Origin of the sequence: Brevibacillus sp. NL20B1 (genome assembly GCF_018195675.1) — a bacterium.
Taxonomy (GTDB): Bacteria; Bacillota; Bacilli; order Brevibacillales; family Brevibacillaceae; genus Brevibacillus; species Brevibacillus aydinogluensis.
Genome location: NZ_JAGTPT010000018.1, coordinates 1 through 94,776, shown reverse-complemented (window position 1 = coordinate 94,776; position 94,776 = coordinate 1). Strand labels below are relative to the sequence as shown.

Sequence of the window (94,776 nt, the reverse complement as noted above, 5' to 3'; positions counted from 1 at the left end):
AAGCTGGTAGTGGGTTTTGTATCATTATGTCTGCAGTCAAAAAAGCTTGCGTCCTTTTCGCAGCAGCTTTTCCTTGGGTTATCCTTTTGCCGGCTGCCAGTCCAGTATGTCGCGGACGACGACGCTGGCCAGAATCAGCCCCGCAACGGAAGGCACAAACGCGTTGCTTGCCGGGGGACGGCGCGCCTTGCTGATCGGCGAATTGGTATCGGCAATCTGGGTACGCACGTCTTCGCGGATCGTTACCGGAATTTCTTTGGAATACACCACTTTGACGCCTTTGTGGATGCCTTTTTTCCGCAGTTCGCGCCGGATCACCTTGGCGATCGGGTCGTAGCTGGTCTGGGAAATGTCAGCCACTTCGAACCGGGTCGGGTCCATCTTGTTCGCCGCCCCCATGCTGGAGACGATCGGAATGCCGCGCCGCTTCGCCTCCTGGATCACGTGAAGCTTGGCCGTCATGAGGTCCATCGCGTCAACGATGTAATCCAGCTTGTGGGCGAAAAGCTGATCGGCCGTCTCCTGGTTGTAAAACATGTTCAGTGTGACCACTTCGCACTCCGGATTGATCGCAGCGATGCGCTCCTTCATCAGCTCGGTCTTTGGCTGGCCGATGGTATGCAGGGTGGCGTGAATCTGCCGGTTGATGTTGGTGATGTCCACCACGTCCTTGTCCACCAGCACCAGCTTGCCGACGCCAGTGCGGGCCAATGCCTCCACCGTAAACGAACCGACGCCGCCGATGCCCAGCACGGCGACGGTGCTGTTTTTCATTTTTTCCAAGCCCTCGGGACCGAAGGCCAGCTCACAACGGGAAAATTGATGAAGCATGTTTCCGTCAACCTCTTCCTCTCACACGATCTGTACGACCCGGCTTCTCCCTCTTGCCCGCTGTAATGATCATTGGAAAAGTAGGAATCCCGGGCAAAAAAGGAGCCCCATAATGCCGTGCAGCTCCTGAAGTTTTGAACCTGCGCCTGGCAGGTGGGTGTCTCGCCCAACCGTTCCGGACGTCCACTCGATGGAGGCGTGTCCTCGCGGGTGGGACGGCAGACTCCCATGAATGTGTTTGTGGCTCAAAACTATTCGGAAGTCACGGGCATCGCAGGGCTATTCTTCAGTATAACCAATGTATCAGAGGCGAATGCGCCTGTGCAAGTACGCTTATTCCTGCTCGTCTTCTTCCTTGACCGTGGTGGTGATGTTCAGTTCGGCAAGCTGCAGCGGCGATACTTGTCCCGGTGCGTCCGTCATCAGGTCGCTGGCGCTTGCCGTTTTCGGGAAGGCGATGACTTCGCGCAGGTTGTTGCGGCCGGCCAGCAGCATGACCAGACGGTCCAGACCGAGGGCAATGCCGCCGTGCGGAGGCGTGCCGTATTCAAAGGCATCCAGCAGGAAGCCGAATTGCTTGCGCGCTTCCTCCTGCGAAAAACCGAGTGCCTTGAACATTTTTTCCTGCACGTCACGCTTGTAAATCCGCATCGAACCGCCGCCCAGCTCGTAGCCGTTGAGCACCATGTCATACGCCTGTGCCCTGATCTGTCCCGGGTCGGTTTCAAACAGATGCAGGTCTTCGTCTTTCGGACGCGTGAACGGATGGTGCAGGGCGACGTAGCGCTGCGCTTCTTCGTCCCATTCCAACAGCGGGAAGTCCACCACCCACAGGAAGGCAAACTTGCTGTGGTCGATCAGGCCAAGCTCTTCACCCAGTTTGGAACGCAGTGCGCCCAGCGCGTCTGCCACCACTTTCGGCTTGTCGGCCACAAACAGAAGCAGGTCGCCTTCTTCCGCTGCCAGCCGCTGTTTCAGCGCGTCAATTTCTTCCGCAGAGAAGAACTTGGCGATCGGCCCTTTCACCTCGCCGTCCTTGAAGCCCATCCAGGCCAACCCTTTCGCCCCGTAGCGGGCCGCGAATTTGCCCAGATCGTCCGCTTCCTTGCGGGAGTAGTGGCCGCATCCTTTGGCATTGATCGCTTTTACCTGGCCACCGGTAGCGACGGCACCGGCGAATACTTTGAAATTGCAGTTGGCCACGAGATCGGACACGTCCGTCAGCTCCATGCCGAAGCGGATGTCCGGCTTGTCGGAACCGTAGCGGGCCATCGCTTCCGCATAGGTAAGGCGCGGGAACGGCGTAGGAACGTCCACGCCAATCGTTTCCTTGAAAACGTGGGCGACCATCTGCTCCATCATCGGCAGCAGCTCTTCCATGGACAAGAACGACGTCTCGATGTCCACCTGGGTAAACTCGGGCTGACGGTCAGCGCGCAGGTCTTCATCGCGGAAGCAGCGGGCGATCTGGTAGTAGCGCTCCAGGCCGGAGATCATCAGCAGCTGCTTAAACAACTGCGGCGATTGCGGCAGCGCGTAAAATTCGCCCGGATGTACGCGGGACGGCACCAGGTAGTCGCGCGCCCCTTCCGGTGTGCTCTTGGTCAGGATCGGCGTCTCCACTTCAACGAAGCCGCGGCTGTCCAAAAAGTCGCGGAATGCCTTGGACGCCTTGCTGCGCAGCAGCAGAGCGCGCTGCATCTCCGGACGGCGCAGGTCCAGATAGCGGTACTTGAGTCGGACCTGCTCATCCACGTCGATCTCGTCTTCGATCACAAACGGCGGTGTCTTCGCATCATTGAGAACCTCGATTTCGGCGACGTGCACTTCCACTTCGCCGGTTTTCAGCTTCGGGTTGACCGCTTCCGGATCGCGCTTGACCACGGTTCCCTTTACGGCCAGCACGTATTCGCTGCGGACCTTGTCGGCGATTTCCCACGCTGTTTTGTTATATTCCGGGTTGAACACGATCTGCACGATGCCGGTCCGGTCGCGGAAGTCGATGAAAATCACTCCGCCCAGGTCGCGCCGTTTCTGCACCCAGCCATTCAGGACGACCTCCTGACCGATGTGTTCCTTGCTTACTTCTCCACAATGCACGGTACGGTATTGCCACGTCATCTTCGGTATTCCTCCACTCTTCATCTCTGCGAATTATACTGAACCATTTTGTTATGCGCGTGCCGCCAGTCGTTCGGCCAGCACGGCGGCGACCTGGTCGCGCTTTACTTCCTGCTGTTCGCCGGTCGCCATCTCCTTGAGGACGACCGTGCCGTTTGCCAGCTCCGCCTCGCCGATAATCGCCGTATAAGCGGCACCCAGCCGGTCGGCCTGCTTGAACTGCGCCTTCATTTTGCGATCCAGGTAGTCCAGATCGGCGGACACCCCGGCGCGGCGCAGCTCGTCGACGAGGATGAATGCCTCCTGCTTTGCATCAGGGGTCTGGATCGCCACGAAACAGTCAATCCCCCCACTCACAGGCAGCTGGACGCCCTGCTTTTCCAGCGCGAGCAGCAGCCGCTCAATGCTGAGCGCAAAGCCAATGCCCGGCATGTCTTCGCCGCCCAGTTCGGCCACAAGCCCGTTGTAACGGCCGCCGCCGCAGAGCGTTTCGACAGCGCCGATTTCCGCCATTTTGATCTCAAATGCCGTCAGGGTGTAGTAATCCAGTCCCCGCACCAGCCGCGGATTGACCGTGTACGGGATGTTGAGCGCGCTCAGATAGCCCTTGACCGCCTCAAAGTGGGCAGCGGACTCGTCGCTCAGGTAGTCGAGAATGGACGGTGCGTCCTTGGTCAGCGTCCGGCATTTTTCGTTTTTGCAGTCCAGCACGCGCAGCGGGTTGCGGTCAATGCGGGATTGACAGTCGGCGCACAGCTCGCTGCGGACGCCGTTCAGGTGGGCGAGCAGGTGCTCGCGGTGGCGGGCGCGGTCCTCAAGGGTGCCGACACTGTTCAGCTCCACGCTCAAGCCCGTCAGTCCCATCTCCTGGTAGAATCGCATCGCCAGCGCGATCACTTCCGCGTCAATCGCCGGATCGCTGGAGCCGATCGCCTCCACCCCAAACTGGACAAACTGGCGGTAGCGTCCGGCCTGGGGACGTTCATGGCGAAACATCGGGCCCAGGTAGTACACTTTCACCGGCTGGTTGGGCTGCCCGTACAGCTTGTGCTCGACATAGGCGCGCACCACGCCGGCCGTCCCTTCCGGCCTGAGTGTCAGCGCGTCGTCGCTTCGCGGATTGGAGACGCTGTACATCTCCTTTTCCACGATGTCCGTGGTTTCGCCCACGCCGCGTTGAAACAGCTCCGTGCTCTCAAACAACGGCGTGCGGATTTCCTGATAATTGTAGCGGCGGCTAAGGTCGCGGGCCCTGGCCTCGACGTACTGCCACAGCTCCACGGTACCGGGCATGATGTCCTGCGTACCGCGGGGAATTTGAATCCTTGTCATCTTGCCTGAAACCTCCATTGTCTGTTCCCGCAGGAACGTTGGTAAGCAAAATAAAAAATCTCCCGCCGCCCGACATGCCGTCCGGACATGTCAGGGACGAGAGATGGTTTTCCCGTGGTGCCACCCTGATTGGACTCCGACAGGGAGTCCCGCTTGTTGGCCGTTAACGCCGGCGTACGCCTGCCGGTTACTGGGATGGCGACCGAAATTGCGCCGTTTTTTCCGTTCACCGACGGTCCTCGGGGATGTCATTCGCCAGGCCGTTATAGAGAAACGCTCTCAGCCGCGGCGCTTCCTCTCTGGCTATCCGTCTCCTGGGTACTTGTTCCCGTCATCAGATCAGACAATTGATCTATCGTGAAAGCTTAATGAAAATCATAGCAAACCGCCAATCCGCCGTCAACAGGCGCTCGGTAAAACTTTTTCCACCGGCTACTCCGCCTGCTGCGCAGGTGCGGCTGCGGTCCCAAAGTAGACCTGATCGAGATCACGGAGCTTTTCTTCCGTCAGTTTCCGGTAGGTTTCGTTGTACGTCTTGGGGTCTTTGGGATTGGGCCAGCGCGTCAGCTTGCCGCTGCCGGGCGCCATCAGCTTGGACACGGCGCCGCAACCCAGCCCCAGGATAGTCTGAACTTCTTCCATGATCATGATATTGTAGATGCTCTCCCGGCCGTCAAGGGCGTAGCCGACATTTTCCAGGTTGCCGAGGATGTTTTTCTGCCGGTAGAGGTAGTACGGATGGTAGCCGTGGGCTTTCGTCCACTCCGACGCCAGCTCCATCATCCGGCTGATCTCCTCCCGGCTGGCTACCTTGTAGCGCTCTTTGTTTTGCGTCATCTCGGACGCCCGCTTGAACGAGAGGGTGTGCACCGTCAGCGAGGCGGGCATCAGTTTTTCCACTTCCCGCAGGCTGTGTTCCAGCTCAGCCAGTCCTTCGTTGGGCAGGCCGATGATCAGGTCCATGTTGATGTTGGTCAGCCCCATCTCCATGGCGAGATGGTACTTTTCAATTGTCTCCTCGACCGTGTGGTGGCGGCCAATTGCATGGAGCGTCTCCTGGGTAAACGACTGCGGGTTGATGCTGATCCGGTCCACGTTCCAGCGCTTCATCACCGCCAGCTTTTCCCGCGTGATCGTATCGGGCCGTCCCGCTTCCACGGTCAGCTCGCGCACATCAGCCATGTGCGGAAACGAGCGGTGCATCTTGTCGAACAGCTGATCCAGATCTTCGGCTGTAATGCTGGTCGGCGTGCCGCCTCCAAAGTACACGGAGGTAATCCGCATGTCATGCCGCTTCAGCCACTCGCCCAGCCGTTCCATCTCGTAATGCAATCCTTCCAGAAACGGATTGACGGAGGCGGTGTGGCTGCGGATGGCGTAGGCGGGAAAGGTGCAGTAGGCGCACTTGGTGGGACAAAACGGGATGCCGATGTAGACGGACAGCTCCCGGTCGATCCGGTACAAATCAGGCACCACCTGCAGCTGCCGGTCGACAATCTCCTGCAGCAGGCGGAGCTTGTATGGCCGGACCATGAAGTCCTGCCGCAGCCGGCGGTGTGCTTCTTCCTGACTGGCGCCGGAAGAGAGCAGATGATGCAGCAACTTGGTGGGGCGGATGCCGGTCAGGATGCCCCAGCCCTGCTCCATGCCGGTGAACTCCTCCAGCATGACCAGCAGGACGTAGCTGACCGCCTGCTTGGCGACTTTCCGCTTCCCTATCTCATCCAGGCCGGCAGTCTGTCTCTCAGCGCTGTGGACAAACCGGCGCCCTCCGGCCAACAGCTCGCCCTCCGCCGATACACTGCCGTCCCTTTCTGACAGAGCAATCCGGATGCGTACTCCCTCATCGCCGCTCCATTCGTCCACGTAGGCGATCTCCGGGTCTTCGTAAAACAAAGCGAGAATCAAGGCGATTTCCCGCTCGAATGCATGTCCTTCACATTTGACTTGTATCATCGGTTCCACCTGCTTTTCAGTATGCCACCCTTCATCTTATCCGACCTGAAAAGCCGGGTCAACCGAATCGGCCGGTGCAAAAACATCGCGTCATGAGTGCAGCTTTCGCCGCAAAGTCCGTACATCCCGCACGCTGATGTCGAATTCCCTCGACAATTCCACGTCGGTGAGCGCGGATTCTTTCTCCAGAAAATCGTGGAAATCGACAGAAAACAGACGCCGATTGGCTTCCTGGGCAAATGCTTCCTTGTTGGATTGTCTCACTTTGTTCTCCTCGCTTTCTCGATGTATGCTCCAATCCCTAGTATGGCCGCGTCCGGAGAAAAGCATAAGCGAGGCGGAGCCAGGTGTGCCGTTTTGAGCGCAACGATTCGCAATTGCAAAAGAAGTTTGTCGGATAATGCAGGAAAAAGCAGGGGAAAGGCCGAAGGTATAACTTGGCAAATCATGCATGCGATCGACTTTTACTATCATGGAAAGGATGTCTGACGTGTTTCAGCAACAAAAGATTCTGCGGACCATTATGGCGGCGGTCTGCATCGTATCGCTTCCCGTATCGGCCGCAAAGGCGGAGAGTTCCGTCCAGGTCAGCGTGGACAAGCTGAACGTTCGATCCGGGCCAAGCCTGCAGGATCAGGTGCTTACCACGCTGCCCGTCAACAGCGTCCTGCCGGTCCTTGCCGAGCAAGGCGAGTGGCTGAACGTCCGGCTTCCCGACGGCCGCACCGGCTGGGTGGCCGGCTGGCTGGTCAAACCGACAGCCCAAGCGAACACAGGACTGCTGGCGGAGAGCCAAACGACCAACCTCAACGTGCGTACTGGTCCCGGCCTGACGTATTCCGTCATTCAGACCATTAATCCGGGTACGCGCTATCCGATCGTGCAGCGCAGTGGGGATTGGCTGATGATTGAGCTGCCCTCACAGAAAAAAGGGTGGGTGGCCAGCTGGCTGGTCACTGAGCACCGCGCTGCCGATCAAGGGACGACGGCGCCCGGCGGCGTTAGCGGCGGACAAGCTAACGGCAGCACGCCGGCGACGTCTCCCGCCGGACAGACAAATCAGCAGGGGCGCGAGCTGATCCTGGACTACGCGCCGTACGTCTACCCCGTACCGGACTACGCGCAGCCAGCCATCGGACAGCTCCACAACGGCGAGATCATCACCGTTTTGACGGAACAAAACGGGTGGATCCAGTTTCCCTACAACGGCGTCAACGCCTGGATACCCAAACAGGGAACGGGCCAGACTCCGGCTCCAGCCGGCAGCGGCCAGCCAAATCCGAATCCGCCGCAGCCTGCTCCGAACGCCGGTGCGCCCAGCTCCGGCCAGCCGCAATCTCCCGCAAAGCGGACTGCCACGGTCCAGACAGACGGTCTCAACCTGCGCGGCCAGCCCAGCACGAACAGTCCCATCCTGGGAACGTTAAAGCTGGGGACCACGCTGACCATTCTGGAACAGCAGGGCGATTGGTACCGCGTCCAGACGCCGGACGGCAAAACCGGCTGGGTGGCCGGCTGGCTCATCAGCGTGCAGCAACCGGCCATGTCCGGTCCGCACGTCACCATATTAAATCCGGACACCAACATTCGCTCCGGTCCCGGCACCCAGTACGACATCATCAAACGGGTACAGACCGGGGAAAAATACGCGATCGTGAAAAAAGAAGGAGACTGGTTCCAAATCACCTTGAGCGACGGTTCGACAGGCTACGTCGCCGGATGGCTGGTGTCTCCGCAGGGCATGCCTCCCGTCATCAAGGGCAATGAACTGGTCGGCAAGGTGATCGTGGTCGACCCCGGCCACGGCGGCAACGACACGGGAGCGACCGGTTCCAGCTTTTCCACACAGGAAAAGACGGTCAACCTGCAGGTGGGGCTGCTGCTGAAAAACAAGCTGGAAGCAGCCGGCGCCAAGGTGATCATGACCCGCAGTGACGACCGCAAGCTCACGCTGCAGCAGCGCGTGGACATTGCCGTGCAGAACAATGCGGACATTTTCGTCAGCATTCACCACAACACCCATCCCAACTCGCAGACAAACGGCACGATCGTCTTTTATTACAACCAGGGCAATTCGAGCAAGCTCGCCTCGCTGGTGCAAAGCGAAATCGTCAAGGCGACCAACTACAAGGACCTGCAGTCCAGGTTCGGCAACTACTACGTCCTGCGGGAGAATCCGATTCCGTCCATTCTGGCAGAGATCGGTTTCCTCTCCAACTACAACGAAGAGATGCGGCTGCGTTCCGAAAAACAACAGGATTTGGCCGCCGAAGGGCTGTACAAAGGCATTCTGCAGTACTTCGCCTCCCAAAACGTTCAGGGAGGATAAGCGTAAGACCCCTTGTCCGTTTTCCATGGAGAAAACGGCAAGGGGGTTTTTCGTTCGTCCGCGATGCAAGGAAACCATTTCCTTGACATCCATTTCATGCAACCGTTATGCTGAAGACATACTCATCAGTATGGAATGAATACATGGTCGGAGAGATACGATGACGACACGCGAACGAATCATGGAAGCGGCCCGACGGTTGGCCGCCCGCCACCCTTTTGACAGAATCAGTTTCGCCGATGTGGCGAAAGCGGCCGGCGTCCACTGGACAGCGGTGAGACGCCACTTCGGCAGCAAGCAGGAGATGAGAGCCTGGCTGGCCCAACAGCAGGAAGACAACGTGCCGTCACTGGCCGATACGCGGACGCGCATTTTGGATGCTGCCGCCCGCGTATTCGCCCGACTGGGGTATGCCGGAGCATCGTTGGAACAGGTGGCCGCCGACGCCGGGATGACAAAGGGAGCCGTCTACTGGCACTTTTCTAGCAAAAGCGATCTGTTCGCCGCCTTGTGCGAGAAAAACCTCACGCAGCAGCTCAAGATGCTTACCCAACAGGCGGGTTCCGCCCTCAATTCGGCTGTTCCCGCACAGGGGCTCGCCCGTTTGCTGCAGTCGCAATTTGCCTGCGTGGAAGAGGGTCAGGGCAATCCGATGCTGTTTTTCGAATTTGTCACCGCCAGCCGTGATCCGGCGGTCGGCGAAGTTCTGCGGGACGCGTACGGAAAAATCATCGACGGCGTCAGCGGCGTCCTCGCGCAGCTGCAGGAAAGCGGCGTCGTTAAACGCGATGTCGCCCCGGACTCCTTGGCAGTTCTGTTCCAGGCGTTAATCAACGGCCTGATCTTGGGCTGGCTGATTGACCCGGACCGCATCCGCTTTGAGCAGGTGGTGCCCGAGCTGTCGAGAGTCCTCTGGGAAGGCCTGCAGCCCTCGGTGGACGACGCCACTGCACCCGTTTGAAAGGCAAACGGGTTTTTTTCAGCAACCACATACTTATTGGTACGTTATTCTCATACGTTTACGTATGTAAAACGAATAGAAAGGGATGATGGAGATGATGGAGATCTATGCGATCGCGGGGGCGACAGCAGTCATGGTGGCGCTTCATGCGCACAACCACCGGAAGGTACGCCGCGCCCAAATGGCCTTTCCTCCTCGCGGATCATTCGTCACGGTGGAAGGACTGCGCCTGCACTACGTCTGTCAGGGGGCGGGACAACCGGTCGTGCTGCTGCACGGCGGAATGCTCTCCGCCTGCGATTACGCCGGGGTATTGGAATTGGCCGCAGAAGCAGGCTTCCGGGCCATCGCGTTTGACCGGCCAGGCTACGGCTACAGCGAGCGGCCCCGGCGGGACATGTCGACGCCGGCAGTTCAGGCCCGCCTGCTGCGGGAGGCGCTTTCCGTCCTTCAGGTGAAATCCCCCATTCTGGTGGCCCATTCGTGGAGCGGGTCGCTCGCGCTTTCCTATGCTTTGACCTATCCCGACGAGATCGCCGGTCTCGTACTCCTGGCACCGGGGGCCTACGCGGGTGACGCCTATCCGGCCGGAACGGCGGACCTTTTGATTGGCCGACTGCTGCGCGTTCCCTGGCTGGGCGAATTGCTGGCCAACACCGTGCTTCCGCCGTTGGCACGGCTGCTCACCAAACCGATGGTCACGGCGACATTTTCTCCTGACCCAGTGCCGCCGGGCTACCTGGAACAGGCCCGAGCCTTGTGGTCGAGACCGGGTCAGTTGAGGGCCAACCGCGAAGACATTTTGGCCTACGTCCGTACGGTCCCGCAGTGGGAGCCGCAATACGCCGAGATTTGCACGCCGGTCGTGATCGTCGTCGGCGATGCAGATCCGTTCCACCCCGAGCTGCAAGCCGGCCGCCTGCATCGGGAGATCGGCCACTCCCGGTTGGTGGTGCTCCCCGGCACCGGCCACATGATCCCGGATGTGCGTCCGGATGCCGTGGTGGAAGCTGTGCACATGGTATTGAAACACAAACAGCCGAGCTAGGCTCGGCTTCGTTTTCTCAGACCGGCCGCCTGTCCCACGGCTCCACCTGGCCGACGACCGTGAACGGCCGGTCGTCCTGGATCGCCGCACAGACGCCAACGGTGATCTCCTCGTTGGTCAGCCAGCGGGAATCGTCTCCCTGCAGCCGAAACCCGAGCAGAATCCGCCGGTACAAACAGTTGGGCACGTCGGCGACGCGGGGCGGTTCCTTGTAGGCACGGCTGCCGCAGACGTGAAACAGCCGCCATGTCCTGCGTTGCGCCGACAGTTCCTGCTGAACCGCCGGGAGCGCGTGGGGAGCGGTCGAGTGAATCCAGGCTACCACCAGATCGATTCCGCCCCGCTCGCGAACCAATGACGCGACCACTTCCCGAAACCGGTCCGTCTGGTGATAATCGACCGGCAGCAGGGAGAACCCCTCCGGCCTGCCGGATCGCTCCACCAGGGCCTGCAGCTTCTTCCGGTCTCGCCCAATCACGGCCACATGGTATCCCGCTTCCTGCAGCCACAGCGAGACCCCGGCCAGCATGCCGCTTCCGCCGATTACCAACGCTTCACGTCCCATCGCCATCCCCCTCTCCGATTCCCGTACGCTTCGCGATTAACCCGGACCTTCCGCCGTGGAAGTCACGATTCCACGATCAGCGTGACGGGGCCGTCGTTGACCAGCCGCACTTCCATCATCGCACCAAACCGGCCTGTCTCCACATGCAGCCCTTTTTCCCGCAGCTTGTCGTTGAACAGTTCGTACAGCGGTTCCGCCTGTTCGGGGCGGGCCGCCGCCATGAAGTTGGGCCGCCTGCCCTTGCGGCAATCTCCATAGAGGGTAAACTGGGAGACGGACAAAATCTGTCCCTTTTGCTCCAGTACAGAGTGGTTCATTTTTCCCTCGCTGTCTTCAAAAATGCGCAGGTGGGCGATTTTTTCGGCGACAAACTCCACGTCCTGTTCGGTATCCTCATGGGTAATGCCGACCAGGAGCACAAGCCCGTGCTCAATCTGTCCGACGATCTCTCCCCCTACTGTAACGCTTGCTTCCTTGGAGCGCTGTACCACTACGCGCATGCATGATTCTCCCTTCTCTCTCAAATGAAGAGCACCCAATCTCTCGCGATCAGGTGCTTAAAATCCGCCGCACGGAATAAATGTCTTTGATGCTTTTGATTCGCTCCACCACTTTTTGCAGGTGGGCCACATTGCTTATCGTAATCGTCATGTGGATGGTAGCGAGACGGTTTTTGTCCGCTTTGCCGCTGACTGCGGCGATGTTGGTCTTGGTCTCCGCCACGACCTGCAGCACATCATTGAGCAGGCCGCTGCGATCCTGACCGGTGATTTCGATGTCCACGTTGTAGTTGTGCTTGGCGTCGGCATCCCACTCCACGTCGATCAGCCGCTCCAGGCACTCTTCCGTCAATACGTTGGGACAGTCACGCCGGTGAACCGATACGCCCCGGCCGCGAGTGACGAAGCCGATGATCTGATCGCCCGGAATGGGCGTGCAACATCGCGATATCCGCACCAGCAGGTTGTCTACGCCGCGCACTTTTACGCCCGATTCGCTGCGTGCGATCTGCGGGGACGGACTCGGTTTGTACTCCGGTGCGGGCGGGTTCTGTTCCTCCCGCTCCCGCCGCACCTTGTCGATCAGCCGGGTGACGATCTGTGCGGCGGTGATGCCGCCGTAGCCGACCGCAGCGAACATGTCCTCGTGCCCCTGGAAGTTGAAGCGTGCCGCCGCCTCTTTCAGGTTGGCTTCGGTCATCACCTCTTTTACGTCGTAACCGCGTGCCTTGATCTCCGCCTCCACCATCTGCTGCCCTTTGGCGACGTTTTCTTCCCGCTTCTCCTTTTTAAACCACTGCTTGATCTTGTTGCGAGCGTGGGCTGACTTGGCAATTTTCAGCCAATCCTGGCTGGGGCCGTAGGAATGCTTGGAGGTGAGAATTTCGACGATGTCACCCGTTTTCAGCGCGTAGTCCAACGGGACGATCTTGCCGTTGACCTTGGCGCCGATAGTGCGGTTGCCGACCGCCGAGTGAATCCGGTAGGCAAAGTCCAGCGGCACGGACCCTTTGGGCAGTTCCACTACGTCTCCTTTTGGTGTAAAGACGAACACCGTGTCGGAGAACAAGTCCTGCTTCAGCGACTCCATGAATTCCTGAGCGTTGGGCGCCTCCTCGGACCCCCCCTGGATGATCTCGCGCAGATTGCCCAGCTTTTCGGCAAACGAGCCCTGCACGATGCTTTTGCCTTCCTTGTAAGCCCAGTGGGCGGCGATCCCGATCTCCGCCGTCCGGTGCATCTCCCAGGTGCGGATCTGCACTTCCAGCGGTTCCCCTTTTGGCCCAATCACAGTGGTGTGCAGGGATTGGTACATGTTGGCCTTGGGCATCGCGATATAGTCCTTGAAGCGGCCCGGCATCGGCTTCCACAGCGTGTGAACGATGCCCAGCACCGCGTAGCAGTCGCGGATGTCGTTGACGATGATACGCAGCGCAAGCAGGTCGTAAATCTCGTTAAACTGCTTGTTTTTCTTGGTCATCTTCTTGTAGATGCTGTAAATGTGCTTCGGCCGGCCGGAAATCTCCGCCTCGATGTTCAGCTCTTTCAGCTTCTCCTTGATCATCTCGGCGGCCTCGTTGATGTACGCCTCCCGCTCGGCCCGCTTTTTCTGCATCAGGTTGACGATGCGGTAATACTGCTGCGGATTCAGGTAGCGCAGGGCCGTATCCTCCAGCTCCCACTTGACCGAAGCAATCCCCAGCCGGTGAGCCAGCGGTGCAAAGATTTCCAGTGTTTCGTCGGAAATTTCCCGCTGTTTTTCCTCGGACATGTGGCGCAGCGTCCGCATGTTGTGCAGGCGGTCGGCCAGCTTGATCATGATGACCCGGATGTCCTGGGCCATTGCGACCAGCATCTTGCGGTGGTTTTCCGCCAACTGTTCCTCTTTGGACTTGTATTTGATTTTCTCCAACTTGGTCACGCCGTCGACCAACAGCGCTACTTCCGAACCGAACTCTTCACGAATGCGATCCAGCGTAACGTCGGTATCTTCCACGACGTCATGCAAAAAGCCGGCGGCGATCGTCACTGCGTCCATGTGCAGGTTGGCGAGAATCCCCGCGACGGCTATCGGATGCATGATGTACGGGACACCCGATTTGCGCACCTGACCTTCATGCGCTTTCTCCGCCAGGCGGTAGGCGCGCGTAATCAGATCCATATCGGTTTGGGACAAATAGCTGCTTGCTTTATTCAGTACTTCTTCCACGCCGGTGCTCATAGTTCCCTTCCCTTATCCTCTCATACAGAAACTTCCCACGAAGCCGGTTCACCTGTTCCATCTCGTTGTAAGGGTGGAATTAATACAACATGTCTATTTCATACTATTATCTTGTATGTCGTTTGCCTTGTAAAGTGATTTCCCCGCAAAGTATGAAGGAACCGTGAAAAGGGTCACAATTGGACAGCACAGCTGTTGCGCCCTTGTCGCCAAGAAAAAAGCTCTCCGTCCGCTGCGAGGGACAGAGAGCCACGCTTGCTAGTATTGAACCAGTGACTTGACAGGGATGTCGCCCAGTTTTTGGCGTCCGTCCAGATAGGTCAGCTCGATGAAGAAGGCAGCGCCGACAACTTTGCCGCCCAACTGTTCAACCAGGTTGATCGTGGTAGTAATCGTTCCGCCGGTTGCCAGCAGGTCGTCTGCAATCAGCACGCGCTGCCCGGGCTGAATGGCATCGACGTGTACAGCCAGCGCGTCCTTGCCGTACTCCAGGCTGTAGTCCGCCTTGATCGACTTGTACGGCAGCTTGCCGGATTTGCGAATCGGCACAAAGCCCAGGCCCAGCGTATAGGCGAGCGGAGCGCCCACGACAAAACCGCGCGCTTCCGGTCCGGCAATCACGTCTGCCTGCAATTCGCGGGCAAATTGGGCCAATTCGTCAATCGCCGCCTTGTAGGCAGCCCCGTCTTTCAGCAGGGTGGTAATATCCTTGAAGCGGATGCCCGGCTGCGGGAAATCAGGAATCACGCGAATGTATGATCTAAAGTCCATGAAACAATTCCTCCTACCAGGTGACAGTCTCCACCTGTTGTTGAAAATGGTGAATCAAAGAGTCATATGAGGAAAGCAGGAGTTCTGTCGCCAGTTCCGCCTCTTCCTTCCACTCCGCATAGTAGCGGGAGTCATCCAGCGGCCGTTTCGCCGCATCCGGCTGCAGGCGGAAGCTCTCTTCGTCCGAGCGGATAAACTCCAGCTCCGCAAACACGGCCAGCATGCCGTCCAAGACATCCCGCTTCAGCTTCAACCGACGGGCCAGGGCGTCCAGATGTATCCGCTGGACGCAGGGGACCTGTAGCAAAAACTGGTACAGCGCCTTGAACTGCTCACGTCCCGGACAGGACAGCCGCTCCGCCCCCAGATCGGGATCGCCGAACAGACAGTAGATCCGCTCCGCCTGTTCGAGGCGGGCCAGCACTCTGGTCAGATCGTATCGCCGCTTCGGCAGATCGTAGAGCACGACTGTCGGCACGGCCGGCAGATGACCGTCCCACGCCTCATCTGCGACAACGAGGAGCCTTTCCGGCTGCCCCGCCGCGGCCAATCCAGCGGCCAGCTCATCGTAGCTTTCCCGCCGGAACAGAATGGTCAGCATCTCATGCCGGGCGGCCAACTGCCGCCACCGTTCCTGTTTGTCGCGGCACCCCCTCCAGTCAAAAACCTGTCTGTGCGGCACGGCGAGATCGCGAATCGTCAGCTGCGGCTTGCGATGGCCGTTCCACTCGTTGACAGACAGCTCCGCCAATACGTCAAACCGCGCTTTTGGCGTCACTTCGCTGACGACATGGGCCCAGTTGAAGCCAATGGCATCCACGCTGCCGCCATCCTTGCAGAGCGAGCATTTCAAATGGCTGTCGTCTCGGCCGATCGTGCGCATGCCGGACGTCTCCACATCCCGCACCAGCACCAGCGGCGTGGGGTTGCCCATCCCAAACGGCGCCAGCTGTTCCAACTGCTCCGCCGTGTCGAGACTGATTTCCGCGAGGTCCAAGGTGACATCCGCCTTGGTCAGCGGCACGAAGTCTTCGTCCGTCAACCACTCGGCGGCCAGCCGGTTAAGCTGTTGGCGCAGCGGTTCGAGATTCTCGATCGGCAGTGTCATGCCAGCCGCCATTGTGTGACCGCCGTAGTGGGGCAGCCACTCTTTGCACGCCGTCAGCGCTTCGTACATGTCGAAACCGGCAATGCTGCGGGCGGAACCTTTGGCCGTTCCTTTTTCCCGATCAATTCCAAGCACGATTGTCGGCCGGTAAAACATCTCCACCAGCCGGGAAGCGACGATGCCGACCACCCCGACGTTCCAGCCTTCCTTGGCGAGAACGAGCACGCGATTTTCCTCCAGGGGAAACTGCTCGCTCACCATCTGCACGGCCTCGTCGGTGATGGCCTGCACCAGTTCCTGCCGCTCACGGTTAAGGTTATCCAGAATCCGGGCACATTGCTCTGCTTCCTCAGGGTCCTGCGTCGTCAACAATTTCACGGCCGCTTCGGCCGTCTCCAGCCGCCCGCCTGCGTTGAGACGAGGTCCGAGGGCAAAGCCGACGTGGCCCGCGGTCAATTCGCTGTCCGTCAGGCCGCAAACGCGAATCAACGCCTGCAGTCCGATGTTGCGTGTATGATTGAGCCGCTGCAGCCCGATACGGGCGAGAACCCGATTTTCATCCACCAACGGGACGAGGTCGGCGATCGTGCCCAGCGCGGCGAGATCAGCCAGATGCAGCGGCGGCTCTCCCAGCAGTGCATGGGCCAGCTTGAACGCCACCCCAACGCCGGCCAGCATGTCAAACGGATACGGGCAGCCCGGCTTTTTCGGGTTGATCACGGCAAATGCCTCCGGTAACACTGCCGGAGGTTCGTGGTGATCCGTCACGATAACATCCAGACCCAGTTGGTTGGCAAATGCCACCTGCTCCACCGCGCTGATGCCGGTGTCAACGGTGACAATCAACTTGTAACCGCTTTCCTTGAGGTGGGCCAGTGCGTCTTTATGTAAACCGTACCCTTCCGTAAAGCGGTTGGGAATGTAGCAGTCAAACACTGCGCCCAATTGGCGCATGACATGAACCATCAACGACGTGGAACTGACACCGTCTGCGTCGTAGTCGCCGTAAATGCAAATCGGTTCGTTCCGCTCAATTGCCTGGCGAATCCGGTGCACGCTCTCTTCCATCCCGTCAAGCAGAAACGGGGGGTGAAACAACTCCGGCCCTGGCTCGAGAAAGGCACGCGCCCGCTGCGGCGAATCGATACCACGGATGACCAGGAGCCTGGCGATCAGCGGAGACAATCCGCATTCCCGGGCAATTTCGTCCGCCAATATCTCGTCATACGCGGCCAGTTGCCAGCGTGTTTTCGCTTTGAGCATAGGCCTTTCCTCCAATCCTCATTCATTATAGAGGAAAGGACGGGAGACTGACAACTGGCGAACACTTACGCCTGATCGTCCGGTGGCGGCTGATCATTCACCGGTGTTTCCTCGGGGCGGGGATCGTACGGGTTGACGTGCACAAACACGTCGCGTACGGCAGAGAATTGATCCATCAGTTCCCGCTTGACCTGTTTGGCGATCCGGTGGCCCGCTTCCACGGTGATGTGGGGATCGACGCCGATCTTTACGTCGACAATCTGGTAGTGGCCGTGTTCACGCGCGCGAAACGAATCAATCCGCTTCACGCCGGGCACTGCCTCGATGACTCGGCGCAGCTCTACCGTCTCCTCTTCGTGAAGCACGTGATCGAGCGTGCTGTGAATCGATTCCATCAAAATGCGGTAGGCCATCTTCAACACCAGCGCAGAGACGAAAATGCCGGCGATCGGGTCCAGGTACAAAAGCCAGGAGATCTCAAAGCGGCCGCCGAGGATTGCACCGCCAATCCCGATCAACGCGGCGAACGAGGAATAGACGTCGGAACGGTGTTCCCAGGCGTTGGCGATCAGCGACGCGCTGTTCAGCTTTTTGCCCAGATTATACTTGTAGCGAAACATCCACTCCTTGACAATCATCGAGCCGACAGCCGCCCAGGCGGCCGCCATGCCCGGCGGTTCCAACGGAGCGAACAGTGATTTGACCGACGCTGAGCCGATTTCTACGCCGACCAGCGCCAACAGAACGGAGACGATGATCGCCGCCACGGATTCCGCCTTTCCATGTCCGTACGGGTGATCTTCGTCGGGCGGACGCTCCGCGGCCCTTAGTCCAATCAGGACAGCCACCGACCCGACCACATCGGAGGCGGAATGGACTGCATCGGCAATCAGCGCCTGCGATTTGGCCAGCCAGCCGATCAGCAGCTTGACTGCGGCCAGCGCCAGGTTGCCAACAATTCCCACCCAAGCGCCAAACTGCGCCTTGGCCAAACGGTTATCCACAGCCATCGCCCCTTTCGCGGGAAGTATGGTGGAGAGAAAAAAACCGCGGGGAAGCTCCCCCGCGGTTTCGTCACTCAGCCCTCATTCGGAGCCGGAGAAAAACGCTTCTTTTTCATTTCCCGTTCTTTCAGGGCCACCCATACCTGAGCGGCAATGAAGATGGACGAATACGTCCCGCTCACCAGACCAAAAATCAGGGCCAGCGAGAAGTTGCGGATGCTTTCACTGCCCAGAGCGGCAAGCGCCAGGGCGGTGAAGAACACCGTCGCCACCGTAAAGATGGAGCGGCGCATCGTCTGCCACAGGGAGACGTTGACCAGGTGCTCCAGGTCTTCCACGGTTTTGGACTTCATCGTTCTTAGGTTTTCCCGAATCCGGTCAAAAATTACGATCGTGTCGTTGATTGAATAACCAACAATTGTCAAAATCGCCGCAATGAACGTCAAATCAACTTCCAGCCGGAACACGGAGAACAGCGCGATCGGAACCAGCACGTCGTGGATCAGACCGATGATGCAGGCGATGCCAAACAGCAGTTGGAAACGGATCGCGATGTATACGATGATCCCGACGCCGGCAATCGACACGGCAATCGCCGCCTTTCGCACCAGTTCACGGGCGATGCTCGGATCAACCGTCGCTTCCTGCTTGGTTACCTGCGGCCCGTACTTTTCCTTCAGCGCCTTTTCCAACGATTTCAGCTTTTCGGCGTCCACTGTCTGGTCAAAACGGGTCTGTGCCTGATGATCGCCATAGGGCGTCACAGGGGTGAAGACGGTATCCGGCACGTGCTGCTTGATCAGCTGTTCCACGTCGGATGGATTAAACTCCTTCCCAATGTAGATGTCGAGTCGGGTCCCCGCTTTGAAGTCGACACCCAGGTTCAAGCCCATAAACAGTGTGACGAGCAGGCCCAGGACGAGAATGATACCGGAAAAGAGGAAAAATTTCCGCCGGTTTTTGACGATGTCAAACTTGACAATATCTTCGTGTCGTTTAGAGCTCACCGATCTCACTCTCCTTTACCCCGAACCAGAACGGCTTCTTGATCATGTTGGAACGAACGAGCAGCCACAGCAGGAAGCGGGAACCAAACACGTTGGTGATGACGCTGACGATCAGCGTCATGGCCAGCACGATCGCAAACCCTTGGATGGAGCTTGTCCCGAAGTAGAACAGCACCGCTGTCGCGATCAGCGTGGTCACGTGCGCGTCGATGATCGTGATCAACGAACGGCGTTCCCCCGCACGGAATGCAGACAGGATCGTCTTTCCGGAGCGAATTTCTTCCTGAATGCGTTCGTAGGTAATAATGTTGGCGTCTACCGCCATCCCGACGGAGAGGATGAAACCGGCGATCCCCGGCAGGGTGAGCGTCGCGTCCATCCAGTCAAGCACGACGAGACAGAAGTAGGTAAACGCGACAAGTGTGATGTTGGCGATCAGACCGGGCAATCGGTACACCACCAGCATGAACACGATGATCAGCGCGGCACCCACGTAGCCGGCGTAAATCGTTTTTTGCAGCGCCAGCGTACCGAGCGACGCCCCGACCGATGTCACCTGCTTCTCGATCAGTTTTGCCGGCAGGGCACCCGAGTTGAGAATGTCAGCCAGTTCCTGCGCCGACTCCTGGGTGAAGTTGCCGGAAATCTGGGCGTTTCCGCCGGTAATCACGTTTTGAATGACCGGATTGGTCAGCATGTTGTCGTCCAGGTAAATGGCCATCGGTTTGCCCAGATTGGCCCGGGTAATGTCTTCCAGCTTTTTCGGGTCGGAAATTTTCAACGTCACGACGGGACGTTTCAGATCGTCGTATCCGACGCCCGCACCGCCCGAGGCGAGGTCGCTTCCGCGCAGCAGAACGTTGCCGTTTTCGTCGCGGAACTCCAGCACCGCCGGTTTGCCGATCAACTCGCGCAGTTCGTCCTGATTGGCCTTTTCCGACGCAATCTTGACGCGGATGCGGTTGGGCAACTCGGTCTCAATCACGGGTTCCGTCACTCCCCCGATGTTGACCCGCTTTTCGACCATGCCCGCGGTCGCTTTCAACAATTCCATATCCACTTGTTGGTTTGGCTCCAGCGGCTCTACGACGTAGAGAATCTCAAAGCCGCCCTGCAGGTCCAAACCAAGCCGGATGTTGCCTGCCACCTGCTGGGTCGTCGTGGTGATGAGCGTGGCCAACATGCCCACAACGACCAAAAACAGGAGGAATCTTCCCCATTTGATCATGTAGTAATACCCCTCTTTCCTTCCAGGGTTCGGTCAGAAGACGCAAACCAATATGCCCATTATAGCGAAGTGGAAAAAAACGTGTCAATTTTTGCTGGAAAGTAACACCATGGCAACCATCCCCTTTTCTTCGCATCAGCCAACTGTTACGAATGGCAAGGGGAAAAGTTTCACTGGGATTGCTTGTACATTTGCAGCATCAACCAGTTCATGTACTTGGTCGGTTTCAGCGACAGGATGTCGTTGACCAGGCGATGCAGGGGCGGAATGTCCTTGTATGCAGCTGTGACGCACTCCCAGACGTCCTCCGCCGTGACGTTTTCGTAGCCGAGCAGGGCGAATTCCTCTGCCTTGCTTTCGCACAGGCCGGCCACCTGTGCGTACCATTCCCGTTTGCGCTGCTCGTCCATCTGCTCTCCCCCTCAAAGTAGTCATGCCGCAAGCGGCACGTCCATATTCTTATAGTACGAACTGTTCACGAAATTTGGGCGGTAAAGGAGCCTGCCATGAGACAGTCTTTCTTTTATGGAACGGTCATCCTCATCATCGCGGGCGGCGTGACCAAGGTGCTCGGCTTTGCCAACCGCATCGTCCTGTCGCGATTGATCGGCGCGGAAGGGATGGGCTTGTACCAGATGGTGGTTCCCCTGCTGTACTTTCTCATCACAGTGACCACGTTTGGACTGCCCGTCGCCATCGCCAAACAGGTAGCAGAAACGGAGGCGGCTCAGGACAGCCGGCAGAGCCGCCGGTTCCTGCTGCTGGCGCTGGGGGTCGCCGGGGGTATCAGCCTGATCCTGTGCGCGCTGTTGCTTGCGCTGTCCGGGCGCATCTCACAAATGCTGTTTGCCGATGCCCGGGCCGATATCGTCCTCTTGGCCGCGGTGCCGGTCATCCCGATCGCCAGCATTTCGCTGGTGCTGCGCGGCTATTTTCAAGGCAAACACAACATGACGCCGACAGCCGTCTCGCAGTTGGTGGAGCAAGTGGTCCGCATGGGGACAGTGGTCGTTATGACGCTCGCCTTCCTGCCGTTTGGTATTCAATACGCCACCGCAGGCGCCGTCGGCAGCATCGTGTTCGGCGAAGCGGCCGGCCTCATGTACATTCTCTGGCAGTACCGGCGTTCCAGCCGCAACACGGCGGCCCGCATCTGGGAACAGCCGCTGCTGACTGTTTTTTCTCAGAGCCGCGAAAGCCTGCGCCAGTTGTTCAGCGTATCGCTGCCCGTCACCCTGAGCAGGATCGTCGGCTCGATCGCCTATGTGCTGGAGCCGATGATCGTGCCGTTTGCCCTGGTGATGTCCGGACTCTCGACGACGGTGGCGACCAGCCAGTACGGTCAATTCGCCGGGATGGCCGTCCCTTTGCTCTTGTTTCCCACGTTTTTAACCTATTCCTTGTCCGTTTCGCTCGTTCCTGCCGTGGCGGAAGCGTCCTATCAAAAAAATGCCCCACTCGTGCATCGGCGCATCTATCAGGCGATGCGGATTACACTCGTCATCGGAGCACCGTGTACCGTCCTGCTGTACATTTTTGCCGAACCGCTCTGCGGGCTGCTTTACAAAAACCCGGACGTGGGACTGCTGTTGAAGGAGATGGCGCCGTTTTCCGTCTTCCTCTTTTTTCAGGCGCCGCTGGCGGCTGCGCTGCAAGGGCTTGATTACGCACAGGTGGTGTTTCGCAACACGCTGATCGGCGCTGTTGTCAAGACGGTTGCGATGTTTGTCTTCACGATTCAGCCCCCGTTCGGCATTCACGGAGCGGTGATCGCGCTTAACATCAACATCACGTTGGTCACGCTCCTGCACCTCGCCAGCCTGGTCAAGGTGATCGGTTTTACCGTGAACGTGCTGGAGCTGTGCAAGATCGGCGCGGCGATGGTGGCGATGGGATACGCCGGTTCGTACATGGCTGCTCACTGGTTTGCCGACACCGCGACGGTCATCTTGCCGCTGCTCGTCTGCTCTGCCGCCAGCACGCTTTTGTACATGGTGCTGCTCGTGGCGATGCGGATTCTCGGCAAACAGGACGTCCAGCGCATTCCCTGGATCGGCGAGCAATTGGCCATCTTTTTCCCGCGGCGCTGATTGCCACGGCGCTGACGCCTTGGTACGTTAACGCTGCCGTTTGTCCTTGGTGTCCAGATAGATGATCCCGCGCTCGTCAATGCTGCAGAACGAGACTTCGCGGATGTCCTTGATGCCGTACTTGCGGATTTCCCGTTTCAGCCACAGCTTGTTCTGGCCGATTTTTCGCAGCGCCTCCTCCCGCACCTGTCCGTCCAGGATCAGCGGGATCGGCAGGCCCGAAAACGTCACCTCACCCAGCGGCTTTGGGTCCGGTAGATTCAGGTCTTCCCGGGTCAGCGGCTGCTTCGACTGTTTGAGAAAGACGCTCATCTGCCCGGTCGGTTCCATGAGGGCAAATTCCACGTCCGCCAGGTTCTTGATGTTCTTCTGCCGCAGGTGAACCATCAGGTCGTCAAAAGAGAGCCGGTTGCGCCGCATCGCGTCTTCACGAATCTGGCCATTTTCTATGATTAAGTCGGCCGAACCGCCAACCACGTCGCGAAACTTCTTGTTTTTCATCGACAGATACGCCATGCCGATTTCCAGCAGTCCGATCAGCAGCATCGGGACGTAGAACAGGAACGCCTGTTTGTCGATCTCTTCAATCGCCAGTACTGCCATCTCTGCCAACATGATGGAGATAACGATGTCAAATACGGACAGTTTCCCCAATTCCCGCTTGCCCATGAGGCGCAGCAGAACCAAAAGGAAGAAGTAGGAAAACAGGGTGCGCATCAGCGCGATTGTCAGATCTTCCATTTCCGTCGGCCTCCCCACGCAGAGTTTGTGGTTAGTCTCCGCGAGAGGCCGTACGTGTATAAGCGCCAATTTTGACTAAACGCACCCCGGCTGTGCTACAGCCACTTTCGCTTGCGGAAAATGTGCAGCATGGCAAAGGTCATGCCGATCATGACGACGAGGGCGATGATCAACATGTACGGCTCCGCCCCCGGGCCCAGCCAACTGAATGTGTTCATTCCAAACAGGCCGGTGATGAACGTCAGCGGCAGAATGATCGTGGAGATGATCGTCAGCACGCGCATCGTCTCGGTAGTCTTGGCGCTGATGATCGTGTAGTACGTGTCCAGCGCGCCGTTGACCAGGTCGCGGAACGTCTCCGTGGAGTCGGCAATCCGCTCCAGGTGATCCGTCAGGTCGCTGTAGAACGGAACGTTTTCCTCGGATATGTCAAACGAATAGCGTCCATTGACATTGGCGAAAATCCGCTTTTGTGGCAATATCACGCGACGAATCAAAATTATCGTTCGCTTCAGCGCCAGAAACTCTTCCGTGATCTCCTCCATCCTGTGCTCGAAGATCTCGTCTTCCAGCTCGTCGATCCGCACGCTGATCCTGTCCATGATCGGGAAGTACTCGTCGGTGATGCCGTCCACGATCGCGTACAGCAGGTAGTCGGGGCCGCGGTTCAGATAGGAGATGTTCCGGTGGCACATGGCCGCGATTCGGCCGATCGTGTTCATTGGCGATTTGTGAATCGTCACGATGTAGTTGGGACCGAGAAAAACGTTCAGTTCCACCGTGGTGATTTCGTCGTCGCTCTCTTCGTTGTAGCGCAGCGCATGAAACACGAAAAAGTAGTAGTCGTCGTACTTGTCTACCTTGGCACGCGGGCTGACGTGCAGACAGTCTTCAATCGCCAGCGGGTGGAAATCAAAGATCTTGGCAATGTACTGAAGTTCATTGTTCCCCACATCGTACAGGTCAATCCAAAGCAAATCTTCCGGTGACTTCAGCCATTCGTCCTTTTTGCTCAGGTCGACATCGTGGTACATCTTCTGCTCCGAGTGGTTGTAAAAGTAAGTCTTGATCACGCATTCCTCACCCCCCGTCTGGTTCCTCATCCATCATACGAAAATTCCTTCCGATGTTCAACGCGAAGATGAATACGCTGCCCAAGCCCCTCATATAGATGGTACAAACTGACCAGTGAGGAGGGTTAACCGTGCGGAGTGCTACCACCTCGGTATTTACAGGTCTCTTATACACGCTCGGTCTGGTGCTGACGGGCGCTCTCCTGGCCGCCCTGCTGCTGTCCTTTACCAACATACGCGAAAGCACCCTGCCGTATTTCACCTACACCATCAACGCGCTGGGCCTCTTGTTGGGCGGCTATGTGACAGGACGGCGCTGCGGAGGAAAAGGCTGGTACTACGGCGGGCTGACCGGTCTGTCTTACTTCCTGCTCGTGCTGTTGATCGGGTTTTTGGGCTTTGATGCGGCCATGCAGTGGAGCACCCTGTTGTACCTGCTGGGCGCGTTTGTGACAGCAGCTGTCGGCGGCATATTCGGCGTCAACTCCGTTTCCAAGCGGTACTAAGCAATTTACGGAAGGGTTTTACGTGACCGAAGCCGCGGGTATCACCCGGTCTTTCCCCCGCATGCGACAGGCAGCAAACAAAAAAACATCCGGCACCATTGAGGTAGCCGGATGTTTTCGCGTGGATGAAAACTTATTTCGACTCTTCCTTCGATTCCGCGGCCGGTTCGCTGGCGGAGACTACGTTGTTAACGGCACCGCGGTCAAACGTAACGTGGACGTTGTGGGCAATTCGCAGCGTGACGGTATCATCCGTCAAATCCTGAATCGTGCCGTGGATACCGCCGATGGTTACGACTTTATCACCCTTTTTCAGCGAAGCCAGCATGGCGTTGCGCTGTTTCTGCCGCTTCTGCTGCGGGCGGATCAGCAGAAAATAGAAGATCACAAACATGATGATAATGGGCAAAAAGCCTTGCAGTTGTTGCATGATTGTCCTCCTTTTTTCTTAGAAAGATCTATCTTCACTCAATCCGTATTGAGCGAAAAACTGATCGCGAAAATCGCGCAGCCGGTCTTCGGCAATCGCCTGACGCACCTGTTCCATCAGCTTTACCAGAAAATACAGGTTGTGATACGTGGTGAGCCGGACGCCAAAGATTTCGTCTGCCTTGATCAGATGACGGATGTAGGCGCGCGTGTAGTTTTTGCAGGTGTAGCAGTCGCAGTTCGGGTCCAGCGGGGTGAAGTCGCGGGCGTACTTGGCGTTGCGGATCACCAGCCTCCCCTGGCTTGTCATGCATGTCCCGTTGCGGGCAATGCGGGTGGGCAGCACACAGTCAAACATGTCGATGCCGCGAATCGCTCCCTCAATCAGCGCGTCCGGTGAACCTACGCCCATCAGGTAGCGCGGCTTGTTGGACGGCAGCAGCGGTACCGTATGCTCCAGCACCTCGTACATTAATGAAAACGGTTCACCGACACTCAATCCCCCGACCGCGTACCCGGGGAAATCGAGCGAGACAAGGTCGCGGGCGCTCTGCTCGCGCAAATCCTTGTACATGCCTCCCTGCACGATGCCAAACAGCGCCTGGTCATTCTGCCGGGTGTGGGCTTTCAGACAGCGCTCCGCCCAGCGCGTGGTCCGCTCCATCGACTGCTTCACGTAATCGTATTCAGCCGGGTACGGCGCGCACTCGTCAAACGCCATGAAGATGTCGGCGCCGAGCGCATTTTGTATCTGCGTCGCTTCTTCCGGTCCGATAAACAGCTTTTCTCCGTTCAGATGGGAGCGAAAGAAAACGCCTTCTTCCGTAATCTTGCGCAAATTGCTCAGGCTAAACACCTGAAATCCGCCGGAATCGGTCAAAATCGCCCGATCCCAGTTCATGAAACCGTGCAAACCGCCTGCCTCCCGGACAATTTCATGACCGGGCCGAAGAAACAGGTGATAGGTGTTGCTCAGGATGATGCCGGCACCGATCTCCTTCAGTTCCTCCGGACTCATCGCCTTGACGGTCGCTTGCGTTCCCACCGGCATGAACACAGGGGTGTCAATCGTCCCGTGCGGCGTATGCAGCTTGCCGAGCCGTGCCCCTGTCTGCTTGCAGGTTTTGATCAATTCGTAGCGTACAGCCAATCTGTGTGCACTCCTCAAACTCTGGATGTAATTCTCACCTATTATATAGAAACTGGCAGCTTTTCACAAGGAAAAACCGGGGGACAAGCCCCGGCATTACAAAATCAGCATGGCATCTCCGAAACTGAAAAAGCGGTATTCCTCGGCAATCGCAGTCCGATATGCCCGCAGCACGTTTTCCCTGCCGGCCAGCGCGCTGACCAGCATGACCAGCGTTGACTTGGGCAGGTGGAAGTTGGTCAACAGGCCGTCGATAATCCGGAACTCGTAACCCGGATAGATGAAGATGTCCGTCCAGCCCGATCCGGCCGCCAGCCTGCCGTCATGCATGCCGCCCACCGTCTCCAGCGTCCGGCAGGCGGTGGTGCCGACCGCAATCACACGCCTGCCTTCCGCCTTGGCCCGGTTGACCGTCTCGGCGGTCTCCGGCGGAATCTCGTAATACTCGGCGTGCATCACATGCTCTTCCACGACATCAGCGGTGACCGGGCGGAACGTGCCCAATCCGACGTGCAGCGTGACATACGCAATCTCGACGCCCTTTTCCGCGATCTGGCGCAGGTACTCCTCGGTAAAATGAAGGCCTGCCGTCGGTGCGGCCGCCGACCCCCGTTCACGGGCATACACGGTCTGGTAGCGCTCCTGGTCTTCCAGCTGCTCGTGGATGTACGGCGGCAGCGGCATGGTGCCGAGTTGGTCCAGTATCTCGTAAAAAATCCCGTCGTAGTGAAAACGGACAATGCGCCCGCCGGTCTCCGTCACTTCTTCGCAGACACAGCGCAGCAGTCCATCGCCAAAGACCACTTCCGTCCCCGGCTTTACCCGCTTGCCCGGCTTGACCAGTGTCTCCCAGCGGTCGCCGCCAAGCGACTTGAGCAGGAGCACTTCTATTTTCGCTCCCGTTCCGCTCTTTTCGCCGATCAGGCGCGCGGGCAGCACGCGGCTGTCATTTAGCACCAGCACGTCGCCCGGCCGCAGGTACTCCACCAAATCCGTAAAGCGGCGGTGTGTCAGCTCCCCTGTCCGCTTGTCGAGGACAAGCAGTCGCGACGCCGTGCGATCCTTCAGGGGATGCTGTGCAATCAGCCGCTCTGGCAGTTCAAAATCAAAAAGTTGTACGTCCACAATTCCGACTCCTCATCTGCAGTCCAACGAGCCGTGACGGGATCACCGCTCAATTGTCACATCCTGGTAGTAGTGTTGCAAGATTTGTTTATAGTCATACCCGTTTTCCGCCATCGCTTTCGCCCCGTATTGAGATACGCCGAGGCCGTGGCCAAAGCCGTAGCCGCGGAACAGGAACATCGGCTGCTTGCTGAGCGTGCGCCAATCGCCATCACCGCTGTAAATCAGGAACTGGTCGCTGTAGCCGTTGGCCGAGGGCGACTCCCAACCGTCAGCCCCGAGCACCGCCACGCTGCCGCCACGCGTGTACTCGCGCCGTTTGCCGTCCGCGCCCAACACCGTAAACGTCCCCATTTCCTCCACGTCAAACTTGGTGCTGCGCAAACTGCCGCCGCCCTGTGTGAATATGGAGCGGTGCGCGTCCGGCGACGACACCTTGAGCGTCACGCCGTTCGCCTCCATTTCCAGCACACGACCCGACGGCCCCCGTTCGGTGACGACAAGCGACTCCACTGTTTCGCCGACCCGCTGCGCTTTGTTGCGGTCCTGACTGGCGTTGACCATCGCCGCCACTTCTTGCCCTGTAAACGGTCCGCGCGTCCAAGCGTAGGCATTTTCTTCCGCTTCCTCCCGGATGATCGTCACCTGCGTCCCTGCGGGCAGCGTGGTGAGCACGCGGTGGTAAGTGGTGCTGGGACCGGACCGCAGGTTGGTCCCCTCCGTCGCGATCACGGCCTGCTTCAATCCCACAGGATTGACGCCCCCGTTCAGCCGGATGAGGTCGCTGCGCACATATCCCAGGGTGCCGTCCGTCAGCGCCACGTAGTACCAGCGGTTGGCCGTTTCCAGCGGTCCGCGGTCTTCACTGGGCACGGGACGAAGGTAGGGAACAGGATTGCCCCACGCTTCCGTGCCGTCGGCGGTCATGCCGCCTGCGTTGGAATAGTACAGGGATTCAACCAGTTTTCCTCTGTACCTGATTACTTCGCCTGCCGTCTCGTCGACGGCCTGGCGGATGTCGGCAGACTCGCGCCCGTACCCGTAGTACGCCTGCTCGTACACAGTGTCAGATACGTTGGCCACGCCGTATTTGTTCCCTTGGCTGATCGCCCTCGTACGGGCCAGGACAGCCTGCGTCTTGAGCGCTTCCAGCGGCCAGCCCGCAGCCATTTCTGATCCGACCACGCCGTACAAGTACTGCTCCAGCGGCAGTTCATTCACGACCGTCAGATGCCCGTTGTACTCGGACAGCTCGATTTTTCCCCGATACTTGCGCTGGTCCCGCTCCTCCACGCCGATCAGCGGCAGGGCACCTCCCTTTTTCGGCTCCACGATCAGCCTGGCTTGCGGCGAGAACGCGTATTTCCATATGGTCTCGGAACCGTACACGTCCTTTTTCAGCACCGCATACGCACGGCTCGCCGCTGCCCGGTAGGAATAGCCGGGTCTGGCCGCCGCCGCTTTTTGCGCCAGGCTCTGGACAGCGTCCTGGCTCACTTCGTCTCCGATCCACACGGCGTACTCCAGCTTGCCATTGTCCGCCACCAGCACCGGGTACGCCGGAAGACCTGCGCCAGCCAGCGCCTGCTGTGCATCCAACGCCTGCTGCCAACTGCCGAAGCGGCCCGCTTCCAGTCTCATCGGTCCTTTGACCGCCGACTGCTGCCCGGTTGCCTGAGCGACTGTTTGGGCCTGGGCTGCCGCCGCCTGATACGTGTCATACGTGCCGCTGACCACCTGGTACAGCGTCTGTCCGCCCCGCTGGACCGCCTGAATGGAAGCGTCCCACTTGCGCTGGCTGAGCTGCTGCGCCACTTGCTGAGCCCGGTTGAGGTCACTCGTTTCCGTCACCAGCAGGTGATATTCGTCGGTGCGAAAACGCGCCGCATTTCCCCCCAAGGCAGGCAGTTTTACCGCTCCCTCGCTGCCACTGAGCGTTACCTCCAATCCAGTGCCGCTGGTCAGCGTCACTGCCGGCACCACTCCGCGGTATCCTTGTCCAGTATCAATAAACAGCGCGACCCTGATGTTGGAGTCGGCTGCTTCCACGGGAACCTGTCCCGTCAGAAGCGTCGCCGACAGCAGGCCGGCCGTAAGGATTTTCCCCATCCAACGCTTGCACATGCCGCTCGTCCTTCCTCTCCGATGTTTTGTTGCGCGTCGAAAAATGGCATCAACTCCCATGTTTTTTGACAAAATCGCGATTTTTCCTGCCCCGTTTGCGAATTTGGAACCGGAAGAGGATTTTTACGGGAAACAAGAAGTAAGCCGACGTCGGATAAAGGACGTCGGCTTTTGTTAATCGGAAACCCGTACGGTTGTTCTAGACATTTGCTTCTATAACTATTTAGATTTGAAATAACTGGCATCGCCACCTTATTTTTGGTGGTTATAAAATTAATATCCCGGATCGTCATCATGAATAGTAATGACGGCACCTTGGTGACTATTTGAAACACGTTCTTTCAGGATTGGAAAAGCCGGAGTAAACATACCCACCGTTACAATCGTGATCAGTACTGCCGAGAAGATTTTCTTCATAAGGTCTACCTCCAATCTATATTCCTACTTACAATTACGTTGGCACAATTTCTCCAACATTTCCATAATTCCTTCAGACAATACTTTACCGAATTGACGATGTGCTACAAAAATAGAACCAATGCATTCGTTTACGTAGGCAAAGGCACCTAATTTCTGATAATACGAAGCGCTTTGTATCAAATTTTCAATACCTTCCTCGAACATTTCGTTTGCCAATTGATGCAGGCCTTTTTGTTTATAATACAACGCTAAATGTTCCACTTTTTTTGGTGTATTTATCTGTTGGGGTAAAAATTGCTCCTCTTTTTTTATCAGATCTTCTATCCCCTCATGGTCTCCAATTTGCTGGTACACTTCCAACAAATCAGTGGCAATGGCAATACGTGATTCGCGTTCCGCTTCTACCAGACATTCTTTGAATCCAGCAATTCCTTCAGAAAATTCCCCCTTTTTTACATGAATCTGAGCAAGATAGTATTTAGTTCTATTAGCATTTGCAAATGGGTTATTTACATACTTTTTCAAATACAACTCTGCAAGAATACAGTCCCCCATGTTTATGTAAGAGTTAGTAATTGCAAGCAGGGCAGAGGCCTTCAACTCACTTTCGGTTACGTCTTCCGCAATGCCCTGCCTGCACAGATGGATACAATCGTCGAAGTATTTGAGTGCATATGCTTGAAGTCCCAAACGGTAATACGCGATTATGCGCTCCGATGGCTGCAGATATTCGATGTACACCAACAGCTCTTTCCCTCTACGATATGTCTCCTCCAATCGGGAGAAGTCGTAGCGCTCGATCAAATACCGCTCGAACAACCCCTTCGCCAAATAAAAAGGGATGCCCCGCTTTTTCGTGCATTCGATCATCACGTTGTAAAGAGCCAGCTTGATTTCCTCGTTTTCAGACTCCCGAGCTTGCTGAAGAATGTAATCCAGCGCGAGAAACGTGTTTAGCCTCGGCGTTTCCAACAACTTGTTAGCCGTTTTTCGGACAATGTGTCGATTGGTACGGACGACAGCCTCGGACAACAACATTTTCAACGTCTCCGGTCGCTCAGAAACGCCCAAATAAAACGAGATAATCTTATCATATGGGATGTCGAGCGCGGACGCGATTTTGCAACAGGTGGAAAAACTGGGCCTCCTAGTCTCTCCCGATTCAATCCGGGCCAGTACGCTTCTGTTTAAACCTGTCAGCTCGGCCAATTCACTTATCGAGAGGTTCGCCTTATAGCGATACTCCTTTACCATCTCTGCAAACGACATTGGTACGCCCCCCAAACAGTATATAACCATTATCTGTAAATACTGTTGCCAGAGTACCATGAAAAATAATTTTTGTAAATATTTTGTTAATTTTGTTGAATTTTTACTGCTATATCAAACAAAGAGCCTGCTCTTCAATTGAAGGGCAGGCTCCGTCTTTCATGGCTATTTGAACAGGCGGAACAAGTATCCGGCCAACGACAGCAGAATACTGATCACGATGCAGGTGACGATCGGAAAGTAAAACTTGACGTTTTCCTTTTCCACCACGATGTCTCCGGGCAGGCGTCCGAGCGGCAGAAAGCGGCCGCCCACCTGCCACAACAGACCGATTGCGATCAGCACGGCTCCTCCAATAATCAGCAGTTTGGCTACCGGATTCACGCTTTCATCTCCCGACCAAAGTGTTGATAAGCCAACGGCGTCACCACACGGCCGCGGGGGGTCCGCTGCATGAAGCCGATTTGCAGCAGGTACGGCTCACAGACGTCCTCAATCGTCTGCCCTTCCTCTCCGATGGTAGCGGCGATTGTGTCCAAGCCGACCGGCCCCCCGTCAAACCGGTCGATGATCGCCAGCAACAGTTTGTGGTCAATGTGGTCCAGCCCGCAGGCATCCACCTGCAAGCGCTCCAGCGCTTCCCGGGCTATCTCCGCGGTAATCACGCCCTCACCCTGCACCTGGGCGAAATCGCGGACCCGTTTTAACAGCCGGTTGGCTACGCGGGGTGTTCCGCGCGAGCGTTTGGCAATCTCTTCGGCGCCGCCCTCGGTGATGCCGATCTGCAATATGTCGGCGGCCCGCGTAACAATAAACGTCAGTTCGGGAACGGTGTAGAACTCCAGCCGGTTGACCACGCCGAAGCGGTCCCGCAGCGGAGACGACAGCATCCCCGCCCGGGTGGTGGCCCCGACCAGCGTGAACGGCGGCAGATCCAACCGGACACTGCGTGCGCTCGGCCCTTTGCCGATGACGATGTCCAGGGCAAAGTCCTCCATCGCCGGGTACAGCACTTCTTCCACGCTGCGGTTGAGCCGATGGATCTCGTCGATGAAGAGCACATCGCCCTCCTGCAGATTGGTGAGCAGCGCGGCCAGATCGCCGGGCCGTTCGATCGCCGGACCGGAGGTGGTGCGGATGTTTACCCCCAGCTCGTTGGCGATGATTTGCGACAAGGTGGTTTTGCCGAGGCCGGGGGGACCGTACAGCAGGACGTGGTCCAGCGCTTCCTTGCGCATTTTGGCCGCCTCGATGAACACCTTCAGATTATCCTTTACCTGCTGCTGTCCGATGTATTCATTCAGATAGCGGGGACGCAGGCTCAGTTCCGCCGCATCCTCCTCCACATGCATCTGCGTCGTAATGATGCGATGATCCAACTCCTCACCCCCTCATTAACAGCGCAAGCCCCTGCTTGATCAACTGCTCAACCGGCGCGCCACCCTTGGCCGCTTCGGACAGGGCGCCGCGAATCGACTGCAGCTCGGCGTCGGAATAGCCCAACGCCGTCAACGCCTCCTGCGCCTCCTGTAGCGCGGACGCCGCCTTTTCGCCTGCCGCCAGTTCCGTCGCGGCAACAGCCATGACCGCCGACGGCGTGTAGCCGGTCAGCTTGTCTTTCAAGTCAAGGATCATCCGCTGCGCGGTCTTTTTCCCGATTCCGGGGAACTTCGTCAGATAGGAGACATTCTCCTGTTGAACAGCCATCACGATCTGTTCCGGCGTCGCGGCGGCCAGGATGGACAGCGCTCCTTTGGGGCCGATGCCGTTGACGTCCAGCAGCTTGCGGTACAAGTCGCGCTCCTCCCGCGTGGCAAACCCGTAGAGCAGGATCGCGTCTTCCCTGACGTGGTGATGGGTGTACAGCCTGGTTTTCGTCCCTTCGTACCGGACGAACTGGTACGGATTGGGACAAAAGAGGCGATAGCCGATGCCGCCGGCTTCGATGACGATGTACTCGGCATCCAGGTAAGCCAGCGTGCCTTCCACAAAATCAATCATCGTTGTGCTCCTTCCGAAAGGGAAATAAAGGCGCGGAACTGCGCGTGGGTGATGGCGATGCCCAGTGCGTCGGCGACGTCATCCGGCTTGGGCGTCTCCTTCAACCGGAGCAGCATTCGCGTCATCTCCTGAATCTGCCTTTTTTCTGCTCCGCCATAGCCGGTAACCGCCTGCTTCACCTGCATGGGCGTGTATTCGTAGACGGGAATGCCGGCCATCTCGGCGGCCAGCAGGATGACTCCCCTCGCTTGCCCGACCGTAAAAGCGGTCGTGACGTTTTTGTTGAAAAACAGCTTCTCAACGGCCATCTCATCCGGCCGGTATGTATCAAGCAGGCTCTGCATCGCTTCAAAGATCTGTTTCAGCCTTAGCGGCACCGGCAGGCCCGCCTCCGTCTGAATGCTGCCGTACTGTACAGGGCGCAGTTTACTGCCCTGTTTTTCCAAGATGCCAAACCCGACGATGGCAATGCCGGGGTCGATACCGATGATGCGCATGGGCCCACTCTCCGCGTTCAAGTTTCTGTTCCTACTGTACCACAAAGCGGAGAAAAAGCGAACGTGCATTTCCATCGGCAAAAGAAAAAGCCCGACCCTTTCACAGGATCGGACTGCATACGGCGTCACCTAGTGCTTGTTCAATCCCAGTGCATCCGCTTCGTCGTGCAGCATGTGCGCGTATTCGTCCACGCTTTCACGCATCTGTTCGCGGATCTGGTTGATCCGGCGATAGTCGAGCTTGTTGTGCCCCTGGTTCAATTGAACATACAAACGCTGGTGAAACTGGTCTTTGTAGCTTCCTCGAGGCATCGAAGACATGCTGGCAAGACCCCTCCTTAAAGCGCCGTATGAGAACAGTTTGGCGTGAGCATCAGCATGATATGATGGCAAGATTTGCTTCGCAAGCGGGATGCGCCCGGCAGCGCACACTATTACGCGGAGGTGTCCTGACGTGCGTAATGTCCTGATCGTCACATTATTCCTCTGCTCTGCGCTGCTGTGGCAGCCCCTCCAGACCGCAACGGCCGCACCCCCGTCCGAACTGCAGATTGTCGTCAGCGTCGGACCGAATGCCGACTTTTTGTCCACGCTGTCCATCCGTCAAAAAAACGGGCTGGCTCAAATCATCCTGCGCAGCCCGATCGGCCCTGCCAGCCCCCCTCCCGAACCCGTCAGGGCAACGGTCTCCATCGGCTCCCGCACGTTTTTGTACGGGTATGACGGCCGCCTGTACGACCAAAACCGGCATGCTGCCGTGCACTTGCCCAACGATGCGGCTGCTGAGCTGGATCGGTACGTGAACCGGCTGGAACAGGTCCACTTCGGCAAACCGCTTGACTGGAGCGAAGTGCGCCGCATGTTCAAACGAATGGGGTACGCCACCGTCATCGACTTGGAGACGGGAAAACAGTTTCGCGTGCAGCGGCGGGCGGGCAGCCGTCACGCCGACGTGCAGCCGCTCACCAAAGAGGACACCCGGATCATGAAAGAGATCTACCAGGGCAAATGGAGCTGGAAGCGTCGGGCGATCCTGGTGAAGGTGAACGGCACGTACCTCGCCGCCTCGATGCACGGCATGCCGCACGGGGCAGGCGCGATCCGCGGCAACCAGTTCCCCGGTCATTTCTGCATCCACTTTACGGGCAGTTCCACGCACCGGCGCAAGGAGCCGGACCCCAGTCACAGCCTGATGATATTGAAGGCGTCGGGAAAACTGCCGGAAACGGTGATGGCCGCCTCGCCGTACCAACTCGTGGACTACTTTCTCACTTCCTTGCACGAACACGATTTGCAGACACTGCGCATGACCACGGACGGCTTTGCGCTGCCCCCTTTTCTACAGGAGATTGACAATGTCAAACGGACTGAGGAGATCCAGACCGGCGATACCGCCGACATCCTCGCCGTGGAGATTCCGGTGCGCCTCGAATACGTCAACAGCGAGGGTAAGAAAAAAGAGGGGCGCTGGGTGTTTCACTTGTGCCGAACCGCCCCCTGGACCCCGTGGAAAATCACGGATATTTGTGCCGACGAGTAAAGGCTGCCCGCAACGGGTCAGCCTCCCATCTCAACTTTCTTCTTCGTCTGTCTGAAACTCACTGTACGTGGACAGCACGCTGTTGTACTCCGCCAGATCGCGGACACGGATGCCCCGTTTCAACGATTCCAGCTTATCCTTGGTCAGTTTTGTTTCCATTTTTGCGGTGTCGATCCGGTAAAACGTCTGCACCACCTGCTGCTCCGCCGGCAGGCCATTGAACAACGTCAGCACGCCATCGGGCGACAAGCCGAAGTATCCGTTTGCCTTGCACGACGGAGCCAGATCGTTCTCCCGCTTGTACAGGATCAGCTTGGCAGGATCGGACGCGATAATCTCCCACCCGCTGTACGCCACCAGGGCTTGGGCCAGTTGCTCGTGCGGAACCTGTTTGATTTCTTCATCCTTTACGCCGCACAGGTAGGTGCGAGCCAGCACCAGCTGGTACGGCTTGTTCACGGTCTCCTGTGATCCGCCTGTCTCCACAGCCAGCCAGGATAGTCCGCTCCCGTTTTGGTCCCGGATCAATTCTCCTGCCGCAATGCCGCCGGCCAAACCAACGGCAAACACGGCTGTCCACGACATGAAAAACAACCAATGCCGCCTCATGATACCCATGTACTCCTTTGTACCTGTTTCCAACTAGCATTGCCAATTTTCTAATAGGAAATACCCGGGAATCGCCAAAATTCTTATCTTTGCGACAACTACCCGTGGAAAATATACCCAATCCCCTACAGACGTGATACACTATGATTGCACGTAATCTATCTTTCACGGGAGGAATGCAATCCTATGAAAAAGGCACGCGTACACAGGCTGGCCAGCTGTCTCCTGTCTGCTTCCCTGGTTGTGGCGGCGCTTTCGTTCCCGCTCGTACCGGCAAGCGCCAACGGGGACTCCACACTGAAACTGCGCCTCTTGGAGACGACCGACCTCCATACGCACATCGTCAACTACGATTACTATCAAGACAAGGAAACGGACGAGTTCGGCCTGGCCAAGACTGCTTCGCTGATCAAAAAAGCCCGCGAAGAAGTGAAAAACTCAATGCTGTTTGACAACGGCGACCTGATCCAGGGCAATCCGCTGGGCGATTACGTGGCAAGGGTAAAACCGCTCAAGGACGGCGAGATTCATCCCGTTTACAAGGCGATGAACCTGTTGAACTACGATGCCGGCAACATCGGCAACCACGAGTTCAACTTCGGCCTGGAGCATCTGGATCGCAGCCTCAAGGGGGCGAAATTCCCCTACGTCAACGCCAACGTGTACGTGGACGACAAAGACAACAACCCGGACAACGACAAGAACAAGTTCACGCCTTATCTGATCCTGGAGCGCACGTTCAAGGATGAGCGCGGCAAGGACGTCAAGCTGAAAGTGGGTGTGATCGGCTTTGTTCCGCCGCAGATCATGGTGTGGGACAAGTCCAACCTGGAAGGCAAGGTGATCGCCAAGGACATCGTGGAGACGGCGAAGAAATACGTGCCGGAAATGAAGAAAAAGGGAGCCGACATCATCGTCGCCATTCCCCACTCCGGACTTGGCCCCGTCGAAGCGGGCACCACTCTGGAGAACGCCAGCTATCAACTGAGCAAAGTGGACGGCATCGACGCCATCTTGTTTGGCCACTCCCACTCTGTCTTCCCGGGCCCCGGCTATGAGAACATCCCGGGCATCGACGCAAAAAAAGGGCTGATCAACGGCAAGCCGGCCGTCATGCCGGGCTACTGGGGCAACCATCTGGGCGTGGTCGACCTGACGCTGAAACAGGAAAACGGCAAATGGAAGGTCGTCGAAGCGGAATCCCGGGCGATCCCGATCTACGATACTGCGAACAAAAAAGCTCTGGCTGACGTGGACACCTCCATCGTCAATGCCGTGAAGGAGGATCACGACAAAACCGTCGAGTGGGTGCGTTCTGCAGTAGGCACAACCACCTCGCCAATCCACAGCTATTTTGCGCTGGTCCAGGACGATCCGTCCATCCAAATCGTCACCAACGCTCAAAAGTGGTACGTGGAGAAAAACATCAAGGGCACGGAATATGAGGGCATTCCGGTGCTGTCTGCAGGCGCTCCGTTCAAGGCGGGCGGCCGCAACGGGGCAAGCTACTACACCAACATTCCGGCCGGCACCATCGCGATCAAGAACGTGTCCGATCTGTACATTTACCCCAACACGTTGAAAGCGGTGCTGGTGAACGGCGCGCAATTGAAAGAGTGGCTGGAACGCTCCGCCGGCCAGTTCAATCAGATCGACGTGAACAAGACGGAGGAGCAGCCGCTGATCAACGAAGCCTTCCCGACTTACAACTTTGACGTCATCGACGGGGTCACTTACCAGATCGACGTCACCCAGCCGTCCAGGTACGACAGGGAGGGTAAGTTGGTCAACCCGAACGCGAACCGGATCAAGAACCTCTCGTACAACGGCAAACCGGTCAAGGCGGAGGACAAGTTCATCGTCGTGACCAACAACTACCGGGCCAGCGGCGGCGGCAACTTCCCGGGTCTGGACGGCAGCAACATCGTCATCGACTCGCCGGACGAAAACCGCCAGGTCGTGATCGATTACATCCTCAGCCAAAAGACAATCAACCCGGCAGCCGACAACAACTGGTCGTTCGCTCCGATCACCAAGAAGGTAAACGTGACCTTCACCACGTCCCCGGACGCCAAACCGTATGCCGAACAGATGCCGCATCTCAAGTACCTGACTACGCTGGAAAACGGCTTTGTCAAATACAGCATCGACCTGTCCAAGGCAGCCTCCAAGTAACGCGAAAAAAGCTGATGGCATCCGTGCCGTCAGCTTTTTTCTTTTACCCGACAAATAGATAGGACCCCCAGGGAGAGCGCTGAAAAATCGCCGGGCCCGCTTCCAGAAACATTCGGCGCGACCGGCGCAGCCGCGCTTCCATCTGTACGAGCTGCAGCACACCGCGCATGGTGTAACCCGGCCGGTTGGCGTACACGCCCGTCACTTCGCGCAGGAAATTGTCCGGGTAGCGCAGAAGCTGGTGGATCATCCAGACTTGGGTGTCGCTGAGCACATTTACCCGGCTGTACGCCTCAATCGCTTCCACAAACGATTCGACGCGGTACCCCTGCATCAGCAGCATGCGCCCCATGAGCTGGACCAGATCGCTGAGCTGCATGTCGTGGCTCACGGTGTCCAGGTCGATCAAATAGCATCTTCCTTGCGGCGTGATCAGAAAATTGTGGCTGGCCACGTCCCGGTGGGCGAGCGTACCCTGTTTGACCACCGCAAACAGCTCCGACGCCAGCGGCAGTTTGTACGCCGTCTGCAAAATCTCGCGGCTGTCACGGATGACTTCATCCGCCATCTCCAGGATGATTTGTTCCAGCCGGTTTTGCGGGCCATGCTGTTCCACGTGCCAGATGATCCGCTCGAAATGCTCCAATCGGCTTTCCCATTTGTCCAGCAAAGCCGGTTTGCCTTCAAATGCATAGGGATAAGGGACGGGGAAGCCGCTGGCCGCCTGGTGAAATCTGGCCAGCGTCGCGGCCGATTTTTTTACGTCGGATAGCGAGGTGTTGTCGGCTTCCCGGCCATCGATCATTTTCATCACGGTGTAGTAACGGTTCTGAAACGGAAAGATTTTCTCTCCGCGCTCATCGGAGACGTACTGAACCGTTTGGTAAAATCCTTTCTCTTGCAGGGTATCGGAGAGTCGGGTCACCCACTCCGCCTTCTCCCGATCTTTGTAGCCCTTGATGATCCAATGGCCCCGATCCGTCTTGAGAAGATGAACATTGCGTCGGGGCTTTATCCCATAGATGCGGCAGCGGAACGCTTTTTCAAGAGAAAGAACAAAGGATCTGCTCATGTCCTGACACTCAGGAAGAAGAAGATTCATCGTGCCCCTGTTCCCAATTTGGCCACACTTCCTGAGCGGGCAGGGCCGGAATGGATTGGGAAGCAGAGTACGTCAACGGGGTCGCGTTCTCCTGTGTGCCGCTGTCACACTGACAATCTTGATAGGGCAAGTCATCATATGGACCATCGTGACCGCTGTCCCGACACGAGCAAGAGCTGGACGTCGAATCGCAGCACTCCCGATGATGCCGCTTCTTCTTGCGGCGGGTACGGCCCGGCGGACGCCGCCATCTCGACGGACTGTCTTCATACAGGTAATCCGGCGGCATCGCGTGTGGCGGCAGCATTTCCGGACCTGTCCACGGCGGCATCATGTTCGGCGAAATCATTTCCGGACCCGCCCACGGCGGCATTGCGTTCGGCGGCAGCATTTCCGGGCCTGCCCACGGCGGCCTTGCGTTCGGCGGCAGCATTTCCGGGCCTGCCCACGGCGGCATCGCGTTCGGCGGCAGCATTTCCGGGCCTGCCCACGGCGGCATCGCGTGTGGCGGCAGCATTTCCGGGCCTGCCCACGGCGGCATCGCGTGTGGCGGCAGCATTTCCGGGCTTACGCGCGGCGGCATCGCATTCGGCGGCAGCATTTCCGGACTTACGCGCGGCGGCCTTGCGTTCGGCGGCAGCATTTCCGGACCTGCCCACGGCGGCATCGCGTTCGGCGGCAGCATCTCCGGGCTTACCCACGGCGGTCTTCCGCAAGGCGGGCAGATCGGCTGCGTCGGACTCACCTTGGCCGGTGGAGCCGTCGGCGGAACCGGCCTCAGTTGAGGCGGCACAGGCGGCCGAATCGGTTGAATCGGCGGCTGTGGAGTGACCGGACGAGTGGGCGAAGGCACAACCTGCGGCGATAACCTGGTAGGCGGTGTCGGCGCAGCGTACGGCACGAACGGACGCACTTGGCCGGGGGGCGCAGGCGGAACATTCGGCCCATATGGTCTTACCTGGCCGGGCGGCATTGGCGGCACTCCTGGTCCGTATGGTCTTACCTGACCGGGCGGCATTGGCGGAACATTCGGCCCATATGGTCTTACCTGGCCGGGCGGCATTGGCGGAACATTCGGCCCATATGGTCTTACCTGGCCGGGCGGTATTGGCGGCACTCCCGGCCCGTATGGTCTTACTAGGCCAGGTGGCATTGGCGGAACATTCGGCCCGTATGGTCTTACTAGGCCGGGCGGCATTGGCGGCACATTCGGTCCATACGGTCCAATATCGCCGAACGGCGCGGGCAGTTCAGACGGCTCGGAAGGCAGGGCCTGCGGCGCTTCTTGTTCTGCTTCGATTTCCACTTCGCGCTCTTGCCCGATGTCTGTGTCCATCTCTGGTTCTGTTCCTGGTTCCGCTCCCGGTTCGGTTCCCAGTTCCGTTTCCGGTTCTGTTTCCGGTTTCAGCTCCTGATCCGTGTCTTCCTCCGGCGGCTCCATCGGCCGCATCTCGATTTGCTGCGGCACCTCCGGCTCCATTTGTTCTTCCTTGATCGGCTTTTCTTTAACCCGGGGAGATTCCTGCGATGATGACGTCCTGTTTTTCTGCGGCCGTACCGGCACGCGCTTGGACGGGATTTTTACCCGCATGCCGGGATAAATCAAGTCAGGGTTTTTTATCTGGCTGTTCAGGCGAAGCAGTTCTTTAAAATCGACGCCGTATTTTTTGGCGATTTTCCACATGGTGTCGCCTCGTTGAACTACGTGGATTTTCACAGTTTCTCCTCCCTCTCGGAAACTCCTTTTCATGGTATGCACCCATGGGCGTTTTGCTCACCCCGGCAAAAAAGGGCGTTCGCCCATCTTGCGGAGCGCACGAAAAAACGGCTGTTTGACGTGTCGTCAAACAACCGTTCCGATGGGAGTTTTCTGCAGCAGTGCAGTGAAACTGCCGCTTTCCTCCACGCACTTGCCACGCTTTCACCTTTTTTCTCCAACGCGGACACCATGCTTGAACCGCTCAGAAGGTCCCCGGCATTTTCCTCTTCTACATATGGCTTACTCCTTGTAAATGGCCTTCAGATAAAACGGATACGTGCCGAGCTGGCGGACCTGGCAGCCAAGTGCCTCAATCTCGGCAAACGCGCCGGGAAGCAGCACATCGTCCATTCTTTGTTCGATGTCAATCACGAACAGGTAGCTGCCCAATCCCTTTTTGGTCGGGCGGGATTCGATGCGGGACAGGTTGATCTTGCGCCAGGCAAACGCGGCCAGCACCTGGTAGAGGGCGCCCGGAAAATCTTCTGGAAGCGTGACCAGGATGGTCGTCTTTTCCCTGTCAGACGGGGGCATCTCCAGCGGTTCGCGACCGACGAGGACAAAACGGGTATAGTTGTTGGAATAGTCTTGAATCTCCTGCTGAGCAAACGACAGCGGGTAGATTTCCGGATTGAGCCGCGTCCCGATCGCCGCCCACGGTTCCTCCGGATGCTCGCTGACGATCTGTGCCGCCTGCGCCGTGCTGTTGGTGTACTCAATTTCAGCGTGGGGCAGGTGCTTGCGGAGAAAATTGTGACACTGGGCGATGGCGTGCGGGTGCGACAAAATCCGGGTAATGGCTTCGAGCGGCAGGATGTCGTCCCGCTTGGCCACCAGCAAGTGCTGTGATATTGGCAGCGCCAGTTCGGCCAAAATCGGCAGGTCCACCTCGTGAATCAACCAGTCCATGGCCGCGTTGACGGTGCCTTCAATCGTGTTTTCCACCGGCACCACGCCGTAGTCTGCCTCTCCTGTGGCAGCGGCGTTCAGAACGTCGATGATGCTCGGACACGCCAAGTAACGAAACGGCCGACGCGCCGTCAACGCGCGGGCCGCTTCTTCTGAAAATGTTCCGCGCGGTCCGAGAAAAGCCAATCGTTTCTCCATGACAATACTCCTATCCGCATTCTCTATCTGGTCGAGATTGTCACCTGTGCGCCATGCTCATCGGGTCTTAACCGCATCGTCCGGTAGGAAACGCCGTGCTTTTGCATCACACTGTCGACAAACGCCTGCAGCTTTTCCCGCTCCGCGTCCGTCGAGTAGAAGCAGAGCATCGTCGGTCCCGCGCCGCTCAGCGCCGCACCCAGTGCGCCGTTGCGAGACGCCCCGTCCAGGATTTCACGCAGGCCGGGGACAAGCGCAGCCCGGTACGGCTGATGCAGCCGATCCCCCATCGCCTGACCCAACAGGTCCAATCTGCCTTGGGCCAAAGCGGCCACCAGCAAACTGCTATGACCAACATTATATATGACATCCGGTTTGCTGTACACATCAGGCAGGACATGGCGCGCCTTTTCCGTCGACAGCGGATAGTCAGGGATGATTACGAGCGTATGCAGCCCCTCCGGGGGAGCAAGGCGGACGTAAGGGATCGGCTCCTCGTCCCGCTCCGGCATCGTCGCCACCACAATGCCGCCGAACAGCGACGCCCCCACGTTGTCCGGATGGCCTTCCAGCCGGGTGGCGATGGCAAACAGCCGCTCCCGGTCAAACGGCTCTCCGGCCAGCTTGTTGGCGGCGACGAGTGCGCCGACGATCGCCGCGGCGCTGCTGCCAAGCCCCCGCGTCAGCGGCGCTTCCGTCGTTGCGCGGATATACAGTTCAGGGACGGGCAGCCCCGCTTCCGCAAACAGTCCTGCGGCCACCTGGTACAGCAGGTTCCCCTTGTCCGCGGGCAGCCCCTCCAGTTCCTCGCCGATCAGCACGATTTCCGTCGTCTCGCTGAGCGCCATCTCCACTGTGGAGTACAATTGAAAGGCCATGCCCACGGCATCGAAGCCCGGTCCCAGGTTGGCGGTGCTGGCGGGGACGGTGACCCGCACGAGAGGACGGTTCATCACGAAACGCCTCCCGCATTTTCGCGAATCAACGCCATCACCGCGTCACGCGTCGCCGGCACGGAGCGCGGTTCTTCCCCTACCAGCTTGAGGGCGGTATTGGGATCTTTCAGTCCGTTGCCCGTCAGCACGCATGCGATCGTCAGGCCCTGCTCCAATCTGCCCGCCTCGCGCAGCTTGATCACGCCGGCCAGGGAAGCGGCCGATGCCGGTTCGCAGAAGATGCCTTCGCTTTTCGCGAGCAAATGGTAGGCGTGCAGAATTTCCTCGTCGGTCACGCTGTCCACCAGACCGTCCGATTCGGCGATGGCCGCCAGCGCTCCATCCTTGCTCGCCGGGTTGCCGATGCGAATCGCCGTGGCAATCGTCTCCGGATTGGGCACGGGATGGCCGAGGACCAGCGGCGCCGCTCCCGCCGCCTGAAAGCCGAACATGCGCGGCAGTTGTGCCGTTTTTCCGGCTGCGTGGTACTCCTTGAAGCCCTTCCAGTATGCCGTGATGTTGCCGGCGTTGCCCACCGGAATGGCGAGAATGTCCGGGGAGGTGCCAAGCGCGTCGCAAATTTCAAACGCGGCGGTTTTTTGCCCCTCGATCCGGTACGGGTTGACCGAGTTGACCAGCGTGATCGGCTCAGCAGCGGTGATGTCGCGGACGATGCGCAGCGCTTCGTCAAAGTTCCCGTCGATGGCGATAACCTCCGCTCCGTAGGCGATCGCCTGCGCCAGTTTGCCCAGCGCGATGTTGCCGCTCGGGATCAGCACGATGCAGCGCAGCCCGGCGCGGGCGGCGTAGGCAGCGGCAGCAGCAGAGGTATTGCCGGTGGAGGCGCACATGATGGTGGTGCTGCCTTCTTCCAGCGCTTTGGCGACGGCCATCACCATGCCGCGGTCTTTAAACGAGCCGGTCGGATTCAGCCCTTCATACTTGAAGTACAGCTCTACACCCAATTGCCGGGAGAGAGACGGAGCGTATATCAGTGGCGTGTTGCCCTCGTGAAGGCTGACATGCGGAGTCTTTTCCGTCACCGGCAGAAACTGGCGGTACCGGGCGATGATGCCGGATTGCCGGTCGGCCTGAACAGACGATTGCCATTGGCTCATGCCTGCTCGCCTCCTTCCACGCGGTAGCAGCTTTTCACTTCGCTCACGATCTCCAGTTCTTCCATGCCCTGCAGCACCTCGTCCATGTCTCCCTTCGACGCCAGATGCGTCACGATGATGATTTCCGCCTGTTCACCGTTGTTGTACGGCTGCTGCAGCACCTGCTCCAGCGAGATGTTCTTGTCCGCCAACAGCTGTGTAATCTGCGCCAGTACACCGCGCTTGTCGGCCACGACGATGCGGAGGAAATATTTTGATAATTTCTGCTTGTCATCCTTGAGAATCTTTTCTTTGTATGGAGCGACCATGCCCCGTCCGTTTACACCCAGCTTCATGTTTTTCACCACCGTCACCAAGTCCGACACGACGGCCGTTGCCGTCGGAAGTTCGCCTGCACCCGGACCGTAAAACATGGTCTCGCCCACTGCTTCCCCGTGCACGTAGACGGCGTTGAACACTCCGTTGACCGATGCCAGCGGGTGACTCTTGGCGACCATTGTCGGCTGTACACTTACCTCGATTGCTTCGCCGTCCCGACGGGCCAGACCCAGGAGCTTCACCTCGTAGCCCAGCTTTTTGCCGTAGGCGATGTCTTCCTTGGTCACCCCGCTGATGCCTTTGACGTCCACATCCTCCAGCTTCATCGGCACACGGAAGCCCAACGTCGCCAGAATCGCCATCTTGCGGGCAGCGTCATAGCCTTCGACATCGGAGGTGGGATCTGCTTCGGCGTATCCGAGCGCCTGCGCTTCCTTCAGCACGTCGCTGTAATCGGCACCGTCCTGGCTCATTTTGGTGAGGATGTAGTTGGTCGTGCCGTTGACGATCCCCATCATTTTGGTGATACGGTCAGACGAAAAACCTTCCACCAACGCTCTCAGAATCGGAATACCGCCGGCGACACTGGCTTCGTAATAGACGTCGCAACCTTTCTCCTGCGCTTTTTGCAGGATTTCGCCGCCGTGCAGGGCCATCAGATCCTTGTTGGCGGTGACGACGTGCTTGCCCCGTTCCAGCGCTGCCAGAATATATTCTCTCGCCGGCGAGATGCCGCCGATCACTTCCACGATCACGTCGATCTCCGGGTCGTCCAGCAGATCGGACGCATTGGTCGTAAGCACGCTGTTCATCGACGGGATGCTCCGGGTCTTCTCTGCATCCTGCACCAGAATCCGCTTGATCTCGATGCCCAGCCCCGTCTGTTTTTGCAAATCCTCCTGATGGGCCTGGATGATGCGAACGACGCCAGTGCCTACTGTGCCAAACCCCATCAACCCCAGTTTTACCGTTTGCTTGTCCATGTCTCTCTCCTCCTATCCGGCAGCCGCTATCCGCGACCGACAATCATCGCTTTGCGCACACCGTTTATCTCTTGCAGTCCTTCCAGAAACTCCGTGCTGGACACCTTCAGATGAGCCATGTCCACCGACATGGAAATGTTGGCAATACCCTGGAGCGGGATCGTCTGGTTGATCGTCAGCACGTTGCCCCCTTGCTCCGCTATGTACTGCAGCACCTTGGACAAGTACCCGGAGCGGTGTTCCAGCGAAAACGTGATGGTCATGATCTTCTCACTCATCATCGCGTTGAACGGAAAAATGCCGTCCTTGTACTTGTAAAAAGCACTGCGGCTTAATCCCACCCGTTCCACCGCCTCGTTTACCGTATCCACTTCTCCGGCCTCCAGCAGTTTTTTCGCCTCGATGGTCTTGGCGATCGACTCCGGTAAAATGTCGGAGCGAATCAAGTAAAACTTTTCTTCCCGTTTCACACGTTGTGTCCTCCTGAGAAAAACAGTTGTTTTCGCCTAGAGGACATTATAGCTGATCCCTTTTCCCCTGACAATCCTTCTATGCAATTTTTTTGTGCTCGCCTGCTCGTACATGAGCGAATTTCCCTTGGCACAGACTATAACGGACCCAGAGCAAAGCGAGGTGAGTGACCAATGGCTGGACGCGGCAAGACGGACAAGTCGGAGCGCCGGAACAACCACCCCGCCGCCAAGCCGAGCGATTTGGACCAGTTCGGCGACAACACGCGGGGGAAAAAAATGGCCCAGTCTCCCCACGCAGTGGAAGATCCGAGCGGCAACAAGTAAACGGGCACAGCAAAAAAAGTATGCCTGTGGTCAGGCATACTTTTTGCTCCCAAAATATTCCATTTATTTCCTCCGGACGAACGCTTTCTTCCTGAGACGTTCACGCATTCCTGCTCGTTGCAAGGAATTGCAAGACTTATGCGTTGCGTCCGGATTGTGCCAATTTTTCGTAATAACGCTGCAGCACGTGACGATATCTTTCCTCCAGATCGGTGATGACCAGCTTTAACACCGCCGAACCGTCCCGAAACGTCTTCTCCACCACTTTTGTCATCGCCACCAGTTCCTGCTTGTAATGCGGAAGAAAAAAGGACAAGTGCAAAAAATCGCCTACGGAGACGAATCCGTCCGTGCCGACAATCAGATGCGTCGGGGAAAACCGAAGCAGGACGCCCTCCCCGCTTTCTTCTATGGGTCGGGCTCCCATGATTTTGTACGGAACATTGATGACAAAATCAGGCTGCAGGAGCGGCCGCTCTCCTTTGGCTTCCTGTTCGATGCTGGTCGGCACCAGGCGCGCCAGCTTCACGGGCCACACCGCCTGTTCCTGCACCACCTGCAGACTCAGCCAGGTAATGGCTTCATCCGTTTCCCAGCGCAGACGGACGATGGTTCCCAACAGGGAGGGGTTCGTGTCGCTCTCCACGTACGAAAGGATCAGATAGCCCGAATGAACATGTTCGACGATGGCATGAAGCGGCCGATTTGCTGCCAAGGGCGTCACCAGTTCGACCGCTCCGCCCCGCTGCAACCGCTTGTCCGCAATAAACGGAGAAAGGGAGGGGATATCCGCCATACTGTTATCACTCCACAAATTCAAACTCAAAATCACCAATGCGGACGGTGTCGCCATCCTTGGCCCCGTGTTTGCGCAGGGCTTCGTCCACGCCCATGCTGCGCATCATGCGGGCGAAGCGCTGAACAGAATCGTAGCTGTTCAGATTGGTCATGCGGACCAGCTTTTCAATTTTTTCGCCGCTGACGACATATACATCGTTGTCGCGGGAAATCTCAAACGGCTCCGGCTCTTTCTCTGCACGGAAGACGACGCGCTCTTCCGCTTCCGCCACCTCTTCGACAGCCGGCTTGTCCGGCAGCGTTTCCAACAGATCGGCCACGGCGTGCATCAGCTCCTGTACCCCCTGGCGGGTAGCCGCTGAAATTTCGTACACGGTCACACCGGGCACCAGTTCCTGAAAGCGGCGCAAATTCTCCTTTGCCTCGGGCAGGTCCATCTTGTTGGCGGCGACGATCTGCGGCCGCTCTTCCAGCTTCAGGTTGTACAGCTTCAGTTCCCGGTTGATCTGATGGAAATCTTCCACCGGGTCGCGTCCGTCCACGGCTGCCATGTCGATCACGTGGACGATCAGACGGGTCCGCTCTACGTGTCGCAAAAACTGGTGCCCCAGCCCCACACCTTCATGCGCCCCTTCGATCAGCCCCGGCAGGTCCGCCATGACGAAACTGCGTTCGCCCAGATCGACCACGCCCAGGTTGGGCGTCAGCGTGGTAAAGTGGTAGGCGGCAATCTTCGGCTTGGCCGCCGTTACGCTGGCCAAAAGCGTCGATTTGCCGACGCTGGGATAGCCGACCAGACCGACATCGGCAATCAGCTTCAGCTCCAGTCTCACATAGCGCTCCTGTCCCGGTTCACCGTTCTCCGAGATGTGCGGCGCCGGATTGGCCGGTGTGGCAAAGCGGATGTTGCCCCGTCCGCCGCGCCCGCCTTTGGCGATGACGGCCCGCTGTCCGTTCTCGACCAGGTCGGCGATGACCTCCCCGGTATCGTCATCAATCACGGTCGTCCCCGGAGGAACCCGCACGACGAGGTCTTCCGCTCCGGCTCCGTGCTGCCCTTTATTGCGTCCGTTCTCGCCGCGCGGAGCCTTGAAATGCTTCTGGTAGCGAAAATCCACCAGCGTGCGCAGCCCTTCATCCACGACGAAGACCACATCTCCGCCGCGCCCGCCGTCACCGCCGGCCGGCCCGCCCAGCGGCACGTATTTTTCCCGTCGGAAAGAGACTGCTCCATTTCCGCCGTCTCCCCCCTTCACGTAAATCCTTACCTGATCGACAAACATGCTGTCACCTCTCTCATTCCGCCACTGGAACAGCCGTTTCCAGTACCCATTCCTCGTCTGTATGTATGCACGCGGTGATTATCACCGGAATTCGACTCTTGTCACGTACCAGTTTTTCCAGTTCGCACTGCGCGGATGCACGCAGCTTCCCGGCCAGGTCAAAGCGAAAATGGATGCCCTTTTCGCCTCGGTACAAGCTGATTTGCATGCTGGCCGGTTCAAATTCATTCCGGTCCAGGTGCTCTCCGACCGTAAACACAATACCTGCCACCAACTGAAACAGGTCATGCTCGTCTGCTGCTGCCTTGCGCAGGTCCACTTCGCTGCAGACATCCACTTCCAGCAGCAGGTCATTGTTTAGCGCGTTAAACGTCAAAAAGAAGACGGACAGCAGCGAGCTGTTCAGCCTGGCCACCATGCTTTCCTGCATGGCCAGCTCCGCGATGCGTTTCAGGTACTTTTCACCTTCTTCCAAGCGGCCCAGACGCAGGTAGCCGAGCAAAACCTGGACATGGTTGAGCCAGTCGTGCCGCTGCCGGTTCAATACGGCCAGCAGTTGATCAGTTTGCTGCGTGAACAGCGTGCGCTCGTCCCTCATCTTCCCCACCCAAACCGATAAATTTCTTTCTTCTACCATTGTACCATACGTGCGTAACGACTAAAAGAAATCCTCCATGCCGGATAAAAAGAAAACCCAGCGACAAGGCTGGGTTTTCGTCTCCGAACTATTTACGCTTGAGAAGCGACCGGTTCGATCACCACTTGTTTGCGATCGCGGCCCAGACGCTTGAAGCGAACGATGCCGTCAGCCGTTGCAAACAGCGTGTCGTCGCCGCCTCTCATGACGTTAGCACCCGGGTAGATCTTCGTACCGCGTTGGCGTACGAGGATGTTGCCAGCTTTCACGAATTGACCGTCGCCGCGCTTCACACCCAGACGTTTGGAGATGGAGTCGCGACCGTTCTTGGTAGAACCTACCCCTTTTTTGGAGGCGAAGAACTGCAGGTCAACTGGGAACAGGAATTTCATAGTCAGGCACCTCCTTGCCATTTTGAATCGTGAATCGCCACGTATTTTCCGTTCGTTTCAGCTACAACAAACAGGGCAACAACCATGCTCTCAGCCAAGAGCTGTTGTTTCTCATGAAGGCGAGCGTCGTCGAGACGGCCCACTCTCCAGCGGAGAAACCCGCCCTCTTCTGCTGCGTGCTCAACGTCCGGAACAAATCCGAGCAGTGGCTGAATCGAATTGACGATCCCGAGACTGACCGCGGACACGGCTGCACAGACGATGTCCTCGCCATGCCTGCCGGCGTTGGCATGTCCCGAAATCGCAATCTCTTCAATTTCACAGTGCGCATTGCGCTGAACAGTTACGGTAATCATCTCGGTACGTCACCAAAATTACGCATTGATCTTTTCGATCACAACTTTGGTGAACGGTTGACGGTGACCTTGTTTGCGACGGTAGTTTTTCTTGGCTTTGTATTTGTACACGATAATTTTTTGACCTTTACCGTGTTTTTCTACTTTGCCGGTTACCGTTGCGCCTGCTACGGTAGGAGTACCTGCCGTAACTTTGCCGTCTTTGCTTACAAAGAGAACTTTGTCGAAAGTAACTACGTCACCTTCGCCTGCAGCCAGTTTCTCGATGTAGAGAACAGAGCCTTCTTCTACTTTGTATTGCTTGCCGCCGGTTTCGATAATTGCGTACATGTTGTGCACCTCCTATACTCAGACTCGCCTGTGCAGGTGCGCCGCGAACGGCGTCTTGTCCAACCTGATTCGAGCGGTTACAGTATGCGCGAGGCATAGCTGCATGACAGACATTAGGTTACCATACCTGTACTGTACAGTCAAGGCATTTTATGCTTTTTCCCGATACAGCCGGTCCGCTTCCTCTCTGCGGCCGGCGTACAGGATGCGGTATCGCTCGGGCGGAAGATGGTCAGCGCGCAGCACGTACAGATGCAGCGGCCGCCCCTCTGGACTATCAGCCGCCAAGCGTTCGTACATCCGGGCCGGCACCTCGATCAGCGCCGCTTCCGCCTCCTGGCTGCGGACAAGCCCGCCCAGCTCGTCAAACAGTCGGCGCTCCAGTTCGTCGACGGAGAGGACTCGTCCCGTTCCGCCACAGCAGGGGCACGGCTCCGTCATCCGTTCGGCCAGGCTGGCCCGCACCCGCTTGCGAGTCAGCTCAACCAGGCCGAGCGCGGTCATGCCTAACACCGCCACCGGAGCCGTATCCTTGGCCGCTTCGGCGCGCAGGGCAGCCAACACCCGCTCCCGATTGGCCGCTTCCTGCATGTTTACAAAATCGATCAGGACAATCCCACCGATGTCGCGCAGCCGCAGTTGACGGGCAATCTCCCGGGCCGCTTCCAGGTTGGCGGCAGTTATCGCCTGTTCGCGCTGCTGTCCCCCTTTGCCGCTAAAGGCTCCCGTGTTGACGTCGATCACCGTCATCGCTTCCGTGCGGTCAAACACGAGATGGACGCCGCTCGGCAGGGGGATGCGCCGCTGCAGCGCCCGGTCCAGTTGGGCCACCAGGCCGAGCCGCTCAAACAGCGGTTCCCTGCCCTGATAGCGGCGAATCTTGTCCGCCGCGTCGGGATACAGCGCCTCCGTCAGTTCCTTGACGCGCTGAAAGGCGGCCGTCTCTTCGACGATGATCTCCTCCGCGTCCTCCGCTCCAAAGTCGCGCAGTGCCGCCTCAATCAGTCCGACATCGCGGCAGATCAGGCACGGCGTTTTCCGCCCGGCGGCCGAGGCGAGCGCTTCCCGCCAGCGCTTTCGCAAAAAGGTTAGCTCGCGGGCCACTGCTTCATCGTCGACATGTTCGGCTTCCGTCCGCACGATCACTCCTTCGCCGTCCTCCAGCAGTCCGGCGGCCCGCTCCCGCAGCTTCCGCCGTTTTGCCTCGTCCGCAATCTTGCGCGAAACCGAGACGCGGGCAGTCGGCTCGGCCGGCACGCTTGCGACCGGCAGGCCGTTTTCCACCGTCCCGACGGCTCGTCCCTCCGGAGGCAGGTACACCAGCAGTCGGCCGGGGATGCTGATGCGCGTCGTCACTTTTGGCGCCTTCCCTTCCGCCGCTTCCTTGCTCACCTGCACCAGCAGTGTTTCACCTACTCGCACCAGCTCGTTGATCAGGCGCTTTTCCGTTCCATGAAACGGCGGCAGGGCATCGTCCACGTACAAAAAGGCGTTTTTTCCCTGGCCGATGTCGACAAAGGCGGCCTGTATCCCCGGCAGCACATCCGTCACCCTGCCCCGGTAGACACAACCCGCCTGCGGTTCCGTCTCCGCCTGTTCGCTGCGCCATTCGACCAGTCGCCCCTGTTCAAGCAGCGCCGCCCAGAGCCTGCCGCCAGACCCGCTGATAGCCACCTGTTTCACGCCGTTCCTCTCCTTTTTCCCTCTTCCCGCGCATGTAAGACGGACGGGCCGGCTTGACGTCCCGCACGTCCACGCCATGCCCACCATCGCTTGGGCGGGGTCCGCATCATCACTCGCACCACGTACTCTACCACAGCGGTGAAAAAAAGAAAAGCGGCGGGGCCGCGCTCACACCAACTGCCCGACGGCGGTATCGTGTTTGTTTTCAAACAGAAGCGCATGCAGCAGCCGCTCCTCAGCCAGCAGACCGCTCCCCTGCACGTAGACCAGGTGGGAACAGCCGCGCCGCAGCAGATGAGACACCTCCATCGCCGTCGACTCGGGCGGAACGGTCAAGGCCCGCACACCGTACTCTTCCGGCTGGCGCGCGTATTTTTCCATCAGAAAGCGGATGAATTGGTAGGGAAAACGCAAAAAGGCCTGAATGTTGACGGCCAGCAGATACACGGCCACCACGGCGACATTCGTCTGCAGAGACAGGACAGACACACCCAGCATCAGTGCGGACAGCATGGCGCTCAGTGTCAGCGACGCGATGGCTGCCCGGCGGTATGGCATGCACCAGCAGAGGACAGCTTGAACGATCCGCCCCCCATCCAGCGGCCAGATCGGCAGCAGGTTGAAGCCGGCGACCGCCACGTTGCCGGCCAGGAAAAACCGGGCCCACTCATCCGTCCAGATGCCGGCATACCAGCATACCAGGGAGACCGCGATCATGACCACGTTGAGAAACGGGCCGGCCAGGGCCACCACAATCTCGTCAAGCGGATCGACTGCGTAGGCTTCCTCCATCGTCGCCACGCCGCCAAACGGCAGCAATTCCACTTCCGTGACCGTCCAGCCCAGCTCCCTGGCGACCGCGATATGCCCCATCTCGTGAATCAGCACGATCACAAACAGGGTGATAATCTCCCAAAACTTTCCCAACAGGATCGACATGCCGATCACAATCCAAAACAGCAGGTGAATGCGCAGGCGGATGCCGAACGGGCGCCACTCATTCAAAGGAAATCACATCCAGCGGATCGATCGCCTGCTCCTGCGCCCGTGCCCCCAGGTACAGATACCGGGTCGTTTCATTGACGGCTCGCGGGATGCCCACCACCTGTCCCGGCTGGAGAAAGTCGTTTACCGCGACCTGAATTTTCTCCAAATTGCCAAACCACATCTCCCGTCCCTGGGCCAGACGGACAACCACCGTCGTGCCAAAACCAGGCTTTTCCCCCACAAACGTCACCCACCCGGCCTCGCCCACCGTGACCGCACCGTCTGTCCCGGTGCTCAGCACAACCTTGCCGCTGGCATAGTCAAAGGGCTTCACCACTTTCCACGAAACCGGCCATTTCCAGACGGTCTGTGTGCTGTGCCCGTCCACCGGAACCGCTTTCTTGCCCGACAGGGACGGCAACAGCGTCGGCAATGCACCGAAGCGCGCTTCGTACCAGTCGGCCACGCCGGCAAAATTAAAATCGCGCGTCATCACTTCGCGCGCCGAATGTTTCCAGTCCAACGGAACGACGGACGTTTGGAAAATCAGATAGGCCAGACCCACCAATAGCGCGGACGCGAAGATCCGGATGCCCCATTGCTCCCGGTCAGGCAGTTGGGGCATGGTGCTGTTCCGGCGGGAAGCGTATGGAAACAGAGCGTCGTCGGGGTCGATCGGATCTTTCCAGTCGTCGACAAACGGGGCCAGACTGTCGCGCGACTGTGAGCGAATCCGCTCCATCCGCGCCCGCCTCCTCTCTTTGACACGATCCACTTCGTCGAACATGTCCCATCCCTCCGATGGCCAAGCTTTTGTACCATCTTATGACCTGTCTGTCCGCATTATAACCGCGCGGCATACAGCCGTAAGGAACGGATGACGGCTGTTGACCTGGGCAGCTGGGGACTGCCCCGACATGCAAAAAAGCAGCCTCTCCATCGAGAGACTGCTTTTGATATGGGCCATTGTTTACAGTTTCACAACGTTCGCAGCTTGCGGTCCGCGGCTGCCTTGAACGATTTCGAACTCAACCTTTTGACCTTCTTCCAGCGTTTTAAAACCCTCTGCCTGGATAGCGCTGTAGTGTACGAATACGTCATCTCCGCCTTCAACCTGGATGAAACCGTATCCTTTCTCCGCGTTGAACCATTTAACAATACCTTGTTGCATGAAACAAAACCTCCTAAACATGCGCCCGCATCGGGGCGAAAGAGTGATCCGTTAACCTGTTTTTACAGAGGAGTTTTTGCCGGTATGGAAAAAGTCGTACCGAGCCGAGATTTGACCACATGGTGGCGTCTCTCAACAAGGTACGACTCCACAACCTATATCAAATCACTACAGCTAGTAAAACGGGTTAACTTAGATTGAGTGTATCACATCCGGATCGGTTTGTCACGCATTTAATCAAAACGCAGTCTGTCCTTGCGCATCCCGATGTTCAGGACGACGCCGATGATCAGAAAATTGGTCAACAGCGAGCTGCCGCCGTAGCTGATAAAGGGCAGTGGAAGCCCGGTGATGGGCATCAACTGGATGGTCATGCCGATGTTCTCAAAAATCTGGAACGTGAACATGCCGACCACCCCTGCCACTACATAGGAACCAAACGGATCTTTAACCTCCATCGCGATGCGGATCATCCGGTAAATCAGGAAGAAGAACAGGATCATCAGCACACCCGCGCCGACGAAACCGAGCTTTTCCGCAATGACGGTAAAGATGAAGTCGCTTTCGCCGACGGGGACCCAGCCGAAACTGGCCTGGGTCGGCGTGTTAATGCCTTTGCCAAACAGTTGGCCGGAGCCGATCGCAATCAGCGATTGCTTCAATTGAAAACCGCGCCCCATCGGTTCCAGATCGGGGTTGAGCCAAAACTTGATCCGATCAAACTGATACGGTTTGAAGATCTTGAAGAAAATCGACTGATGGAAAAAGTACAGATACGTCATAAACCCGAAAAAGCTGCCGACGAGCGTGCCCAGGTAGAGCACGTGTTTCAACCGGATGCCCCCCACAAGCAGCATGGTGGCCAAAATGCTGCAGTACACCAGCGCGCTTCCCAAATCGGGCTGCACCAAAATCAACAGCAAGGGCACGGCGATGATGAGCCCGACGGGAATGAGCTGATAGAAATACCGGAACCGCTCGGGATCGTCAGCCTTGTTGGCCAGGTAACGGGCCACCGTCAAAATCGTAAACAGTTTCATCGGCTCAGACGGCTGAAACAAAACGCCCCCCGGCAGGCGGTACCAACTCGTGGCGTTGTTGATCGGCGTCGTCTGGAATACGCCGATCAAAAGGATGATGCCGATGGCGTACAAGACGTAAGACATGGAGTAATACAGCCGATAGTCGAACAGCAGCGTAGCGAAAAGCACCATAAATCCGATCGCGTACCAGATCATCTGCTGGTTGGCCATGTGGATACCTTTGTCCGATCCGGAAATACCACTGTAGCTGTACACGGCCAAGCCAAACAGGATGATCACAATTGGCCAGTCGATCGATTTCAGATGTCGTTTTTCAAGGTCAAACATAGTAGTTTCTTCGCCCTCCCTGGCTCCCATTCTCACGAGGGACGCGGCTTCCTGGGATCCGCTTGCGCATCTGCGCCGATAAGAATGAAAGAACAGGAAAACTCCTGTTCTTTTGGTTCGGCTAACGTCGCTTTATTTCAATCCGAAAAACCTGCGCACCTTTTGCAGCACGCCCGTCTTTTCCTGCAGCGGCTGAAGCGGCACGGCTTCGCCCAACAGGCGGCGGGCGATGTTGCGGTAGGCGATGGACGCACGGGACTCGTGGTTCATCACCACCGGCTCACCCTGGTTAGCCGATTTGATGACATGATCATCATCCGGCACAACGCCAATCAAGTCAATGGCTAACAAATCCAGAATATCTTCCACATCGAGCATGTCGCCGTTTTTCACCAGGTGCGACCGCACACGATTGATCACCAGCTTGGGCATGCCGACCTGTTCCCGTTCCAACAGACCGATGATCCGGTCCGCGTCACGGACAGCGGCTTTCTCTGGCGTCGTGACTACGATCGCCTGATCCGCGCCTGCCACCGCGTTGCGGAATCCCTGCTCGATCCCGGCCGGGCAGTCGATCAGGACATAGTCAAACTCCCGCTTCAACTGTGTGACGATTTCCTCCATCTGCTCGGGGGAAACCGCCGACTTGTCCTTGGTCTGTGCAGCTGGCAGCAGGGACAGGGTTTCGAACCGCTTGTCTTTGATCAGCGCCTGCTGCAGGCGGCAAGTCCCTTCCGCCACATCCACCAGGTCGTAAATGATGCGGTTCTCCAGTCCCATGACGACATCCAGATTGCGCAGTCCGATATCCGTATCGACCATGCAGACTTTCTGGCCCAGGAGAGCGAGCGCCGTTCCCAAATTGGCGGAAGTGGTCGTCTTGCCCACGCCGCCTTTTCCTGATGTTACGACAATTCCAATACCCACGTCCGTTCCTCCTCTTACCCTAACGCCTCACACTTTTTTCGCGCCCAATTCGGGGCGAATCCGGGGCAGATAATTCATTTTGGCTACCAGCATGGTGCCGTTCTCCAAATAGGCGAATTCCGTGCCGCCGTTTTTCGCCCACTCTTCTCCCGGCCTGCTGATCACTTCCGCGATGCGCAGTTGGGTGGGATTCATGACCGCGGCGGCGATGATCACCTGCGTATCCCCGTTGATCCCGGCGTGGGCGTACCCGCGCAAATGACCCAGCACGTAAATGCTGCCCGTCGTCCGCACGATGCCTCCCGGGTTGACGTCTCCCAGAAGCAGCAAGTCACCGTCGAACTCCAGCACCTGCCCGGCGCGAACCGTGTGTACCTGGATGGAAAACGTCGATTTGAGACGTTCGGCAAACGCTTCTTCCTTGGTGATCACGTCCGCTTCGATCGTGTGGATCACCAGATTGCCTTTTTGCCGGATAATTTGCGTCAACTGCTCCTGTTGTTCAGGAGTGCAGTATCGCTTTCCCAATTTAATCGAAACGCGAATCAACGGACCCGACAAGATCTGTTGATGGCTGTGCTCTATCTTTTCACGCAAATCGGCCAGAAGTTCGTCGAAGGAACAGGCGTCATCCATGAAAAAGACGAGACCATCTTTTGTTCCCTTGATCGTGACCTTGTTTTTCACAGTCGTCACCTGTTTCACCTCGAGCGATACCATTCGCCACGATTACAAAAGATTCCTGCTCCATTGAAAAAAATTGCCGAATGCAGTCGGTCGCAGCTCATTGCTGTTCAGCCTGGGTCGGCTGCTGCTGCGAAGCAGTGTTCGCGGCGGGGGTCAGCACGCCCGGATACATTTCGTTGTATGCCTCCAGCAGTCTGCGGGCAATCGGACCGGTGGCGTCCGAACTGGACGTGCCGCTGCGCAAGCTGTCGGGAGCGAGCACGACAAACACCAGTTGCGGGTTTTCGTAGGGGGCAAAGCCGACCAGCAGGGCGTTTTCTGCCTTGCGCCCGGTCTGCGCCGTCCCCGTCTTGGCCCCGACGTTGAACGGCAGGCCCTTGAACGTGCTTGCCGCCGTACCGCCTGGCTTCGTCACGGCCAGCATCCCTTCCTTGACCACCTGAATGTATTTCGGATTGACGTTGACCCGGTTCAGCACTTCCGGTTCGATTACGGTCAACGTCTGTCCAGGCTGTTTCGGGTCCGTCGTGCCGCGGCGGATTTCATTGACCAGATGCGGGCGCACCCGGTATCCGCCGTTGGCGATAGTCGAGACGTACTGGGCGATCTGAATCGGCGTGAACAAATCATATTGGCCGATCATGGCGTCGGCCAGGTTGCCGTAGTGTGAATAGGGGTTTTCCCATCCCATCTTCTCGCCGGGAAGATCGATGCCCGTCTTCACCCCCAGTCCAAACTGCGCATTGTAGTAGTCCAGCACGGAAAACTGTTCGGACCAGTGATTCTTCGCCCGTCCTGCCAGGCGGATCGCCATCTCGTACATGTAGGTGTTGTTGGACACGGCCAGCGCGCGACGGGCGTTGACCGGACCGTGTCCGCTCGGTTTCCAGTTCCGTTTGTACATGTTGCCCACCTTGAGGCCGCCGCGGTCGATGATGGTTTCGTTGGGAGTGGTAAGCCCCTCATTCAGGGCGATCATCACCGACATGGGCTTGTAGGTGGACGCCGGAGGAAACGGCGTATAGATGAATCGGTTTGCCTCGTTGGGCAGGATGACCGACGTATACACCTCGTTAAATTTCTTGCGGTCGTAGTACCAGTTCACATCGTAATCCGGATAGCTGGCCATCGCCAGGATTTCCCCCGTGTTCGGATTCATCACCAGAACATGGGCCTCCTTGAATTCCTTTGGCGTGGTCGGCTTGCTCTTGAACTTGAGAAACTCCTCTTTCAAAATGGCTTCCACCTTGCTTTGGAAGCGCCAATCCATCGCCAGCACCAGATCGTTGCCCGGTTCCGGTTCCCGGCTCATCCGCTTTTCAACCGTCTGCGAGTCCTTGTTGACGTGCACTTCCATCACGCCGTCCTTGCCGCGCAAATAACGCTCGTAATACGCCTCCAGACCGGTCACGCCGACGCGGTCAAACGGATTGTATCCCTGCGCCTGGTACTCCTTTAACTGCTCCGGCTTGATGGCGTTGATATAGCCAAGGAAGTTGGTGCCAAACGGCGTTCCGTCCGGGTCCTGAATAATTTGTCGCACCGGTTCCAGCACAACGGAAATACCGGGCAATTCGGACAGACGTTCCTCGATTTGATACCGCTCCGCATCCGAGATGTTCACTTTTACGCGGCGCGGAATGTAGCTCGGCATATGTGAAGAGCGCATTTCCTGCAGCAGGGAAAGCTTGTGCCACTGGAACTGGCGCTGCTGGTCGTTGAGCGGCAGACTTACGTCCAGGTCAAAAATGGCCGCGTAGCCCAGCAGTTCCGTATCCGATTTCCCCTTCAACTCCTCGGGATTGGGAAGCTTGTTGATCCGGTATTTGATCTGGCCGATCAGGTCGTCCCGGTACTCCTTGTCCAGCGTCAACTTCAGTTCCGCGTTGCTGGAGACGGCGTATTTCAACAGCTCCGCATCGGACATTTCATCCAGCTCTGCGCGCTGCCCCGGGTCGTTCAGCTTTGCCTTGAGCAGACTCAGTGCCTGCTTTCGCGAGGTGTCGTCAAACGGGGAGCGCACATACAACCCGACGTACAGCGCCGTCTTGATCAGTTGGTAGTCGGACATGCTGTCGATCTCACTTACCTTCGGCACCTGCCGCAGCTTGTGCTCGATCTGCTCGATCAATTTGTTTGTCTCCTCGGGGCCAAACGCAACCGGCAGCTTGGATTCCAGTTCGACCGTCTTTTTCAGAAGTTCCTTGTCCGTCCCCATTTTCACGCCATCCATCGACAGGATGCGGGCCAAAAGATCGGCCACCTTATCCTCGTCGATCTCCTGCCCCAGCTCCTCCACGTAGGTAACGGTATAAACCGGCTTGTTGGAGACCAGCACCTCGCCGTTTCGGTCAAGGATGCGGCCGCGGGGAGCCGAAATCGGCAGCTCGCGGATGCTGTATTTCTCCAGTTCATGTCGGTACTGCTCTCCTTGCACTAGCTGGACGTAGGCGAGACGCAGGATGATGGCGGCAAAAAACAGGAACACAAGCAAAAACAGGATGTTTAATCGAACCGGTATGTCCGACTTCTGCTCATTCTTTTCGTCCACGACCCCTCTCCTCCTTTCCAGTGCCCCCGCCGGGATGACCCGGCTGCTTGTGCCGCTACTCCAACGGGAGGTCGCGTTTGAACATAACGGATTCGCACAGACGCTTGATCGGGGAGTAAATCACCAGGGCACTCAACATATTTAATACGACCGTTGGCAGAATCTGCCAGTTGAGCATCCACTGCACGTCAACAGGGGCTTTGGTGAGAAGCAGATGGAGGCTGTACAGCAGCCACTCGTGGGCAAACAGGATCAGGCTGCACGTGACAAACACCATCCCGAAGCCCCGCTGAAACAACAAGACGATTAATCCTGCAAAATAGCTGGCCACCATCATCGTTATCATGTACAGACCGATCACCTGTCCGTACAGCACATCTTGCAAAAATCCGAGTGCCAGCCCGTAATAAAGTCCTTCCCGCCGCCCCAAAAACATCGAGACGAGAATGGTGCCGACAAGCGCAAAGCGGGGTACTGTCATCAGAGACAGACCCCATTTGTCAGGCAAAAAGACCTGAACCAGCGTACCTTCCAGAACAAACAGCAAGAGCAGCGTCGCAGCGAGCAGAAACCGAGGCATTACCTTCCACCTCCGCCCGATCCTGCAGACGCTTGCGACTGCGTATTTGCCTGCTGCCGCGAAGCTGAACCTGATTGTTGTGACGTGTTCTGTCCAGGCTGAGTTGACTGTTGTCCCTGCGGTTGATTGGGTATCAGCTCACCCGTGGGCGAGAAGGTGAAGTTGCGCTCTACCACCATCACTTCGTTCAATTGGGAAAAGTCGGCGCTCGGCTGGATATAGGCGGTCTGCGTCAATCCGTAATCGTCAGGCTGTACACGAACAACGTATCCAATCGGCAGATTGGGCGGAATCACTCCACCAAATCCGGAGGTGATCACCTGCTGCTTTGGTTCGATTTTCTCTCCCAAAGGGATTTTGCGCATGACAAGCAGGCGTTCTTGCGGATCGTATTCTTCAATGACACCGCTGACGGGATGGTGGGTAACGGTGCCGTTGACGTTGCGCACGGTTTGAATCGAGGCCGAGACGTTATTACGCCGCTCATAGCTGGTCAACAGTTCCACGGTGGCGGAAAAGTTGGCCACGCTCTGCACCCGGCCGATCAATCCCTTGGCGGTCATGACCGCCATGTCTTTCTTGATGCCGTGTTTCAATCCCTTGTCGATCGTGATGACGTTGTTCCACGTGTCCGGATTTCTGGCCACCACTTCTGCGTAGCGAAGCTGGTAGGACTTTTTCAACGATTCCTCTGCTTGCAACAGCTTGCGAAGACGGTCGTTTTCCGCCTGGAGCGAGTGCAGCTCCGCCGTTATCCGGGCGTACTGGTCCAGGCTTGCCTTGAGCGCCCGGTTTTCTTCGTATACGTTGTACGCGTCGCCAATTTCTTGAAAGAAGGTGGAAACAGCCTGGGCAGGGCGGTAAAAGATCCCCTGCACCACGCTGAACACATCCTTGAAAAACATTTCCGGCCAGGTCAGGCGAGCCCGTTCCCGGGACGTAAAGCCCACGATGGAAATCAACAGGACCAGGCCCACAAGCACAATAATCAGCCGCTTGTTCCCGAAAAACGACATGCCGCAACCTCCGATTATTTACCGCGCTTTTGTCTGGAAGAGGTGATTCCGTGTTTCGATTTGAACAGATGGAGGTTTTCCAGCGCGCGGCCGGTTCCGATCGCGACACAATCCAGGGCGTTTTCCGCCACGTGCACCGGCATGCCGGTCTCCTTGCTCAGCAGGCGATCGATATTACGCAGCAGCGCTCCGCCGCCGGTCAGCACGATGCCGCGGTCCATGATGTCAGCTGCCAGCTCCGGCGGACTTTTCTCCAGTGTTACTTTCACGGCTTCGACGATGGCTGCCACCGTTTCCGCCAGCGCTTCGGCAATTTCCTCGCTGCTGACGGACAGAGTTTTCGGCAGCCCGGTCACCAGGTCGCGCCCGCGAATCTCGACGGTCTCCAACTCGTCGGGAGCGATGGCGGAGCCGATCTCCAGTTTCAGCGTTTCCGCGGTGCGCTCGCCGATCATCAGGTTGTACTTACGTTTGATGTATTGAATGATGGCTTCGTCCATTTCGTCGCCCGCGACGCGAATGGAACGGGAGGTCACGATGCCGCCGAGCGAAATGATCGCCACTTCCGTCGTCCCCCCGCCGATGTCCACGACCATGCTGCCGGTCGGTTCCCACACCGGCAGGTCAGCGCCAATCGCTGCGGCAAACGGTTCTTCGATGGTGTACGCTTCCTTCGCGCCGGCCTGTTTGGTGGCGTCTTCCACGGCCCGTTTTTCCACCGCGGTAATGCCGGACGGAACGCAAACCATCACGTTTGGACGGCGGCTGAACAGTCCCTGGTTTTTCTGCGCCTGGTTGATGAAGTAGCGCATCATTGTTGCCGTCGTGTCAAAATCGGCAATCACGCCGTCCTTCATCGGGCGAACGGCGACGATATTGCCGGGGGTACGGCCAATCATGCTCTTGGCAGCATTCCCGACTGCTTCGATCGTATTGGTGTCGGTGCGAATCGCCACGACGGACGGTTCGCGTACGACAATCCCTTTTCCTTTTACATAGACCAGTGTATTGGCAGTGCCAAGGTCAATCCCCATGTCACGAGAAAATCCACCAAACATAAAAAAACTCCTTCCGCTGTTGTCCGGTTACAAATCAATGATGTAATAAACTCTTGTAAAACATGCTCGGTAACACCGGTCCATTATGCGGAGCCAACGCATACCCGTTACAGGTAGCCCTGCTCTTTCAAGCTCACGTACCTGGCGTCACCGATGATAATGTGGTCCAGCAGGGTAATGCCAAGCAGTTCGCCGGCTTCCCGCAAGGTGCGGGTAATGGCGAGGTCTTCCCTGCTGGGTGTTGGGTCGCCGCTGGGATGGTTATGTATGCAAATGACCGATGCGCTGCTGGAGCGAATCGCTTCTTTGAATACTTCCCGCGGATGCACAATGGAGGTGTCCAGACTCCCGACAAAAATCGTTTTTTTGCCGATGACGTGATTTTTGGTGTTGAGAAACAGACAGACAAAATGCTCCTGCGTCAGATGGCCAAGCTCTGGCATCATCAGTTCCGCCACATCGCGCGGCAGACGGATGGACGCGCGGCGCTGCCCCGAACCTCCAAGCAGTCTGCGCCCCAACTCGAATGCAGCATGCAACTCGATCGCTTTCACCTGTCCGATTCCCTTCAAGCTGGTGAGTTCGGTGTGAGAGGCTTGAGCCAGGCTGCGCAAGTCGCCAAACGTAGCCAGCAGGCGCTGGGCAAGTTCAAACGCCGTCTCCTGTTCACTGCCCGTTCGCAGCAGAATCGCGAGAAGCTCGGCATCGGACAGATGGCCCGCTCCTTCGCGCAGCAGTCTTTCTCTTGGGCGGTCATAGTAAGGGACGTTTTTCTTACGCATTTCGTTACAGGTGGTTGCCGACATTTTTACCGCCTCCAGCAAATCGTGATCGGTTTGCGGAAACGGCTGGCATCAGAAGCGTCATGAGCGGGCAGAGGCCGTTGCCGCGGAATGCGCAGCACTGATGCGTTACAGCAGGGTGATTCCGAAGCGGGAAAGCATGCGGGCCGTCAAGCACAGCGGCAGTCCGACCACCGTAAAGTAGTCGCCTTCGATGCTTTCCACAAGGGTGGAGCCAATGCCTTGAATGGCGTACGAACCGGCCTTGTCCATCGGTTCCTTGGTCGCGATGTAGGAGCGAATTTCCCGCTCGGTCAGCGGGCGAATCCGCACCGTGGTCTTGCTGTGTGCAACCTCGAAACGGCCGGTAGCGGCATCCGTCAGAGCGACGCCGCTGTACACGGTATGCTCACGGCCCTGGAGCTCCGAGAGCATGCGAAAAGCGTCCGGCTCGTCAGCCGGCTTGCCCAAAATGCGTCCGTCCAGGACCACGATGGTATCAGAGCCAAGCACGACGCCGGCATCGAGGCGGGAAGCGACGGCCTGCGCCTTGCGAAGGGCCAATTCTTCCACTACCGCTTCCGGGGACATTCCCGGCTGAGTCGTCTCGTCCACTTCACTGGTCATGACGGTAAACGGCAGACCCAACGTCTGCAAAAGTTCCCGCCTCCTCGGCGACGAGGAAGCCAAAATGAGTGATGTTTCTGCTTTCATGTCACGTTCGACCTACTTCATTCTGCGATATATCCAAAAGGCGAGAGCAAGCCCTCCGATACTGGCCAGATTTAGTTTTACCTGAATGTTTATGTTATACTTCAGGATTTCCAAATCGGCCGCCGGGGTCCATGAAATCTCTTTACTCTTTGCGAGAAACGGGATCCACGGTCCCAAAATCTCTCCCAGGATACTGCCGCATAACATCCCGGAAAGTAAAAGAAGCAGAAGCGTAAGTGTTTCTTTCCCCTTCAAATCCCTCATCTCCCTTTTGTCTCTGCGTCCGAACCACTATTCCCCGCATCCGTCCCGCAGAGGTGCGGTGCAGCCAATGGCGGCTGCCCGACCGGTGCCGTGCGGCAGCCCGGCAATACCGGAACGAAGCCGTTCGAACATCTATATCTCTCAAGGGATTTCTTTTTTGCCAACCATAAGTGTAGCAAATGGGACAAGGTGAAACAATCCCCGATACTTACTGTATGTAAAGAAAAAACTTCCTGCAAGAAAACCTGCATGGAAGTCTTGGTCATGTACCGTTATTCCGCCGCTTTCACCTGCCGGACCCAGTTGGCGTAGTTCTCCCAGAACGTCAGCACGCCGGCCTGCACCTGCCAAGCATACGATTCCGCGCTGGCCGTCTTGCCGCCGACAATTGCCTCCGCCATTTTGTCGCGGGCCTGCACAGCCTGGTTCATGCCGTTGACCATTCCGGCGAACAGAGACTGCCCCGACTCTTGCGCGGAAACGGATCGGCCCTGCTCCAGAAAACGGCGGTGCTGTTCTTTGATCGCGGACGCTTCTTCCTTAGACAGCACCGGCTGGGCCGAACTGATCACGTGACCCGATTGGCTGGCCAGGGTGCGGGCCATCTCCAGCCCGGTTTGGAAAAACGCATTCAAATCCTCCGGTGTTGCCGTCCCCGCCGGTCCTGTAACGGAAACGCTTCCGGAGACACCCGGCAGGACCCATTCCTTGACGTAGACGTCCATTCCCTTTGCCTTCAGATTGCTGGCAAACCCGAGCACGGCGTCGCGGGCAGGCGCCGCAGCAGCAAACAGATACTGTTTGTCCTCTCCTTTGTACAGGAAGTGCGGGATGCCCGCTGCGTCCAACGGCTTGATCGCCTCGGCTGTTGACGTCTCGGGTTGGAACACTCCGATCTGGGCCACGTACAAACGCTCCTCCGGCAGTTGCAGCTCCACCATTTGCTTTGTGCCGTCCGCGTCAGTCCCTGCGGCTTCGGGTGTGACCGGTCCGGCCGCTTTCATCCCGTCTGCCTTATCATCCTTCCCCACGGCCGAAAACGTCGTCACGGTATCGCTCAATACACTTTGATACGACCGGGACAGTTGTTCTTCGCCGAAAACGCTCAGCACCAGCAGTCCGAACACCAGCCCGATCGCCACCGCACCGCCGGTGGCAAACAGATTTTTTGTCACGGTGCCTTGACGCATCCATTTCGACAGGACAACCCGGCTGCGTCTGAAATGGCCGCTTTCCTCCTCATCCGGGGAGAACTCCGCCTCCCGCTGCGGCTCAACGCCGCTATCCCGCACTGCCGTCACCTGCGGGTGCTTTTTGTGAAGCTCTTTTAACAGCGACCAGGCATCCTCTTCCCGCGACGTTTTGACGGTCGGGACGAAAGGGATCCCCTCTGCTTTCCGCCACTCGATCGGGGGCTGCCCGCCGTCCGTCTGCCCTGTTTTCTTCTCCGTCCGGCTTCCATCCCACCGCTCGCCGTTCAATTTTACCGTCACCTGCGTTTTTCTCTGTCCGCTCACGACAACGCCCTCCTCAAAAACAGGCTCTGTTTGTACCAGTCTACGTCGTGTGGGGACAGGTTATGACAGCATGTGGACAGCGAGGATGCCCGCACAGAGAAACGGAGCAAACGGCAGCGATGCCCCACGCCTTGCCTGCCCATCCAGCAGCATCAGGACACCTGCCGCCAGCGCCAGCGCACTGCCGACGGTAAGCCCAGCGGCAAACGTCCGCCAGCCGACCGCTGCCGCCAGCACACCCGCCAGTTTGGCGTCCCCCATCCCCACCACATCAGGTCGAACCGCGGAGATCGTCCCGAACAGCAGCAAGCCAAAACCCCCTGCCAACAGCGAGGAAAGCCAGGCGTCCGGATGCTTCAGCCAATGCAGGGCCGACAGGACGGGCAGGGCCGCCAGCAGGACGGCATTGGGGATGCGCCGGAACAAAACATCGGTCAGAGAAACCAGGAGACTGAATACAATGAGTAGGAGAGCGGAAAGCTGCTCTGTGATGTCCCTCCCGTCCTGCATTCGTACGACGGCAAACAGGGTGCCGCAGAGAAGCGACACGACCAGCCGGCAAAAAAGCGCAGGAGCACGGAAAGCAGACGGCCCAAAACGACAGGCCAGTCCGCATACATACCAGCCGGCAGCAGTGCCAAGAACTCCCGCACCGATCGCTCCCCACATCTCCACAGCAATGCTCCCTCCCTGTTTTTCTTCGCTGCAATGATTCTGCCTCTTCACAGCGGGACAAAAACAGGGGAGCCGTATCTGCCTAATCCAGCGGCCTCATTTTTCTGAGGCCATGCTCAAACTGGTGCAGCTGGTCTATGCGCTCGTTGACGAACTGGAAATCCTCCTGCCACCCCTGCTGCTTCGATTCCTGCACGACTTCCGCCTTCTTTTCCAGCGTCTTGATTTCGTTTCGCAGCGCGATGATGATATCCACAAATGTGTCCATATTCATCTGCCGGATTCGCTGAATAAACTGCCATTCCGCTTCCGTCAGCCGATATTGTTTGTTTGCCACGAAGTGATCCCTTCTTTATTGTAAAATGTGTCAAATTTTAATACTTTCGTTTCAAAACATGGACTTTTTGACGTCGCAATTTATATAATTATATTTGAATATGTTTATATAGACGAATTTACAAGGAAGGAATGAATGCATACTAGCATGAAAGAATTCCCTCCCCTTCGTTGAGGTCAGAGTTGACGTCAGTTCATCCAAACAGGAGGCGATCGTTGTGTTCAATATTCGGGAGTGTGACTTGCCTGGTATCGGGCGAAAGTACCAAATCGATACCAGGGGAGGAGACAAGCTTGTAGTCGTCGTTCACGACGACGGCCGAAGAGAGCTGTACCACTTTGACAAGGACGACCAGGATGACAACATTTCCATGGTCACGCTGGATGACGACGAAGCGCGTCAGGTCGCCGGCATCATCGGCGGGATGACCTATAAGCCGAAAGCCCTCGATACCATTGAAATTGCCTTGGATCAGCTGGTCATCGAATGGTACAAGATTGAACCTGGTTTTCGCTGCATCGGAAAAACCATCGGCGAACTGGACATCCGCCAAAAAACAGGGGCAATCGTCATTGCCATCATTGAAAAAGACCACAAACAGATTATCAGTCCCGGGCCGGAGCAGGTCCTTACCGCCGGCTCAACCCTGGTGGTTGCCGGGGAAAGAAAGCAGGTGAAGGCGTTAAAAACCACGCTGAGCACGGGAGGTGAATGATATTGGAGTACATCGTGTTTGAAGTAGGCCTGGCCATCGCGTTGATTGCCATCGCCGGCTTCATTTCCACGAAACTTCGCTTCTCCATTGTCCCCTTTTACATTCTGGTCGGCATGGCGGTGGGGCCCCACGCCCCTGATATCGGCCTGTTTGACCTCCGCTTCATTGAAAGTGCGCCGCTCATCGAATTTATGGGCCGCATCGGCATGCTGTTTCTGCTGTTCTACCTGGGACTTGAATTCTCCGTCGGCCGTCTGATCAAGGCAGGCCGCTCGATCGCCGTAGGCGGTACCATCTACATCGCCATCAATTTCACGCTCGGACTTTTGTTCGGGTTTGCCGCCGGGTTTCCCACAAAGGAAGCGCTGGTGATTGCCGGCATTACCACCAGTTCGTCCAGCGCCATCGTGGCAAAAGTGCTGGTCGACCTGAAACGGACAGCCAACCCGGAAACGGAGATGATCCTCGGCATTATCATGTTTGAGGACATCTTCCTGGCCCTCTACATCTCCATCATGTCCGGCCTGGTGCTGAGCGGGGCCTCATCGATTGCGGGCGTCATTACTTCCGCACTGATCGCGCTCGGCTACATGCTGCTGTTCATCATCATTGGGCGAAAGGCAGTCCCCTTGCTGAACCGCGCGCTCCAGATCAAATCCAATGAAGTGTTCATGCTCGCCGTGTTTTCCGGCCTCTTTCTGGTCGCCGGCTTCTCCGAGAAGATCCACGTCGCCGAGGCGATAGGAGCGCTGCTCGTCGGCCTGGTGCTCGCGGAAACGGAGCATATGAAACGAATCGAGCATCTGATTCTGCCTTTCCGCGACTTTTTTGGCGCCATGTTCTTCTTCAGTTTTGGCCTGACGATCGATCCCTTGGCGCTGAGCGGAGCCGTGTGGCTGTCCATCATCGCCGTACTGCTCACAATGATCGGCAACTTTTCCGCCGGTCTGCTCGCCGGACGAAGCGTCGGCCTGTCCCCCAAGGCTTCGTCCAACATCGGACTCACCATTATGTCACGCGGTGAATTCTCCATCATCATCGCGAATCTGGGGAAATCCGGCGGCCTGCTTGAGATCCTCCAGCCGTTTGCGGCCCTTTACGTGTTAATTCTGGCGATTACGGGCCCGTTACTGACGAAGGAATCAAAGCGGATTTACAACCTGCTGAACCGGGTAATCCCATTAGAGCGGATGGGGCGGAAGAAGCCTGCGGAAAGCTCCGGCCAGCATTGACAACCGGCAAGGCCACAGCCAGAGGCGGCTCGGATGTGTTCCAAGCGGCCTCTGGCGACCATTCACGGCATCCATGTGACCAGGAGACCGGCATGCACCAGCCCGCCGCCAAATCCGTAGAGGAGCAGCGTATCCCCGGGCTTTACCTTTCCGTCGCGGATGCCCAGTGAAAGCGCCAGCGGAATGGTGGCCGCCGACGTATTCCCGTAGTACTCCATGCTGTACAGTGTCTTCTCCAACGGAAATCCGCTTTTTTCGCAGATGGACTCAATCATCCGCAGATTGGCGCTGTGGGGAATGAACCAATCCACGTCCCCAAGCGTAAGTCCGGCCTGCTCCACCACTTTCGCCATGCCTGCGGGAACCGTAGTGACCGCCCATTTGTACACCTCCCGGCCGTTTTGCACGATACAACCGTTTCCTGCCAGTTCTGCCTCACCCATTCGCCGCGACAACCCCGTGCGGTACAGATGAATGCCTCCCTCTCCTTTTGTTCCCAAATGGGCGGCAAGAAATCCCGGGTGTTTCTCATCCCGCTCGACCAGTACCGCCCCGGCGCCGTCGCCAAACAGAATGCAGGTGGTCCGATCCGTGTAGTCGGTCACCTTGGACAAGGTTTCCGCGGCCACGACCAGCACTTTTCGATGCAGCCCCGCACTGATCATGCCGTTGGCCAAGTGCAGGGCGTAGGCAAACCCGGCACAGGTGGCGTTTACATCAAGCGCTCCCGCCTGCCCGATTCCAAAGCGGGCTTGAATGCGGCTGGCGACGCTGGGAAAGGGGTAATCCGGCGTGGTCGTAGAGACGAGAATGAGGTCGACATCCTCCACCGTTTTTCCATACGCCTTGATCATATCCTCAACGGCGGCGATTGCCAAATCGCTGGTGAACTGGTTTTCGTCGGCGATCCGCCGCTCCCGTATGCCGGTGCGCTGCACGATCCACTCATCCGACGTGTCTACCATCTTTTCCAGGTCAAAGTTGGTCAGCACACGCGCCGGCACGCAGGTACCAATGGCCGTGATGCGTGCTTTCGATGCCGTTTTCATACTCATCTTTTCTCACCTCGCTCGTATTGTACCCCTATTATATCACCAAGTATTATTACCTGATGCTAATTTTCCCGTTTTATTCTATTGCTTTCATCACAAAAAACGCCCGGACCGTCATCCGGACGTTTTTTTGCCGTTTTTCACACGTGCTTGCCGTTACTTGACCAGCTTATCCACCAGCCAGTAAGCGGACTTCCATATGTCGCCCGCTCCCATGGTCAGGACCATGTCGCCGGGCCGCAGCGCGTTGACCAGATGCTCCTGTACCTGTTCTTTCGTCGGGATGTACTGCGCGCGCGGGTGGCTGTTGGTGCGAATCTTTTCCACCAGCGCTTCGGCGGTCACCCCTTCGATTTTCTCCTCGCCAGCCGGGGAGTAGATGTCGGTGATGATCACCTCGTCCGCTTCCTTGAACGCCCGGCTGAACTCATCCATGAGAAAATACGTGCGGGTGAATCGCTGCGGCTGAAAGACGGCGATCACGCGTCTGCCCGACGCCCGGGCGCCGTTCAGCGTGGCCATGATTTCCGTCGGATGGTGGGCGTAGTCGTCCACCACGAGGATGTCACGCGCTTCTCCGATAATCTGGAACCGACGTTTTGCTCCTCTGAACGTTCCCAGCGCCTGCGCAACCGCTTCGAAGCTCAGCCCCGCTTCCAGACAGACGATAATCGCTGCCAGTGCGTTGGCCACGTTGTGCTTGCCCGGCACGTGCAGCGTCAGCTCGCCGAGCAGCTCTCCACGTCGGTACACCTCGCATTGGGTGCGGCGGTCGCCGCAGAGGATCGACCGTGCGCTGAAATCTGCCTGATCCACAAACGACGGGTTGATGGCGTACGTAATCACTGTTTCGGATACCGCTGTCATCATTTCCCGGACAGTCGGATCGTCGAGACACAGAATCGCTTTTCCGCCCGGTTTCAAGTGACTGAGGAACTGCGCGTACGCCCGCTTGAGATTGTTAAAATCGCCGCCAAAATGTTCCAGGTGGTCCGGTTCAATGTTGGTGACGACTTCGTACACAGGCCGATACTCCAGGAAGGAGCCGTCGCTCTCGTCCGCTTCCGCAACGACGATATCGCTTTTGCCCGCTTTTGCGTTGGTTCCCGCATTCAGCAGTTCTCCACCGATGATAAACGTCGGATCTACTCCGCACTCTTCCAGAACGTGGGCGATCATCGAAGTCGTCGTCGTCTTGCCGTGTGCACCTGCAACGGCCACGCCCGTCCGCTCGTTGAGAATACGGGCCAGCATCTGGGAGCGGTGCAGCACAGGAATGCCGCTTGCCTGGGCCGCGACGACTTCCGGGTTATCCTTTGGAATACTGGTGGAATATACGACCAGATCGCTGCCTGCGACATGCTTGGCATCGTGGCCGATATACACGACAGCTCCCCGTTCCACCAGTTTTTGGGCCAGATCGTTCATTGCGACATCTGAGCCGGTTACCTTGTAGCCAAGGTCGATCAAGACGCGGGCGATGGCACTCATGCCATATCCGCCAATGCCCACAAAGTGGACGCGTTGGGCCTGATCCACCCTATTCACCTGCCTCTTCTACTGTAGTGGGAAAGAACGCGCGTACTTGGGCGATGAAGTAGAGCGAACCGCAGACAACCAACCAATCGTCGCCGTTTACCCTCCGGCTGTCCTTCACCCAAGAAGAAAGAAACGCCTGCCAGTCGGAGACGGACTCAAGACTTTCTGTCTGCCATCCTCCCGAGCAAAACGCATCGTACAATTGCCGGCTCTCGGCGGCGCGAGGAAAGTCAAACGTCGCAAGGTGTATGGTCTTCACACGCTCTTGCAGCGGTTTGAGCGCCTCGGCCATCTGAGCAAGCGGCTTATCCGCCAGTCCGGCAAACAGCAGGTGCAGCCGGGTGTCTGCTGTCACCAACCGCTCCAGACTGCTCACCAGCGCTTCTATTCCCTCCCGGTTGTGTGCCCCGTCCAACACGACCGTCGGTCTTGACGAGACGACTTCTAGACGTCCTGGCCAGCGAGTTTGTTGCAGTCCGCGGGCAATTTCCTCGTCTTCCAGCAAAAAGGAGAAGAAGTTTTTCAGCACGTCGATCGTCATCAGGGCAACGGCAGCATTATCCGCCTGATGGGGGCCGTTCATGGCCAGCCGGTAATCCGTCTCGTGCCGGCGGTGCAGGCTGCGGTAGCGGATGAGCTGCTCACCCATCCGCTCCTCCAGCTGCTCCACGTCAAAGTGTTGACCGATTGTGTACAGTGTGCCGCGTGCTTTCTCGACGTGTTCCCGGAAAACGGTGAGCACTTCCGGCCGCCGTTCACCGGTCACGACAGGCACACCCGGTTTGATAATCCCCGCTTTTTCCCGGGCAATCTCCTCCAGGGTGCCTCCCAGGACATCCGTGTGATCCATGCCGATGTTGGTAATGACCGAAACGAGCGGAAAGACGACGTTGGTGGAGTCGTTCCGTCCTCCCAATCCCGCTTCCCACACGACGACGGCGGGTCTGGCAATCTTGGCAAAGTAAAGGATGGCGATCATGGTGATCACCTCAAACTCCGTGGGCGAGCCGTACTCCGTTTCCGCCGCGCAGCGCTCCACGAGCGGCTTCACCTCATTGGCCACCGCTACCAGATCATCCTCGGGGATCATGACGCCATTAAACCGAATCCGCTCGCGAAAATCGAGCAGATACGGAGAGGTGAACGTGCCCACGCTGTAGCCGGCTTCCAGCAGCATCTGCGTCAGATAGGCGCAGGTGGAGCCTTTTCCGTTCGTGCCGGCGACGTGGACAAACGCCAGCCTGCGCTCGGGATGATCCAATTCCTGCAGCATCCACCGCATTCTCTCCAGACCCGGTTTCTGCCCGAATCTCAGCAGCCCGTGCAGCCAGTCAAGCGTTTCACTGTACCCTTCCAAACGGTTTACGTTCATACCGCATTGCTCCATTCTCAAAAGTATGCGAAAGGTCGGCGGTTCATTCGCTTTTCAGTTCCGCCAGGCGGGCAATCACTTTGTCCCGCTTCTCCATGTAATCAGCCAGTTTGGCCTTTTCTTCGTCAATCACTTTTGCCGGGGCTTTTGCCATAAAGCCCGGGTTGTTCAGCTTGTTCTCGATCCGCTCTACTTCCTTGTGCAGCGTCGCCAGTTCTTTTTCCAGGCGTTTGATCTCCTGGTCGAGATCGATCAGCCCGGCCAGCGGCAGGAACAGCTCCGCACCCGTCACCACGGCGGACATCGCCTTGTCCGGCGTCGCCAACTGCTCACTGATCTCCAGGCGTTCAGGATTGCAGAAGCGGACGATGTACTCTTTGCCCCGGTTCAGGCGTTCCAGCGCAACGGCGTCGCCCGGCTTGATCAGCAGCTCGATCTTTTTGGACATCGGCACGTTGACCTCGGCGCGAATGTTGCGCACGCTGCGGATCACTTCCATGAGCAGGTTCATCTCTGCCTCGGCATCCGGGAAGCTCCACTGTTCATTGACAGTCGGCCATGCCGCCACCGTGATGCTCTCGCCCTGGTGAGGCAGCGCCTGCCAGATTTCCTCGGTGATGAACGGCATGAACGGATGCAGGAGGCGCAGCGTTTGATCCAGCACGGTGGCGAGCACGGACTGGGTCGTCTTCTTCGCCGCCTCGTCGCTGCCGTACAGCGGCAGTTTGGCCATCTCGATGTACCAGTCGCAGAGATCGTCCCAGATGAAGTTGTACAGCACACGTCCTGCTTCGCCAAATTCAAACGCGTCCATCAAGCGGGTCACGTCGGCGATGGTAGCCTGCAGACGGGAGAGAATCCACTTGTCCGGCGTGGACAGTTCGCCCGACAGGTCAATGTCCTCGTAGCGGAAGCCGGCCATGTTCATCAGGGCAAAACGGGAGGCGTTCCAGATCTTGTTGGCGAAGTTGCGGTTGGATTCCACCTTCTCCCAGTAGAAGCGCTGGTCGTTCCCCGGCGAGTTGCCCGTCGCCAGCGTGAAGCGGAGCGCGTCTGCCCCGTATTTTTCAATTACTTCCATCGGATCGACGCCATTGCCCAGCGACTTGGACATCTTGCGCCCTTCGGAATCGCGAATAATGCCGTGAATCAACACGGTCTCAAACGGATTTTTCCCGGTAAACTCCAGGCCGCTGAAAATCATCCGGGCGACCCAGAAGAAGATGATGTCGTAGCCGGTGACCAGCACGTTGGTCGGATAAAAGTACTTCAAGTCCTCGGTCTCGTCCGGCCAGCCCAGCGTGGAGAACGGCCAGAGCGCGGACGAGAACCAGGTGTCAAGGACGTCCGGGTCCTGCTCCAGCTTGTGGCTGTGGCAGTGCGGGCACTCGGTCACGTCGTCGCGGGACACAATCGTCTCGCCGCAGTCCTGGCAGTACCATGCCGGAATCCGGTGTCCCCACCAGAGCTGACGGGAAATGCACCAGTCGCGAATGTTTTCAATCCAGCGCAAGTAGTTGTTCTTGAAGCGTTCCGGAACGAATTTGACGCTGTTCTCGCTGTACGCATTGGCGATGGCAGCATCGGCCAGAGGCTGCATTTTGACGAACCACTGCGTCGACAGGTACGGCTCGACGACGGCGTCGCTCCGCTCGCTGTGACCCACCTGGTGGATGTGCTCCTCGATTTTGAACATGACGCCCTGCTCGGTCAGGTCCTTGATGATCTGCTTGCGGCACTCGAAGCGGTCGAGGCCCTGATACTTGCCGGCGTTTTCGTTCATCGTGCCGGTTTCGTCCATGACCACGATCTGCGGCAGGTTGTGTCTTAAGCCGATTTCAAAGTCGTTCGGATCGTGGGCCGGCGTGATTTTCACGGCGCCGGAACCAAACTCGGGGTCGACGTAGTCGTCAGCTACGATCGGAATTTCCCGGCCGACAATCGGCAGGATCACCGTTTTGCCGATCAGGTGCTTGTATCGTTCGTCATCCGGGTGAACAGCGACAGCAGTATCACCCAGCATCGTTTCCGGACGGGTGGTCGCCACTTCGATGTAGCCGCTGCCGTCAGCCAGCGGGTAGCGCATGTGGTGCAGCGCGCCCTTCACCTCTTTGTAGATCACCTCGATGTCGGAGAGCGCCGTGCGTGCGACCGGGTCCCAGTTGATGATGCGGTTGCCGCGGTAGATCAGGCCTTTTTCGTAGAGACGGACGAATACCTCGCGCACCGCCCGGGACAGTCCTTCGTCCATGGTAAAGCGTTCACGCGAATAGTCCAGCGCCAGCCCCAGCTTTTCCCACTGGTCGCGGATGTGTTGGGCGTAGATGTGCTTCCACTCCCAGACTTTTTCCAAAAACTTCTCCCGACCCAGATCGTGGCGGGAAATGCCCTGTTCGCGCAGGTTTGCTTCCACGCGGGCCTGAGTGGCGATTCCGGCGTGGTCCATCCCCGGCAAAAACAGCGTGCTGTAACCCTGCATTCGCTTGGCGCGGGTGATGATGTCCTGCAGGGTGGTGTCCAGAGCGTGCCCCAGGTGCAGCTTGCCCGTCACGTTCGGCGGCGGGATGACGATCGTGAACGGACGTTTGTCCGGATCACGCTCCGCCTTGAAAAACTGCTTTTCGATCCAGTACGGATACCATTTGCTTTCCGCTGCCTTCGGATCGTAGTTCTTCGGCAGCAGTTGATCGATGTCTTGCGTCGGTTGAGTCGACATAGCACATCCTCCTTCGGAAAATAAAAAAACCTTTCATCCAAAGGACGAAAGGATCATTTCGCGGTACCACCTTTGTTAACACACGGCGCGTCGAAAAGACAGACGGGGCGTGCGTTCCCTCAGACACATAACGGCTGTTGACCGGTTTCGGCTAAGCGGCATCGCTTCACCGAAACAACTCCCGGGCGACCTTCAGCCATTCCCTGCCTTAGAGAATCTCGCAGCAAATGATTCTCCCTCTCTGCCAAGGCGTCCTGGCCTACTCTTCCCGTTCATCGCTTGTTCCCTGTTCTGTTGCAGATTCTAGGTTATTATTATATACAAACTGCGCGCAGCCCGTCAAACCCGGCCTGCTACGCTTTTTTGACGCCAATGCCGAGCGCCTCCGCAAACCCCAGCAGTTCCAGGATGTCCAATATCTCTTCCCGCACGTTGACGATTTCCACGTGTTTGCCCGCACTAAGCAAATCCTTGGTGGTGTAAAACAGGCTGCAAATCCCTGAAGAATCGACAAACGTCACGTCGCGAAAGTCAACCGTCACGCGTTGATTCCGCTCCCCGTATTCGCGCAGCAGCCGCCCCACTTCGTCCCCTACGGCCATGTCCAGTTCTCCGGCAAAAAACAGCGCGGCCTGTCCGTCCGCTTCGATTGCCCGGTATTCCATGCACAAACTCCTCTCCCTTGGTTTTCTCATCACGCCACCGGTACTGACAGTTCCCTGCTTTCATGTATTACCCTTTTGTGCATTTCCCAAACATTCACAATGGTTGGACGCGGCACTCCAAGACCAGTTTTGTGCCCGCCGACGAACTGCAAAGCAGGAGCCGGTCGCAGCACCGCAGCATGACGTGAAACCCGACACCCAGCGAGTTTCGGGTGGAATAGCCCTGGATCAGCGTCGCACGCGGCAGTTCTTCCAGATCGATGCCGCCCCCCTGGTCATGGACGACGGCGCGGCACACTTGCTCATTTGCCCGGTAGAGAGTGACCGTACCGCCGCTGCCGTGCTTCAGCGTATTGCTGGCCGCTTCGTTCAGCGCCACGATGTACTGCAATAGACGCTTGTCCGCCATTCCGAGCGGCTCCAGCACCCGTCGGCACTCGCGCCTCAGCCTGCTCAAATCCTCCGGAGCCCGTACGTCAATGGCAGCCAGCATCTCTCCTTCCCTGATCAGTACAAACAGTTCCTCGTCAGTCAACAGGACCAGCTTGTCGCCCGTCACCGACGCCAACACCTGTTTGTACAAATCCCACTCTTTTTTCTGCCGCCGCCGCTCCTCGGCAATCGCCTCCGTAATGTCGATCAGCGCAAGGCCGCACGTCCGGTCCGGCAGGGGAGACGCGTACAGCTCGTAGACACGGCTCCCGTCCGGCGCCACGACCTGTTCCCTGAGCGCGGTGCCCGCGTCCGCCGCCCGTGCCGCCAGACGGCGCATCTCCTGCTCCAGCGGCTCGTCCACCCGAGCTGTCCCGAGCGGACGCAGGCGGCCGTCCTCCACCAGATAAAGGTAGATCGCCCCCACCTGGCGCAGGATGGAGAGCTTCTGCAGCTCCTGCTTGATTATCCGGCTCCACTCGTCGTTCCGCTCCCGCATGTTTTTCAACAGCGAGGCCGGGTCGAGCTCCCCGCTCAGATGCCAGCGGTGAAACTCATCCAGGAGCAGCCGCTCCAGCACCTCGTTCCGGCGCAGCACCTTTTCAATATCCAGCACGTAATACGGCACATTGCGGATTCCCCGGACCAGGCTGCCGATAATCCGAAAGTCGGCGGCCAGCTCCACTTCAATTCGCCCATGCAGCGGCTGCCCGGGACAGTACAGCCCCACTGCGGTCCGGCTGACCGCGCGCAGCTCCGCGACAGCCTCCGCGCCGTCCGCCAAAAGCGTCAGACGAACCTGCCGGGGCGGCAGCACCTTCTGCGCCGAGCGGCCCACCCGCAGTTCGTTCAGGCAGTTGCGGCAGGAGGGCTCGTCGGGACACCGCTCACACAGTATCATGCTCCTTCCCCCTCTTTCTTCGCAGCCGTTTGAAACTGAAGGATCAACAAGGAAATGTCATCCTTCTGCTGCCAGGCGCGGGTCAATTCCCAGACGCGCTGCTCCACCAGGGCAATGCGATCTTCGGCCGATGTCCGGCATTCGTTCCACAATGCGGACAATTCCCGGCGCCATCTGTCGGGGCAGCGGCTCGAATCGCGCCGCTTCAGGTCTGGCAGGCCATCCGTGTAGACGAGCAGCATGCCGTCTTCAGTAATGTCCATTTCCTCCCGGACGTAGCGGCTGTCGGACGACAACCCCAGCCCCAAGCCCCCGGCGCAGGAGAACAGGCCGACCTTGCTGGCCGACAGGTACAGCGGCTGGGGATGGCCCGCCCGGCTGAGAAAGAGCTTGTGGGCAACAGCGTCGTACACCACGATCAACATCGTGATGAACGAGCGCGTTTTGCTCAAATCCGCATACAGCAGGTTGTTCAGCCTGTAGAGTATCTGGTCAGGCTCCCAGCACGTCTGGATCACTGCCCGCAGCGCGCTGCGAATGCTGTTGGCCATCAGGCTGGCCGGCAGGCCGTGTCCCGATGCGTCTGCCACGACAAAGCAGGTGTAGCGCTGGTCAATCCGGACGTAATCCACGTAGTCCCCGCCCACGTAGGCAACCGGCAGATAGACCGCTTTTGCCTGCAGGCGCGGCAGCACCATCCGTTCCTCAGGAATGAGCAGCAGTTGAATTCTCCGCGCAAGCTCCATCTCCTGCTCCATCAGGCGCAGTTCAAGCGACTGGTTTTCGTGCAGACAGCGCAGGATCAGACCACGCACGTTGACCGCGAGCAGTCGGTAAAAGGGGTGCTCCATCTCTTTTTCATCCGCCTCTTCGTCCGCCGTCTTGGCCAACACCACCACGTAGCGGGGCGACAGCGGCGAATCCCGCTGTTCGTCGACGACAATCTGCTCCGTCAGCGTATGCCGAATTTGCGGATGGTCCGGATTGCCCCGGACGCTCTCGTAATAGACGACACCATCCGCTGACTCCAGGGACAGCCGCAGGTATAAAAGCGTGCCCATTTTGGCAAACCAGGCGTCCACCAGCTCCTCGATCACCAGCTGCAGGTTTTCGTAGCTCACTTCCCTCATGCTGTGCTCGTTGCTGACGATCAGGAGCTGTTCATAGCGCTGCTTCAGCTTGAGCAGCTGCGCCATCTGGGCGTTTTTCCGCCCACTCTGCTCCAATTGCTCCGCGAACCTCCGTTCCAGTCTGTCCACATACCCAAAGGCGCGTTTGATCACGCTCCGGTTGGCCCGGATTGTCAGCACCAGCCTCACCAGCGCCACCAGCGCTCCCAGGGCCATGCCGATCAGACTGAGGCGCGGTATGGCGGCAACGGATAAGGCGGCAACCACGGTACCTGTCAGCAGTACCGCCGCCATGGATGCATCATGGAGGGAAAATGTCAGTCTTTCGTACGAATGGGTGCAGTCGTCGATTTCCAGTGAGCGTTCACTGACTCGCTCACGACGCTGATGCGCCCGGCAGAGAAGCCAAAGCGAAGTGGCCCCCGCTCCAAACAGCAGAGCCGGAGACAAAAAGGGCAGCGCCGCCGTCAAAACAATAAACGGCAAAACGGCCGCAAGCAGGCGGCGCCGATCCGGCTGGGCCGCATCCGCCATCCGCCGATTGGCGAGTGCCAGGGTGACGGCGGGAAGCAGCAGCAAAAACCCGCTTTGCAGCGCCATTTGGGCGTGCAGCTGGCGGGACAAATCCGGCATGAGCATCAGGCAGACGGCTGTTGTGCCCAACATGGCGCACAGCGTCAGTGCGTCCAGCAGCGTCTTCCACCGCTCGCGGCCGAGATACGGAGCAAACATCGTGTGCAAGGCCAACAGAAAAAAGAGCGAAAAGCACACACACAAAGACAGGCTGATTATCCGGCCCCAAGCCATCGGGATGAATCCCAGCAGGTGTCCGGCTCCCCAGCTGATCAATCCCCATCCCAGCCAAAACGCATCCCAACGCCTATCGCAAGCTGAACGACGGGACACATGCACCAGATACGCGCCCGCGCCCGTACCCAGCGTGTAAAGAAGAGCTTCCCAGATCATCGTGGATCTCCTTATTTTTGCTATCCTATCAGACTATTTTCATTTTACCTACCCGCTCACTCCTGCGTCCAAACCTGTTTTTGCCCCGATAAGCGCGGCTGGTGCAAGGCACTGGCTGTATTCCTTGCGCATATGCTGGAACGAGGTGATTCCGATGAACTGCCGCTGGAAATTCCACCCCACCTACCTGAGGATCAAGTACGGCTGCAAACAGGTTCTGCTGCCGCTGATCATCTTTCAGTTCATCCGCACGGTGATCGTTCCCACATCGTTTGACGTCGTCCTGCTCGGCATCCTGGGGCTCTTGTACGTGGCCATTTACCTCGGCTGGCTGTAGGGGACTTCAATGAGGACAGCAAAAAAACAACGCCCCACTCTGTGAGACGCTGCTTGTCAAAAGGCCTGCTGAACCCAGCGGTTGAGCCGCATCAACCGGTCTATATCCTTCTCCAGCCGCTTGACGGCGTACAGTTCGTTCCAATCCCGCATGCCGCCGTAGTAGATTTCGATATCCCGCATCACCCTTTCCGGGTAGGTGAGAAAGATTGAAAGCAGGTCGATCTCATCCGGCCGAAGCGGAAAGATGCTGGTGTAGTGATGAAACAGTTGACTCGCCCCCGCCGCGTCGCCCGCCTGGTGAAAATAGGCGCGGTAGAACAGGGTCAGGTCACGGGTGGGCGTGTCAAAGAGGGCGCGGTCAAAGTTCAGCAGCTTTCCCTTCCCCGAGCGGTCGGGCATGATGTGGGCCGGATGGGGGAAACCGTGGATCAGGGACAAGCGGAAGTGGGCGTGGGTCTGGTGCCGTTCCCGCCAATCCCGGAGCCGGGCAATCGCTGTTTGGGCCAGTTCGGACACGTACGCCTGATTGGCGAGGAAGACCACGTCAAACGGCGATGGATACAGGCGCTCACGGGCCAGGTCGGCCGCCTTCTCCGCATGTGCCAACAGATGCTGCCAGCGTTTCAAAAGGGAGTCGATCAGCGGCTCTACCTGGCGAGGATCGTCAAACCGGAAATTTTGCGTCAAATGGTGCAGCTCGGCCAATCGTTCCACGGTCGGCGTCGCCCAGGCCAATGGCTGATTGTCCCACAGTTCGCCCCCGGGCATCCAGACGGTCAGGTAATACGTGGTCTCTCCCTGCTGGACGTAAGGTTCGTCGTATTTCGTGTAACAGTACGGCACGGTTCCGTCCCATCCCCGCTGCTGCAGATGGCGCAAAACGCCGCTGACAAGCAGCAGCTTTTGCGCAGAGACCCGCGTCCGCTTGCAGACAAACGATCCGTAAGGGGTCAACACCTTGTACACGTTGGGGGGTTTTAGTTCATCGACGGTCTGGGCGTACATGTCGTATTCACGAAACAGCGGATAAATATCGTCAAAGCGGCTCATACGCCTACTCACTCCTTGCACCCTCAGCCCGCTCAGCCACACGCCGCAGCAAACCGTCGACGGCTTGCTGACGAACGAGGGCCTGCTCAAACTCCGCTGCCGAGCCCCCGTCCGGCTGACCATCATCCTCCATGTATTTTTCCATTTGTTTCCATAATTCCGTTGGTGCCGCCAGAAACGCCAGCATTAGCGTATAGTCGCCGTAACTGAGCGGTTTTGCCTCCTCGTAGCCGTCGAGAAAGGCATCCACCTGAGCTTGGTCATGATGCGTCAGGTACAGATCCCGCAAAAAGACGGCCACATCCCGCTGCTGAACGGACAGCGTCGGCTGGAAAAAGCCGCGCAGGTAAAGCCTGCCATCGATCATGCCCAAATTGTCCCGGTGCAGTTCGCCGTGCGAGACGGACAGTGCAGCCGGATCAATCCGCGAGCTGGCCAACAGGTCGGCGCTGCGCTGCATACGCTGGAGCACGAAGGGAAACAATTCGGCGACTCGCCGCCGTTCCCCCTCCGCCCGCCTGTACCTGGCCCGTACCGCTTCCCACAATTCCCGTGCCCGCCTTGACTCGGCCACCGCCTGAAGCTGTTCCTGGCGCCAAAAGTCTACGGCGGGAAACAGGCTGCTCTCCCGCTGGGCTGCGTGCATCATGCCGATGATCCTGCCGCATTGGCGGATGGTCTCGTGATCCGTCGGAACCGGTTCGATGTGGCGCAGATGGTCTGTCAGGGTAATGCCGCGGCTGGCCTTCACCAGATACGGTTTGGCATCCCGCGTGCGAATGAACCGTTCCAGTTCGCGAAACCCCTGCCGGGCCATCCTCTCCCGCCAGGCAAACGACCAGCGCATCACGTCCACACGCGGCCAGATACGCAGTTCCTTGGTGCCCCGGTTTGTCTCCAGCAGATAGCAGTCTTCCAGCGGCGTCATGTGGATTACCCTCGCCCGATAGCGCCGACAAATCTCGGAAAGGTCGATTTTCTCCACGGTTCCCCGCTCCTCACTCTGGAATGTACAAAATTTGCCCCTCCACTACCTGGTCCGCGCTCAACTTGTTTACCTCCAGGATCTTGGAGATGGGCAGGGAGTACCGCTGGGAAATGGATTCCAGCGTGTCGTTGCGCTGAATGATGCACAGTTTCAACTTGCTGTACCGCTCTTCTTTGCCGCGGATGAACGAGGTGAGGTTGTGCATCGCTTCCAGCGTCCTACTGTCCGGCTCGTACGCGTCCGCCCTGCGGGAAGAACTGGAGGACGACTCGGCGCTTTCGGCTGCCTGCGCTTCCTGTTGGATGCGACTTGCCTGGGAAAAGATGGACGTGAGGTTCAGTTTCTCCCCTTCTCCCTCGGTCGGCTTGCCGGAGATGGCCACACGCACCTCCCGCTCCTCTTCCGGCTTGGGAGCAGTCTGCACTTCCAAAACGTCCGGCTCCTCCTGCGCTTCGACGGTATCCGCCTCTTTCGCCTCCGCCTTGGCCTCGGCCACTCCCGTTTCTTCCGCTTTTACGCTTGCTTCAGCCGCTTCCGCTGCTTCCGCCTCCACGCTTGCTTCGGCCTTCACGCTTGCTTCCGCTTCGGCCGCTTCCGCTGCTTCCGCCTTCACGCGGGCCTCAACCGCTCCCGCCTCTTTTGCCTTCTTGTTGGCCTCGACAATTCGCGATTCACCCGCTGCAGGCCTGGCGCTTCCCGTTTCTTTACCTTCTGCCTGGGCCTCAACACCGCGTGTATTTTTCAATTCGGCCTCGTACGATGATGCGAATCTGGGAGCAGTGGCATCTGGAGCACTCTCCCACCTGCTTTGCTCCTCCCGAGCAGACGCGCGGTTCACCTCCCAGGGTGGAGCCTGATGAAACGACATCTCTGGATATTCGTCTGCTTCCAAAGCCGGCTGATCCCACGCACCTGTCACCTCACCGTATTCCGCTGAGGCGGTCACATCGCCATAATCCGTCTGGGAAGATGGCAAAGGTGAGGCAGGCCGGTCAAACATCGCCGCGTATTCAGCAAGCTCCTCTGCCTCCGCATGAGGCTCCCGCTCCATCCTCTCCAGCTCAGACAGCCTCTGTTCGAGTTCTTCCAACGAAGCTGGACGTGCCACGCGGTCCCGCTGGTCCGGGCTGATTGCTTCGGCCTGCCACTGTTCTGCTGCGCGGCTCTCCACATCCACGTCCGAATGCATGTCCGAGTCCGTCTGCGGCTGCACGTCTGCACGCACGGACATGTCCGCTTCCGCCGTTTCCACCTCCGACTGCATCGCCTTCTGGTCGGATACCCAGTAAGGCTCTGCCATGTGGGCGGCTTCATCGGCGGGGGACGCTGCCGAGTCGGGCTGCAGGGCGGATTGTTGCCCCTGCTCGGTCAGCTGAATGCCGGCAATTTTCAGTTCTGCTTCGATCAGCAGTTGATGCGGCGTTTCCACCTGGCAATCAAAACCGTCTACGACCGCGTAAATGTCCCCCATTTCGGCAACCCGGCTGACTGGGATCGTGATGTTGACGGGGATCCGATGATTCACTTCCTCCTCAAAACCGAACAGCCCGCCGTTGTTTCCCGCCTGCGGAAACGGAGCGAATGTCACCGCTTCCACCAGGGTTTCCGCTCCGCCTTCGGTGGGCTCCGAGGCGCCCCTGGCCGGCTCGTATGTTCCGTACAACTGCAGGCAGCCTGTTATGGAGATGAAGGACTGGTTTTCCAGCACCTCAATATCGGGGACCAATTCCAGCTCTTTCAATTCGCCAATCCCGGCGCGTTCCGCGGGGAGGAATATGGTTTCCTTGATGGCGAACGACAGCAGCCCATCCTGAATCGCCATTCGTGCTCCTCCTTTCAAGTGCAGGACATTTCCCTATACTATATGGACAGGACGAGCCGTTTAGCACTGCAAAATGAAAGGAGCACAAAAGAAATGATAGCCGTGCTGCAGCGAAAAGACGGAGACGTGCGCCAACCAGCGGTCTGCCGGTGATGTCCAATGCTGCCATCAGCAAATGAGGGCAGCCACAACAGCTTTTTTTACATGGACATGCCGCACGGATACGCAAAAAAACCGGGGCATCAATTCCCCGGTTTTTGTGTCAAGTGGTCAAGCAGTTCGCGCATTGCCCGTTTTCCTTGGTCAATGCAGTCGGGCACCCCGACTCCGCCGTATGAGGCGCCTGCCAGCCGCACTGCAGGAAGCGCTGCACCTACTTTGGCAGTCACGTCGCGCAGCCACTGCTGATGGCCGACCATGTAGGGAAGGCCCCTGTTCCAGCGGGTGACCCGGTAAAAATCAGGCGTATCGCCGATCTTCATGACCCGTTTTAAATCGCGAATGACCACGTCGACGATCTCCTCGTCGGAGCGGTCGACGATTTCCTCGTGGCCCGGCTTGCCGACATAGCAGCGGACGAGCGCTTTTCCCTCGGGTGTCGTATGGGGCCACTTGCGATGCGTCCAGGTGCAGGCGGTGATGGTGTAATTGGCCTTGCGCGGCACGACGAAGCCCGTTCCCTCCACGTCCAGAGGCACCGCCTCCGCCGGGTAGGCCATCGCCACCGTGGCCATGATCGTCGGCTTTGCGCCGCCGAGCGGCGGGATATCGACGTACGGACGCAGCAGTTCCTGCGCCACCGGATGAGGGACGGCCAACAGCACTGCATCCGTCCGCAGCGTCCGACCGTCGCTCAACTGCAGCATATATCCCTCCGGCCGCTTTTCGATCTGCCGCACTCCGGTATTCTTCTGCACCGCCTCTGCCGGCAACAGCTGCTCGATCCGCTCCGCCAGCGACTGCAGTCCGCCTTTCAGCGTCATGAACATGCCCGTCGGCTTTTTCGGCTGTTCCGGCTTTGCCTGCGGCCGTGCGTTTTTCATCGCCAGGATCAGGCTGCGGTACTTTTGTTCCATTTGCGCATACTGCGGAAACGTGGAGAGCAGGCTCAGCTTGTCGATGTCGCCGCCATACACACCGGAGATGAGCGGCTCGATGACGTTTTCGATCACTTCGTCGCCGAGACGGCGGCGGAAAAAGTGACCGACTGATTGGTCCTCGCCCGGTTTTCCGCCCGGCAGCACCAGGTCGGCGGCAGCCCGCAGTTTGCCCAGCGGCGACACCAGCGGCGTCCAGACAAACGGCAGCAGTTTGGTGGGAATGCCCATTACCGCCCCTTCCGGTATGGATACGAGGCGATCCTTATGGACGATGTACGCCTGTCCGGCGTGGTTGTGCACAAGCTGATCGCCCAACCCGACGTCTTTGATCAGTTGGGAGGCGCTTGTTTTACGCTCCAAAAAGGAGTCCGCCCCCAACTCGATGGTAAATCCCTGATGCCGCCACGTCTGGATTTTGCCGCCCAACCGGCTGCTTTCCTCCAGCAGGGTAAAGCTGACCGGTACGCCCTCTTCACGGCTCCATTTTTGCAGGTAGTAGGCGGCGCTCAGTCCCGTGATGCCGCCGCCCACGATCGTCACATGCAGGTGTTTGTCGCTCATACGCTATTTCCCCAAGTCCGCCAACTTCTTTCCGACAACATCCGCCAAACAGGCGATAAACTCCGGTCTGGCGTTGGGCATCGGCGGGCGGTAGTAGTTTGCGCCCAGTTCTTCCGTCACCGCTTTGCACTCGATGTCGTTGTCGTAGAGGACTTCCAAATGTTCGGCGACGAACCCAACCGGACAGTAGACAAACGACGTGTAGCCATGCGCCGCGTGCAGCTCTCTGGTCAAGTCCTGCACGTCCGGCTCCAGCCACGGTTCCGGCGTTCTGCCGGCGCTTTGCCATCCCACCGCGTAGTGGGTGACTCCGGCGGCCTCGGCAATCCGTTTGGCCGTATCCTCCAGCTGTTGCGGGTACGGATCGCCCAGCTGCAGAATCTTCTCCGGCAGGCTGTGAGCCGAGAAGATGACCACCGCTTTCTCCCGCTCCGCTGCCGACATGGCAGCAAACGTGTCGCGAAGCGCATTCGCCCAGTAAGCGATAAAGCCCGGCTCCTCATACCAACTGTCGATGCTGTTGATCACCGGACCGCCAATCTTCTCCGCATGGGCTTTTGCCCGAGCGTTGTACTCCTTGACACTGTAGGTGGAGTAATGGGGAGCAAGCACCAGGCTGATCGCCTCGGTGATGCCGTCGCGGTGCATCGCATCCACCGCGTCCTCGATAAACGGCGCGATGTGCTTCAAGCCGAGGTAACCGACAAATTCCGCATCGGGGTGACGGCGGTTCAACTCCGCTTCCAGCGCTCGCACCTGCTCGTCCGTAATCTCAGCAAAACGGTTGATCCCGCCGACCGCTTCGTAACGCGCCTTCAGGTCGTTCAGCAGGTCTTCCGGCGGTTTGCGACCGCGACGAATATGGGTGTAGTACGGTTCGATTTCGTCCTGGCTGCGCGGCGTTCCGTACGCCATCAGCAAGAGGCCCCATTTACGCTTCGCCATCTGTTCACACCTCCCGTCACGAATCTCGGCGGTAACTGTGGATGAAGCGGGTCAGTTTCTGCAGCGTTTCCACCTTCGCATCCGGGAAGACGCCGTGCCCCAGATTGAAGATGTAGCCAGGCTGTTTGGTCCCCTCGTCCAAAATCGCCTTCGCTTTGGCCTCCAGCATGTCCCACGGCGCCAGCAGGAGCGTCGGGTCGAGATTGCCCTGCAGCACCTTGGTGACCCCCAGTTCCCGCGCGGTACGGATGGAGGTGCGCCAGTCGAGACCGACCACGTCCACCGGCAGGCGGTCCCACTCCTTCAGCAGGTGGCCGGCGCCAACGCCGAAGTAGATCGTCGGCACGCCTGTTTCTTTCAGCGCGCTGAAGATGCGGTGCATCACCGGCGCAATATAGGTGCGGTAGTCCTCGTCGTTGAGTGCGCCCACCCAGGAGTCGAACACCTGCACAGCCTGCGCACCGGCGCCAATCTGCGCTTTCAGGTAGCGAATGGTCATCTCTCCCAGCTTGTCCATCAGCGCCTGCCATGCCTCCGGCTGCGTGTACATGAACGCTTTCGTCTTGTGGTAGTGCTTCGACGGGCCGCCCTCGATGATGTAGCTGGCCAGGGTGAAAGGCGCGCCGGCGAAACCGATCAGCGGTACGGAGAGCTGCTGGCGCAGGATTTTAATCGCTTCCATTATGTACGGCACGTGCGATTCCGGGTCCAGTTCGCCCAGGCGCTGCACATCGGAAAGCGTTTTGACCGGATTGGCAATGACTGGTCCGACGCCCGACTCGATGTTGACGTCCACTCCGATCGGCTTCAGCGGGGTCATGATGTCAGCAAACAAAATGGCGGCATCGACACCCAACTGCTCAACGGGCAGCCGCGTGACTTCCGCACACACTTCCGGTATGTAATTCATCTCAAAAAAGCTGTACTTGGCGCGAATCGCCCGGTACTCCGGCTGATAGCGCCCCGCCTGCCGCATGTACCAGACCGGTACGTGCTCCGTCGGCTCGTGGCGACAGGCTTTCAAAAACGTATCGTTAAACGGTTTTGCACTCATGAACAAACCTCTCTTCGTTCAAAGAATGATCCTCTTTCATGATACCATCCACCATTCGACAAATCCCGCATCTTTTGTGTCAAAATCGTTATCGTTTCATAGTGTTTCCAAAAAGTTCCTACTGAATGCGAATATCCCCGGTCGCGGAGCGGACGAGGATGCGGGGTCCGTCGGAGCCGTTCGATCCATCCAGCCTGTGATCCGTTCGCTCGCTGTAGGATAGTCCGGGCCACTCGGCGTCCACTTCACCCGTGTCGGATTTCAGGTCGAGCCGGACGGCCGCCGGTTTCTTCTCCACTTTGATCTGCACGTCGCCCGTATCAGTTGTGATGTCAACATTGCCGGTCAGTTCGGCCAGCACCAGATCCTGCACGTTTCCCGTATCGCTGTCGATGTTGACATCGCCGCGGATGCCGACCAGGTCCATGTCACCCGTGCCGGTGCTGACCGCCAGCTGGTCGCCCTCAAAGCCGTTCAGCTTCACGTTACCGGTGCCTGTTTGGATCGTCAGGCGCTTGGCCTGCAAGCTGCCGGTGCGAATGTCTCCCGTCACGGTGGCAAGCTGCACGTCCTGATAGGCAGCAGCAGGAATGGTCACCTGGAGTTCCAGTCGAGTGTTGGGAGAGAAGAAAAAGCCGCCCTGTTTTGGCTCCCCCACAGTGATCCGCAGGATACCGTCAGGGGTTACCTCCGTCTGCAGCGTCGGCTTGAGAGCAGCGGACAGCTCCCCGACCAGCCGGACGCTGATCGACGACTCCTGGGCTGCGGAGAAGACAACATCAGCTGTCTCCGTCTTCAATTCGATATTGTTCACCTGCTGTGTGATCGTACGCTGCTCGTCGATGGACTGCACGTCAAAATGGAAATGCCCCCCCTGATGAAACTGCCAGACGAGCCCTCCCACTCCGACAAGAAAGGCAAGAAAGAAAAAGCCGAATAATCGATTACTGATGCGTTTCATCTCATTTCCCCCTGATCAAGCGCAGATTGAAATGCAGGTAGCGCAGAGATTGCCGGTACAGCCAGCCGGTCACCCGGAACAGCCCGATCGCCATCATGCCGCCCAGTCCAAACGACGCGATGCCGGCAAACACCATGTAGGTGCGGTGATCGGATGCTTCCGGAATGACAAAAGGAAACAGCAGGCCGACCGGTGCGATCAAAAGTGCCAGCGAAGCGGCGTAGAGGCCGATCAACACGCCGATGAGCGCAAGAAACGGTCCCAGGACAAAGACGAGGTTAAAGAAGACAAGCATGACGGTCGCGATCACCGTCCGCGTCATGTTGCCGACGGACGCATCGGAATTCGCCTGGTATATCCGATGGTCGGCCAGGATTTCTTGTGCAATCAGCCGGGGACTGCCCAGTGCTTCGGCAATCTCCTGCTCGCTTTTTCCGCTCTTGACACCGTTCAAAAAGTGCTGCGTGTAACTGGCCAGGATGTCCAACCGCTCCTTGTCCGGAAGCTCGCGCAGCAAGCTGTCCAGCTCACGTATAAATTCACTTCTCGTCATAAACGATCCCCCCTGGTTCATCCGATTGACCCCGCAGGCGAATGCACAACTCCACGTAACAAACGGAGTCGTTCCCGATCGGTTCGCCCTGAATCGGGAAGCTGGCAACGGACAAGCATCGACCCGAGCCAAACGCATTTTCCCATTGCTGACTTGTGAACGGCGCTTTCACTACCATTGTACTAGGATCGCGGCGATTAGCGAATACAGCCCCAAATGTACGTTACGAGCAAGGCCCCCGTTTCATTTCATACGTGTTCTCGATTGGGCGACGGGAGACACACATTTCTTCTCTGCGCCAGTCAAGCGGAGGCGTATTTTCCAGTGATGTCTGTTTCAAAAACAAACGACGCCAGATGGCAGCGCCTATGAAATATGAAAATGTGAATCTGACAATCTGTATTATGTCCGGTTGATATAGTTATAGACATGCTGGCAGCATTATTGTAAAATAAAACCAAATATTCCAAATATTAAATTATTTAAGGAGGAATTTGCGATGAGCCGACGTTTTCTGCCCGCCTTGCTCGCCCCTTCCCTCGCCCTTTTGCTGGCCTGGCCGTCCGCTGCCGCAGCAGCCCCCAGTCCCACTCTGCACGACGACAATCCAAACGGAAAAGCAGGTGATTGGTACACCGGAGCGATACCGCCCAACGCTTCGAATGACAAACCGGTATTGCTGTTCGTGCAGGGGCTTCATTCTGACTACACCACGTGGACTGCCTCCGACGACTTTTACACCGCCGCTTACAACGCCGGATACCGCACCGCGTTCGTCCAGCTGCCGGATGCGGAGGGCACCGGCGGCAGCATGTGGACCAACGGCCGCATATTGGCAGATGTCATCAAGAAAGTGGCCGACTACTACCAAGTCCCCCAGATCAATGTAATCGCCCATTCAAAGGGCGGCATTGACACGCAAGCGGCGCTGGTGTACTACGGAGCGCACCCCTACGTCAACGTCGTACATCAATTGGGCACGCCCAACAAGGGGTCGGAACTGGCCGACCTGGCCTACAGCGATTGGACGTGGTGGCTGGCGGAGATTATTGGCATGCGTGACGATGCCGTCTACTCGCTGCAAACCTCCTACATGGCGCAGTTCCGTGAGCAGACAGACAGCCGGGCGGAAGCCCGCAAGGCCACCACGTACATGGGAGCAGGTACCGGTGACGATGGATGGTTTTCCCCCACCTGGTTCGCCCATGCCATCCTCCCCGGCTCGGATGACGGGGCCGTCTCCCTCGACTCGGCGTTCGGTCTGCCGTACGGTATCCGCTCCTTTACGGACAAAGGCTCGGAAAAGCTCTCCCACTTCCAGCTGCGGGATGCCTCCAAGACTTGGGAGCTTGTCCGGCCCAAGCTGAAACTGGCTTCCGCCGGATGGAGTGAAGCCGGAGCGGCTGAAGCCGAGTGGACTGACGCTGGATCGGCCAAAAAAGCGGATCAGGCCGACCGGGTGCCGGCACGCAGCAAAGACGACGCTACCAGTGCCATCTATCGCGGCGGAGAAGTGGACGGCGAGCAGACGGAGCGCATTCCTCTGGAAGGCGGCCTCAAGAACGTGATGATCGACGTCATGGTGGCTGACGAAGCGACCACGGTGGAACTCATCAGTCCGTCGGGGAAGGTGTACAGGCCGGAAGATGGAGAGGCAGTGTCGGACGAACACGGCATCTTCGGCAAAGCCATGCATCACGTCTTCTCGATTGACAAGCCGGAAAAAGGAGAGTGGACCGCGAAAATCAACGGCAAACGGGACGCGTACTTCCTGCTGGCCGCCGTCAAAGGAGGCGTCGACCTGAATTGGCAGGCGGACAAGCAGGTGTTCAAGAAAAACGACACCGCTTCGCTGCAGCTTGAGACGCGCAAAGGCAAAACAAAGCAGACCTCGCTTCAGCAGGCCACGCTGCGTCGGTCCGGATCCGGCAAGGGAACTGAGCTGAAGCGGCTCCGTGTCAATGCGGTCAGCGACAACGAGATGAACATTCGCTTCCAGGTGCCGTCCGAGCCGGGTGTCTACAATCTGTCGTTTGAGGTGACAGGCGTAGACGAATCAGGGGCAGCGTTTACGCGGTCGGTCAACTACAATTTTGCCGTCACGGACGATGACGGTGAGATTCCTCTTCCCGAATAAAACGAAAGAAAGCCCTCCGTCCGGCAGCTGTTCGGACGGGGGCTTTCGCTGTTGCTTCATGGCGGGTAGCAGCAGTATGGTCCTGCCGATCGCTCGTTTTACTCGTTGACTTCGACGATGCGCCCTTCTACCTTTGGGTTCACCGTCTTATTGTTTATCAGCGCTTCTTCGACGATGGTGTAGAGCGTGAGACCGGTGTTGAATCCCGGTTTGTTAAACGACTCGTAGCCGTCGCCGCCGGCAGCGATGAAGTCGTTGGTGGCTACCTTGTAGGTTTTCTTCAGATCAAGCGGCTGGCCGCCCACTTTCACTTCCACGACACGCTCGCCGGCCGGCTTTTTCGGATTGTAGGTAAAGGACATGCCGCTGATTTGCGGGAATCGTCCTGCGCCTTCCTCCACCTGGCTGACGCCGTTTTCCAGCGCCTTTTTCAGCTCTTCGCCTGTCACTTCGATCACGGTCAGGGTGTTCGGGAACGGCAGCAGCGTGTACAGGTCCTTTTTCGTGATGTCGCCCGCTTTCAACTGGGTGCGGATGCCGCCTCCGTTGATCAGGGCCACGTCCGCTTCGTGTCCTTTGATTGCCTTCGTGCGCTCCAGCATGATGTCTGCGACCAGGTTGCCGACGTTGGTTTCTTTTTTGCGCACCAGGCTGCGGTCTCCGTCCAGATCCACTTCCGACTTGGCGATCACTACGCCCATGACTTCGTCGATCTTGCTGACAATCTCCTGCACCAGTTTCTCTACTTCCGGGTCAGCCTGTACACTCTCATCGTACTCTTTCAACCCGCCGCTAAACGCGACCAGCTCCTTGCCCAGGTAGTACAGGTCGGCACGGCCCAGAGATTTGCCGTATTCCCAGTCCTGCACGATGTAGGTGCCGTTGACCACTTCCGGTGTCTTCAGCGGCGTGTGGGAGTGGCCGCCGACGATCAGGTCGATGCCCGGCACGTTCTTCGCGATTTCGCGGTCCACCTCAATCCCCACGTGGGAGACCACGATCACGTGATCCGCTTCCTTTTTCAACTGCGGCACGACCACCTTCGCCACTTCCACCGGATTTTTGAACGTCAGCCCTTTCACGTTGTCCGGATGCGTGAGAATGGGCGTATCCTCCGCCACGAAGCCTACGAACGCGAACTTCTTGCCGCCGATCTCCGCCTTGTACGTGGGCACGAGGAACTCCGTGCCGTCAGCCTTAAACACGTTGGCGGAAATGATCGGGTACTTCAGCATATCGCGCAGCTTGAGGAGCTGTTCGTAGCCGAAGTCAAACTCGTGATTGCCCGCGGCCATCACGTCGTAGCCGAGGTGATTGAGAATCGGCACGACGGACTCTCCCTTGAACTGGTTGACGAAGACAGTGCCCTGGAAGGTGTCGCCGGCGTCAATCAGCAGGAAGTTCTCGTTTTCCTGACGCCACTCTTTCAGCAGCGTGGCAATCTTGGCAAAGCCGAATTCCTTGAGGCTTGCATCCTCTTGAATATGTCCGTGCGTGTCATTGGTGTGGGCGATGGTGATGTGCGTGGTGGCCGCGTCCCCGATCGCCTGGAAGAATTCGCCGCGGGTCACCTGTGCCTTGTTTTCCAGCTTGAGCGTATAGCCCAGCTTTTTCGCCATCTCCGTCAGCTTTGCGGCGGACGGCAGTTGTGTCGGAGTGTTGATGTCGTTTGCGCTAATTGCTCCCTGGCTGTTTAGCCAAGTCAGGTACGGTGCGGACCAGTGGGCTCCTTTGCCCGCCGAGGCGGTGACGTGGACTCCTTTCAGTTTGGCAAAGACGACGGCGGCCTCAGCCAGCGTCACGCTGCGCTCCAGCGCCAGATCACCGTTTTGTCCCGGTAAGAGGATGGACTTTTTTACCATCCAGTCCACATGCTTTACCGGATGGAGCGGCGCGGCAAACGCCGATCCGGCCATCAGCGACGAACAGATCGCTGCAGCCACTACGGCCAGGCTGATGCGACGTGCTTTTTTCATGAGTGCTTCTCCCCCCAAAACAATAATTGATAGAATAGGACAGCACTACTGATTATAGCAAAATTTTCTTGCGATTTGTCCACATTTTGTCAGAAACTTCCCATAAATTCGCCAATCGCCGCCGTCAAGTCATCCGGGACTTCCAGCATGCCCATGTGGCCCGCTTTCGGCAGCAGCACCTGGCGAACGTGCGAACCGTCTGCCGTGAAGGTCTTGGCCGGGGAGACGATCTGGTCCTGTTCGCCCGCGACAAGCAGCACAGGCAGGCTGGTTTTCTGCAGGACGTGCCGTCGATCCGGCCGATCTCTCATCCCCTGCAACGTGCGGATCGCTCCCTGCGGATCAGTCCCAAGACCTATTTCCCTGGCCAGCCGCACATCGTCAGGACGGGAGGTGACGCTGTCTGGGGCAAACAGCCTGGGCACAAGCGCCTTGATAAACGGCTCCATCCCGTTCTGCCTGATGCTCTCCATGCTCTTGTCGCGGTTGGCCTTTCCCTGTTCGTCGTCGGGATACGCGGTGGAGTGGATCAGCCCGAAGCCAGTCAGCCTGTCCGCGTAGCGCTCCGCAAACGCCAGCGTCACGTAACCGCCCAGCGAGTGGCCCAGCAGCGTCGTCTGTTCCACTTCCAGCGCATCCAGCAGATGAACCAGATCCTCTGCCAGCCGTTCCATCGTGTACGGCTCGTCCGGCGCGGAACTGCTGCCGTGTCCCCGCAAGTCCGGCACGATCACGCGGAACCGCTTTGCCAGTGCGGGTATCACCTTTTGCCAATAGGCTGAACTGCCGCAAAAACCATGTACCAGCATGAGCGGTGCGCCGCTGCCCGCATCGGTGTAGGCGAGGCGAACGCCGTTTGGCAACGATACTTGTTTCATCATCGCAAATCCCCCTCGTTTTTCTCCTATTTTCAAAGTGTTGCCCGGCCAGGCGGATTCATACACCTGCCGGCTGAAAGCCGGATCACGTGGAATCCCCGGCCGCCGGAGCGGAACAAGTCCGCTTGCCAGGGCTTGTCCTGCCCCGGTATGATTGGAAAAACACGGTAATGAACTCCCTCAGGCCAATCACGCGCTGGAAATCAATCTGGACGCGGAGGCGTCGCTCGACGTGCTGCGCCGCCTTATGCGGGATATGGCCACGTTCCTCTCCGACCGCCTTTCAATACCCGAACGGTAGGATACGGACTGCGGAGACCGCCCTCTCTGTTCCCGGCACCGCCGGCGGTTTGCCGCAGCACGTCCCCCTTTCCTCTTCTCAGACTTTAGACTCATTTCTCGTTTGAACGCGCAAAAACACTCACGACGAAAGCCCCTCGTGCCGATATGTGAAAAGGACCTCACGTTTACGACTCTGAGCACACCTGGAGGGAGCGTCATGATACATGCATCTCATCGGGCACTTATCCTGCTGATCGCGCTGAGTATAGTAAGTCTCGTATTTTTGATAGGACTCTCCACCAAGGAGACAACGGCCGAAGTACTGCCAACCCGCGTGAAGCCTGCCGAAGGAAAGCCGCTGAAAGCCACGTGGCTTTGGCACACATACGAGACCGCTTCGGAACCGGATCAAATCCTCACGTTTGCCGCCGAGCAAGGCGTAAACCTGCTGTATCTGAAAATCGATACCTCGCTCTCCCCTGCGTATTACCGGAAGTTCATCGGCAAAGCCCGCGCTGCCGGAATCGACGTGCATGCGTTGGGCGGGAAATCCGATTGGGGGCTGGCACAAAACCGTCAGGACATCCTTGCGCTCGTCGATTGGGTCAACCGGTACAATCGCAAAGCAAAGGCTCAGGAAAAAATCACCGGCATCCATCTGGACATCGAACCGTACCTCCTGCCTCAGTGGAAAACAGATCAGCAAGCAGTCATCCGGCAGTGGATGGGCAACGTGGAGGCGTATGTCAGCAAAATCAAGCAGCAGCCTTCCCTGCAGATTGGGTGTGATCTGCCGTTTTGGCTGGACAATATCCCCGTCCCCGGCAGCCCCGACACCTCGCTGGCCGAATGGATGATCGCCAAGCATGATCACGTGGCCGTGATGGCTTACCGCGACCGGGCGGCAGGATCGAACAGCATCTCCTCGCTCGTGACCCAGGAGCTGGAGATGGCCGACCGTCACGGCAAGAACCTGCTTGTCGCCGTTGAAACGAAACAAAGCAGCGAGGGCAATTTCATCACCTTTTTCGAAGAAGGCAACGCGTTCATGGACCGGGAACTGAACAAGCTGCCCGCGCTCATGGCGAAACACCCTTCCTTTGCCGGCGTGGCTGTCCACTCCTATGAATACTGGAAGGAATTGGCAAGATAATCCTCCAACAAAAAAGTCCCTGCCGCAAT

89 protein-coding genes, 1 other RNA gene and 3 other annotated features are annotated in these 94,776 nt (G+C 58.0%); of the genes, 14 read left to right on the top strand and 76 right to left on the bottom strand.

The features are described 5' to 3' along the window. Positions 1-78: 78 nt before the first annotated feature. The 6 genes from KDN35_RS13480 to KDN35_RS13455 form a co-directional block, all read right to left on the bottom strand. Positions 79-831, bottom strand: a complete 753-nt coding sequence (locus KDN35_RS13480) for a tRNA threonylcarbamoyladenosine dehydratase (RefSeq protein WP_171565426.1) — start codon at positions 829-831, stop codon at positions 79-81. Positions 832-931: 100 nt separating this feature from the next. Beyond that, positions 932-1,114: non-coding RNA, 6S RNA (gene ssrS, locus KDN35_RS13475), on the bottom strand. Between the two features lie 50 nt (positions 1,115-1,164). After that, positions 1,165-2,952: an aspartate--tRNA ligase gene (aspS, locus tag KDN35_RS13470; RefSeq protein WP_212132935.1), complete on the bottom strand. Its 1,788-nt coding sequence runs from the start codon at positions 2,950-2,952 to the stop codon at positions 1,165-1,167. A 51-nt stretch (positions 2,953-3,003) separates the two neighbouring features. Further along, positions 3,004-4,284 (bottom strand): histidine--tRNA ligase, encoded by a 1,281-nt coding sequence (gene hisS / locus KDN35_RS13465; RefSeq protein WP_212132934.1) that lies wholly within the window; start codon positions 4,282-4,284, stop codon positions 3,004-3,006. A gap of 89 nt (positions 4,285-4,373) precedes the next feature. Continuing rightward, positions 4,374-4,628 (bottom strand) — a binding site (T-box leader). 88 nt (positions 4,629-4,716) lie between these two features. Continuing rightward, complete coding sequence (locus tag KDN35_RS13460) at positions 4,717-6,240, bottom strand: coproporphyrinogen III oxidase (protein WP_171565429.1); 1,524 nt, start codon at positions 6,238-6,240, stop codon at positions 4,717-4,719. 90 nt (positions 6,241-6,330) lie between these two features. Beyond that, a complete protein-coding gene (locus KDN35_RS13455) occupies positions 6,331-6,714 on the bottom strand; it encodes a hypothetical protein (protein WP_212132936.1) in 384 nt (127 codons plus the stop codon). Positions 6,715-6,721: 7 nt separating this feature from the next. Here KDN35_RS13455 and KDN35_RS13450 point away from each other — a divergent pair, with 7 nt between their 5' ends. From KDN35_RS13450 to KDN35_RS13440, 3 genes are all read left to right on the top strand, one after another. Then, complete coding sequence (locus KDN35_RS13450) at positions 6,722-8,569, top strand: N-acetylmuramoyl-L-alanine amidase family protein (RefSeq protein ID WP_230076727.1); 1,848 nt, start codon at positions 6,722-6,724, stop codon at positions 8,567-8,569. A gap of 160 nt (positions 8,570-8,729) precedes the next feature. Beyond that, entirely contained in the window at positions 8,730-9,530 is an 801-nt protein-coding gene (locus KDN35_RS13445) for a TetR/AcrR family transcriptional regulator (RefSeq protein WP_212132932.1), read from the top strand. A gap of 94 nt (positions 9,531-9,624) precedes the next feature. Beyond that, entirely contained in the window at positions 9,625-10,578 is a 954-nt protein-coding gene (locus KDN35_RS13440; protein WP_212132931.1) for an alpha/beta fold hydrolase, read from the top strand. Between the two features lie 16 nt (positions 10,579-10,594). On the opposite strand, the gene KDN35_RS13435 is transcribed toward KDN35_RS13440, so the two are convergent. From KDN35_RS13435 to KDN35_RS13395, 9 genes are all read right to left on the bottom strand, one after another. Continuing rightward, positions 10,595-11,143, bottom strand: a complete 549-nt coding sequence (locus KDN35_RS13435) for a short-chain dehydrogenase (RefSeq protein WP_212132930.1) — start codon at positions 11,141-11,143, stop codon at positions 10,595-10,597. 62 nt (positions 11,144-11,205) lie between these two features. Then, positions 11,206-11,643, bottom strand: a complete 438-nt coding sequence (gene dtd / locus KDN35_RS13430; RefSeq protein ID WP_171565434.1) for a D-aminoacyl-tRNA deacylase — start codon at positions 11,641-11,643, stop codon at positions 11,206-11,208. A 49-nt stretch (positions 11,644-11,692) separates the two neighbouring features. Then, positions 11,693-13,864, bottom strand: coding sequence for a RelA/SpoT family protein (locus tag KDN35_RS13425; RefSeq protein WP_171565435.1), 2,172 nt, complete (start codon positions 13,862-13,864; stop codon positions 11,693-11,695). A gap of 258 nt (positions 13,865-14,122) precedes the next feature. Next, positions 14,123-14,635, bottom strand: coding sequence for an adenine phosphoribosyltransferase (locus KDN35_RS13420; RefSeq protein ID WP_171565436.1), 513 nt, complete (start codon positions 14,633-14,635; stop codon positions 14,123-14,125). Between the two features lie 13 nt (positions 14,636-14,648). Further along, positions 14,649-17,006 (bottom strand): single-stranded-DNA-specific exonuclease RecJ, encoded by a 2,358-nt coding sequence (recJ, locus tag KDN35_RS13415; RefSeq protein WP_171565437.1) that lies wholly within the window; start codon positions 17,004-17,006, stop codon positions 14,649-14,651. 65 nt (positions 17,007-17,071) lie between these two features. Further along, a complete protein-coding gene (locus KDN35_RS13410; protein ID WP_212132929.1) occupies positions 17,072-18,016 on the bottom strand; it encodes a cation diffusion facilitator family transporter in 945 nt (314 codons plus the stop codon). Between the two features lie 68 nt (positions 18,017-18,084). Then, on the bottom strand, positions 18,085-19,017 hold the full coding sequence (gene secF, locus KDN35_RS13405; RefSeq protein WP_171565439.1) for a protein translocase subunit SecF: 933 nt from the start codon (positions 19,015-19,017) through the stop codon (positions 18,085-18,087). Further along, entirely contained in the window at positions 19,007-20,245 is a 1,239-nt protein-coding gene (gene secD, locus KDN35_RS13400) for a protein translocase subunit SecD (protein WP_212132928.1), read from the bottom strand. The genes secF and secD overlap by 11 nt, the downstream gene beginning before the upstream one ends. Before the next feature lie 170 nt (positions 20,246-20,415). Beyond that, positions 20,416-20,655 (bottom strand): post-transcriptional regulator, encoded by a 240-nt coding sequence (locus KDN35_RS13395; RefSeq protein ID WP_171565441.1) that lies wholly within the window; start codon positions 20,653-20,655, stop codon positions 20,416-20,418. A 96-nt stretch (positions 20,656-20,751) separates the two neighbouring features. Between KDN35_RS13395 and spoVB the strand changes: the two genes are divergently transcribed. Further along, a complete protein-coding gene (gene spoVB, locus KDN35_RS13390) occupies positions 20,752-22,335 on the top strand; it encodes a stage V sporulation protein B (protein WP_212132927.1) in 1,584 nt (527 codons plus the stop codon). 27 nt (positions 22,336-22,362) lie between these two features. On the opposite strand, the gene KDN35_RS13385 is transcribed toward spoVB, so the two are convergent. After that, complete coding sequence (locus KDN35_RS13385; protein ID WP_212132926.1) at positions 22,363-23,076, bottom strand: DUF421 domain-containing protein; 714 nt, start codon at positions 23,074-23,076, stop codon at positions 22,363-22,365. Positions 23,077-23,171: 95 nt separating this feature from the next. Continuing rightward, positions 23,172-24,149: a magnesium/cobalt transporter CorA gene (corA, locus tag KDN35_RS13380; protein WP_171565444.1), complete on the bottom strand. Its 978-nt coding sequence runs from the start codon at positions 24,147-24,149 to the stop codon at positions 23,172-23,174. Positions 24,150-24,280: 131 nt separating this feature from the next. Between corA and KDN35_RS13375 the strand changes: the two genes are divergently transcribed. Next, complete coding sequence (locus KDN35_RS13375; protein WP_212132925.1) at positions 24,281-24,655, top strand: TIGR04086 family membrane protein; 375 nt, start codon at positions 24,281-24,283, stop codon at positions 24,653-24,655. A gap of 133 nt (positions 24,656-24,788) precedes the next feature. On the opposite strand, the gene yajC is transcribed toward KDN35_RS13375, so the two are convergent. The 11 genes from yajC to KDN35_RS13320 form a co-directional block, all read right to left on the bottom strand. Further along, positions 24,789-25,085, bottom strand: a complete 297-nt coding sequence (yajC, locus tag KDN35_RS13370) for a preprotein translocase subunit YajC (protein ID WP_171565446.1) — start codon at positions 25,083-25,085, stop codon at positions 24,789-24,791. Positions 25,086-25,103: 18 nt separating this feature from the next. Beyond that, entirely contained in the window at positions 25,104-26,234 is a 1,131-nt protein-coding gene (tgt, locus tag KDN35_RS13365) for a tRNA guanosine(34) transglycosylase Tgt (protein ID WP_212132924.1), read from the bottom strand. Positions 26,235-26,330: 96 nt separating this feature from the next. Continuing rightward, positions 26,331-27,359, bottom strand: coding sequence for a tRNA preQ1(34) S-adenosylmethionine ribosyltransferase-isomerase QueA (gene queA, locus KDN35_RS13360; RefSeq protein ID WP_171565448.1), 1,029 nt, complete (start codon positions 27,357-27,359; stop codon positions 26,331-26,333). Between the two features lie 42 nt (positions 27,360-27,401). Continuing rightward, the gene (locus KDN35_RS13355) at positions 27,402-29,483 is read right to left on the bottom strand and encodes a SpoIID/LytB domain-containing protein (RefSeq protein WP_171565449.1); all 2,082 of its coding nucleotides are present in this window, start codon (positions 29,481-29,483) and stop codon (positions 27,402-27,404) included. Between the two features lie 273 nt (positions 29,484-29,756). Further along, on the bottom strand, positions 29,757-29,900 hold the full coding sequence (locus KDN35_RS13350) for a hypothetical protein (protein WP_171565450.1): 144 nt from the start codon (positions 29,898-29,900) through the stop codon (positions 29,757-29,759). Between the two features lie 24 nt (positions 29,901-29,924). Then, entirely contained in the window at positions 29,925-31,172 is a 1,248-nt protein-coding gene (locus KDN35_RS13345; RefSeq protein ID WP_171565451.1) for a helix-turn-helix domain-containing protein, read from the bottom strand. 165 nt (positions 31,173-31,337) lie between these two features. Then, positions 31,338-31,556: a DUF2905 domain-containing protein gene (locus tag KDN35_RS13340; RefSeq protein ID WP_035300231.1), complete on the bottom strand. Its 219-nt coding sequence runs from the start codon at positions 31,554-31,556 to the stop codon at positions 31,338-31,340. Then, on the bottom strand, positions 31,553-32,551 hold the full coding sequence (gene ruvB / locus KDN35_RS13335) for a Holliday junction branch migration DNA helicase RuvB (RefSeq protein WP_171565452.1): 999 nt from the start codon (positions 32,549-32,551) through the stop codon (positions 31,553-31,555). The genes KDN35_RS13340 and ruvB overlap by 4 nt, the downstream gene beginning before the upstream one ends. 4 nt (positions 32,552-32,555) lie before the next feature. Next, the gene (gene ruvA, locus KDN35_RS13330) at positions 32,556-33,173 is read right to left on the bottom strand and encodes a Holliday junction branch migration protein RuvA (RefSeq protein ID WP_171565453.1); all 618 of its coding nucleotides are present in this window, start codon (positions 33,171-33,173) and stop codon (positions 32,556-32,558) included. Continuing rightward, entirely contained in the window at positions 33,170-33,670 is a 501-nt protein-coding gene (gene ruvC / locus KDN35_RS13325) for a crossover junction endodeoxyribonuclease RuvC (protein WP_171565454.1), read from the bottom strand. Before ruvC ends, ruvA begins: the two co-directional genes overlap by 4 nt. 129 nt (positions 33,671-33,799) lie before the next feature. Continuing rightward, positions 33,800-33,991 (bottom strand): hypothetical protein, encoded by a 192-nt coding sequence (locus KDN35_RS13320; protein ID WP_171565455.1) that lies wholly within the window; start codon positions 33,989-33,991, stop codon positions 33,800-33,802. Positions 33,992-34,124: 133 nt separating this feature from the next. On the opposite strand from KDN35_RS13320, the gene KDN35_RS13315 reads away from it, so the two are divergent. Continuing rightward, positions 34,125-35,210, top strand: coding sequence for a hypothetical protein (locus KDN35_RS13315; RefSeq protein WP_212132923.1), 1,086 nt, complete (start codon positions 34,125-34,127; stop codon positions 35,208-35,210). Between the two features lie 30 nt (positions 35,211-35,240). Here KDN35_RS13315 and KDN35_RS13310 read toward each other — a convergent pair whose 3' ends face one another. Beyond that, a complete protein-coding gene (locus tag KDN35_RS13310) occupies positions 35,241-35,828 on the bottom strand; it encodes a BofC C-terminal domain-containing protein (RefSeq protein ID WP_249179094.1) in 588 nt (195 codons plus the stop codon). A gap of 177 nt (positions 35,829-36,005) precedes the next feature. On the opposite strand from KDN35_RS13310, the gene KDN35_RS13305 reads away from it, so the two are divergent. After that, positions 36,006-37,994, top strand: coding sequence for a bifunctional 2',3'-cyclic-nucleotide 2'-phosphodiesterase/3'-nucleotidase (locus KDN35_RS13305; protein WP_171565458.1), 1,989 nt, complete (start codon positions 36,006-36,008; stop codon positions 37,992-37,994). 43 nt (positions 37,995-38,037) lie between these two features. Here KDN35_RS13305 and KDN35_RS13300 read toward each other — a convergent pair whose 3' ends face one another. From KDN35_RS13300 to KDN35_RS13270, 7 genes are all read right to left on the bottom strand, one after another. After that, a complete protein-coding gene (locus KDN35_RS13300) occupies positions 38,038-39,066 on the bottom strand; it encodes a phosphotransferase (protein WP_171565459.1) in 1,029 nt (342 codons plus the stop codon). 10 nt (positions 39,067-39,076) lie between these two features. Continuing rightward, positions 39,077-40,813 (bottom strand): SafA/ExsA family spore coat assembly protein, encoded by a 1,737-nt coding sequence (gene safA, locus KDN35_RS20095; protein ID WP_349290983.1) that lies wholly within the window; start codon positions 40,811-40,813, stop codon positions 39,077-39,079. Between the two features lie 282 nt (positions 40,814-41,095). After that, positions 41,096-41,962, bottom strand: coding sequence for a prephenate dehydratase (gene pheA, locus KDN35_RS13290; protein ID WP_171565461.1), 867 nt, complete (start codon positions 41,960-41,962; stop codon positions 41,096-41,098). A gap of 23 nt (positions 41,963-41,985) precedes the next feature. Beyond that, complete coding sequence (gene thrB, locus KDN35_RS13285; RefSeq protein WP_171565462.1) at positions 41,986-42,915, bottom strand: homoserine kinase; 930 nt, start codon at positions 42,913-42,915, stop codon at positions 41,986-41,988. Further along, positions 42,915-44,015 (bottom strand): threonine synthase, encoded by a 1,101-nt coding sequence (thrC, locus tag KDN35_RS13280; protein ID WP_171565463.1) that lies wholly within the window; start codon positions 44,013-44,015, stop codon positions 42,915-42,917. The genes thrB and thrC overlap by 1 nt, the downstream gene beginning before the upstream one ends. Further along, positions 44,012-45,316 (bottom strand): homoserine dehydrogenase, encoded by a 1,305-nt coding sequence (locus KDN35_RS13275; RefSeq protein ID WP_212132922.1) that lies wholly within the window; start codon positions 45,314-45,316, stop codon positions 44,012-44,014. The genes thrC and KDN35_RS13275 overlap by 4 nt, the downstream gene beginning before the upstream one ends. 26 nt (positions 45,317-45,342) lie before the next feature. Continuing rightward, complete coding sequence (locus KDN35_RS13270; protein WP_171565465.1) at positions 45,343-45,786, bottom strand: ACT domain-containing protein; 444 nt, start codon at positions 45,784-45,786, stop codon at positions 45,343-45,345. Between the two features lie 174 nt (positions 45,787-45,960). Here KDN35_RS13270 and KDN35_RS13265 point away from each other — a divergent pair, with 174 nt between their 5' ends. Beyond that, a complete protein-coding gene (locus KDN35_RS13265) occupies positions 45,961-46,113 on the top strand; it encodes a hypothetical protein (RefSeq protein WP_171565466.1) in 153 nt (50 codons plus the stop codon). A gap of 136 nt (positions 46,114-46,249) precedes the next feature. On the opposite strand, the gene KDN35_RS13260 is transcribed toward KDN35_RS13265, so the two are convergent. The 23 genes from KDN35_RS13260 to KDN35_RS13150 all read right to left on the bottom strand — a co-directional run bounded on the left by KDN35_RS13260 (position 46,250) and on the right by KDN35_RS13150 (position 66,228). Next, positions 46,250-46,909, bottom strand: a complete 660-nt coding sequence (locus KDN35_RS13260) for a PilZ domain-containing protein (protein WP_171565467.1) — start codon at positions 46,907-46,909, stop codon at positions 46,250-46,252. Positions 46,910-46,916: 7 nt separating this feature from the next. After that, entirely contained in the window at positions 46,917-48,194 is a 1,278-nt protein-coding gene (gene obgE / locus KDN35_RS13255) for a GTPase ObgE (RefSeq protein ID WP_212132921.1), read from the bottom strand. A gap of 13 nt (positions 48,195-48,207) precedes the next feature. Next, on the bottom strand, positions 48,208-48,792 hold the full coding sequence (locus KDN35_RS13250) for a Spo0B domain-containing protein (RefSeq protein ID WP_171565469.1): 585 nt from the start codon (positions 48,790-48,792) through the stop codon (positions 48,208-48,210). 131 nt (positions 48,793-48,923) lie between these two features. Further along, positions 48,924-49,223 (bottom strand): 50S ribosomal protein L27, encoded by a 300-nt coding sequence (rpmA, locus tag KDN35_RS13245; protein ID WP_029097468.1) that lies wholly within the window; start codon positions 49,221-49,223, stop codon positions 48,924-48,926. 2 nt (positions 49,224-49,225) lie between these two features. Then, positions 49,226-49,579, bottom strand: a complete 354-nt coding sequence (locus KDN35_RS13240) for a ribosomal-processing cysteine protease Prp (RefSeq protein ID WP_171565470.1) — start codon at positions 49,577-49,579, stop codon at positions 49,226-49,228. An 18-nt stretch (positions 49,580-49,597) separates the two neighbouring features. Continuing rightward, positions 49,598-49,909 (bottom strand): 50S ribosomal protein L21, encoded by a 312-nt coding sequence (rplU, locus tag KDN35_RS13235; RefSeq protein ID WP_171565471.1) that lies wholly within the window; start codon positions 49,907-49,909, stop codon positions 49,598-49,600. 10 nt (positions 49,910-49,919) lie between these two features. Then, positions 49,920-49,998: a sequence feature (ribosomal protein L21 leader region), on the bottom strand. 61 nt (positions 49,999-50,059) lie between these two features. Beyond that, positions 50,060-51,592 carry a ribonuclease E/G gene (locus tag KDN35_RS13230; protein WP_212132920.1) on the bottom strand — a complete coding sequence of 511 codons (1,533 nt, stop codon included), beginning with the start codon at positions 51,590-51,592 and terminating at the stop codon, positions 50,060-50,062. A 168-nt stretch (positions 51,593-51,760) separates the two neighbouring features. Next, on the bottom strand, positions 51,761-52,597 hold the full coding sequence (locus KDN35_RS13225; RefSeq protein ID WP_230076713.1) for a M50 family metallopeptidase: 837 nt from the start codon (positions 52,595-52,597) through the stop codon (positions 51,761-51,763). Beyond that, on the bottom strand, positions 52,590-53,366 hold the full coding sequence (locus KDN35_RS13220) for a M23 family metallopeptidase (protein WP_212132919.1): 777 nt from the start codon (positions 53,364-53,366) through the stop codon (positions 52,590-52,592). The genes KDN35_RS13225 and KDN35_RS13220 overlap by 8 nt, the downstream gene beginning before the upstream one ends. A gap of 183 nt (positions 53,367-53,549) precedes the next feature. Continuing rightward, the gene (locus KDN35_RS13215; RefSeq protein WP_029097474.1) at positions 53,550-53,750 is read right to left on the bottom strand and encodes a cold-shock protein; all 201 of its coding nucleotides are present in this window, start codon (positions 53,748-53,750) and stop codon (positions 53,550-53,552) included. A gap of 233 nt (positions 53,751-53,983) precedes the next feature. Continuing rightward, a complete protein-coding gene (gene rodA, locus KDN35_RS13210; RefSeq protein WP_212132918.1) occupies positions 53,984-55,120 on the bottom strand; it encodes a rod shape-determining protein RodA in 1,137 nt (378 codons plus the stop codon). Between the two features lie 132 nt (positions 55,121-55,252). After that, positions 55,253-56,047: a septum site-determining protein MinD gene (gene minD / locus KDN35_RS13205; protein WP_171565475.1), complete on the bottom strand. Its 795-nt coding sequence runs from the start codon at positions 56,045-56,047 to the stop codon at positions 55,253-55,255. A gap of 27 nt (positions 56,048-56,074) precedes the next feature. Then, on the bottom strand, positions 56,075-56,743 hold the full coding sequence (gene minC, locus KDN35_RS13200) for a septum site-determining protein MinC (RefSeq protein ID WP_304414479.1): 669 nt from the start codon (positions 56,741-56,743) through the stop codon (positions 56,075-56,077). A gap of 88 nt (positions 56,744-56,831) precedes the next feature. Further along, positions 56,832-59,285 (bottom strand): peptidoglycan D,D-transpeptidase FtsI family protein, encoded by a 2,454-nt coding sequence (locus tag KDN35_RS13195; protein WP_171565477.1) that lies wholly within the window; start codon positions 59,283-59,285, stop codon positions 56,832-56,834. Between the two features lie 55 nt (positions 59,286-59,340). After that, positions 59,341-59,865 carry a rod shape-determining protein MreD gene (mreD, locus tag KDN35_RS13190; RefSeq protein ID WP_171565478.1) on the bottom strand — a complete coding sequence of 175 codons (525 nt, stop codon included), beginning with the start codon at positions 59,863-59,865 and terminating at the stop codon, positions 59,341-59,343. Further along, positions 59,865-60,881: a rod shape-determining protein MreC gene (gene mreC, locus KDN35_RS13185; RefSeq protein WP_212132917.1), complete on the bottom strand. Its 1,017-nt coding sequence runs from the start codon at positions 60,879-60,881 to the stop codon at positions 59,865-59,867. Before mreC ends, mreD begins: the two co-directional genes overlap by 1 nt. A 14-nt stretch (positions 60,882-60,895) precedes the next feature. After that, positions 60,896-61,939, bottom strand: coding sequence for a rod shape-determining protein (locus tag KDN35_RS13180; protein WP_171565480.1), 1,044 nt, complete (start codon positions 61,937-61,939; stop codon positions 60,896-60,898). Between the two features lie 107 nt (positions 61,940-62,046). Continuing rightward, positions 62,047-62,721: a RadC family protein gene (radC, locus tag KDN35_RS13175; protein ID WP_171565520.1), complete on the bottom strand. Its 675-nt coding sequence runs from the start codon at positions 62,719-62,721 to the stop codon at positions 62,047-62,049. 129 nt (positions 62,722-62,850) lie between these two features. After that, the gene (locus tag KDN35_RS13170; protein ID WP_212132916.1) at positions 62,851-63,435 is read right to left on the bottom strand and encodes a Maf family protein; all 585 of its coding nucleotides are present in this window, start codon (positions 63,433-63,435) and stop codon (positions 62,851-62,853) included. Between the two features lie 12 nt (positions 63,436-63,447). Beyond that, positions 63,448-63,642, bottom strand: a complete 195-nt coding sequence (locus KDN35_RS13165) for a DUF4321 domain-containing protein (protein WP_249179098.1) — start codon at positions 63,640-63,642, stop codon at positions 63,448-63,450. 329 nt (positions 63,643-63,971) lie between these two features. Further along, positions 63,972-65,216: a hypothetical protein gene (locus KDN35_RS13160; RefSeq protein ID WP_212132915.1), complete on the bottom strand. Its 1,245-nt coding sequence runs from the start codon at positions 65,214-65,216 to the stop codon at positions 63,972-63,974. A 60-nt stretch (positions 65,217-65,276) separates the two neighbouring features. Continuing rightward, entirely contained in the window at positions 65,277-65,885 is a 609-nt protein-coding gene (locus KDN35_RS13155; RefSeq protein WP_249179097.1) for a prepilin peptidase, read from the bottom strand. 88 nt (positions 65,886-65,973) lie between these two features. Beyond that, complete coding sequence (locus tag KDN35_RS13150) at positions 65,974-66,228, bottom strand: hypothetical protein (protein ID WP_171565484.1); 255 nt, start codon at positions 66,226-66,228, stop codon at positions 65,974-65,976. A 217-nt stretch (positions 66,229-66,445) separates the two neighbouring features. Between KDN35_RS13150 and KDN35_RS13145 the strand changes: the two genes are divergently transcribed. Further along, positions 66,446-66,943 carry a cation:proton antiporter regulatory subunit gene (locus KDN35_RS13145; RefSeq protein ID WP_171565485.1) on the top strand — a complete coding sequence of 166 codons (498 nt, stop codon included), beginning with the start codon at positions 66,446-66,448 and terminating at the stop codon, positions 66,941-66,943. A gap of 2 nt (positions 66,944-66,945) precedes the next feature. Next, complete coding sequence (locus KDN35_RS13140) at positions 66,946-68,175, top strand: cation:proton antiporter (RefSeq protein ID WP_212132914.1); 1,230 nt, start codon at positions 66,946-66,948, stop codon at positions 68,173-68,175. A gap of 62 nt (positions 68,176-68,237) precedes the next feature. Here KDN35_RS13140 and KDN35_RS13135 read toward each other — a convergent pair whose 3' ends face one another. The 7 genes from KDN35_RS13135 to KDN35_RS19920 form a co-directional block, all read right to left on the bottom strand. Further along, a complete protein-coding gene (locus KDN35_RS13135; protein ID WP_212132913.1) occupies positions 68,238-69,230 on the bottom strand; it encodes a ketoacyl-ACP synthase III in 993 nt (330 codons plus the stop codon). A 153-nt stretch (positions 69,231-69,383) separates the two neighbouring features. After that, on the bottom strand, positions 69,384-70,766 hold the full coding sequence (murC, locus tag KDN35_RS13130; protein ID WP_212132912.1) for a UDP-N-acetylmuramate--L-alanine ligase: 1,383 nt from the start codon (positions 70,764-70,766) through the stop codon (positions 69,384-69,386). Position 70,767: 1 nt separating this feature from the next. After that, positions 70,768-72,138: a bifunctional folylpolyglutamate synthase/dihydrofolate synthase gene (locus KDN35_RS13125; protein ID WP_212132911.1), complete on the bottom strand. Its 1,371-nt coding sequence runs from the start codon at positions 72,136-72,138 to the stop codon at positions 70,768-70,770. A 43-nt stretch (positions 72,139-72,181) separates the two neighbouring features. Next, positions 72,182-74,854, bottom strand: a complete 2,673-nt coding sequence (locus KDN35_RS13120; protein ID WP_212132910.1) for a valine--tRNA ligase — start codon at positions 74,852-74,854, stop codon at positions 72,182-72,184. Between the two features lie 37 nt (positions 74,855-74,891). After that, positions 74,892-75,139: a binding site (T-box leader), on the bottom strand. A 68-nt stretch (positions 75,140-75,207) separates the two neighbouring features. Then, positions 75,208-75,519, bottom strand: coding sequence for an STAS domain-containing protein (locus KDN35_RS13115; protein WP_171565491.1), 312 nt, complete (start codon positions 75,517-75,519; stop codon positions 75,208-75,210). 94 nt (positions 75,520-75,613) lie between these two features. Continuing rightward, positions 75,614-76,852, bottom strand: coding sequence for an ATP-binding protein (locus KDN35_RS13110; RefSeq protein ID WP_212132909.1), 1,239 nt, complete (start codon positions 76,850-76,852; stop codon positions 75,614-75,616). Beyond that, a complete protein-coding gene (locus KDN35_RS19920; protein ID WP_249179093.1) occupies positions 76,849-78,948 on the bottom strand; it encodes a SpoIIE family protein phosphatase in 2,100 nt (699 codons plus the stop codon). Before KDN35_RS19920 ends, KDN35_RS13110 begins: the two co-directional genes overlap by 4 nt. A 154-nt stretch (positions 78,949-79,102) precedes the next feature. On the opposite strand from KDN35_RS19920, the gene KDN35_RS13100 reads away from it, so the two are divergent. Then, a complete protein-coding gene (locus KDN35_RS13100) occupies positions 79,103-79,285 on the top strand; it encodes a hypothetical protein (RefSeq protein WP_171565493.1) in 183 nt (60 codons plus the stop codon). Positions 79,286-79,341: 56 nt separating this feature from the next. Here KDN35_RS13100 and KDN35_RS13095 read toward each other — a convergent pair whose 3' ends face one another. The 8 genes from KDN35_RS13095 to KDN35_RS13060 all read right to left on the bottom strand — a co-directional run bounded on the left by KDN35_RS13095 (position 79,342) and on the right by KDN35_RS13060 (position 88,321). Next, complete coding sequence (locus KDN35_RS13095; protein WP_212132908.1) at positions 79,342-80,337, bottom strand: protein kinase family protein; 996 nt, start codon at positions 80,335-80,337, stop codon at positions 79,342-79,344. A gap of 4 nt (positions 80,338-80,341) precedes the next feature. Beyond that, entirely contained in the window at positions 80,342-81,322 is a 981-nt protein-coding gene (locus KDN35_RS13090) for an aminoglycoside phosphotransferase family protein (protein WP_212132907.1), read from the bottom strand. Between the two features lie 13 nt (positions 81,323-81,335). After that, positions 81,336-83,147, bottom strand: a complete 1,812-nt coding sequence (locus KDN35_RS13085) for a LysM peptidoglycan-binding domain-containing protein (protein ID WP_212132906.1) — start codon at positions 83,145-83,147, stop codon at positions 81,336-81,338. A 242-nt stretch (positions 83,148-83,389) separates the two neighbouring features. Next, positions 83,390-84,808: a protoporphyrinogen oxidase gene (gene hemY, locus KDN35_RS13080; RefSeq protein WP_171565497.1), complete on the bottom strand. Its 1,419-nt coding sequence runs from the start codon at positions 84,806-84,808 to the stop codon at positions 83,390-83,392. 3 nt (positions 84,809-84,811) lie between these two features. Next, positions 84,812-85,753, bottom strand: a complete 942-nt coding sequence (gene hemH / locus KDN35_RS13075) for a ferrochelatase (protein WP_212132905.1) — start codon at positions 85,751-85,753, stop codon at positions 84,812-84,814. 16 nt (positions 85,754-85,769) lie between these two features. Then, complete coding sequence (gene hemE, locus KDN35_RS13070; RefSeq protein ID WP_171565499.1) at positions 85,770-86,807, bottom strand: uroporphyrinogen decarboxylase; 1,038 nt, start codon at positions 86,805-86,807, stop codon at positions 85,770-85,772. Between the two features lie 118 nt (positions 86,808-86,925). Beyond that, positions 86,926-87,768, bottom strand: coding sequence for a DUF4097 family beta strand repeat-containing protein (locus tag KDN35_RS13065; protein WP_171565500.1), 843 nt, complete (start codon positions 87,766-87,768; stop codon positions 86,926-86,928). Position 87,769: 1 nt separating this feature from the next. Then, positions 87,770-88,321, bottom strand: a complete 552-nt coding sequence (locus KDN35_RS13060; protein WP_171565501.1) for an HAAS signaling domain-containing protein — start codon at positions 88,319-88,321, stop codon at positions 87,770-87,772. A 499-nt stretch (positions 88,322-88,820) separates the two neighbouring features. Between KDN35_RS13060 and KDN35_RS13055 the strand changes: the two genes are divergently transcribed. Further along, on the top strand, positions 88,821-90,458 hold the full coding sequence (locus KDN35_RS13055) for an esterase/lipase family protein (protein WP_171565502.1): 1,638 nt from the start codon (positions 88,821-88,823) through the stop codon (positions 90,456-90,458). A gap of 98 nt (positions 90,459-90,556) precedes the next feature. On the opposite strand, the gene KDN35_RS13050 is transcribed toward KDN35_RS13055, so the two are convergent. Together KDN35_RS13050 and KDN35_RS13045 are read right to left on the bottom strand one after the other, a co-directional pair. After that, entirely contained in the window at positions 90,557-92,434 is a 1,878-nt protein-coding gene (locus tag KDN35_RS13050; protein ID WP_212132904.1) for a bifunctional metallophosphatase/5'-nucleotidase, read from the bottom strand. An 89-nt stretch (positions 92,435-92,523) separates the two neighbouring features. Beyond that, entirely contained in the window at positions 92,524-93,315 is a 792-nt protein-coding gene (locus KDN35_RS13045) for an alpha/beta fold hydrolase (protein ID WP_212132903.1), read from the bottom strand. Between the two features lie 151 nt (positions 93,316-93,466). Between KDN35_RS13045 and KDN35_RS13040 the strand changes: the two genes are divergently transcribed. Together KDN35_RS13040 and KDN35_RS13035 are read left to right on the top strand one after the other, a co-directional pair. After that, on the top strand, positions 93,467-93,613 hold the full coding sequence (locus KDN35_RS13040; protein ID WP_212132902.1) for a hypothetical protein: 147 nt from the start codon (positions 93,467-93,469) through the stop codon (positions 93,611-93,613). 198 nt (positions 93,614-93,811) lie between these two features. Further along, positions 93,812-94,747 (top strand): hypothetical protein, encoded by a 936-nt coding sequence (locus KDN35_RS13035; protein ID WP_212132901.1) that lies wholly within the window; start codon positions 93,812-93,814, stop codon positions 94,745-94,747. The last annotated feature ends 29 nt before the right edge of the window (positions 94,748-94,776 follow it).

Excerpts from the sequence above, each read along its gene's own strand:
- KDN35_RS13480 (WP_171565426.1), bottom strand. The coding sequence starts at position 831 with ATGCTTCATCAATTTTCCCGTTGTGAGCTGGCCTTCGGTCCCGAGGGC.
- aspS (WP_212132935.1), bottom strand. The coding sequence starts at position 2,952 with ATGACGTGGCAATACCGTACCGTGCATTGTGGAGAAGTAAGCAAGGAA.
- hisS (WP_212132934.1), bottom strand. The coding sequence starts at position 4,284 with ATGACAAGGATTCAAATTCCCCGCGGTACGCAGGACATCATGCCCGGT.
- KDN35_RS13460 (WP_171565429.1), bottom strand. The coding sequence starts at position 6,240 with ATGATACAAGTCAAATGTGAAGGACATGCATTCGAGCGGGAAATCGCC.
- KDN35_RS13455 (WP_212132936.1), bottom strand. The coding sequence starts at position 6,714 with ATGATAGTAAAAGTCGATCGCATGCATGATTTGCCAAGTTATACCTTC.
- KDN35_RS13450 (WP_230076727.1), top strand. The coding sequence starts at position 6,722 with ATGTCTGACGTGTTTCAGCAACAAAAGATTCTGCGGACCATTATGGCG.
- KDN35_RS13445 (WP_212132932.1), top strand. The coding sequence starts at position 8,730 with ATGACGACACGCGAACGAATCATGGAAGCGGCCCGACGGTTGGCCGCC.
- KDN35_RS13440 (WP_212132931.1), top strand. The coding sequence starts at position 9,625 with ATGATGGAGATCTATGCGATCGCGGGGGCGACAGCAGTCATGGTGGCG.
- KDN35_RS13435 (WP_212132930.1), bottom strand. The coding sequence starts at position 11,143 with ATGGGACGTGAAGCGTTGGTAATCGGCGGAAGCGGCATGCTGGCCGGG.
- dtd (WP_171565434.1), bottom strand. The coding sequence starts at position 11,643 with ATGCGCGTAGTGGTACAGCGCTCCAAGGAAGCAAGCGTTACAGTAGGG.
- KDN35_RS13425 (WP_171565435.1), bottom strand. The coding sequence starts at position 13,864 with ATGAGCACCGGCGTGGAAGAAGTACTGAATAAAGCAAGCAGCTATTTG.
- KDN35_RS13420 (WP_171565436.1), bottom strand. The coding sequence starts at position 14,635 with ATGGACTTTAGATCATACATTCGCGTGATTCCTGATTTCCCGCAGCCG.
- recJ (WP_171565437.1), bottom strand. The coding sequence starts at position 17,006 with ATGCTCAAAGCGAAAACACGCTGGCAACTGGCCGCGTATGACGAGATA.
- KDN35_RS13410 (WP_212132929.1), bottom strand. The coding sequence starts at position 18,016 with ATGGCTGTGGATAACCGTTTGGCCAAGGCGCAGTTTGGCGCTTGGGTG.
- secD (WP_212132928.1), bottom strand. The coding sequence starts at position 20,245 with ATGATCAAATGGGGAAGATTCCTCCTGTTTTTGGTCGTTGTGGGCATG.
- KDN35_RS13395 (WP_171565441.1), bottom strand. The coding sequence starts at position 20,655 with ATGGACGAGCAGCGCAAACGGGAATGGTACGCACAGGTGGCCGGCCTG.
- spoVB (WP_212132927.1), top strand. The coding sequence starts at position 20,752 with ATGAGACAGTCTTTCTTTTATGGAACGGTCATCCTCATCATCGCGGGC.
- KDN35_RS13385 (WP_212132926.1), bottom strand. The coding sequence starts at position 23,076 with ATGGAAGATCTGACAATCGCGCTGATGCGCACCCTGTTTTCCTACTTC.
- yajC (WP_171565446.1), bottom strand. The coding sequence starts at position 25,085 with ATGCAACAACTGCAAGGCTTTTTGCCCATTATCATCATGTTTGTGATC.
- KDN35_RS13355 (WP_171565449.1), bottom strand. The coding sequence starts at position 29,483 with ATGTGCAAGCGTTGGATGGGGAAAATCCTTACGGCCGGCCTGCTGTCG.
- KDN35_RS13350 (WP_171565450.1), bottom strand. The coding sequence starts at position 29,900 with ATGAAGAAAATCTTCTCGGCAGTACTGATCACGATTGTAACGGTGGGT.
- KDN35_RS13345 (WP_171565451.1), bottom strand. The coding sequence starts at position 31,172 with ATGTCGTTTGCAGAGATGGTAAAGGAGTATCGCTATAAGGCGAACCTC.
- ruvA (WP_171565453.1), bottom strand. The coding sequence starts at position 33,173 with ATGATTGATTTTGTGGAAGGCACGCTGGCTTACCTGGATGCCGAGTAC.
- ruvC (WP_171565454.1), bottom strand. The coding sequence starts at position 33,670 with ATGCGCATCATCGGTATCGACCCCGGCATTGCCATCGTCGGGTTTGGC.
- KDN35_RS13320 (WP_171565455.1), bottom strand. The coding sequence starts at position 33,991 with ATGTCTTCGATGCCTCGAGGAAGCTACAAAGACCAGTTTCACCAGCGT.
- KDN35_RS13310 (WP_249179094.1), bottom strand. The coding sequence starts at position 35,828 with ATGGGTATCATGAGGCGGCATTGGTTGTTTTTCATGTCGTGGACAGCC.
- KDN35_RS13305 (WP_171565458.1), top strand. The coding sequence starts at position 36,006 with ATGAAAAAGGCACGCGTACACAGGCTGGCCAGCTGTCTCCTGTCTGCT.
- KDN35_RS13300 (WP_171565459.1), bottom strand. The coding sequence starts at position 39,066 with ATGAGCAGATCCTTTGTTCTTTCTCTTGAAAAAGCGTTCCGCTGCCGC.
- pheA (WP_171565461.1), bottom strand. The coding sequence starts at position 41,962 with ATGGAGAAACGATTGGCTTTTCTCGGACCGCGCGGAACATTTTCAGAA.
- thrB (WP_171565462.1), bottom strand. The coding sequence starts at position 42,915 with ATGAACCGTCCTCTCGTGCGGGTCACCGTCCCCGCCAGCACCGCCAAC.
- thrC (WP_171565463.1), bottom strand. The coding sequence starts at position 44,015 with ATGAGCCAATGGCAATCGTCTGTTCAGGCCGACCGGCAATCCGGCATC.
- KDN35_RS13275 (WP_212132922.1), bottom strand. The coding sequence starts at position 45,316 with ATGGACAAGCAAACGGTAAAACTGGGGTTGATGGGGTTTGGCACAGTA.
- KDN35_RS13265 (WP_171565466.1), top strand. The coding sequence starts at position 45,961 with ATGGCTGGACGCGGCAAGACGGACAAGTCGGAGCGCCGGAACAACCAC.
- KDN35_RS13260 (WP_171565467.1), bottom strand. The coding sequence starts at position 46,909 with ATGGCGGATATCCCCTCCCTTTCTCCGTTTATTGCGGACAAGCGGTTG.
- obgE (WP_212132921.1), bottom strand. The coding sequence starts at position 48,194 with ATGTTTGTCGATCAGGTAAGGATTTACGTGAAGGGGGGAGACGGCGGA.
- KDN35_RS13250 (WP_171565469.1), bottom strand. The coding sequence starts at position 48,792 with ATGAGGGACGAGCGCACGCTGTTCACGCAGCAAACTGATCAACTGCTG.
- rpmA (WP_029097468.1), bottom strand. The coding sequence starts at position 49,223 with ATGAAATTCCTGTTCCCAGTTGACCTGCAGTTCTTCGCCTCCAAAAAA.
- KDN35_RS13240 (WP_171565470.1), bottom strand. The coding sequence starts at position 49,579 with ATGATTACCGTAACTGTTCAGCGCAATGCGCACTGTGAAATTGAAGAG.
- rplU (WP_171565471.1), bottom strand. The coding sequence starts at position 49,909 with ATGTACGCAATTATCGAAACCGGCGGCAAGCAATACAAAGTAGAAGAA.
- KDN35_RS13220 (WP_212132919.1), bottom strand. The coding sequence starts at position 53,366 with ATGTTCGACGAAGTGGATCGTGTCAAAGAGAGGAGGCGGGCGCGGATG.
- KDN35_RS13215 (WP_029097474.1), bottom strand. The coding sequence starts at position 53,750 with ATGCAACAAGGTATTGTTAAATGGTTCAACGCGGAGAAAGGATACGGT.
- rodA (WP_212132918.1), bottom strand. The coding sequence starts at position 55,120 with ATGTTTGACCTTGAAAAACGACATCTGAAATCGATCGACTGGCCAATT.
- mreD (WP_171565478.1), bottom strand. The coding sequence starts at position 59,865 with ATGCCTCGGTTTCTGCTCGCTGCGACGCTGCTCTTGCTGTTTGTTCTG.
- mreC (WP_212132917.1), bottom strand. The coding sequence starts at position 60,881 with ATGTCGTTTTTCGGGAACAAGCGGCTGATTATTGTGCTTGTGGGCCTG.
- KDN35_RS13180 (WP_171565480.1), bottom strand. The coding sequence starts at position 61,939 with ATGTTTGGTGGATTTTCTCGTGACATGGGGATTGACCTTGGCACTGCC.
- radC (WP_171565520.1), bottom strand. The coding sequence starts at position 62,721 with ATGCGTAAGAAAAACGTCCCTTACTATGACCGCCCAAGAGAAAGACTG.
- KDN35_RS13170 (WP_212132916.1), bottom strand. The coding sequence starts at position 63,435 with ATGAAAGCAGAAACATCACTCATTTTGGCTTCCTCGTCGCCGAGGAGG.
- KDN35_RS13165 (WP_249179098.1), bottom strand. The coding sequence starts at position 63,642 with ATGTTATGCGGCAGTATCCTGGGAGAGATTTTGGGACCGTGGATCCCG.
- KDN35_RS13155 (WP_249179097.1), bottom strand. The coding sequence starts at position 65,885 with ATGTGGGGAGCGATCGGTGCGGGAGTTCTTGGCACTGCTGCCGGCTGG.
- KDN35_RS13135 (WP_212132913.1), bottom strand. The coding sequence starts at position 69,230 with ATGAGTATGAAAACGGCATCGAAAGCACGCATCACGGCCATTGGTACC.
- KDN35_RS13125 (WP_212132911.1), bottom strand. The coding sequence starts at position 72,138 with ATGAACGTAAACCGTTTGGAAGGGTACAGTGAAACGCTTGACTGGCTG.
- KDN35_RS13120 (WP_212132910.1), bottom strand. The coding sequence starts at position 74,854 with ATGTCGACTCAACCGACGCAAGACATCGATCAACTGCTGCCGAAGAAC.
- KDN35_RS13115 (WP_171565491.1), bottom strand. The coding sequence starts at position 75,519 with ATGGAATACCGGGCAATCGAAGCGGACGGACAGGCCGCGCTGTTTTTT.
- KDN35_RS13110 (WP_212132909.1), bottom strand. The coding sequence starts at position 76,852 with ATGATACTGTGTGAGCGGTGTCCCGACGAGCCCTCCTGCCGCAACTGC.
- KDN35_RS19920 (WP_249179093.1), bottom strand. The coding sequence starts at position 78,948 with ATGATCTGGGAAGCTCTTCTTTACACGCTGGGTACGGGCGCGGGCGCG.
- KDN35_RS13100 (WP_171565493.1), top strand. The coding sequence starts at position 79,103 with ATGAACTGCCGCTGGAAATTCCACCCCACCTACCTGAGGATCAAGTAC.
- KDN35_RS13095 (WP_212132908.1), bottom strand. The coding sequence starts at position 80,337 with ATGAGCCGCTTTGACGATATTTATCCGCTGTTTCGTGAATACGACATG.
- KDN35_RS13085 (WP_212132906.1), bottom strand. The coding sequence starts at position 83,147 with ATGGCGATTCAGGATGGGCTGCTGTCGTTCGCCATCAAGGAAACCATA.
- hemY (WP_171565497.1), bottom strand. The coding sequence starts at position 84,808 with ATGAGCGACAAACACCTGCATGTGACGATCGTGGGCGGCGGCATCACG.
- hemH (WP_212132905.1), bottom strand. The coding sequence starts at position 85,753 with ATGGCGAAGCGTAAATGGGGCCTCTTGCTGATGGCGTACGGAACGCCG.
- hemE (WP_171565499.1), bottom strand. The coding sequence starts at position 86,807 with ATGAGTGCAAAACCGTTTAACGATACGTTTTTGAAAGCCTGTCGCCAC.
- KDN35_RS13065 (WP_171565500.1), bottom strand. The coding sequence starts at position 87,768 with ATGAAACGCATCAGTAATCGATTATTCGGCTTTTTCTTTCTTGCCTTT.
- KDN35_RS13060 (WP_171565501.1), bottom strand. The coding sequence starts at position 88,321 with ATGACGAGAAGTGAATTTATACGTGAGCTGGACAGCTTGCTGCGCGAG.
- KDN35_RS13055 (WP_171565502.1), top strand. The coding sequence starts at position 88,821 with ATGAGCCGACGTTTTCTGCCCGCCTTGCTCGCCCCTTCCCTCGCCCTT.
- KDN35_RS13050 (WP_212132904.1), bottom strand. The coding sequence starts at position 92,434 with ATGAAAAAAGCACGTCGCATCAGCCTGGCCGTAGTGGCTGCAGCGATC.
- KDN35_RS13045 (WP_212132903.1), bottom strand. The coding sequence starts at position 93,315 with ATGATGAAACAAGTATCGTTGCCAAACGGCGTTCGCCTCGCCTACACC.
- KDN35_RS13035 (WP_212132901.1), top strand. The coding sequence starts at position 93,812 with ATGATACATGCATCTCATCGGGCACTTATCCTGCTGATCGCGCTGAGT.